Consider the following 114975-nt stretch of genomic DNA (forward strand, 5'->3'; position numbering starts at 1 on the left):
CCGGGGTCGGGAAGTCGAGCGTGGCGGGGGAGCTGCGCAAGCTGGATCCGGAGATCTATTTCAGCGTCTCGGTGACCACCAGGAAGCCGAGGCCGGGTGAGGTGGACGGCGAGCACTACCACTTCGTCGACCGCGCCGAATTCGACCGCATGGTCACCGACGGCGAACTGCTGGAACACGCGGAGTTCACCGGTAACTGCTACGGCACTCCGCGCGAGCCCGTCGAGCGGGCTCTGGCCGCCGGGCGCAACGCCATCCTGGAGATCGAACTCCAGGGCGCGCGGCAGGTCCGCAAGGCGATGCCGGAGGCCCGGCTGGTGATGCTGATGCCGCCGTCGTGGGACGAACTGGTCGGCAGGCTGACCGGTCGCGGCACCGAGAACGAGGCCGCGGTGAAGGCCAGGCTGGCCGAGGCTGAGCGCGAACTCGCCGCCGCCGGGGAGTTCGACGAGCGCGTCGTCAACGCCGACGTGCGAGACGCCGCCGAGCAGTTGCTAAACTTGATAATCGGCGACCTGACACTTGAAGATTCGGAGCACCACGAGTGACGACCATGTCCACGCTCGGTATTCACGAAGAGCTCGAAGGCATCACCAACCCGCCGATCGACGACCTGCTGGAAAAGGTCAGCTCGAAGTACGCGTTGGCGATCTACGCGGCCAAGCGCGCTCGCCAGATCAACGACTACTACGCCCAGCTGGGCGAAGGCCTGCTGGAGTACGTCGGCCCGCTGGTCGAGCCGGGCCCGCGCGAGAAGCCGCTGTCCATCGCCCTGCGCGAGATCCACGGCGGCCTGCTCGAGCACACCGAGGGTGAGTAGGAACTCGATGGCCACGGCGGCCGTCAAGGTGACCCGGCGCGACTCCGCCGAGAACACCGTTGAGTAAACCCAAGGTCGTCCTGGGCGTAGGCGGCGGGATCGCCGCCTACAAGGCCTGTGAGGTCCTGCGCGGACTGACCGAATCCGGTCATGACGTCCGCGTGGTCCCCACCGAAGCCGCGCTGAACTTCGTCGGCGCGGCCACCTTCGAGGCACTTTCCGGGAACCCGGTGCACACCGGCGTTTTCACCGAAGTGCCCGAGGTCCAGCACGTCCGCGTCGGCAAGGAAGCCGACCTGGTGATCGTCGTGCCCGCCACGGCGAACCTCCTCGCCAAGGCCGCGCACGGCATCGCGGACGACCTGCTGACGAACACCCTGCTCACCGCCCGGTGCCCGGTGGCCTTCTTCCCGGCGATGCACACCGAGATGTGGGAGCACCCGGCCACCCGCGACAACGTGGCGCTGCTGCGTTCGCGCGGGCTGGTCGTCGCCGAACCCGCCGCCGGCAGGCTCACCGGCAAGGACACCGGCAAGGGACGGCTCGCCGACCCCGCCGAGATCGTCGACCTCGCCCGGCTCCTGCTCGCCGTCCCGGACGCCCTCCCGCGCGACCTCGAAGGCGTACGCGTGGCGATTTCCGCGGGCGGCACCCGCGAGCCGCTGGACCCGGTCCGGTACCTGGGCAACCGCTCGTCGGGCAAACAGGGTTACGCGCTGGCCCGCGTCGCCGCCCAGCGTGGCGCGGAGGTCACCTTGGTGGCCGCGCACACCGTCGCGCTGCCGGAACCCGCGGGCGCGAAGGTCGTCCACGTGTCGACAGCCGAGGAGATGCGCCAGGCGATGCACGCCGAGGCCGCCTCCGCCGACATCCTGGTGATGGCCGCCGCCGTCGCCGACTTCCGGCCGTCGAGCAGGGCCGATCACAAGATCAAGAAGTCCGACGATTCGCCGGATCCCGTGGTCGAACTCGCGCGCAACGCGGACATCCTGGCCGAACTGGTGCGGAACCGGACAGAAGGCCAGGTGGTCGTCGGATTCGCCGCGGAAACCGGGGACGACAAGGGTGGCGTTCTCGACCACGCGCGGGTCAAACTCAAGCGCAAGGGAGCGGATCTGCTGGTGGTGAACGCCGTCGGGGAGGGGAAGGCGTTCGGCACCGAGGACAACTCGGGCTGGTTGCTCGGGGCCGATGGGACCGAGATCCCGATCCCGCTGGGAGCCAAGGCCGAACTGGCGTCCACATTGTGGGACGCTGTTGTGACCTTGATGAAGCGTTGAGAGCTCCTCGAACGATAGTCAGTAGGCTTGAGTACAAGCTGAGGGGTGCCTAACTTTCTAGGCATCAGACGTCTAGGTGAGGGAGTGACGGCCACCGTGACCGCGTCCACGAGCAGACTGTTCACATCGGAGTCAGTGACTGAGGGTCATCCCGACAAAATTTGCGACGCCATCAGTGACTCGATCCTGGACGGCCTCTTGGCCAAGGACCCGCGCAGCCGGGTGGCGGTCGAAACCCTGATCACCACGGGCCAGGTGCACGTCGCCGGCGAGGTGACCACCGAGGCCTACGCGGACATCCCGACCATCGTCCGCGACGTGATCCTGAAGATCGGCTACGACTCGTCGGCCAAGGGCTTCGACGGCAACTCGTGCGGTGTCAACGTCGCGATCGGCTCGCAGTCGCCGGACATCGCGCAGGGCGTCGACACCGCGTACGAGTCGCGCGTCGAGTCCGACGAGGACGAGATCAACCGCCAGGGCGCCGGCGACCAGGGCCTGATGTTCGGCTACGCCTGCTCGGACACCCCCGAGCTGATGCCGCTGCCGATCGCGCTGGCCCACCGGCTCTCGCAGCGGCTGACCCGGGTCCGCAAGGACGGCGTGCTCCCTTACCTGCGCCCGGACGGCAAGACCCAGGTCACCATCGAGTACGCCGGTGACCAGCCGGTGCGGCTCGACACGGTGGTCGTGTCCACCCAGCACGCGGACGGCATCGACCTGGAGCAGATGCTCGGCGTCGACGTCCGCGAGCACGTGGTCGCGCCGGAGATCGCCGAGCTCGGGCTCGACACCTCCAACGTGCGGCTGCTGGTCAACCCGACAGGCCGCTTCGTCATCGGCGGCCCGATGGGTGACGCGGGCCTGACCGGCCGCAAAATCATCGTCGACACCTACGGCGGCATGGCCCGTCACGGTGGCGGCGCGTTCTCCGGCAAGGACCCCTCCAAGGTGGACCGCTCGGCCGCGTACGCGATGCGCTGGGTGGCGAAGAACGTCATCGCCGCCGGTCTCGCCACACGCGCCGAGGTCCAGGTCGCGTACGCGATCGGCAAGGCGGCCCCGGTGGGCCTCTTCGTCGAGACCTTCGGCACCGAGACGGTCGACCCGTCGAAGATCCAGGCCGCCATCACGGAGGTCTTCGACCTGCGTCCGGCCGCGATCATCCGCGACCTCGACCTGCTTCGCCCGATCTACGCGCCGACGGCCGCGTACGGCCACTTCGGCCGTCCCGAGCTGGGTCTCCCGTGGGAGAGCACGGCGCGGGCCGCGGACCTGAAGTCGGCCGCGGGCGCCTGATTCCCGCTCTCCGTAGTGCTATGAAAGGTCCTTTCCTTGCGAATTTCGCAAGGAAAGGACCTTTCATAGCACGCGGTGACAGGCAGTGGCGACGGAGTCTGGTAGAGATCACCGGGTGAGCAGCAGTCCCGAACCGACCCCGCTGTGGGACCTTCCGGAGCCTCCGAAAGCCGAACCGGCGCGGAAGGGCAAGCCGTCGCGCGCGAAGAGCGCCAGTCGTCGCGGCGCGCAGAACCCCGCGCCCGAGAACCCGGTCGCGCGGATCGTCGTGGACATCCCGCTCACGCATCTCGACCGGACCTTCGACTACCGGATCCCCGAGAAACTCCATGAAACCGCCGTGCCCGGCTGCCGGGTGCGCGTCCGGTTCGCGGGCCAGCTCGTCGACGGGTATCTCGTCGAGCGCACCGACTCCACGGAATTCGCCGGAAAGCTCGCGTACATCGACAGGGTGACCTCCAGCGAACCCGTGCTGCCTCCGGCGCTGCACGCGCTCTGCCGGTCGGTCGCGGACCGGTACGGCGGCACGCTCAGCGACGTCCTGCGGCTCGCGATCCCGTCCCGGCACGCGAAGGCCGAGGGCGAGCCGCCCGCCGAGCCCGCGCCCACGCCGGAAGCGCCCGAAACCACGGCGTGGGAGAAGTACCAGAGCGGTCCGGCGTTCCTGGAGGCCGTCGCGGAACGGCGTCCGGCCAACGCCGTCTGGCAGGCGCTGCCGGGGGAGGACTGGCCGCGCCGCCTGGCCGAAGCCGCCGCGGTGGCGGCCTCCACCGGACGTGGCGTCGTGATGGTGGTGCCGGACCATCGTGATCTCACGCGGCTGCACGACGCGTGCGTTTCGTTGCTGGGCCCCGATTCCGTGGTCGCGCTGATCGCCGGGCTGGGCCCTGCCGAGCGGTACCGCCGCTGGCTCGCGGTGCTGCGCGGCGCTGTCCGGGTCGTCGTCGGCACGCGCGCGGCGATGTTCGCGCCGGTCGCCGATCCCGGCCTGTTCGTGGTGTGGGACGACGGCGACGACGTCCACCTCGACCAGCACGCGCCGTATCCGCACGTCCGTGACGTGCTGATGGACCGCGCGCACGCCGCGAAGGGGTCCATGCTGGTCGCCGGATTCGCGCGCACCGCCGAGGCGCAGTTCCTGGTGGAATCGGGCTGGGCCCAGCCTCTCGTGGCGGCGCGTCCCGAACTGCGGGCGGCCGCGCCCCGGGTCACGCCGGTGGGCGAGGACTTCGACGTCGCCCGGGACGAAGCGGCGAAGGCGGCACGTCTCCCTTCGGTCGCTTTCGAGGCGGCGCGACAGTCGCTGGCCGCCGGATTCCCTGTCCTGGTGCAGGTTCCGCGCCGCGGATACGTTCCGGGACTCGCCTGCGGCAACTGCCGGACGTCGGCGCACTGCCGTCGCTGCGCGGGCCCGCTGTCCTTGCCGGGCGGGCTGATCGACGGCGCGCCGAGGCCGCCCGCCTGCCGGTGGTGCGGCGTGCCCGAGACGAACTTCCATTGCGCCGCTTGCGGTTCCGTACGGTTGCGGGCGGTCGTCGTCGGCTCCAAGCGAACCGCCGAGGAACTCGGCCGCGCGTTCTCCGGATTCCCGGTGCGGACTTCGGGGGCGACGGAGGTGTTGGCTTCGGTGCCCGGGAAACCGGCGCTGATCGTGTGCACGCCGGGAGCCGAGCCGGTCGCGGAAAGCGGCTACGGCGCGGCGCTGCTGCTGGACGGCTGGGCGCTGCTCGGGCGGCAGGACCTGCGCGCGGGGGAGGAGACCCTGCGCCGCTGGATGGCGGCCGCGGCCCTGGTGCGGCCGGGGACGGAAGGCGGTCGCGTGTTCGTCGGCGCGGAAGCGGGTCTTTCGGTGGTGCAGGCGCTGGTGCGGTGGGACCCGGGCTGGCACGCGAGCCTCGAACTGGCGGAGCGGCGCGAACTCGGCTTCCCGCCCGCGATGCGGATGGCGAGTATCGAAGGCACCCCGGACGCGGTCGCCGCGCTGCTCGACGACCTCGGTCTCCCGGAGACCGGCGAGATGCTGGGCCCGGTGCCGCTCGGCGAGGTCGACGAGGACGGCAACGCCGAACGGGAGCGGGCCCTGGTGCGGGTCGCGCGCCCGGACGGGAAGGCGCTCGCCGCCGAGATCCACGCCGCGGCCGGGCGCCGGGACGCCCGCAAGGCCTCCGAGCCCATCCGGATCCAGCTGGACCCGCTGGAGCTCATCTAGCGCCCGCGTTTCGTCCTCTGAATGCGGTAGTCCGACGCTGAACTACCGCATTCAGAGGACTAATCGCGTGGGGTCAGAGGGTGGTGCCGAAGGTGGCGAGGACGTCGGCGCGAGCCGAAGCACCCGTAGCCGGCGTAGTGGGCTTGGTCGGCACCGAGCCGCCCAGGGCGGCGGTGAGCAGCGAGACGATCTGAGACGAGATCGCCGCCCGCCGTGCCTCGAAATCGGCGTCGGTCAGCGCCGCCGGGTCGGTGGGCGTGCCGAGCACGGGCGTGTGCAGGTGCCCGCCCGCGATCCCGGTCAGGCCGAGTCCCGTCCGCAGCCGGTTGCTCCGGTACATGGACTCATTCGACAGATAGTTGCCGCCCCCGCCGGAAGCGGCGATCTCACCGGGCTTCGGCGCGTCCGTCCGGCACACCGCGGTCCCGGTCCCGGGCCGGCCACTGTCCGGCCAGACGCAGAACGCCTGGTTGTACTGCACCTGGTACGCCCCGGCGGGCGCGGCGAGCATCTTTTCGTACGGCAGCGTGGTTTCGATGAACTGGTCGGCAGGCTGCGGCCAGCCCTTGGCGGGCGGGACCTGACCCTTCACGGCCTCGTCGAGGTTGTCCGGCGAACCGCCGCGCCAGGCGCCGGCCCACCGCTCGATGTCGAACCGGCCGGGACGGCCCTGGCTGATCGTCATGATCAGTTCCGGGCGCCGGAAGCGGTCCTTGAACGCCTGACCGTAAGCCGCCTCGACGATGCCCGCGTCGAAGTAGCTCCACACCACCGGGAACGACACGGCCTGCACCTGCGCGGGACCGGTCGGGGTCTGGACGACCTTGCCGTCGAGGTGCAGCGCGGCCGCGCCCGACGGGTTCGCGATGCGGACGCCCGCGCCGTTGAGGGTGAACGGGTCGAACCCGCTCACCAGCACCCGCCGCAGCTTCGGGCCGGACGGGAAGCGGGAGTCGTCCAGGCCACGCGCGCCGACGTCGAACGTCTTCAGCAGGTCGGCGCGGGCGGGAGTGGACAGCGGGAAGCGCGGCGTCCACTGGCGCAGCGCCTTGCTCATCCGCAGGCGCGCCCAGTAGAGCGGCCGGTCGTCGGCCTTGTCGATGCTGCCGAGATCGGGACGGCGCCCCTGCGCGCGGTCGACCGCGGTCCGCCAGAGCCCGTCACCGGCGGTCTCGGCGAGCTTCTCGGCGCGCAAAGCGGTCTTCGTCGCGCAGAGCCGCGTCGTGAAGTCGGAGACGAGCTTGTCGAATCCGGCGAGCCGGACCAGCTCCGGGCCGACCGCGGGGCCGCCCGACGGCATCGTCGCGGCGAGGCGCTTCTCCTCGACGGTGATCGCCGCCGAGTCGTCGAAGCAGCCACGCGCGCCTTCGGCTTGCGCGACGCCGGGGACCGCTAGGACGGGGAGAGCGATGAGCAGCGGGAGGAGCGCGCCCCACCGCCTGCCGGGAGTCTTCATGGAGCGCATTCTGCTCATCCCGGCCGGGCCGCACCACCGACGAACGCAGGTCTGGACGGGTCATGGCCGTGTCCTGTAAGTCTGTTCGCGAAGCCCATCGAACAGACTTACAGGACACGGCCTTGTCCGGGGTGGACAGGCGGGGCAGACTCGCGCCATGGCCGCGCACAGAAGCACTCTGGGACGCATCACCGCAGTCACCGCGATCGCCGCACTGGTCGCCACCGCCGCTCCCGGCACCGCGGCGGCGGCACCACCGCCCAAGTCCCCGGTCGCCGTCGGCTACCTGGGCGCGGTGTCGAGCATCGACTCCGACGCGACCGCGATCGGCACGAAGATCCTGCGTGAGGGCGGTAACGCCGTCGACGCGGCCGTCGCGACGGCCGCCGCGCTGGGGGTCACCGACCCGTTCTCCGCCGGTGTCGGCGGTGGCGGCTTCTTCGTCTACTACGACGCGCGCTCCGGCAAGGTCCACACTCTCGACGGCCGCGAGACCGCGCCGTCGACGGCGGACGAGAACCTCTTCGTCGAGAACGGCAAGGCGATCCCGTTCGCCGAGGCCGTCACCAGCGGACTGAGCGTCGGCGTGCCCGGCACGCCCGCCACCTGGCAGGAAGCGCTGCGCAAGTGGGGGACCAAGTCGCTGGCGAAGGCGGTCAAGCCCGCCGAAGACCTCGCCCGCAAGGGTTTCACCGTCGATCAGACCTTCAACACCCAGATCTCGAACAACGCCGCCCGCTTCTCGGCGTTCCCGTCGACCCGCTCGCTGTACCTGCCCGGCGGGGCGCCGCCGGCGGTCGGCACGACGTTCAAGAACCCGGACCTCGCCGGGACGTACGCGCAACTCGCCGCGAAGGGCACCGACGTGCTCTACCGCGGCCCGATAGGCGCGGACGTCGTCGACGCGGTCCGGAAACCGCCGGTCGACCCCGCGTCGACGCTGAACGTCCGCCCTGGCGACCTGACCGCGGCCGACCTCGCCAAGTACCGCGTCGTCGAGCGGAAGCCGACCAAGACCGAGTACCGCGGTCTCGACGTCTATGGCATGCCCGCGCCGTCGTCCGGCGGGCTGACCGTCGGCGAGGCGCTGAACATCCTCGAGAACACGAAGCTCTCCAAGCTGGAGAAGGCCGACTACCTGCACTACCTCCTGGAGTCGACCCGGTACGCCTTCGCCGACCGCAACCGGTGGATCGGCGACCCGGCCTTCGTCGACGTCCCGGCCAAGGAACTGATCAGCCAGAAGTTCGCCGACAGCCGCGCGTGCCTGATCGACCCCGCGAAGGCCGGGACGAGCCCGGTCGCGCCCGCCGACCCGCGCGAACCGGCACCGTGCGTGGCGGGGACGAACGCCGCGCCGACGCCGTACGAGGGCGAGAACACCACGCACCTCACGGTCGCCGACCGGTGGGGCAACGTCGTCGCCTACACGCTGACCATCGAGCAGGAGGGCGGGAGCGGCATCGTCGTGCCGGGCCGCGGGTTCCTGCTCAACAACGAACTCACCGACTTCTCGTTCACCCCGGTGACGCCGGGCGTGCCCGACCCGAACCTGCCGGGCCCGGCCAAGCGGCCGCGTTCGTCGATGGCGCCGACCATCGTGCTCGAGGGCGGCAAGCCGTTCCTCGCCGTCGGTTCGCCGGGTGGCGCGTCGATCATCACCACGGTGCTGCAGGTCCTCACCGGCCGCATCGACCGCGGCCTGAAGTTGGTCGACGCGATCGCCGAACCGCGCGCCTCGCAGCGCAACTCGGCGGCCGCGCAGGTCGAGCAGGCGTTCCTCGACCAGACCGACGTCCTCGCGATCCTGAAGGCCAAGCAGCAGGGCTTCTCGACTGCGCCCGCCGAGATCGGGGCCGCGACCGGTGTCGAACGGCTGCGGGACGGCCGGTGGCTCGCCGCGGCCGAACCCACGCGCCGTGGCGGCGGCTCGGCGGCCGTGGTCCTGCCCTGGCCTCGCGGATAGCTCGCCCAGGCGCGCTATGAAAGGTCCTTTCCTTGCGAAATTCGCAAGGAAAGGACCTTTCATAGCGCTCGCCGGAGAGGACAGGGATAGCGAGCGCGCCGGGACACCGGGGCCCTTCTAGACTGATCGGCGATGTTCGCCCAGTCAGAGGTACCCGTCCCCTCGGTGGAGGTGCGTTGATGCGCCTTGTCTTCGCCGGCACCCCCGAACCGGCCGTCCCGTCGCTGCGCGCGCTCCTCGCGTCCGAGCAGCACGAGGTCGTCGCCGTCGTGACCCGCCCGGACGCGCAGGCAGGCCGTGGCCGCCGGGTCGTCCGGTCCCCGATCGGCGCGCTGGCCGACGAGCACGGGATCGAGGTGCTGACCCCGCCGAAGGCGAGCGACCCCGCGTTCCTCGCCCGGCTCGCGGAGATCGCCCCGGACGCGTGCCCGGTGGTCGCGTACGGGGCGTTGCTGCCCCAGGCCGCGCTGGACATCCCGGTGCACGGCTGGGTCAACCTGCACTTCTCGCTGCTGCCCGCGTGGCGTGGCGCCGCGCCGGTCCAGGCCGCGATCCGCGCCGGGGACGAGATCACCGGCGCCTCGACGTTCCGGATCGTCAAGGAACTCGACGCGGGCCCGGTCTACGGCGTGATCACCGAGCAGATCGCCGACAGCGACACCGCCGGGGAACTGCTCGGCAGGCTCTCGGAGTCGGGGGCGAAGCTGCTCGTGTCCACGATGGACGGGATCGCCGACGGCACGCTGCGCGCGGTCGGGCAGACCGGTGACGGCGTGAGCTACGCGCCCAAGGTGACCGTCGAGGACGCGCGGGTGTCGTTCGCCGACCCGGCCGCCGCGGTCGACAGGCAGATCCGCGCGGTCAGCCCGGAACCGGGCGCGTGGGCGGAGTTCCGGGGCGAGCGGCTGAAGCTCAGCCCGGTGACGGTCGTCGACGAGCCGGGCCCCCCGCCCGGCGAACTGGTCGTGGAACGCAAGCGGGTCCTGGTCGGCACGGCGTCGAAACCGGTGCGGCTGGGCGAAGTGCAGGCGCAGGGGAAGAAGCGGATGGCGGCCACCGACTGGGCGCGCGGTACGAGGATCGAACAAGGAGAGCGCCTGCAGTGAACGAGCGTAGGGAACGCCGGCCGTCGAGGCCGGAGCGAGGCCGTCCGGGCCCGCGCAGGGAAGGGCCCAGCCGCCCGCCGCAGATCGACCCGGCCCGGCAGGTCGCCTTCGACGTCCTGCGCGCCGTCCGGGAAGATGACGCGTACGCGAACCTGGTGCTGCCGCAACTGCTGCGCAACCGCCGGATCTCCGGTCGTGACGCGGCGCTGGCCACCGAACTGACCTACGGGACCTGCCGCGCGGTCGGCATGCTGGACGCCGTCATCGCGGCCTGCCTGGACCGCCCGCTGGAGAAGGTCGACGCCATCGTGCTGGACGGCCTCCGCCTCGGCGCGTACCAGCTGCTGCGCACCCGCATTCCCCAGCACGCCGCCGTCGGGGCCACTGTGGACCTCGTCCGCGCCGAAGTCGGTTCCTGGATCGCGGGTTTCGTGAACGCGGTGCTGCGCTCAGTGTCCGAAAAGGACGAAGACACCTGGCTGAACGAGCTGGCCCCGGACGAGGCCGCCGACCCGATCGGCGCCTACGCGCTGCGGACGGCGCACCCGCGCTGGGTCGCGCGTTCGTTCGCGGAAGCGCTGGGGGACAAGGGAGCCGAGCTGAAGGCGGCCCTGGAGGCCGACGACGACCGTCCCGACGTGCACCTGGTCGCCCGGCCCGGCGAGATCAGCGCCGACGAGCTGGCCGCCATCACCGGCGGCGACGTCGCCCCGTACTCGCCCTACGGCGTCCGGATGCCCTCGGGCTCCGGTGACCCCGGCGACATCGAGCCGATCAAGGAAAAGCTGGCCGCGGTCCAGGACGAGGGCAGCCAGCTGTGCGCCGTCGCCGTCACGAAGGTCCCGCTCACCGGCTCCGACGAGCGCTGGCTCGACCTGTGCGCCGGCCCGGGTGGCAAGGCCGCGCTGCTGGGCGCGCTGGCGTCGATCAGCGGCGCGACCGTGGACGCCGTCGAGAAGGCGCCGCACCGCGCGAAGCTGATCGAGAACGCCGTCCAGGGGCTTCCGGTGACCATCCACGTCGCCGACGGCCGCGAGACCGACCTCGAACCGGGCTACGACCGGGTCCTGGTCGACGCGCCGTGCAGTGGTCTCGGCTCGCTGCGCCGCCGCCCCGAGGCGCGCTGGCGCCGTCAGCCCAGCGACATCTCGGACCTGACGAAACTGCAGGGCCAGCTGATCACCGCGGCGCTGGACCTGGTCCGCCCCGGCGGTGTGGTCACCTACGTCGTCTGCTCGCCGCATCTGGCCGAGACCGAAGGCGTCGTGGGGGAGACAGCGCGCCGCGCCGGTGCCGAGATCGTCGACGCGCGGCCGTTCTTCCCGGACGTCCCGCAGCTCGGCAACGGCCCGTACGTCCAGCTGTGGCCGCACCGCCACGGCACCGACGCGATGTTCTGCGCCGTCCTGCGGAAGCCGGAAACCGCCGGGTGAGCAGGGTCCTCGGCCTGGTCGCGAGCTCGTGCGGCGGACTGGACACCCGGTTCGCCGCGCAGCTCGCGAAACCGGCCGCGGACCGTGGCTGGGAGCTCGCGATCACGCTGACCCCGACCGCGGCCCGCTGGCTGGAGAAGACCGGCGGGCTCGGTGACCTCGAAGCGTGCACCGGGCTGCCGGTCCGCAGCACCTCCCGGCTGCCGGGCGAACCCCGGCCACATCCGGATCCCTCGGTGTTCCTGTTCGCGCCCGCGTCCGCGAACTCCGTGGCGAAACTGGCGCTGGGCATCGCCGACAACCAGGCGCTGACCCTGCTCGGCGACGTCCTCGGCACGCCGGGGATCACGATCGCGCTGGGCTACCAGATCCAGGACACGCGGGTGCACCATCCGGCGTGGCGGCGGCATCTCGACACCCTCGAATCGGCGGGCGTCACCACCACACGGCTCAGCACGGAGGCCCCCTGGACCTCCGTGCTGGACTCGCTCCCGAAGCCTTAGCGGGCGCAGAACGCCGTGTCGACGGCGGTCACCAGGTCTTTCGATGCCTTTTCCGACAACGGATCCTGGTTGACCACGACGTTCACCTGCTTGCCGTGCGGGATCGCTCCGGACAGCGTCGAGAAGCCGCGGATGCTCCCGCGGTGGCCCCAGTACGTTCCGCCGCAGCTCAACGGGACCGAGACGATCCCGAGTCCGTACTCCGCGCCCGGAACACCCAGATCCACCGGCACCGTCCGTTGCATCTCTGCCAGCTGCGGCCGCTCCAGGAGACGGCCTTCGGTGAGCGCGGCGAAGAAGCGGTTCAGATCCTCGCCGGTCGACACGAGCCCGCCGGAGGCCCAGGCTATCGACGGGTCCAGTTCGGTGTAGTCGGCGAGATCCGGTGCGTAGCCCCTGGCGTGCGGGAACGGCAGTCGTTCGTCGCCGCGCGGCGGCAGATAGGTGCTGCGCAGGTCCAGCGGTTTCACGATCCTGGCATCGATCTCGTCGGAGACCGAGTGCTTGGTCAGCTTCTCGATGAGCATGCCCGCGACGATGTAGTTGGTATTGGAGTACGACCAGCCCTTGCCGGGTTCGAACAGCGGCCGGTCCGCCAGACCGATCGCCAGCAGCTCTTCGGGCTCGGCGCCGCGATGCCGCCACTCGTCGATGTCGAGGTCTTGCGAGTAGTTTCGCAGTCCGCTGGTGTGCTGGAGCAGCTGCCGGACGGTGATCTTGGTACCGTCGTTGCCGTTCCCGCGCACGAGGCCGGGCAGATACCGGTCGATCGGCGTGTCCAGCCGCACCTTTCCTTCGGCGACCAGCTGCAGCACCACGACCGCGACGAAGGTCTTGGCGACACTTCCCGCGCGGAACTTCGAGCCGCGCGGGAACGGTGTCCCGGTCCGGAGGTTCCCCACGCCTTCGCGTTCCGACCACGCCCGCCCGGACGCGCTCGTCACCGTCGCCTGCGCGCCGGGGACCCCGTCCTGTACCAGTGTCCTCAGTGCCTTGTCGACCTCGTCGTGCGGCTTGGTCACGGCGAGCGCCGGGGCGGCGGTGGTGGCGGCCAGCAGCGCGATCAGCGAGCCGACCGCGACGATCTTCTTGCCTGGCAAGGTTTTTCGCATGAAGCAAAGCTAGGGAAGCCGCAGGAAAGCGGCCATGGGGCAGACCCCCACCCCTCGACGGGGGCCTGCCCCACCTTCCCGAAACCGATCAGCGCAGACGCAGCGCGCGCTTCAAGGTGTCGAAGAGGTCGGTCTGGTTGGTCAGGCCGACGACGTTCGCCGCCTGCGGCCCGTAGCCCGCGACGCGGATCTGCGTGCCGGTGTGGTCCTGCGACGAGCCGGGCATTCCGGTGCCGTAGTTGATGGTCATGTTCGCGCCCTCGTTGGTGATCAGGGTCGCGGTCTGGCCGGGGCTGACGGTGCCGTTGCCGATGATCTGGCTGGTGTGGCCGTGGTCGCCGGTGACGATCACCAGGGTTTCGGGGTTGCTGCGCGCGAACGCGAGCCCGGCCGCGACGGCCTGGTCGAGGTCGATCGTCTCACCGATCTGGCCGCACGGGTCGGCGGCGTGGTCCTGCTTGTCGATGCTCGCGCCCTCGACCTGGAGGAAGAAACCCTTGTCCTTGCGGCGGTCGTCGAGCAGCGAGAGCGCCTTGCGGGTCTGGTCGGCCAGCTTCGGCTGCGTCTTGGGCAGCGCGGGGTTCGGCGTGCAGCGGGTCGGCGGGGTGCCGCCCAGCTTCGCGGCCGGGCCGGTCCAGTTGACCGGCAGGTTGCCGGCGGCGAACAGGCCGAGCAGCGGCTTGCCCGGCTTGGCCGCGTCGAGGTCGGCCGCGGTGTTCACCACCTGGTAGCCGGCGGACTTCGCCTGCTCCAGCACGGTCTTGCCGGCGAACTTCCCGGCCTTCACCTGCTGGTCGAAGTACTTCGCGCCGCCGCCGAGCAGGACGTCCGGCTTGGTCTGCACCAGCTGTTCGGCGATGGACCCGGCGCCGCCGTTCTCCTTGGCGTTGGCCGCGCACTTCTTGCTGGTCTCGTCGGGGCCCTTGCAGTCGCGGTTGACGACGTGCGAGCCGAGCACCGCGGGGGTGGCGTCCTGGACCTCGGCCGTGGTGACGTCGCCGGTGCGCAGGCCCGAACGCTTGGCGATCTCGAGGATCGACGGGACGGCGTTGCCGTACGGGTCCACGGAGATCGCGCCGTTGTAGGTCTTCACGCCGGTGGCCCATCCGGTGCCGGAGGCGGCCGAGTCGGTCACGTAGTCGGGCTTCGAGGGGTTGTTCTTCTCGACCGCGTACGTCGTGTAGTCGCCGGTGAGCGGGAGGCCGTCCATCGCGAGCCGTCCGGCCGCGCCGCGCTCGTAGTTGCGCGCCGAGGTGATCTCGGACTGGCCCATGCCGTCGCCGATGAACAGGATGACGTTGCGGGCGTGGCCGCCCTTGATCGCGGCGCGCACGTCCTGGGTGCGGTCACCCTGCGCGGACGCGAGGCGGGCGTCGTCGCCGGCGGCGAGAGCGGCGGGCGCCAGCGCGATCAGCGTGACGCCGAGCGCCCCGCCCGCGAGCCATTTGCGCCGTCCTGTGAACAGCGAAGCCATCGAAAATCTCCTTGGGATACCAGGGGAATGGGGCAATCCCATTAGTCACCGCGCATGTGTGCGGCCGGGGGTTTCCGGATGAACGCGAGTGGAACAACGGCCGTCCGCTAGCGCAGGCTGTGACCCGGTGCGACGACGCCGTTCTCGTAAGCGAACACCACCGCCTGACTGCGGTTGGCCGCGCCCAGTTTGCCGAAAATGTTGCCCACATGGGTTTTGACGGTTTCGAGACTGATGACCAGATCGGCCGCTATGTCCACATTGGACATCCCGGTGGCGATGAGCCGCAGCACCTCGGTCTCCCGTTTCGTCAGCGACGACGGCCGCGGCGCCAGGCCGGACGGCGCCGGGCGCGCGGTGACCATCCGCCGGATGGCGTCGGGGAACAGCAGCGTCTCCCCGGCGGCGATGGTCCGGATGGCGTGCGCGAACTCCTCCTTGCGCGCCCGCTTGAGCAGGAATCCGCTCGCCCCGGCCAGCAGCGCGTCGTAGACGTAGTCGTCGTTGTCGAACGTCGTGATCACAAGGACCTTCGGCGGTTCGGGGATCTCGGCCAGCACCCGCCGGGTCGCCTCGATCCCGTCGACACGCGGCATCCGGACGTCCATCAGGACCACGTCGGGAGTCGCCCGCCGCACCAGGTCGACCACCTCGCCGCCGTCACCCGCCTCGCCGACCACGGTCAGGTCGGGCTGGTTGCCCAGCAGCGAGCGCAAGCCGGCGCGCAGCAGCGGTTCGTCGTCGACGATCAGGACACGCAGGGTCATGAGCGTGACCGTAGCGGGATCGTGGTCACCAGCCGCCACAGCGGTTCCCCGTCGATCGCGGGCCCCGCGATGAGCTCGCCGCGCAGCGCCTCGACGCGTTCGGTGAGCCCCGGCAGGCCGTTGCCGCCGCGGCCGGACGCGGCCGCGTGCTCCACGAGCGGGTTCACGATCTCGATCCGCAGCGCGTCGGCGAGCACCGCGACCCGGACGGTCACCGGCCCGGGATGGGCGTGCCGCAACGCGTTCGTCAGTCCTTCTTGGACGATCCGGTACGCCTCCCGCGAAAGGGTCGCGGGCAGTTCGGCGGCGGGCCCGGTCAGTTCGTAGTCGATCACCGCGCCACCGGATCGCGCCCGCTCGGCCAGCGTGCCGACTTCGATGAGCCGTCGTTCGGGTTCACGGGACGACCGGTCCTCCCGCAGCAGGCCGAGTACGTGGTCGAGGTCTTCGAGCGCCGCCCGGGACGACTCCTCGATGGTGCCCAGCGCCCGGCGCACCAGCCGCGGTTCGGAATCGACCAGTTCGGCGGCCGCGGCGGCCTGGATGGTCGACGTCGTCAGGGTGTGGCCGATGGAGTCGTGCAGTTCGCGAGCCAGCCGGTTGCGCTGCTCGAAGTGGTTCGCCCGGACCTCGGCCGCGGCGACGCGTTCGGCGGCCGACGGGCCCAGCAGCGAGAGCGCGCTGTACTGGAAGAGCTTGGTGAAACCGGCGAGGACGTACGCGATGACGACGAGCGTGACCAGCGCGATCGGCACCGTCCACAGCCCGGCGGCGCCGGCTTCGATCGTGACCCGTTCGCCGAAGAACTCGATGGGGCTGCCACCGCCGCCCAGCCAGATCACGGCGAACGCGAAGCCGATCATCAGGAAGCAGCCGATCCCGAAGAGCACCCAGCCGAGCCCGGCGTGCAGGAGCAGCCAGGCCGCCGAACGCCAGCGTTCGGCCCAGGCGATCTTGGTGTGCGGCGGGGGCTGCGCGATCCGGGTGCCCAGCATCTGGTTGGAGAACCAGATGCCGACCCGCCGCATCGGCCCGGCCAACCCGATCAGCCCGACCAGGACACCCATCGCGAGCATCCCGTAGACGAGCTTCACCCTCGCGTCGCCGGGGAGGAGGACGGCGGGGATCAGTGCGATCGGGAACGGGATCGCCGTCGCCGCCATGCCGAGGAGACCGAAGGGCACGCTGCGGTAACTACCGATCCGCACCAGGGTTGTGAGTGGGTTGACCATGACGAGAACGCTATTCGGCGCCGCGTGCGCGCACCTCCCACTCCGGTGCCATTTCGCGTCATCCTCAAGACCACCGGCGCCGGTCACAGCCGGTTAGCGGGCGTTAGCGGCGTCCTCCTACACTCGGGCGCGTGGCTCACCGACCTTTGATCGCACCCAGCATCCTTTCCGCGGACTTCGCCCGGCTCGGCGACGAGATCCGCGCCGTCGCGGGGGAAGGCGACACGCGCGCCGACTGGGTCCACGTGGACGTCATGGACGCGCACTTCGTGCCGAACCTGACCCTCGGGCTGCCCGTGGTGCAGTCGCTGATCAAGGCCACCGACGTGCCGATCGACTGCCACCTGATGATCGAGAACCCCGACAAATGGGCCATCGGGTACGCCGAGGCGGGCGCCTACAACGTCACCGTGCACGTCGAGGCCGCGCACGACCCTGTCGCGCTGGCGAAGAACCTCCGCGCCGCCGGGGCGAAGGCCGGTCTGTCGATCAAGCCGAACACGCCGATCGAGGACCACCTCGACACCCTCAAGCACTACGACACGCTGCTGGTGATGTCGGTCGAGCCCGGCTTCGGCGGCCAGTCGTTCATCGAGGGCGTCCTCGACAAGGTGCGCACCGCACGGCGCCTGGTCGACACCGGGCACCTCAAGCTCGTCGTCGAGATCGACGGCGGGATCAACGCCGACACCATCGAGCGGGCCGCCGAGGCCGGCGTGGACTGCTTCGTCGCCGGTTCCGCCGTCTACGGCGCCGAAGATCCTGGTAAGGCCGTCGCGGCGCTGCGCGAGCAGGCGGCCCGCGCCCGCGGCTGATCCCGGCTCTTGATCCACCTATCGGGTCAGGAGAAGGAAACGGCCCCGTTGGGTGTTGGATGGGGCAAGCACCGTTCCAGCGACGGTGCGACCCAGGAGGAGGGCAGCAGGAGTGTTCACCGGCATTGTCGAGGAACTCGGCGAGGTCACCGCGGTCGAGCAGGTCCCCAGCGCCGCGCGGCTGACCGTACGGGGGCCGCTGGTGACCAGCGACGCCGGTCACGGCGACTCCATCGCGGTGAGTGGCGTGTGCCTCACCGTGGTCGCGGTGGCGGGCGGTGAGTTTACCGTCGATGTCGTGCACGAAACCCTGCAGCGCTCCAGCCTCGCGAAGGTACACGTCGGCGACGTCGTGAACCTGGAACGCGCGACGCCGGCGGGCGGCAGGCTCGGCGGGCACATCATGCAGGGCCATGTCGACGGCACCGGCGTCTTCCTCAAGCGGGACGAGCAGGGGCTCACCTCGTTCGCCCTGCCGGGCAAACTGGCCAGGTACGTGGTCGAGAAGGGGTCGATCGCGGTCGACGGCGTCTCCCTCACGGTCGCTTCGGTGACCGACGAGGAGTTCGCGGTCGCCTTGATCCCGACCACTCTCGAACTCACCACGCTGGGCCGGAACACCCCGGGCGACCTGGTGAACCTCGAGGTCGACGTGGTCGCCAAGTACGTCGAGAAGCTGGCCATGCCGCACCTGCGCGCGCAGGGGGACAATGGCGGTACGGAGGAGCGGGCGTGACTGAGACGAGTGCGATTCCGGGGTCGGCTGATCTGACCCCCTGTGGAGGCGGGGTGGCCGTGAACGCCGAGCTCATCGAGGCGGCGATCGCCGATATCAAGGCGGGCCGTCCGGTCGTCGTGGTGGACGACGAGGACCGTGAGAACGAAGGCGACCTGATCTTCGCGGCGGAGAAGGCCACGCCCGAACTGATGGCCTTCATGGTGCGCTACACCTCGGGGTACGTCTGCGTGGCGCTGACCGAGGCCGAGGCGGACAGGCTCGACCTGCCGCCGATGTACCACACGAACCAGGACCAGCGCGGCACCGCGTACAGCGTCACGGTCGACGCCGCCGCGGGCATCACCACCGGCATCTCCGCGGCCGACCGCTCGCACACCGTCCGGCTGCTCGCCGACCCGGCGTCCACGGCGGCGGACTTCCGGCGTCCCGGCCATGTGGTCCCGCTGCGCGCCAAGCAGGGTGGCGTCCTGCGGCGCCCCGGGCACACCGAAGCCTCCGTCGACCTGGCCCGGCTCGCCGGACTCTCGCCGTCCGGCGTGCTCTGCGAGATCGTGTCGCAGAAGGACGAGGGCGACATGGCCCGCCGCGACGAGCTCGAGGTCTTCGCCGCGGACCACGACCTCAAGATGATCACCATCGCCGACCTGATCGCGTACCGGCGGCGCACCGAGAAGCAGGTCGAGCGGGTCGCCGAGGCGCGCATCCCGCTGACGGCGGGCACGTTCCGCGCGGTCGGCTACGACAGCCTGCTCGACGGCATCGAGCACATCGCGTTCGTCTACGGCGAGATCTCCGACGGCGAGGACATCCTGGTCCGCGTGCACTCCGAATGCCTCACCGGCGACGTCTTCGGTTCACTGCGCTGCGACTGCGGTCCGCAGCTGGAGGCGGCGCTCGAAGCGGTGGCCAAGGAAGGCCGCGGTGTCGTGCTCTACATCCGCGGTCACGAGGGCCGTGGCATCGGGCTGCTGCACAAACTGCAGGCCTACCAGCTGCAGGACGCCGGCGCGGACACCGTCGACGCGAACCTGCAGCTCGGCGTCCCCGCCGACGCGCGGGACTACGGCACCGGCGCGCAGATCCTGTGCGACCTCGGCGTCCGCTCGATGCGGCTGCTGACGAACAACCCGGCCAAGCGGGTCGGCCTGGAGGGCTACGGCCTGCGGGTCACCGGGCGGGTGTCGCTGCCGATCTCGCCGAACCCGGAGAACCTGCGCTACCTCAAGACCAAGCGGGACCGGATGGGGCACGACCTGTCCCAGCTGGAGCATTACGACCAGGTCGGCGCCGAAGTCGACCAGGGCAACGGAGGTGGCACGCGGTGAGCGGCGAGGGCCGTCCGGACGTCGAACTCGACCTGTCCGACTGTAAGAACATCCGCCTCGGGATCGTGGCCACGCGCTGGCACACGAAGATCACGAGTGCCCTGCTGGAACGCGCCCTCGAGGCGGCCAAGGCGGCCGACCTGGAGGAAGAGCCGACGGTCGTGCGCGTCGCGGGCGCCGTCGAACTGCCCGTCGCCGCGCAGGCGCTGGCCCGCACGCACGACGCCGTCGTCGCGCTGGGTGTGGTCGTCCGGGGTGGGACGCCGCACTTCGAGTACGTCTGCGACGCGGTCACCGCGGGCCTGACCAGGGTCGCGCTCGACGAGAGCACCCCGGTCGGCAACGGCGTGCTCACCTGCGACACCGAACAGCAGGCCCTCGACCGGTCCGGTCTGCCCGGCTCCGTCGAGGACAAGGGCTACGAAGCGACCGTCGCCGCGCTGGACGCCGCGCACGCGCTGCGGAACCTGCGTCAGCCGTGGACCGAGCGGGGCTTCGTGTGAGCGTCGAGGCGGATGTGATGACAAAGTCCGAGGTCGTGGTGGTGCGGCCCCGCCGTGCGCTGGTGATGTGCTCGGTGCTGGCGGTGATCCTGCTGGCGACGTTCGTGGTCGTCGCGGTGCTGCTGCGCGGCTCGGACACCGGTGTGATCTTCCAGCCGTCCGACCAGGCGGCGATGATCGGCATCGGCGTCCTGCTCGCCGCGGGCACGATGCTGTTCGCGACCGCGCGTGTGAAGGCCGACGCCGACGGCATCGAGGTCCGGAACGTGCTGATGACCAAGAAGTTCGCGTGGAGCGAAGTGCTTTCGGTGAGCTTCCCGGACGGGGCTTCGTGGGCGCGGCTGGAGCTGCCGGACGACGAGTACTACTCGGTCATGGCCGTGCAGGCGGTGGACCGGGAACGCGCGGTGGCCGCGGTGCGGGCGCTGCGGCGGCTGCACAAGGCGGCTTGGAACGGCTGACGCTCTTCGCGCTCTTTCCAGTGCTATGAAAGGTCCTTTCCTTGCGAAATTTGCCAGGAAAGGACCTTTCATGGCGTTGGGGGACCGTCGCACAGCAGGTCAGGCGTCGGTCGAGGTGGTCGTGAGTGGTAAGTGCCGTTCTAACGACACTTACCACTCACGACCACCTCGACCCACGCACCCCGCAGGGTCCGCAAGTCCGTACCATCCCGCCCCTTCATCGCACTTGCGAGCCGGACCGCAGGCCAGGTACCGAGCCCCTAAAGCGAAAGATCCACCACGACCGGCGCGTGATCCGAGGGCCCCTTGCCCTTCCGCGCGTCACGGTCTACATAGGAATCCGTCACCGCATCGGAGACACGGGAGTCGGCGTACACGAGGTCGATCCGCATTCCCTTGTTGTTCGGGAAGTTCCCGGCCCGGTAGTCCCAGTAGGTGAACGGGTGGTCGTACTTCAGCGGCCGCGGGAACACGTCGGACAGCCCGAGATCGCGCAGCGCCGCGAGCGCCTTCCGCTCCGGCTCGGTCACGTGCGTCGACTCGGCGAACACGCCGATGTCCCAGACATCCTCGTCGGCGGGCGCGATGTTGAAGTCGCCGAGCACCGCGAACGGCAGGCCGCGCGCCTGCTCCTCCCGCACGGTCGCCTCCAGCGCCGAGAGCCAGGCGAGTTTGTAGTCGTAGTGCGGGTTCTCGAGGTCGCGCCCGTTCGGCACGTACACCGACCACAGCCGCACCCCGCCGCAGGTGGCGCCGATGGCCCGCGCGTCGGTCTTGTCATCGAAGGTGGGTTCGCCGGTCAGGCCGCGCGTCACGTCTTCCAGGCCGACGCGGGACAGGATGGCCACGCCGTTCCAGCGTCCGATGCCGTACGCGGCGGTCTCGTAGCCCGCCTCCCGTACGGCGTCGACGGGGAAGGCATCGGTGCCGCTCTTGAGTTCCTGCAGGCACAGGACGTCCGGCTGTGCCGAGCCGAGCCAGTCCAGCACCCTCGGCAGCCGGGGCCCGATCGAGTTCACGTTCCAGGTCGCGATCCGCATGCCCGCGAGCGTCCCACACCCTACCGACAAGCCGACGCGAAAGGGGCCCCTCCGAGACGGGTCGCGTCTCGGAGGGGCCCCGCCGGGGAAGAGGTCAGACCCCGGCGGTCGTGCGGATCCAGGAGCGGGCCGAAGCGACGCTGCCGTAGTTGTTGGTGCCGCGGGTGTTCGAGCCGCTCTGGTTCTGCACGGTCGAAGCGACACCGACCTGGACGCCGTTGGAGACCTGGGGGCCGCCCGAGTCGCCCTTCCACGCCGAACCGTTGATGCCGACGCTCTGGATGGCCGGGCCGCCGTAGGCGTCCGAGGAGCTGCCGCTGACGCGGACGTTGGCCACCTTCAGCGCCGAGGCGGGCGGGCCGGTCGGGGTCTCACGGCCCCAGCCGTAGAGCTGGTTGGTGGACCCGCTCGACGGGTTCGAGCTGGCCAGGCCGATCGGCGTGACACCGGCGTCCGAGGCCAGGTGCAGCAGCGAGATGTCGGAGCCCGCGGGCGAGGACACCTTGCGGTCGACGGCGATCACGCGGCCGCCCTGGAGCTGGTTGCTGCCGACGCGGACCCGCATGCCGGTGCCGTCGGAGTCGAGGCAGTGCTTGGCGGTCAGGACCCAGCGCTGGGCGATGACGCTGCCGGAGCAGTTGAAGCCGTCCCACTGACGGCCCGGGGTGTTGACGTAGACCTGGGCACCCCAGCTCACGGTGGGGGCGGTGCCGCCGCCCACGATGTTGGGCTGGACACCGGTCGGGGTGCCGGCGGAGGCGACGCCGGCGGTCATGGTGAGGGCTGCGGCGGCGAGGGTGGCGGCGCCCAGCGTGCGAAGACGGCTCACGGTGCAGGAGTCCTTTCGAGCGTCATCTGACGAAGAACCGAGTGAAGTGGAACTGAGACGGAAAGTAATCACCCTGTTCACCCGCTAGGAACCAACGAACGTCGGTTCCGGCCCAATACCCGACTTAGGTCGGTATACGTAGTGAAATACGGACCGGATCGTGGGAATGGCCACTCGAAGGGTTGACCGGACCCGGCCTTAGGGCGGGGGCTCGTAAGACTGTCGGTGGTGCCCCATAGGCTTGACGACGTGGCTGACCCGACCACCTACCGTCCCTCGCCGGGGAGCATCCCGGACGCCCCTGGCGTGTACAAATTTCGTGACGCCACGAAGAGGGTCATCTATGTCGGCAAGGCGAAAAGCCTCCGCAGCAGGTTGAACTCCTACTTCGCCGACATCACCGGCTTGCACCCGCGCACGCGCCAGATGGTGACGACGGCGGCGAGCGTCGAGTGGACCGTGGTCGGCACCGAGGTCGAGGCGCTCCAGCTCGAGTACAACTGGATCAAGGAGTTCGACCCGCGGTTCAACGTCCGCTATCGCGACGACAAGAGCTATCCGATGCTCGCCGTCACGATGAACGAGGAGTTCCCGCGCCTGCACGTCTATCGCGGCGCGCGGAGGAAGGGCGTGCGGTACTTCGGGCCGTATGCGCACGCTTGGGCCATCCGCGACACGCTCGACCTGCTGCTCCGGGTGTTCCCGGCGCGCACCTGCTCGGCGGGCGTCTTCAAGCGGCACGGCCAGATCGGCAGGCCTTGCCTGCTCGGCTACATCGGCAAATGCTCCGCGCCGTGCGTCGGCAAGGTCTCCGCCGACGAGCACCGGGGCATCGTCGAAGACTTCTGTGACTTCCTCGCCGGCCGCACCGACGCGCTGATCCGCCGCCTGGAACAGGAAATGGCGGCCGCGTCCGAAGAGCTCGAATTCGAGCGCGCCGCCCGGCTGCGTGACGACCTCGGCGCACTCCGGCGGGCGATGGAGAAGCAGGCGGTGGTGCTCGGCGACGGGACGGACGCCGACGTCGTCGCCTTCGCCCACGACGAACTCGAGGCCGCTGTCCAGGTCTTCCACGTGCGCGGCGGCCGGGTCCGCGGCCAGCGCGGCTGGGTGATCGACAAGGCCGAGGAGATGGACGTCAAGGACCTCGTCGACCACTTCCTCACGCAGTTCTACGGCGAAGAGGCCGAACGCGCGGACGACCCCGACCTCGGGTCGCCGGTGCCACGCGAGGTGCTCGTCCCCGAACTGCCCGCCGACGCGGAAGCAGTCGGCGAATGGCTTTCCGGGCTGCGCGGTTCGAGGGTGAGCCTGCGGGTGCCGCAGCGCGGCGACAAACGCGCGCTCGCGGAGACGGTGACGCGTAACGCAGGCGAGGCGTTCACCCAGCACAAACTGCGCCGCGCCGGCGACCTCACGGCCCGCTCGGCCGCGCTGGCGGAACTGCAGGACTACCTGGCACTGGAAACCGCGCCGCTGCGCATCGAATGCGTCGACATCAGCCATATCCAGGGCAGTGACGTGGTGGCGTCGCTCGTGGTGTTCGAAGACGGGATCCCGCGCAAGTCCGAGTACCGGCGTTTCGCGTTGCGCGAGGCCGCGGAGGAAGGCGACGTCGCGTCGATCGCCGAGGTCGTCCGCCGCCGTTTTTCCCGGTACCTCAAGGAAAACGCCGAGGGCGTCGAGGTCGATCCGGACCGCCCGGGCATCGACCCGGAGACCGGCAAGCCGCGCAAGTTCGCCTACGCGCCGAACCTGCTCGTCGTCGACGGCGCGGGCCCGCAGGCCACCGCGGCCGCGGACGTCCTTTCAGAGCTGGGCATCACCGACGTCGCCGTGGTCGGCTTGGCGAAGCGCCTGGAAGAGGTGTGGCTGCCGGGCGACCCCGATCCGGTGATCCTGCCGCGCACCTCCGACGCGCTGTACCTGCTGCAGCGGCTGCGCGACGAGGCACACCGCTTCGCCATCCGGTACCACCGGGAGAAGCGGTCCAAGCGGATGCAGGTGTCCGCATTGGACGGTGTGCCGGGACTGGGGCAAGCTCGTCGTACCGCGCTGATCAAGCATTTCGGCTCGGTGAAGAAACTCCGCGAAGCAAGACTCGAGGAGATCGAGGCGGTGCCCGGCTTCGGCAGGCGCACCGCTGAAGCGGTCGTCGCGGCACTCGCAGGGGAGTCCGCGGCGGCGGGGGAGTCTGGTAGTACGTGATCGGGGAAAGGACCATCGTGAGTGCGCAAGAAGAAGGCCGCGGATCCGGAATGGAGGTCGCGGTCGTTTCCGGCTTGTCCGGCGCGGGCCGCAGTACCGCCGCGAAATGCCTGGAGGATCTGGGCTGGTTCGTGGTGGACAACTTGCCGCCCGAGCTGATCGCCACCATGGTCGAGCTCGGCGCGCAGGCGCGGGGCGCGATCACCAAGGTCGCCGTGGTGATGGACGTGCGCTCGCGCGCGTTCACCGACGACCTGGCGTCGGTCATCAAGGACCTCGACGCCCGTGGCTACAAGCCGCGCGTCCTGTTCCTGGAGGCGACCGACGCGGTGCTGGTGCGCCGGTTCGAGGCCGTCCGCCGCGGGCACCCGATGCAGGGCGACGGCAGGCTCGCCGACGGCATCACCGCCGAGCGCACGCTGCTGGAGCCGCTGCGGGAAGAGGCCGACCTCGTGCTCGACACGTCGTCGCTTTCGGTGCACGACCTGCGCGCCAAGATCGAGGACGCCTTCGGTTCCGAGGCCGGCACCCAGACGCGGGTCACGGTCCTGTCGTTCGGCTACAAGTACGGCCTGCCGATGGACGCCGACCTGGTGATGGACGTCCGGTTCCTGCCGAACCCGTTCTGGATCCCGGAACTGCGCGAGCACACCGGCCTGGAGGGCGAGGTCCGCAACTACGTGCTCAGCCAGGAAGGCGCGGACGAGTTCCTCGACCGCTACCACCAGCTGCTGCGCCTGATCGGCGCGGGCTACAAGCGCGAGGGCAAGCGGTACCTGACGCTGGCCGTCGGCTGCACGGGCGGGAAGCACCGCAGCGTCGCCATTTCCGAGGAACTCGCCCAGCGTCTGTCCAATGAGGACGGGATGGCCGTGAAGGTGGTGCACCGCGACCTTGGCCGCGAGTAGCGAGCCGCGTGCGGTGGCACTGGGGGGCGGGCATGGCCTGCACGCCACCCTCACCGCGTTGCGCCGGGTGACCTCGCAGGTCACGGCCGTGGTCACCGTCGCCGACGACGGGGGCTCGTCCGGCAGGCTGCGCCGGGAACTCGGGTTGTTGCCGCCGGGTGACCTGCGGCAGGCCTTCGCGGCGTTCGCCGCCGAAGACGGCGGAACCCTGTGGGCGGAGGTGTTCCAGCACCGCTTCGGCGGTGACGGCGCGCTCGCCGGGCACGCCGTCGGGAACCTGTTGCTGGCCGGGCTGTTCGAGGTGCTCGGCGACCCGGTCGCCGCGCTCGACGAGGCGAGCAGGCTGATGGGCATCTCCGGCCGGGTCCTGCCGATGTCACCCGAACCGCTGGAAATCCAGGGTGAGGTTTCGGGTCTGGACGCCGAGAACCCCGAGGCACTCCGGCGGATTCGCGGTCAGGTGGCGGTGGCGACGACACCGGGGCAGGTGCACCGGATCAGCCTGCACCCGACAGGACAGGCCGACAGGCCGCCGCGCGGGTGTCCTGAAGCGATCGAGGCCGTGCTCCGCGCGGACGTGGTGTTCCTCGGCCCGGGGTCGTGGTTCACCAGTGTGCTGCCGCATCTGCTGGTACCGGATCTGCACGACGCGTTGCTCCGAACGGACGCCACGAAGGTGGTCATCCTCAACCTGATCCCCCAACCGGGGGAGACTGCGGGATTCTCCCCGGAGAAGCATTTGGACGTACTCTTCGAACACGCCCCGGAATTGCGGGTGGACGCGGTCATCGCGGATCGGGACTCGGTGCCCTCACCAGCCCGCTTGCGGGAGGCGGCCGGAAAACTCGGCGCGCGGGCGTTGCTGGGGGCGGTGGCTGACCCGGTCGTGACGGGGCGGCATGATCCTGATGCGCTCGCGAGCTGTATGCGGGACGCTCTCGGTCTCACCGGGGGAGGAGCTGAAGGTATGGAGGGGCAGCGATGGCGATGACCGCCGCCGTGAAGGACGAGCTGAGCCGGCTTGAGATCACCAAGATCGGCCCGCGCCGCGCGGAGGTCGCGTCGATGCTGCGATTCGCGGGCGGGCTGCACATCGTGGCCGGCCGTGTCGTGGTGGAGGCCGAACTCGACACCGGATCGGTGGCGAGGCGGCTGCGCAAGGAGATCCACGAACTGTACGGACACCAGTCCGACGTCCACGTCATTTCCTCCAGCGGGCTGCGCAAGGGGACGCGGTACGTCGTCCGGGTGGTCAAGGACGGTGAGGGCCTCGCCCGGCAGACCGGCCTGATCGACCAGCGCGGCCGCCCGGTGCGCGGGCTGCCCGCCGCCGTCGTGTCCGGCGGCGTCGCCGACGCGGAAGCCGCGTGGCGTGGCGCGTTCCTGGCGCACGGTTCGCTCACCGAACCCGGCCGCTCGTCGTCACTCGAAGTCACCTGCCCCGGCCCCGAGGCCGCGCTGGCGCTCGTCGGAGCGGCCCGGCGGATGGGCATCCAGGCCAAGTCGCGCGAGGTCCGCGGCGCGGACCGGGTCGTGGTGCGCGACGGTGACGCCATCGGTGCCCTGCTGACCCGCCTCGGCGCGCACACGAGCGTGCTCGCCTGGGAAGAACGGCGGATGCGCCGCGAGGTGCGCGCCACTGCGAACAGGCTCGCGAACTTCGACGACGCCAACCTGCGGCGCTCGGCCCGCGCGGCCGTCGCGGCGGCGGCCCGGGTGGAGCGGGCGCTGGACATCCTCGGCGAGTCCGCCCCGGACCACCTGCTCGCCGCGGGCAAACTGCGGCTGTCGAACCGGCAGGCCTCGCTCGAAGAGCTGGGCCAGCTGTCCGACCCGCAGATGACCAAGGACGCCGTCGCCGGCCGGATCCGCCGCCTGCTCGCGATGGCCGACAAAAAGGCGAAGGAACAAGGCATCCCGGACACCGAATCCGCGGTGACCCCGGACATGCTGGAAGAAGACGAGGCCTAGCCCCTTTTCGCGTTTAGTCCTCTAGTTGCGGCCCTTGCGCGTGCATCGATCGCAAGCAGAGGACTAAACGCGGGGCTCAAGGGGCGTTTCGCCGAAGACCTCGCAAGTCGCCGCGTCGCCCCGCACTGCGGCGGTGGCCAGAAGGACGGCTCCCGCGGTCCACGTGGTGCGCTCGTCCGGCCAGAACTCCTTGTCCGCGAACTGGTAGCCGGTCCAGTACGAGCCGTCGTCGTGCCTCAGCCGGGCGACGCACCCGAGGAGCTCGGCGGCACGCGCCCGGTCACCGCGGGTGGCGAGGGTGAGGGCCAGTTCGGCCGTCTCGCCGCCGGTCGCCCACGGTTCGTGGTGGACGCACCGCACGCCGAAGCCCGGTTCGACGAATCGGCTCCAACCGGCCTCGATCCGTTCCGTCGCCTCGGATCCGGTCAGCACTGAACCCAGAACCGGGTAGTACCAATCCATCGCGTGCGGCTTCGTGGCGAACACATCCGGCTCTTCGACGAGCGCGGTCCGCAGTCGCCGTGCCGCGAAGACCCACTGGGGCCGGTCCTGCCCCACCGCGCGAGCGAGCGCGAGTGCCTGGTTCAGTGCGTGGTGGATGCTGCTGCACCCGGCGACCAGCCGGACCAGGGGATCGGCTCGCCAGGCGATGGCGCCCGATGGCTGCTGACACCGCACGACGGCGTCGAGAGAACGGTCCACCACGGGCCACAAGCGTTCCACGAACGTCCGGTCGGCGGTCGCCAGAAAATGGTGCCTGACTCCGACAGCGACATAGGCCGTGAAGTTGGTGTCCATAGTGGACAGAATGACTTCGCCGTCTCGGTACTCGGCTGCCCAGGAGCCGTCGGCTCGTTGAGTGCGGGCGAGCCAGTCGTAGGCGGCTTCCGCTTCCGCGTGCATCCCGGCGACATCGAGACCCATCGCGGCTTCGATATGGTTCCACGGGTCGAGGTGACCGCCCGCCTGCCAGGGAATCCCGCCGTCCGGCCGCTGCACGGCGGCGATCGTGGCCGCGGCGGTCTTCATGGCTTGCGGGCGTAGACGACGAGGCTTTTGCCGAGTACCGGGTTCAGCACGCGTTCGGCGAGCCGGACCGGGCGGGGGCTCCGCATGATGTCCCACACCAGGAATCGGTGGTACAGCTCGCAAAGCCGGTGATCGGTATCGGGGCCGACCGCGCATTTCAGCCACCAGTAGGGCGAATGCAGCGCGTGCGCGTGATGACCGCCCAAGGGGCGCAAGCCCGCCTCACGCAGGCGTCCGAGGAGTTCGCCGCGCCGGTAGATCCGGATGTGCCCGCCTTCGACCTCGTGGTACTCGTCCGAAAGCAGCCAGCAGATCCGCTCCGGCCACCAGCGGGGCACGGTCGCCACGACCAGGCCGCCGGGAGCCAGAACCCGGCTTATCTCCGCGAGCACGGCACGGTCGGCTTGAATGTGTTCCAGTGTCTCCGCCACGATCACCCGGTTGAAGGCGCCGTCCGGGAAGGGAAGCCGGAGGGCGTTCGCGCGGACGGTCAGTGCCGACGCCGAGGCCGGGGCTTCTCCGGCTTCGGCGATGTTGGCGAACATGTCCCGAACATCCTTCAGCGCGGTGTCGTCGAGATCCGCGGCGATCACGTCCGCGCCCCGTTTGTAGGCCGCATAGGCGTGCCGCCCGTCACCGCAGCCGATGTCGAGCACCCGGTCTCCCGGGCCGACTCGGAATCGGTCGAAATCGACGGTCAGCACTCGGCACGCTCCTGTTCCGGCGCGCTGCCGAGGATCTCCCGGTAGCAGGCCGCGGTCTTCTCCGCCGTTCGCCGCCAGCTCAACTTCGCCGCGGCGGCAAGACTTCGCGCCGAGAGTTCGGCACGATGCCCGCCGTCGCCGAGGAGCGCGTTGATCGCGTCCGCGAGGATGCCGGGATCGCCTGGTGGCACCAGGATTCCGGCGTCTCCGACGACTTCGGGCAGTGCGCCCGCGGTCGTGGCCACCACCGGTGTCCCACAGGCCATCGCTTCCGCCGCGGGCAGCGAGAAGCCTTCGAACAGCGACGGCACGCACACGACTTCCGCCGAACAGAGAAGCCCGGCCAGGTCGTCGTCCGAGAGACCGTTGACGAATCGCACGTTCGCGGCGGGACCGAGGTCCGCCATGGCCCGCGCCGTCGGTCCGCCCGATTTCGGCTTGCCCACCACGACCAGTTCGCCGTCGACCTTCGCCCAGGCCTTGAGCAGGACGTCCAGGCCTTTGAGGGGTTCGTCCGCGCTGGCGGTGGTGACGACCCTGCCCGGCACCCGCGCGATCCCGGGTCTGGGCTTGAAGATCCGGCTGTCGGCCGCGAGCGGTACGACCCGGATCCGGTCCTTCGGGACCCCCATCTCACGAGTGATCGCTTCGCCTGAGGCGCGGGAGACCGTAAGCGCGGGCAGCCGTCGTGCGACACGATGTTGCATGTGGACGAAGCCATACCACCGGTCGACCCGGTCCGCCTCTCGGCCGGTGACGGTGGCGAGTTTCAGATCCCGGTCCACCGCGATGGGGTGGTGGATGGTCGCGATCGTCGGAAGTCCACAGTGGAGCATTCCGTAGCCGAGCCCCTGATTGTCGTGCACGACGTCGAATTCGTGCCGTCGCTTCGAGAGGTGCCGGGCGGCGCGCAGTGAGAAGGCCAGTGGCTCGGGAAAGCCACCGCGCCGCATACCGAGGAACTCCACCCAAGCGGGCAGGTCGCGGAGTTCCGCAAGCCTCGGGGTGCGGAAGGGGTTCGGCTCGGCGAACAGATCGAGTCCCGGCAGCTTCGTCAGCCGCACACCGTCTTCGACCTCCGGGTAAGGCGGCCCGGCCAGCACCTCGACCCGGTGGCCCAGCCCGGCGAGTTCGCGGCTCAGATGCCGTACGTACACGCCTTGCCCGCCGGAACGAGGATTTCCCCGGTAGCTCAGCAGGGCTATCCGCAGGGCCGTCACCGATCATTCCCCGGTGGTTCGGCCGTTTTCCTCACCCAGAACCCGTGCCAGGTCTCGCAGCGTGACGTGATGGGGTCGGCCTCGCCCAGTTCCCGGGCCGCGCGCCGCGACCACATGGCCCAGCGTTCCCGATTTTCGAGAGGGATGCCGGACACGCGGCGTTCCAGTGCGAGGAGCGCGTCCTCTCGCAGCCCCGCCAGCCACAGATGCTCCGCTTCGTTGGCGGAAGCGTAGTTCTGCTCGTTCGTCGGTTCCGCGGTGCCGGAGGGCGGTTCGACCTCGCCGGACGCGGCCGCCAGCCGGCTATGCAACCGTGCCGCGTCGCCGGGAGGTGGCGAGGCCGCGCCACCGGTCCACAGCACGGTTTCGGTCGGCAGTCCCGCCGCCGCCCGGCTCACCGTGCCACCCAGTCCGGCCAGCACGTCCCGGACGTAGACCGTCCGGTCCGGACCGCCGCTCGCCGCGCTCGCCCTGGTCAGGATCGAGATCGGGATCGGGCCGCGAGAGGCCGCCAGGTGCAGCAGGTCCAGCAAGATCGCTTGCGCCGGGCGCGGTGAGGCTGTCGAACCGGTGTCCTCGTCGGCTTCCGGCCATTGCTCCTCCTGGCCGACGCTGATGAAGGTTACGGTCGAATCGCCGACCCGGACCACGTCGCGATGCGACAGCCCGACGCTCAGCACCCGCTCCCCGTTGACGAAGGTGCCGTTGGCCGAGTCCAGGTCGGTCAGCCACGCGCTCTCGCCGTTCCAGCGGATTTTGCACTGCATGCGGGAGACCCGCGAATCGGCGAGGCGGAGACCGGCTTGGCGGCTGCGGCCGAGGGTGGTGATCCCGAAGGACAGTTCGTGGTTGACGGGAGGTTGGCCCGGAACGTCGATGATCAGCGAGGCGGGCGTGATCGTCGGAGACGTGACCGAACCGGCGTCGTGGGCGGGCTCTCTGCGTTCGTCTCCCCTCGGACGACCCCCGTGCGTGGGTCCCGGGTCCCCGATGATCGGGGGATCCTGCCAGGGGAGACCGGGCGCCAGGGACAGGCGCACGACTTTCGCGTCCGGAAGGTTCTCCGGGGTTCGCGTCGCCACCACCGTCTTCACCCACGACAGGTCCGGATCGGTGGACAGGCTCCGCAGAAAGCCGTTCAGGCGCGAGGCGACGTCCGGGTCGAGGTCGTCCAGCCCGTCCATCGCGATCCGCACCGGGCTTGCCGTCCACTGTGGAGTGACGGTCCGCAGCGGGCCGAGAATGGCCAGATCGAAAGCGCTTGCGCCGTTGCGTGCGCTCTCGTCGAGGGTGCTCAGGAAGCGCTCGCGGGACTCGGCGAACCACGGGATCGTGTGCCGCAGCTGCCGGGCCAGCTCCCGTGCGAGCTGTTCCGCGGTCTGCCCACGGGTGGCGAACAGCACGGCGTGCAGGAAGTCCGGCGGCACATAGGATCCCGCCACCGACGGGCGGGCGAGCGCGGCCAGCGTCGCCGATTTCCCGGCACCGGCCGCACCGGTGATCGCGACCAGGCGAGCCCCGGTGAGCAGGTGCCCGACGGTCTCCCCGAGCTCCGGCTTCTGCCGGTAGTTCGCGGTCAGCCGTTCGATGTCCGGCGCCGCGGGATTGCCTGCCAGCGGCGAACGACGCCACGCGGGGGAGGAGTTGAGCGCCAGCCACAGTCCCTGATCGGCTCCGACGACCTCGCGGGTGCCGTCGAAACCGAGGTGGATCGCGGTCTGCGCCGGGCACAGCCCGGTGATGACCCGCTTGAGATCCGCGCAGCGGACGTGTTCGCCGAAACTCGTGTGCCCCGAGCGCAGGACGGTGACCAGCGAGCGGCTGAAGCAACCGTTGGCCGCGACGCGGTCGTCGGACGCGGTGAGCAGGTCGAACCGTCTGCCCGCTTCGCCGACGATCCGCAGCCAGCGCCTGCCCGCCTGCAGCGCGCCGATCCCCGCGTGGCAGGTGTCGAGCAGGATGACCAGGCCGTCGAGCGTCGAATGACGGCCGAGCAGTTCCTTGATCCGCTGGGCGAACAGGAAGGACTTCCGGCTGTCCACCGGCAGGCTGGTTTCCTTGGTGAGGAAGTAGAAGTCGTCGGCGGCGTATTCGCCGTGCCCGACGAGCGACAGGAAAAGTGTCGCCTCGTCCTCCGCCGCGCGTTCGAACGCCTCGGCCAGCGCGTCGTCGAGTTCGGTCATCGTCGGGTCGACCAGCAGGCCGCGGCCGTCCGCGAGGGCGGGGACACAGCCGCCGATGCCAGGATCCAGCAAGGCCGTCGAAACCTCGTGGCCGACGTCGGGGAGGAACGAGAGAAGGTTCAGCGAATCGCATTGCGACGCGACGACCAACGACCTCCGCTCTCCCACGGAGATCACTTTGTCTCATCGGCGGTGCACCGGCAAGCACTTCGACGATACTGTGCGCCATGGCTCGGATCGTTCTGGTGCACGGCATCGCCCAGGAACAGAAGTCCGCGGACACCCTCGAGGCGGAATGGCTGCCGAGCCTCGCGGGCGGGGTCCGGCTCGCCGGCGATCACGCACTGGCCGACACCCTGTGGCGTGACTCCCGGCCCGGCGACGCGCGGATGGCCTTCTACGGCGACCTTTTCCTCCGCGACGGCCAGCAGGGCGGCGCCGACGAACTGACCGTCGAAGAGTGGGGGCTCGCCGAGGCGCTGGCGGCGGAATGGCTCCGGAACGCGGCCTCCCGGTCGTCTCGGGAAAGCGACCGGAGCCGGGCACGGACCGATCTGGCCCAGCTCGGCGGCGCCTCCGAGGAGTACCAAGGCGTCCGCGCGGCAGCCCGTCCGGTGCTGAACGCGCTGGTGCGGCTGCGGCCGTTCGCGAGGCTCGGGGTGGCGTTCGCCGAACGCGTGGTGGTCAAGGCGCTCAGACAGGTGACGCTCTACCTCACCGACGAGACGATCCGGAAACAGGTTCAGGATCGCGTCGCCGAGCACATCGGACCGGAGACCGAGGCGATCATCGGGCACTCGCTCGGTTCCGTCGTCGCCTACGAAGCCGCCCATCTGCACGGCCGCCCACTGCCGTTGCTGCTCACCCTGGGGTCGCCGCTCGGCCTGCGCACGGTGGTCTACGAACGGACCCGCCCGCAGCCGCCGTCCGTCCCGCCCGGCGTCGCGAGCTGGGTGAACCTGGCCGACAGGGACGACCTTGTCGCCGCGAAACCGGACCTCGGCCCGCTGTTCCCCGGCGCCGACGGCGTCCTGGACAGCGGATACACGGTCGACAACGGGGCGAAACCGCACGAGGCGGCGTTCTACCTCGCCAAGCGCCGGACCGGCGAGGTCCTCTCCAAGACGTTGTCCTAGCTCGCGGTCGCGCTCAGCGCCTTGACCGCCGCGGGTTGCCAGCCCGGCGGGCCGAACACGTACCCGAGTTTGTCCCGCCACGATCCGGCCGCGCGGACGTCGCGCAGGATCGAGCCGTACTCGTGGAAACCGACCTTGAGCAGGTTGTGGGACTCGACGTTCTTGGTCAGCCCGTAGGTCGGCCGCTTGCCCTCGGGTACGAAACTGCCGAACATCCGGTCCCAGATGATCAGGATGCCGCCGTAGTTCGCGTCCAGGTACTCCTGGTCGCTGCCGTGGTGCACACGATGGTGTGAAGGCGTGTTGAACACGTACTCGAACCAGCGCGGCAGCTTCCGGATCTTCTCGGTGTGCACGAAGAACTGGTAGACGAGGTCGATCGACAGTCCGGTGAGGATCATCCACGGGGGAATGCCGGCGATGGCGAGGATCGACCAGAATGGCAGCTGGAAGTACGGGGTCCACTTCTGCCGCAGCGCCGTCGAGAAGTTGTAGTGCTCGCTCGAATGATGCACCTGGTGGCCCGCCCACATGAGCCGGACGCGGTGGCTCGCCCGGTGGTAGGCGTAGAAGACGACTTCCTGGCCCAGCAACATCATGACCCAGGTCCACCAGTCGTGCGGGCTGAACTTCACCGGCGCCAGTTCGTAGAGCGCGGCGAACACGAAGAGCATGCCGATGCGGAAGACGCCGTTGATCACCACCGCCACCGCGCCCATGGACATGCTGGTCCGGGTGTCCTTGACGCTGTAGCCGATGACGTTGTCGTCGTGGCCCAGCACGTGCAGCGCGAGGATCTCGATCGCGACGAACAGCAGGAACACCGGTGTCGCCATCAGTACCGGGTCACTCAGATGGGCAAGAAAATCCGCCACCGCGCCGCACCCTCTTCCAGGTCTCGTGATCTGACTGCCAGGTAACTTACCCTAGGGTCATTTACCTCAGGGTAAGATACCCGCCGTGACTGAAGCAAGGGCCGTCGGCACGAAGGGGGTGCCCCGTGAAGAGCGGGAAACCCAGATCGTGCGCGCCGGGACGGAGGAGTTCGGCAAGAACGGGTACGCCGGGGCGTCGATGGTGGAGATCGCCCGCCGGGTCGGTGTCACGAAACCCTTGCTGTACCAGTACTTCGGTTCGAAGGACGGGCTGTACCTCGCCTGCCTGCACCGTGCGGGGGACAGGCTGACCGAAGGGGTCGCCGAGACGATGGCGGAGGAGGGCGCGCCGCCCGAAGGGATGCCGCTCGCGGTGCTCTCGGCCATTTTCGAGACGTTCGACAACGACAGGTACGCGTGGAAGCTGCTTCGTGACTCGACGGTGCCTTCGACCGGTGAGATCGCCGGTGTCGCGGTCGACTACCGCTACCGGCTCGACGGGTTCGCGCTGATCGGCGCCGCCCAGCTGATGCACTCGCGGGGACTGGACGACGATCGCGACATCGAGGCGATCGCCCAGGTGTGGACCGGAGTGGTCGATTCACTCATCAGCTGGTGGATCGACCAGCCGGATCAGGACGCCGCGGCGATGACCGAGCGGTGTTCGCGGATCATGCGGAACCTGTTCGGCTGGTGAGCGCGGCGGCAGCTGCCTCGCAGTCGGCGAAGGCGAGCGGCGGCCGGTCGGCCAGCGGGAACCAGGCGTACTCGGAATTCTCTTCCGACAGCACGATTTCCGCGTCCGGTGGGAGTTCGCAGGTGAAGGCGAGCCCGATCGTCTTCAAGCCGGTGTCGCCGTAGACCGACGAATACGATCCGGCGAACCGGAGATTCCGGAGTTCGCAGCCGATCTCCTCGAGTCCTTCGCGGACGAGGTTCTCCTCGGCGGTCTCGGCGCCGGAGAGGAAGCCGCCGACGGTGTCCCAGCTGCCCTTCCGGGGCTCGTGTTCCCTGCGCAGCAACAGGATCCGGTCGCCGTCGAGGATGAGACCGACCGTGGTCGGCAGCGGGTTGTCGTATTTGGTGAAGCCACATGCGGGGCACTCGGCATGAGTTTCTTCGCCTTCGCCGGCGAGCCTTGTCCGGTCGCCACAGCGGGGGCAGAACGTCCAGTCCTTCACCGGCCGAAGCTTAGCGGCCGGTGAAGGACCGGACATCAGGCCTGGATCAGAACCACCACTGGTTCTTGGCGCCCGACACGAAGTCCCACAGCTGCACGACGCCGCCGTCACGCCCCGCGGTGCCGAGGTCGGAGTCGAGGTAGCGGCCGTTGCGCACGTTCTGCAGACGCAGGAAGCCCTCGGGGTTCTCGGTGACCGAGAACCACTGGTTCGACGCGGCGGGCAGGTAGTCCCAGAGCTGGATCTTGGTGCCGTTGCGGTCGATCGAGCCGAGGTCGGCGTCCAGGTACCGCCCGCTCTGGGCGTTCTGGAAGCGGTAGTGGCCCTCGGGGATCTGGGTGACGTACCAGCCCTGGTTGGCAGGGAAGGTGTTGTCCGGCTGGACGAGACAGGTCCACAGCTGGACCTTGGTGCCGTTTCCGTTGATGGTGCCCAGATCCGCGTCCAGGCAGCGGCTCTCGTCGGACGCCGGGCCGATCAGGTACGCCTGCTGCTGAGCGGCGATACCCACGCCGTGGATCTTGACGGGCCGCAGCGACAGCTGGCCGATGTCGATGCGCTGGTCCGCCTGTGCGGCGGGCGCGCCGAACAGCGCCGAGAATCCGGCGAGCACGGTCATGGACACGAGGAATCGCTTGAGATTACGCATTTTTCTCCCCAGTTCACCGCAGGTGTCTCCACTGGGCCCCGACCAGGACAACCTGCTGACCATGATCTTGCCGTCCGGCCGAGACGGCGTCAACGAGGTTGTTTCCCACGAAAACGCCACCCCGTCGGGAAATCCCGGACGGGGTGGCGTCTCTCCAGTTCACACTGGATACGGTCGGGGTGCCCGGCGCCGCTCCGGACACCCCGGCCGTGACTCAGGACGCGGCTTGGGATTTGCCGCGCAGTTTGACGTTGGCCGTCGAGGCGTTCTTGATCGCCGTCTCGATCTGCGCCATCGTCGAGGACGAAGACAAGCCCGGCACCGTCGCCGTGTTCAACGCGTAGAGCGTGAACGTGTAGGGATGGCTGGAACCGCCGGGGCAGGGGCCGAAGTACTTCTGCGAGTTCGCCCCGCTGCCCATGGCCTTCTGCTTGGCGCCGTTCTGGTTCGGGACGGTGTAACCCGCTCCCAGACCTTCGGACAGCGACGCCGCGGACGCCGGGATGTCCCAGATCGCCCAGTGCAGTTTGTTGCCGTTGTTGGCCACGTCGGCGAAGACGACGGCGTATCCCTTGGCATTGGTGGTCCCGGCACCCCACGCCAGCGGTGGGGAAGTGTCCTGGCCCGCGGTGCCGTCACCGGCGCAGGTGTACTTGTCCGGGATGGTGGCGTTGTCGGCGAACGCGGAACTGGCCAGCTTGAACGCTCCCGGCTGCGAGGCACCAGGGAACTTCAGCCGCACCACCACGTTGTCGATCCCGCTCGGCGTGCCGCCGTTCTTGTCCGCGTTGGTCGAGGTGACCCACAGGCCGCCGTCCGGGGTCTTGGTGACCGAGCGGAGCCTGCCCCAGCGGCCGGAGAACAGCGACTGCACCGAACCGACGCCGGTGCCCGCCGCGTTGATCTGCGTGGCGAAGAGCTGCTCGCTGGTGACAGCCGCGACGTAGATCCAGTCGTTGACGATCTCGATCCCGCTCGGCCCGCCGGAACTGGTCGGCCAGGTCTTCTTCGGCGCGACCGTGCCACCGCAGCTGCCGTCGGTGCCCTCACACTGGGGCCAGCCGAAGTTGCCGCCCTTCTGGATCAGGTTGAGCTCGTCCAGCTTGCCGTCGCCGAACTCCGAAGCCCACAGCTGGCCGCGGGAGTCCCACGCCAGGCCCTGCGGGTTGCGGTGCCCGAAACTCCAGACGTAGCGGGCGTTGCCGCCGGTGGAGAAGAACGGGTTGTCGTTCGGTGCCGAGCCGTCGGGGTTGACCCGCAGGATCTTGCCGTTGAGCGAGCCCTTGTTCTGCGCGGTGTCCTTGTTCTGCCCGTCGCCGGCGGTGACGTAGAGCTTGCCGTCCGGACCGAAGCGCAGCCGTCCGCCGTTGTGGTAACGGTTCTTGGCGATCCCGGTGAGGACCGGAGTCGACGTCGAAGACAGCTTTCCGTTGTCGTAGGTCATTTTCACGATCCGGTTGTCGCCGGAAGCCGTGTGGTACAGGAAGATCGAGTGGTCGCTGGCGTAGTTCGGCGAGATCGCGATGCCGAGCAGACCGCCCTCGCCGTTGGTGCCGACAGCCCCGGGAACCTTGCCGACAGTGGTCTTCTCGCCCGACGGCGTGATCCGCAGGATCTCGAACCGGTCTCGTTCGGTCGCCAGCGCGCTGCCGTCCGGCAGGAAGTCGACGGACCAGGCGAGGTCGGCCTTCGTGATGTCCTTGTCGTACTCGGGAATCCCGCCGCCCGCGTTCCCGCTCGTCTTCGCGGTCAGCGCGGTGCTCGCGGCGGAGACGTTGCCGTCGAGGTCGCGGGCCTTCACGGTGAACGTGTACGACGTGTTCGCGGTCAGCCCGGTGATCGTGGCGTCGAGCGAAGGCGTCGTCGCGACCTTCGTGGTGCCCTGGTAGACGTCATAGCCGGCGATGGTGCCGCTGTCGTCCGTGGAAGCGTTCCACGCCAAGGAGACGCTGTTCGCGGTCACCGACGTCGAGCGCAGGTTCCCCGGCACGGTCGGCGGGGTGGTGTCCCCGCTGGACGGTGTCGTGAACTGCACGACATTGCTTTGCTGCGAAGGGTTTCCGGCCGCGTCGAAGGCGCCGACGGAGATGTCGTAGGCCGTGTTCGGCTGCAGGTTGTCGACGGTCGTGGTGAGCGTGTTCCCGTCGACGCTCTTGAGGACGTTGCCGCCGCGCATGACGTCGTAGCGGACCACGCCGACGTTGTCGGTCGCGGCCTCCCAGGTGAAGGTGGCGCTACGGGCCTTGACGTCCTTGGCGGCCAGGTTCTTGGGCGGGGTCGGCGCTTCGGCGTCGGCCACTCCGCTCACGGTGAGCTTGTCCGCGTTGGGGCCGCCTTCCGCGGTCGTCGCGGTGGTGCGGATCTTGTTGGCCCCGGCGGCCAGCGCGACGTCCTTGGTGACGGTCTTCCAGGTGGTCCACGCACCGGTGCCAGGGAAGGACAGCGTCCCGGCGGACGTGCCGCCGACGCTCAGCGAGACCGGCCTGTCGACCGTGGTTCCGTTGGCGTAGCGGAAAGTCAGCGTCTGGGTTCCGGCCTGCGCGGCGTTCACCGTGTACTCGACATAGCTGCCGACGACGTTGTCGAAGTTCACGAACCCGGTGCCGGAATAGCCCGCGTGGTTCTTTTCGACGGCGCCTTGGGAGATCGTCGCGGCTTCGGATTCGAGGTCGGTCGGTGCCGCGCCGGCGGGAAGGGCCGGCAGGACGGCGAAGGTCATCGCCGTCGCGGCGGCACACGTGAGAAGCGCGCGCCACGGTGGTCGGGGTGCCACTGGAGCCTCCATGCGTGAAGTCGGGGTCGGGAGGGTGCAACGGCGGACCGGGCGGGACCCGGCGGGAGGTGGAGTTTTAGTTAGGAAACTTTCCTATCTATGGGTCAGATCACACACCAGTGGGTGCTGCGTGTCAATAGTCGACGAAGACACTCACGGAGTGTGATCCTCGGCGTCGCGGTCAGCGGGACGGCGACACCTTTAGGGCGCATTTAGTCCTCTGGATGCGGTACTTGCACAGGCAACTACCGCATCCAGAGGACTAAATGCGGGGTAGGGCGAACGTGTCATGGCGTTGAGGTGTGCGCCCAATGTGGCATTGGGGCCTTCCCCGCGTGCGATGCGGCGAAAGTCCCCTTCACCAGCCCGACACGTTTGCCGTACCTCTCACTGGAACACCACTCGCGTCCGCGCCTCGGCAGAGTCCCTTAAGGACGGTCAGAAAGAGAGGGGTCAGCCGGCGATGTCCGCCCGCGCGATCACCTTCGTGATCCGCGCTCGCACCAAGGACTCCTCGGGTACGGCGTTGCGCTTGCCGTAGGCCTCGGCCTTGTCCGCGCCCATGTACCGGCCACCGAGCTTGGTCGCCCATTCGAGCATCTCGTCGTAGTCGGTGTGCAATTCCGCCTCGGCGGTGAACTGCACATACGAGTACGGCGGCTTCTGGTCGTCGACGGCCAGTGAGAGCCGCGGGTCGCGCCGCAGCGCCTTCCCCTTGAGGGTGTCCGTCCCGGTGGTGAAGATCAGCTCGTCCCCGTGAGGCCCCTCGTTCAGCAGGAACCACACCGGCGTCACGATCGCCGCCCCGTTGGCGCGCACCAGGCCGAGCATGCCCGTCCGGGTGCCCTCGCTCGCGAAGCCCCACCATTCGTCCCGGCTCATTTCACGCATGGATCAGACGCTACCGGGGCGTGCGGCGGCGAGCAGCCCCGGTCACCCGGGGGTGGACGCTGCCCGGACCCCCGGTCGCCGGGCAGCGTCCAGACCCGGCTACCGGCAGGCGAGCCGGGTGATCTTGACGACCTCGTCGTCGTGGATCCGGTGCCAGGTGCCCGACGCGTAGGCCGGGCCGCCGTCGTAGTCCTCCCCGCCCCATCGGTTGACGATCGTGCGCAGATGCGCGGTGCAGCCCACCGGGATCCGCACCCCGTCGATGTCGGTACGCGGGCCGGTCCGCCCGCCCGCGCTCAGCGGTGTGGTGTCGGTGTAGATCTGGCCGTTGAAGTTCCTGGACACCGTGACGACGCGCGAGGTGTCGTTGAAGACCCCGCCGCACCAGTTCACGACCGGGGTGCAGTTGCCGTCCTCCGACGCCGAAGCCGGCGCCCAGTTCGCGCCCGAGATGAGCAGAGCGGCGGCCGCGGCCACCGGAACGAGTGAACGTTTCATGGTTAATTCCTCCCTTATCGGCTGTCCGACACCTCCACGACAGCAGTCGACAGGCGGCCTGAACAGGGGAAACGGTGTCTCACGGTGTCGCGTCTTGTCCCGCGACACCGTGACCGGCCGCGTCAGAATGGCGATGGGGAGGGGGTGGACCATGTCCACTGCGAAGGAGTTCGGCGCACTGCTGCGCGAGGAGCGCGGAAGGCTCACTCAAGAATGCGTCGCCAAGCGATCCGTGGTCGGTCAGGACGCGCTGACCCGGCAGCGGGTCTCCAACATCGAGAACGGCCTGCTGCCGACGGCCGGGCAATTGCGCTGCTATCTGCGAGGCTGCGGCAAGCCCGAACTGTTCGAACGCTTCGACGGGATCCGGAGCGAGGTGAAGACGGGCCCGTCGCGCGCCATGCCATGGCGAAGACGCGCGATCCGGGTGGGCTCGGCGGTGGCCGCCGTGCTCACTGCCGCTTCCGTCGTGCTCGTCCTGTCCACGAACGGCTCCGGCCCGATTCCGGCTGCCGTCGTCGCTCCGGAGTGTGTGGAAGGTTTTCTCTGTTTCTGGCCGGAACCCGGCTACGGCGGGGCCAAGGTGCAGCTCCCACCCGACTGGGCCGGGGACGGTCGCCAGTGTGTCCCGCTGCCTTTCCCCGCGAGGTCGATGGTGAACCGCAGCGCGGAACGGCACTGGGGCTACGCCGGGCGGGACTGCGCCGGTGGCGACCGGACGATCCTGCAGCACCGAGGGGGCACCGAACCCTCGATCCTGATCCAGTCCTACATCCACACCTGAGCTCCGCCCGGTCACCCGTGCGGGGTGTCGGGGGTGCCGACTAGCCTGGCCTGCTGTGCGAGACGACGAGCTGACCGGGATGGGGCTGGCCGACGAGGGGCTGACCCGCCGCCTCAAGGCGCTGGCCTGCACCGCGCCCTTGCACGACCTCGACGCGCGCAAGGCGAAGCTGGACTGGGCGGACGCCACGATCTACCAGATGGCCGAGATCGCCCTGCACACGATCGACCAGGTCACCGTGTCGATGGACTTCGACACCGGCGCCGACCACGAACAGGTGATCGTGCGGCTGCTGCCGTTCGTCGCGCTCCAGGCGCCTGGCCGGACGCCGGACGAGCACGCCAAGGTCGCCCGGTGGGTCCTCGACAACCTGATCAACGTCGGCACCACCGACCGCGGGTTCCGCCGCGTCTACGGCTCCATCGGCCCCGGCGGCGGCTACCAGCGCCGTCAGTTCGACTTCAAGCTGCTGGTCGAGCTCGCCGCGCCCGACGGCGAGGTCTACCTGCGCGCCACCGACGAGGCGATCAACGTGCTGGTCGGCGCGCTGGACACCGACGTCGAATCCGCGCAGATCGCGGCCGAGGTCAAACTGGAGAACCTGATCAGCCGCGGCCGCCTCGCCGACGCGAAACTCGCCGCCGAGCAGGCCCGCTACCGGACAGTCCAGTACGGCGAGACGCTGCGCGCCAAACTCGACGCCACTCGGCGTGACGTGCGCGCCGTCGACTGGGAGCGCGAGGTCCCGGACCTGCTGGACCAGGCGCTGTCCCATATCGAGTCCCGCTTCCGCGCCGAGAACGCGATCCTCAAGAACATCACCGCGTCCCGCGACGAGACCGAGGACCTCGACCGCAAACGCCGGGCCGCCGAACTCGTCGACATCGTCGGCGACTGCATCCGCCGCCACACCCGGCTGCAGTCGAGGCTCGCCGACGCCGGAGCGGTCTTCCGCGCCGAACAGGACCGCCAGCAGTTCTCCGGGCCGCCGCAGCGCGCGACGATCGACCTGTTCGGCCAGCTCCTGATGCCGACGCTGGGCCTGCCGATCGCCGAGGCCGTCGCGCCCGCCGAGTCGTTCTTCCACGCCGGTGCCGGGATCTCCCCGCCGACAGTGCCGTCGCTGTCCTCGCTGGTGTCGCTGCTGCTGCGCCCGGCACCGGAGCGCGACCAGCTCGTCGGCGAGATCCCCGAACCCGAGCTGATGCCCGCCGACGTCACCGACCGCTTCGGCGACGAGCAGTGGCGCCTCGCCGACGACCTGCTCGATCTGCCGGAGGTGCCACGGAGGCTGTCCGGGCTGCTCGAAGAGGCCCGCCGGATCGATCCCGGGCTGCCCGCCCTGGTCGCGCTGCGGGCGGTGCACGCCTACAGTCCCGAGGTCGGCGCGGCGCTGCGGCTGGGGCAACGCCAGGTGCTGCTGGCCGTCGACGACGGCACGCTGCTCGAAGACCCCGAGTTCGGCGGAGCGGATCTGCTGCTTTCGTCGGCCAGGGTCGATCGTGAGGATCAGGAAGAGGAGGAGGTCGCGTGACGACGGCGATTTCTACAGGGGACGTCGAATCCGCGGCCCGGCTCGTCTCGTTCGGCATGCGCCCGAAGCAGCTGCCGTCGCGGGACGTCGTCTATGGCGATCTCGTCCGGCGCTACGGCGAGGACAGGGCGTTCAAGCAGCTCACGCACGCTGTCGCCGCCGGGCTCGGGTTGATGGTGCTGGAGGTCAACCTCCAGGCCGGTGCCGTGCTCGCGGCGACCGACGAGTCCGTGTTCGAGATCAAGATGGACAGCTACGCGCGGCAGAGCAAGATCCGCGAACGTCGCGAGACCGAGAAGGTCCTGCACGGGCTCGTCCACCTGGCCACCGCCGCGCTCGGCTACCCGCGTCCGGACGATCTGGCCAACGACACCTATATCGGCCGAGTCAGTGTCGAGCAGGTGGATGCGATGGTGCGCGAGGCCTGCCGGATCCTCGACGAGCGCGCGGCGGAGGCCGAGGCCAACAACGATCCGCTGGCCGACGCGCCCGAACTCGAACAGGCCTGGCGCGCCTACGCCCGGCGTCCGGCCGCGGCGGCGACCAAGGACGGCAGGCTGGCGTCGGACACCACCCGCGGCATGGTCGCGCGTGCGCTGCGTTTCCTTGCCGACCAAGGCTTTCTCGTCCAGGTCAGCGGGGAACAGGGCGGGACCTACCGGACGACACCGCGCTACCAGGTGCAGGTGCGCGAACTCGCCGCCGACGCGGCCTTCGACGATCTGCTGGAGCTGAACGTGGTCTCGGTCGCCAACGGCGGCGGGACCCTGCGTGCCGCTGCGTCGGACACGCTCTAGAGGGGAAGAGATGTACGAGCTTTCGCGGGTTCGCCTGCACTCGGTGGGTCCGGCGGGCGCGCGGTACCAGGACGTCGTGCTGGACTTCAGCGGCGTCGGGGCGGCCATCACCGCGCCCAAGCAGGACGCGCTGTTCAGCGCCGGGATCCACCTGGCGGGGGAGGGGCCGCCGCGGCGCCCGTCGCCGGCGAGCGTGCTGTTCCTGGAGAACGGCGGCGGCAAGTCCGTCCTGATCAAGCTGATCTTCTCGGTCATGCTGCCCGGCCGCCGCCAGGTCGTCGGCACGACGAACACGAAGGTGCTGGAGAAGTTCGTCGCCGCCAAGGACGTCTCGCACGTCGTGCTGGAGTGGCTGCAGGTCGAGACCGGGCACCGGGTGATCACCGGCAAGGTGTCGGAATGGCGCGGGCACGTGGTGTCGGCGGATTCGGAGAACCTCGCCGACTCCTGGTACTGCTTCCGCCCCACGCCGTCGCTCGATCTGGACACGCTGCCGCTGACGTCGGACGGCAGGCTGCTGACGATGTCCGGTTTCCACGACCAGCTCGACAAGGTGCACGGCGGCGAGCCGGAACTGGAGCTGTTCTGGACCCGGCGCCACCACGAGTGGACGTCCAGGCTCGACGGCCTCGGCCTCGACACCGAGCTTTTCCGTTACCAGCGCGCGATGAACGCCGGTGAGGGCGAGGCGGCGGACGCCTTCGCGTTCAGCACCGACGAGGCTTTCGTCGAGTTCCTGCTGCGCGCTGTCCTCTCGGAGGAGGAGCCGAAGGATCTCGCCGAGGTCGTCGCGACCTACGCGCACAATCTCGCCCAGCGCGGGGACCTGCTGTCGGAGCGGGACTTCGTCGCGGGCGCGCTCGACCTGCTCACGCCGCTGGCGGAGGAGGAGGGCGTCGCCGCCGCGTCGCGGAAGCTCGCCGACGCGGCCCGCGCCGAGATGCGGACGCTGGCCGGTCAGGTCGCCGCCCGCGACAAGCTGGAGAACGAGCGGCTGAGCGGGCTCGATCAGCACGTCGACGAGGTGAAATCGGCGGAGAAACTGGCCGAGGGCGACCATCGCCGTCTCACCGCCGGGGTCACCGAACTCCGTCGCCTGGTCGGGAAGCTGCGGCTCGACGACGCGTCCGAGAGTAAGAAGCGGATCGACGGCGAACTGGCCGAGGCCAAGACGGTCGCCGAGGCCTGGCGTGAATGCGCCACCGTGCTCAACCACCTCAACGCCGCCCGTAAGGCCCGTGATTTCCGGGAACTGGTGGGGAATCGCGAGCAGAAGGCGCAGCCGGCGCTGCAGGCGCGCAACACCGCCGCGGCCGCGCTCGCGCGGGGCCTGCTGGCACTGGCCAAGAACGCGACCGATCAGGCCGCGAAGGCCGAAGCGCATGTCGGCGCCCTGCGCGCCGAAGCGGAGAAGGCGCAAGCCGAACGGGACGAGTCGGCGAACCTCGCGGCCTCGCGCCGGGCGGAGGCCCGCGGGCTGGGCGCGCGGATCGCCGAGATCCGCGAGGAGATCGCGGAAACCGTCCGGTCCGGCGCGCTCAAGGCCGGGGCCGACGTCGCCGAGGCGGCGCGCGCGGCCCGGACCGAGGTCGAGACGACCGCGGCGGAACTCGCCCGCCGCGAACAGGAACTCGAACGCGTGGCCGAGGATCTGCGGTCCGCGCAGGTCACCGTCAACGACGCGCACCGGCTCGCGGGCTCCACCGACGACAGGCTGGAGCGCGCGGCCGAGGAACTCGACAGGGCCAACCGGCGTACCGACGCGCTCGCCGTCGAACCGCGGCTGAGCGAACTCCTCGGCGCGGACGACGTCGCGCTGGAGACGGATCTTCCGGTGCTGCTGGAGCGGCTTCGCGAGGCGGGTTCGGCCGCGGAGAAGGAGCAGACCGCGCTGCGGATGGAGGAATCCGTCGACGAGCGCGCGCTGAACGCGCTCGGCTCCGGCGGTCTCCTGCCCGCCCCGGAAGAGGTCCAAGCGGCGCTGGACGCGCTGGAAGCCGCCGGGATGAACGCGTGGTCCGGCTGGCGCTATCTGTCTACTTTGGACAAGAAGCGGCGGGCGGCCGTACTGGCCCGTGCGCCCCAGCTGGTCTCGGGGATCCTGCTCAACGAGCCGGAGCAGGTCCGGCGGGCCGAGAAGGTGCTGGCGGAGCGGCGTCTGCTGCCCACCACGATCATCCCGGTCGCCACGACCGAGGCCACCACGGCCGACCGGCTGCCGGGCGAGGCGGGCATCGAGTTCCTCGTGCCGCCCAACCCGGCGATGTACGACGAAGAAGCCGCCGACGCCGAGCGGGAGGCCATCGCGCTCCGGCACGCGGAACGGCAGCGGCGCCTGGAAGCACTGGCGACGTCGCTGACCGACGACAGCGCGCTTTCGTGGAAACTCAAGACCTGGCGCGAGGACTACCCGCCCGGCAGCATCGCGACGCTGGCCGAGCAGTTGCAGAACGCGCGCACCGCGCACGAGACCGCGCGGACCGCGTTGGCGCAGGCGGAGAAGGAGTTCCAGCGGCTCGGCGAGAAGGCGACGGGGCTGCGGGAGCGGGTTCCCGAGCTGCGCGCGGCTTCGGCCGGGGCGGGGGAGCGGGCGCGTGGCCTGGAAACACTCGCCACACGTGCCGCGAAGATTCCCGAGTGGACGGACGACGTCGAGCGCGCGACGGAGACCGCCGAGCGGGCCGAGTCGACGGCGTCAGAAGCCGCGGTGAAGGCTTCCCGGCTGCGTGAGCAGGCCGGTGAGGAACAGCGCACCGCCGACGGGCACCGGCGCACGGCGACGACCGCGAAGTCGGAACTGGCCGAGGTCCCGGGATCGAGCGACGTCACCGAGGACGACCCAGCGCCCGCCGAGCCGGTGGACGCGCTGCGGCGTACCTTCGCGTCGGCTTCCGAGGCGTATGCGAAGGTCGAGGTCGGCAGTGACCTCCGCGCCGAACTCGACCAGGCCGAGAGCGTCGAGGCGTCCGCGAGGGCGGCCGTCGAAGCGCTGGACGAAGCCGTCCGCGAGCGGGCTTCGACGCTGCTGGAGACGCCGGACGGTTCCGACGCTTCGGCGCGCGCGGCGGCGCAGGCGCGGGCGAACCGGGCGGTCGCGGTGCTGGAGGAGGAGCGCACCGAGATCGTCGGCCTCGTCGCGACCCGCAAGGCCGAGCTGAGCCAGCTTCCGGAACAGCCGTCAGCGCTCGCCGCGATCTCCTCCGACGCGCGGCCGCAGGACATCGAGCACGGCCTCGCGCTGATCGACGACGCCAGCCTCGAAGTGTCCGCCGCCGCGCGGAAATGGGAAGAGCTTCAGGAACGCCGTGCCGCCGCCGAAGCGACACTGGAGTCCGCCAAGACCTCCGCGTCCGGTTTCGGCCTGCTGGCCGAGTCGATGGCACATCTGCTGTCCAAAGACGATGATGAGGCGGCGTTCGACGGCGACGTCGAATCCGCGCGAGCCAAGCACTCCCGGCTCAACGCCTCCCTCACCGAAGCGCAGGACGCGGCCGACGCGGGCGACCGCCGGGTGCGGGCCGCGGCCGACCAGCTCGCGCAATACGCCACGGACAAGCGGTTCGAGAAGCTCAGCACGCCGGTGCGGCAGCAGGTGATCTCGGTCCGCCGGGACCAGCTGCCCGCCCACGCCGCGGAATGGGCCGAGGCGCTGCGGCCGCGGTTGCGCACGCTCACCGACGATCTCGCGCAGATCGACCGGCACCGCGGCGGCATCATCACCCGCCTGCAGGGCATGGTCGACGGCGCTTTGCGCACCCTCCGTGCGGCGCAACGGGTTTCGCGGCTGCCGGATGGTCTCGGCGACTGGTCGGGCCAGGAGTTCCTGCGGATCCGTTTCACCGAACTCGAAGAGAACGTGCTCGCCGAGAAGCTGGGCGAGGTCGTCGACGAGGCCGCGGTGGGGAAGACCTCCGACGGCCGGGACGTCAAGCGGGACGGGCTCTCGCTCGTGCTGCGCGGCGTGCAGGCCGCCGCTCCCAAGGGTTTCCGGGTCGACATGCTGAAGCCGGACTCCGTGCTGCGGACCGAACGGCAGCGCGTTTCCGAGATCCGGGACGTGTTCTCCGGCGGGCAGCAGCTGACCGCGGCGATCATCCTGTACTGCACCCTGGCGGCGCTGCGGGCGAACAACCGCGGCAAGGCGCGCAACCGGCATTCCGGCGTGCTGTTCCTCGACAACCCGATCGGGCGCGCTTCGGCGGGTTACCTGCTGGAGTTGCAGCGCGCGGTCGCGGAGGCGCTGGGTGTCCAGCTGATCTACACGACCGGCCTGTTCGACGCCGGCGCGCTGAGCGAGTTCCCGCTGATCGTTCGGCTGCGCAACGACGCGGACCTGCGGGCGGGCCGCAAGTACCTGTCCGTCGACGCGACGATCCGGAACGCGACCGACGAACTCGGGGAGCCGGACGGTGTCGCGCGGCTCTCGGCGACGCGGCTGTTCACCCGGCCTTCAGAAGAGCCTGAGCAGGAAGAGGAGACAGCCTGAGGGGGATGTGGCACGCGGTGGCACGGCGGGGCACAAGGTGCTAGAGTGCGGGTATGAGCGTTCAGTACGAGATCTCTCAGCGTGATCTCCGGAACCGGTCCGGCGAGATCATGGACGCGGTCGAGCACGGCGAAAGCTTCACCGTGACCCGTAGCGGCTCGCCCATCGCCCAGCTGGTCCCGCTGTGTCGGCGGCACGCCGTTTCCCGTGACCAGTTCGCCGCCGTCTCGGCGAACGCTCCGCTCATCGACCCGGACAGGTTCCGCGCGGACCTCGACGACGCTCTCGAAGGGGAGGCGGACGATCCCTATGGCCGCTGAGGTCCACGGCCTGCTCGACACGAACATCCTCATCCTCCGGCGGGCGATCGATCATGCCCAGCTGCCGGATCTGATGTCGATCAGCACGATCACACTCGCCGAACTGTCGGCGGGTCCGCATTACGCCGAGGACCCGGCCGAACGGGCCCGGCGCACGGACCTGCTGCAACGGGTGGAGTCGGAGTTCGATCCGCTGCCTTTCGGTACCGAGGCCGCACGGATCTTCGGCCGGGTGTCGGCATCCGTGCTCGGGATGGGCAGGACGCCCCGGCGCAGGGCGGCCGACCTGATGATCGCCAGTGTCGCCATCGCGCACCGGATACCGCTCTACACGACGAACCCGCAGGATTTCGAAGGCCTGAAAGAACTTCTCGACGTCGTTCCGGTCAACCGCCCGACCTGAGCCCCTCGCGGCTCGAAGAGCGGTACTGCCCGGGTGCTTGGCCGCGGGCCCGCCGGAAAGCCCGGCTGAACGCGAACACCGACGTGTAGCCGACCGAATGGGCGATGCTGTCCACCGTTTCGTCGGTGTCGCGCAGCCGGACCGCGGCCAGGTCCATCCGCCACTGGGTCAGGTAGTCGCCGGGAGTCCGGCCCGTGGTTTCGCGGAAACGGCGGGTCAAGGTGCTGCGCGAGGTCGCCAGTTCCGCCGCGAGCAGGTCGGTGGTCCACGGTTTCGCCGGGGCCTCGTGGATCTTGACCAGTGCCACGCTGATCAGCGGATCGCCCAGGACACCGAGCCAGGTTCCCCGCGCCTCGGCCGGCTTTTCGGTCCGCCACACGCGGAGCAACTGGACCAGGAGGATGTCGACGAGCCGGTTGAGGACGAAGTCGGTGGCGATCTGCGGTCGGGCCAATTCCCGCGACAGCAACCGGACGGTGTCGTCCAGTCCGTCGCCGCCGCGGTTCGCGCTGATGTGCACCAGATCCGGCAGGGTGGCGAGCACCTGGGTGGACACCGCCGGGTCGTAGTCGTAGGACGCGCCGAGGACGTGGGTCTGCACCTCCCCGGAGCCGAGGCGCAACACACCGCCGCAGTCCCGTGCCTTCTCCGCCGCCGTGCACAGCTTGGGAATGACCGGGGCGTCCGGGGCGCTGCGGAGGGTGTGCTCCTGGCCGTTCGGCAGCAGGACGACGTCGCCGGGCATGAGCTGCCTCGGTGGGTGGCCGGGCAGGTCCAGCCAGGCCGTCCCGCAGGTGACGGCGTAGAAAGCCGCGCCGGCGATGCGATGCCAGAGGATCCCCCACGGTCCGGACCCCTCGATCCGGGCTCCGGCGGCGCCCCGGACGCCACCCACCGCGAGGGTTTCGGCCAACAAGTCCATGCGATCGATGATAATGCGACAGATGGATATGCCGATGGCTACTTCAGGCATCGATACGGTCACCGCGCGCGTCATATGATCAGGCACATGGCAGAAACGACCGAATTCGACTTCGACGGGATCAACCGCACCGTGATCGCCGAGTTCCGCGAAAAGGGCGGCAAGGCGGGCGGCATGTTCGAGGGCTTCCCGCTCGTCCTCGTCCACCACACCGGCGCGAAGTCCGGCACCGAGCGGATCGCGCCGCTCGTCCCGCTCCTGGAGGGCGACCGGATCTACATCTTCGCCAGCAAGGGCGGCGCCGACGACAACCCGGCGTGGTTCCACAACCTGGTGGCCAACCCGGACACGAAGGTCGAGCTCGGCACCGAGACCTTCCCGGTCCGCGCGCGAGTCCTCACCGGCTCCGAGCGCGACGACGTCTACGGCAGGCAGTCCGCCGTCATGCCGCAGTTCGCCGAGTACCAGAGCAAGACCAGCCGGGTCATCCCGGTCTTCGAACTGGAGCGGGTCTAGGACAGAGCTGAAGCGGGGCGCTCGGCCTGGGGTCGTGAGTGGTGTTTCGGGTTAGCGCCGGCCGTGTCTTAGGTACCTGCGGTCCGGCGGTTTCGCGTGACCGGTGGGACGACACGTGTGTCGTCCGTCTGATCACACGTGTCGTCCACTCGGTCACGCGAAAGTACCGGCTCGGCCCGGGTGGTCGTGAGTGGTAAAGAAGGCTATTGAGGGGTAAGGCAAAGATGGCATGACCAGCTTCGGCTGCGAAGGAGCTTGTCGCCCCGCCGAGTGTCCACAGGGGACGCATCTTGCAGAGTAGATGTCCACTTGATGCCCATGTGTCCAGTTTGGCTGGGGGGGTCGTGAGTGGCAAGTGCCGTTCTAACGGCACTTGCCACTCACGACCCCCCCAGCGCAATGGGGCCCAATCGCCCAAACCGGGCACCTAGACGCCAAGAGGCGTCCCTTATGGACAGTCGAGAGAGCTGTCAGAGACCGTCGGCGAACCCGCTCCCGCCACGACCTTCAGCACGCCACCTTTGCCTTACCCCTGTTAGAACCCGAATCGCCACTCATGACCCACTGGACCGACGCGTCACCGCCGCTTTGGCCGCGGTTCTGTCGGGGCCCGGTGGTAGAACCGATCCGTGACCCCCAAGATCGACGTCCGGCAGCGCCGCGCCCGGCTCGCCACGCGCCATCACCTCGCCGTGCCCGCCCCGTCGGTGGACGCCGTGGCGGACGCGGTCGTCGCGCTGCACGCCACGGACCCGGCGACGGTCCATCTTTCGACGTGGGCGCGGTCCAAGCGTGAAGGCGTCGCGGATCTGGAGAGCGCGCTTTACGAGGAGCGCACGCTGGTGCGGATGCTCGGCATGCGCCGCACCGTCTTCGTGCTCGGGCACGAGAACGCGGCCCTGGTCCAGGCGGCGTGCTCGGCGGACATCGCCAAGAAGCAGCGCCGCCTGCTCGAACAGCACCTCGGCACGCAAGGCCATCCGGAGAACGTGCCCGAGCCGGAACACTGGCTGGCCGAGGTCGAGGACGCGACGGAGCGCGCGCTGAAGGCCCGCGGATCCGCCACGGCCCAGCAGCTGTCCCAGGACGAGCCGCGCCTCAGACAGCAGCTCGTGATGTCCAAGGGAAAGCCGTACGAGGCGATCGCCAACGTCACCAGCCGGGTCCTGTTCCAGCTCGCGGTCGACGGCCGCATCGTGCGCGGCCGCCCGCGCGGGAGCTGGATCAGCAGCCAGCACTACTGGGCCCCGATGGCGGACTGGCTGCCGCAAGGCATCGCCGAGCGCGACGCCGACGAGGCCAGGGCCGAGCTCGCCCGAAGGTGGCTCTACGCCTTCGGTCCGGCGCCGATCGCGGACCTGCGGTGGTGGACCGGCTGGACGGTCGGGCAGACGAAGAAGGCGCTCGCCGCGGTTCAGTCGATCGAGGTCGACCTCGACGGCCTCCCCGGCGTGGTGCTCGCCGACGATCTGGAGCCGGTCGCGGAGCCCGCGCCCTGGGTCGCGCTCCTTCCGTCCCTCGACCCGACGTCGATGGGCTGGATCGAGCGGGACTGGTACCTCGGCCCGCACCGCGCGCCGCTGTTCGACGGCACCGGCAACATCGGGCCCACCGTCTGGGCCGACGGCCGGATCGTCGGCGGCTGGGCGCAGCGTCCGGACGGCGAGGTCGTCCATCACCTCCTGGAGGACGTCGGCGCGGACGTCGAACGGGCCGTCGAGGCGGAGGCGAACCACCTGGCCGAGTGGTTCGGAGAGGTGCGAGTCACGCCACGGATGCGCACACCGCTGGAGCGGCGACTAGCACAACGAAGCTGAGAGTTTTCCCAAGACGTCCTGGTAGCGATGCACTTAATCGATTCTTGACCTGACCCACCGAGTGGTGGAAGTCTCGTCAGGGCAAAGAGGGTCGCCCGAGCACGCACGCTAGGGTTGCGCCCGAGTAAAGGACGTCTTACCGGGGCGATCCCGGACGAGTCTCAAGGGAGTGGCAGCAGTGACGGTTCGCGTAGGTGTCAACGGCTTCGGCCGCATCGGCCGCAACTTCTTCCGGGCCGTGCAGGCCGCCGGTCACGACATCGAGGTTGTCGCCTTCAACGACCTCGGCGACGTCGCCACCATGGCCCACCTGCTGAAGTACGACTCCATCCTCGGCCGTTTCCCGGGCGAGGTCAGCGTCAGCGACGAGGGCATCGTCGTCGACGGCAAGACGATCAAGGCCCTCGCCGAGCGCGACCCGGCCAACCTGCCCTGGGGCGACCTGGGCGTGGACGTCGTCGTCGAGTCGACCGGCTTCTTCACCAACGCCGACGCCGCCAAGGCGCACCTGGCCGGCGGCGCGAAGAAGGTCATCATCTCCGCGCCCGCCAAGGGCGAGGACCTGACCGTGGTGCTGGGCGTCAACGACGACAAGTACGACGGCTCGCAGAACATCATCTCGAACGCCTCCTGCACCACGAACTGCCTCGGCCCGCTGGCCAAGGTCCTGCAGGACTCGTTCGGCATCGAGCAGGGCCTGATGACCACCATCCACGCGTACACGCAGGACCAGAACCTGCAGGACGCGCCGCACAAGGACCTGCGCCGCGCCCGTGCCGCCGCGCTGAACATCGTCCCGACCTCGACCGGTGCGGCCAAGGCCATCGGCCTGGTCCTGCCGGAGCTGCAGGGCAAGCTCGACGGTTACGCGCTGCGTGTCCCGATCCCGACCGGCTCGGCCACCGACCTCACCGTCACGCTGACCAAGAGCGCGACCCTCGAGGAGATCAACGCCGCGTACAAGGCCGCCGCCGAGGGCCCCCTGGCCGGCATCCTGCGGTACAACGAGGACCCGATCGTTTCGGCCGACATCGTCACCGACCCGGCGTCCTGCATCTACGACGCGCCGCTGACCAAGGTCATCGGCAACCAGGTCAAGGTCATCGGCTGGTACGACAACGAGTGGGGCTACTCCAACCGTCTCGCCGACCTCGTCAAGCTCGTCGGCAACAAGCTTTCCTGACCGATGGCGCTGAAGAACCTCGAAGACCTGCTGAGCGGGGACGTCTCAGGCCGGTTCGTACTCGTACGTTCCGACCTGAACGTCCCGCTCGACGGGGAGACCATCACCGACGACGGCCGCGTCCGCGCGGCCCTGCCGACCCTCAAGCGTCTCGCCGAGGCGGGCGCGAAGGTGGTCGTCACGGCGCACCTCGGCCGTCCCAAGGGCGAGCCGGACCCGAAGTTCTCGCTCGCGCCCGTCGCCGCGAAGCTCACCGAGCTGCTCGGCGTCGACGTCCCGCTGGCGGGTGACCTGGTCGGCGAGTCCGCCAAGGCCACCGTCGCGGGCCTGGCCGACGGTCAGGTGGCCCTGCTGGAGAACGTGCGTTTCGACGCGCGCGAGACCAGCAAGGTCGAGGCGGAACGCCAGGAACTGGCCGCCGAGCTGGCCGCGCTCGTCCCCGGCGGCGCGTTCGTCTCCGACGGCTTCGGTGTCGTGCACCGCAAGCAGGCCTCGGTCTACGAGATCGCCCGTGCGCTTCCGGCGTACGCGGGCGGTCTGGTGCTGGCCGAGGTCGAGGTCCTCAAGAAGCTGACCGAGGACCTCGCCCGGCCGTACGTCGTCGTCCTCGGCGGCGCGAAGGTGTCGGACAAGCTGGGCGTGATCGCGAACCTGCTGACCAAGGTCGACAGGCTGCTCATCGGCGGCGGCATGGCGTACACCTTCCTCAAGGCCCAGGGCCACGAGGTCGGGAACTCGCTGCTGCAGGAGGATCAGCTGGACCAGGTCCGCGGCTTCCTCGCCGAGGCGGAGAAGCGCGGTGTCGAGCTGATCCTGCCGGTGGACGTCCTCGCCGCGAAGGGCTTCGCCGCCGACGCGGAGTTCGACGTCGTCGACGCGACGGCCATCCCGGCCGACCGCATGGGCCTCGACATCGGCCCGAAGTCGCGTGAGCTGTTCGCGGGCAAGCTGGCCGACTCCGCGACCGTGTTCTGGAACGGCCCGATGGGCGTGTTCGAGTTCGAGTCCTTCGCCGGCGGCACCCGTGCCGTGGCCGAAGCGCTGGTCAAGAGCGACGCCTTCACCGTGGTCGGCGGCGGCGACTCCGCCGCGGCCGTACGGCAGCTGGGCCTGCCGGAGGACGGCTTCTCGCACATCTCGACCGGCGGCGGCGCGTCGCTGGAGTACCTGGAGGGCAAGGAACTGCCCGGAGTCGCTGTGCTGGGAGAGAACGACTAGTGGCACGCAAACCGCTCATCGCCGGCAACTGGAAGATGAACCAGAACCACCTCGAAGCCATCGCGCTGGTTCAGAAGATCGCCTTCGCCCTGCCGGAGAAGTACTACGCGAAGGTCGACGTCGCGGTCCTGCCGCCGTTCACCGACATCCGCAGCGTCCAGACGCTGACCGACGGCGACAAGCTGTCGCTCACCTACGGCGCCCAGGACCTGTCGCCGCACGACTCCGGTGCCTACACCGGTGACGTGTCGGGCCTGATGCTGAAGAAGCTGGGTTGCAGCTTCGTCACCGTCGGGCACTCGGAGCGGCGTGAGTACCACGGCGAGACCGACGAACTGGTCAACAAGAAGGTCAAGGCCGCGCTCAAGCACGGCATCACGCCGATCCTGTGCGTGGGGGAGAAGCTCGAGGTCCGCGAGGCCGGCGAGCACATCGCCCACACCACGACCCAGCTGGTCGAGGGCCTCAAGGGGCTCAAGAACGAGCAGGTCAAGGACGTCGTCGTCGCCTACGAGCCGGTCTGGGCCATCGGGACCGGCAAGGTCGCGACCCCGGCGGACGCCGAGGAGGTGTGCGGAGCCATCCGCGCCACCCTCGCCGAGAAGTACGGTGCCGAGGTCGCGTCCTCGGTCCGCGTGCTCTACGGCGGCTCGGCCAAGGCCAACAACATCAGTGACCTCGTCGCCTGCGAGAACATCGATGGTGCCCTCGTTGGTGGTGCCAGCCTGGATGGTGACGAGTTCACCAAACTCTGCGCACTCGCCGCGGGCGGGCCCCTGCCCTGATCGGGGCACCAACCGGGTAACCTGGGTATCCGGTCCGTCACACAGCAGTGGACGAGTCCAGGAGTACGGTGTGTTCTGGCGGTCAGAAGCCGTCGGTGGCACACCGTTTTCCTGCATTCTCCAAGAGCGCAGAGGATGACATGAAGCTGTTCCTGCAAATCCTGTTGATCGCCTCCAGCTTTTTCCTGGTGGTCGCCGTGTTGCTGCACCGCGGCCGTGGTGGCGGTCTGTCTTCGCTGTTCGGTGGCGGTATGCAGTCGAGCCTCTCCGGCTCGAGCGTGGCCGAGAAGAACCTCGACCGGATCACGCTGCTGCTGGGCGCGGTGTGGCTGATCAGCATCATCGGCCTCGGGCTCCTGCTCAAGGTCTGATCGATCCAGGTGTTTCGGCGTGCCTATGGGGGGCGCGCCGCCGATCCCTATAGGTGTGAGGATTCATGGTTGGCGGTAACGCGATTCGGGGCACCCGTGTGGGTGCCGGACCTTCGGGCGAATCGGAACGGGGTGAGTCGGCGCCGAGGCGCCGCATTTCCTACTGGTGTGCCAACAGGCACGAGGCGCAGCCCTCGTTCTCGATGGACGCCGAGATTCCCGACGAGTGGGATTGCCCGCGCTGCGGGCTCCCCGGTGGGCAGGACGAGAAGAACCCGCCTGCCGCGCCGCGGACCGAGCCTTACAAGACCCACTTGGCGTACGTGAAGGAGCGGCGTTCCGACGCCGACGGCGAGGCCATCCTCGCCGAGGCGCTGGAGCGGTTGCGCCAGCGCCGGGAGATCTAGAAACGCCTCACCGGTCGAGCGGGTACCGGGCACGCACCCGGAACCCGCCGTCCTCGGTGTCGGCGGTCTCGAAGCTTCCACCCAGCAGTCGAGCGCGTTCGGCCAGACCGGTCAGCCCGTGCCCTCCCGAGGGCAGGGCCGCACCGGGGGTCCGGGCGCGCTCATTGCGTATTTCGACCTTGAGCGAACCGTGCTCGCCCTGGATCCGGATGGTCGCGGTGGCGCCCGGTGCGTGCTTGTGCACATTGGTCAGGCATTCCTGCACGGTCCGGTAGGCCGCCGCCGAAACCTGACTGGGCAGGAGGTCGGGGATCCGCTCGACAGTGAGGTGCACGGGGACGTCCGAGCCGCGGATCAGCCGGTCGAGCTCGTTGATCCCCGGCCGCGGTCCGTCTTCTTCGGAGCCCGAGCGGAGCACGCTCACGAGCGAGCGCAGTTCTTCGAGCGTCTTCGTGCTCAGCTTCCGGATGACCAACGCGGTCTCCAGCGAACGAGCGTCGGAGGTCTGCGCCTGCAGCGCGCCGGCCTGCATCGCGATCAGCGTGATCTGGTGCGAGACGACGTCGTGCATCTCCCGCGCGAGACGGGCGCGCTCTTCCGCGCGGACGGCGTCGGCGTGGAAGCGGCGTTCGCGGTCGCGGCTGGCGGCCAGTTCGGCGAGCTTCTGCGAGACCTCGGTCCGTGCTCCGATGAGCAGGCCGATGGCCACCGGCATCCCGGCGACGATGACGCCGTAGATCCCGTCCAGGACGTGTTCGCGCCAGCTGAGCTCGACGAAGTCGGCCAGCGGCCACTGGACGAACCGGCAGGTGAAGACGAGCGCGAACCCGGTCCAGGTCTGCCAGTGCATCTGCTTGCGGGTGGCGAGGAAGCCGAGCGCGATCATCGCGGCCAGCTGCGACCAGCCCGCCAGGAAGCCCGGGACGGTGACGATCACCGCGAGGAACGGCAGCTTGCGGCGGAAGGCGAGGCCGAGGCACGCGGCGCCGGACAGGTAGATGGAGTACGGCTGGGCCTTCTCGGGGATCACCAGCCAGACGTCGAGCGCGGCCAGGAAGATCGCGAGCGTATCGATGCCCAGCGCGACCAGCGCCGGACGTTTGATCTTGGCGAACGACATGACCCCGGCGGCACGGCGCATCCGGTCGGCGGCGTCCGCTCCGGAGCCGCCCACCGAGATACCTGGCATCGAGAGACCCTCTGTGCTCATCGCTGGCGACCTCACTCGTCTTGTGGACTTGAATGGTGAGACGTGTTCTTCGCCCGATCGGGACGCGCAGGAACGAACAAATGTGCGGATGCTAACGGGTGGATGTAGCAGGACGGTAAGTTTCCCCCAGTCGGGCTAGCGACTGTCCGGTCACTGTCCGTTCTGCGGACAAGTGCATGAACGTTCGGTCGGTCGAATCCACACCGGACCACCCGGGCTCGGTGGTCCGCTGCTCACTTCGACGGGTGAGTGGTCCGGTTCTGACGGTGAAACCGGCGAGAGTTGATCTATGTCACTTTTCGCGTTCGGACGGTGACTGTGGGCCGGGGACTGGGGCTTGGGTTCCTTCAGCGTAGGGAAGAAGCCGCCTCGTGGACGTCCGCCATGGGGGTGTCACGAAACGTCCGAACGCGCGTGAAGGCCCCCATCCTTCGGCTCAACCGAGGGATGGGGGCCTTCACGCGTTACAAGGTCAGGCAGAAGGTGTCTGATAGACCTTGGTGAGTTTCGAAGCGGAACCCCGGTCCAGCAGCCAGAGCGTGCGACGGCTGCCGCGTGCTCCCGCCACCGGGATCTGGACCTCGCCCGCACCGGCCAGTGCCTGCGCGACGGCGTCCGCCTTGGCGTCGCCGCCCGTGACCAGCCAGATGTCCTGCGCGCGACGGATCGCGGGCAGGGTCAGCGAGATCCGGGTGGGCGGCGGCTTCGGGCAGTCGCGCACCGCGACGACCGGGCGGTCCTGCTCGTACACCGCCGGGCTCTCGGGGAAGATCGAGGCGGTGTGCCCCTCACCGCCGAGCCCCAGCAGCATGACGTCGAACGCCGGGACCTCGGGCGTCAGGAGCTCTGCGTAGGCCGCGGCCGCCGCGTCGACGTCGTCGCCGAACTCGCCGTCCGAGGGTGCCATCGCGTGCACCCGCTTCGGGTCGAGCGGGACGTGGTCGAGCAGCGCCTCGCGGGCCTGCTTCTCGTTGCGCTCGTCCGAGTCCGCCGGGACGAACCGCTCGTCGCCCCAGTAGACGTCGACACGCGACCAGTCGACGGCGTCACGGGCACTGGAGTCGCGCAGTTCCCTCAGGATCGCGATCCCGGTGCCGCCACCGGTGAGCACCACCGAAGCGGAGCCCTTGGCGGCCTGGACGTCCACGATCCGGGTGACCAGCCTGGCCGCCGTGGCGGCGGCCAGGAGGTCCGGGTTCTCGTAGACGACGACCTCGGTCTTGCTCATGAGGCACTCTTCGCGGTCTTGGCAGGCGCTGCCTTCTTCGCGGCCGGAGCCTTCTTCGCCGGAGCGGCCTTCGGCGCGGTGCCCGAGGAGATCTTGGAGAGCCCGTTCAGCGAAGCCTCGTAGATCTCGTCCGGGTCGAGCCGCCGCAGCTCCTCGATCAGGCAGTCCTTGTTGTCCCGCCGCTGCAGGGCGATCCGGCGCGTCGGCTGGCCCGGCTGGGTCAGCGTGCCGACCCGCCCGTCCGGCCGGTGCAGTTCCACCGGGCCGGAGCGCCGGTCCAGCGTCACCGAGATGATCCCCGCGGCACCCGTGCTCTTGACCCGCTTCACCGGCACCTTGAGGTACTCGGCCAGCCAGCCGGCGAGCAGTTCGGTCGACGGCGAGTCGGCCTCACCGGTCACGGTCGCGCCGGTGATCTTCTCGTGCGGCGGAAGGTCCAAGGCGGACACGAGCTGGGCGCGCCAGCTCGTCAGCCTGGTCCATGCCAGGTCGGTGTCACCCTCCACATAGGACTTCGCCCGCGTGGTGAGTGCCTTTATGGGCGCCTTTTCCGCCGCCGAGTCGGTGATCCGGCGCTGCGCCAGCTCGCCGAGCGGGTCCTTGGCCGGGGCCTTCGGACCGGTGCCCGGCCACCAGGTGACGATCGGCGCGTCCGGCAGCAGCAGCGGCACGACCGCGCTCTGTCCCTGTGCGGCCAGCGGGCCGTAGAGCCGCAGGACGATGACCTCGCTCGCGCCGGCGTCGCCGCCGACCCGGATCTGGCCGTCGATCCGCGGCGCCGCGGTCCGCGCGCCCTTGGCCACCACGATCACCCGCGACGGGTGCTCCCGGCTGGCCTCGTTGGCGGCCTCGATCGCCTCTTCGAGCCGGTCGTCGTCGTCGGCGACGATGACCAGCGTGAGCACCCGGCCGAGCGCCACCTGCCCGCCCTGTTCGCGGATCTCGACGAGCTTCTTGTTCAGCTGCGACGTCGTGGTCGACGGCAGGTCGATGATCACGGACGCCTCCAGTTCCGGCCGGTACGTTCCAGCATTTCGTCCGCGGACGGCGGTCCCCACGAACCGGGCGGGTACGCCTCGGGCGCGCCCTTCTTGGCCCAGTGGTCGAGGATCGGGTCCAGGATCTCCCAGGACAGTTCGACCTCTTCGTTCACCGGGAACAGCGACGGCTCGCCGAGCAGCACGTCCAGGATGAGCCGCTCGTAGGCTTCCGGCGAGGACTCGGTGAAGGCGTGCCCGTAGCCGAAGTCCATGGTGACGTCGCGGACCTCCATCGTGGTCCCCGGCACCTTCGACCCGAACCGCAGCGTGATGCCCTCGTCGGGCTGCACCCGGATCACCAGTGCGTTCTGGCCCAGTTCCTCGGTCGAGGTCGAGTCGAACGGCAGGTGCGGCGCCCGCTTGAACACCACGGCGATCTCGGTGACCCGGCGGCCCAGCCGTTTGCCGGTGCGCAGGTAGAACGGCACGCCCGCCCAGCGGCGGTTCTGCACCTCCAGCGTCACCGCGGCGTAGGTCTCGGTCGTCGAGTCCTTCGCGAAGCCGCCTTCCTGCAGCAGGCTCGGCACCTTCATGCCGCCCTGCCAGCCGCCCGCGTACTGTCCGCGCGCGGTGGTTTCGTCGAGCGGTCCCAGTGGCTTCGTCGCCGAGAGCACCTTGACCTTCTCCGCGCGGAGAGCGCGCGGAGCGAACGAGACCGGCTCCTCCATCGCCGTCAGCGCGAGGAGCTGCAACAGGTGGTTCTGGATGACGTCGCGAGCGGCGCCGATGCCGTCGTAGTACCCCGCGCGGCCGCCGAGGCCGATGTCCTCGGCCATGGTGATCTGCACGTGGTCCACGTAGTTGGCGTTCCAGATCGGCTCGAACAGCTGGTTCGCGAAGCGCAGCGCCAGCAGGTTCTGCACCGTCTCCTTGCCGAGGTAGTGGTCGATGCGGAACACCGACTCCTCGGGGAAGACGTCGTTCACGATCTCGTTGAGCTCCTTCGCGCTCTTGAGGTCGCGGCCGAACGGCTTCTCGATGACGACGCGGCGCCAGGTCTCGTCGCTCGCGTCGGCGAGACCGGAGCGGGCGAGCTGCTTGGTCACCACCGGGAACGCGCTCGGCGGGATCGACAGGTAGAACGCGGTGTTGCCACCGGTGCCACGCTCGGCGTCGAGGTCCTTGACCGTCTGCGCGAGCCTGTCGAAGGCGTCATCGTCGTCGAAGGTGCCCTGGACGAACCGGATGCCTTCGGCGAGCCGGTTCCACACGGACTCCTTGAACGGCGTCCGCGCGTGCTCCTTGACCGAGTCGTGCACGAGCTCGCCGAAGTCCTGGTGCTCCCAGTCCCGGCGGGCGAAACCGACCAGCGAGAACCCGGCGGGCAGCAGCCCGCGGTGGGCGAGGTCGTAGATCGCCGGCATCAGCTTCTTGCGGGCGAGGTCACCGGTCACGCCGAAGATCACCAGGCTGGACGGCCCGGCGATCCGCGGCAGCCGCTTGTCGCGCGGGTCGCGCAGCGGGTTGCTCCAGGCTCGCGTCACTCGCCTGCCTCCTGTACCGCGCGGACCAGTTCGGCCAGGCCGGCGGCCCGGTCGGTGAGGTGCAGCCGCAGCACCGGACGACCGTGCTCCGCGAGCACCTGGCCGTCACCCAGCGCCTGCGCGTGCTGGAGCACGCCGAGCGTGTACGGCCTGTCCGGAACGTCGAGATCCTGCTCGACGGCGCCGGTGATCTGCAGGAAGACCCCGTTCTGGTGGCCGCCCTTGTGGTACTGCCCGGTCGAGTGCAGGAACCGCGGCCCCCACCCGAAGGTGGTCTGGCGGCCGGTGCGCTTGGCGATCTCGCCGCGCAGGATCGACGTCGACGCGTCGTCGAGACGGTCGAGGTACGCCTGCACCGCGATGTAGCCGGTTTCCGGGGTGGAGTCGAAGAAAGCCCGCAGGATGTCCGCGAGCTTCCCGTCCGTGGCCACGCCTTCCGAACCGAACACCTCGACGGCGCCGTCCACAGTGGACGGCTCTTCGCCGCCCTTGAGCTTGTCCGGGTTGTCGAGCAGTGAACGCGCGGCCTTCTTGGCGGCCTCGACGTCGGGCTGGTCGAACGGGTTGATCCCGAGCAGGCGGCCGACGAGCGCGGTGGCGAACTCCCACAGCAGGAACTGCGCGCCGAGTGAACCGGTCACGGAGATCTTCGCGGCACCCTGGGCGGGTCCGACGGCCACCGGGGTGGCGTCGTCCTTGGCGTCGGCGAAACCGGGGGCGTCCGGGCCCTCGACGGCGACCGGGAGGAGACCGGTGCCCTGCTTGCCGGTGGACTCGGCGATCAGCTGCTCCGCCCAGTCGGCGAAGCCCTTGATACCTGATCCGGTATCGGCGATGACGACCTTCTCGGCGCCCTTTTCGTGCGCCGCGGCCCACGCGGCGGCGAGCTTGACCGCGGGGTTGTCCGCGGTGTCGGCGGCCAGCGTGTCGGCCACCGAAGCGGCCTGGTCGAGCAGGCGGGCGACGTCCGCGCCCGCCAGCCCGGACGGGACTAGCCCGAACGCGGTCAGCGCCGAGTAGCGGCCGCCGACGTTCGGGTCGGCGAGGAAGACCTTGCGGTAACCCTCCTTTTCGGACAGTTCCGCGAACGGCGAACCCGGGTCGGTGACGACCACGATCCGCCGGCTCGCGTCGATGCCCGCGTCGGTGAAGGCCTTCGCGAAGATCCGCCGGTGGCTGTCGGTCTCGACGGTGCCGCCGGACTTCGACGACACGACGATGACCGTCCGCTCCAGGTCACCGGCGAGCGCGTCGGCGACCTGACCCGGGTCGGTGGTGTCGAGGACGGTCAGCGGGACGCCGTCCGTCCCGGTGATCACCTCGGGCGCCAGCGACGAACCGCCCATGCCCGCGAGGACGACGCGATCGACGCCCTCGGAGCGCAGTTCGGTCCGCAGTGCCTCGATCTCGCCGATCAACGGCCGCGAGGACTTGTGCAGCGTCGTCCACGAGAGACGGATCGACGCTTCGGACTCGGCTTCGGGACCCCACAGTGTGGCGTCCTGGGACGCCAATTTCGATGCGACCTGGTCGGCGACGAGCCGCTCCGCGAACGGAGCGGCTTCGCCGGCCAGGGCGGCGTCGACGATTTCGACGCCGGTCGTTTCCCCTGCCATGGTCGGTGATCAGTCCTTTGCCTTTTCGAGCTGCCCGGTGACGGTCTCGAGAAGCTCGGTCCACGACTTCTCGAATTTCTCGACGCCCTCGTTCTCGAGGGTGAGGAACACGTCGGTGATGTCGATGCCGACCGCGCTCAGCTTGTCGAAGACGGCCTGCGCCTCGGCGCCCTTGCCGGTCACCGTGTCACCTGTGATCTCGGCGTGGTCCGCCGCGGCGTCGAGGGTCTTCTCCGGCATCGTGTTGACCGTGTCCTTGACGACGAGCTGGTCCACGTAGCGGGTGTCGGAGTACTGCGGGTCCTTCACGCCGGTGGAGGCCCACAGCGGACGCTGCGCGTTCGCGCCCGCCTCGGCGAGCTTCTGCCAGCGGTCCGAAGCGAAAAGCTCCTCGAACGCCGCGTACGCGAGGCGCGCGTTGGCGATCGCGGCCTCACCGCGCAGCGCGGTGGCGGCGTCGGTGCCGATGGCGCCGAGCCGCTTGTCGATCTCGGTGTCCACACGGGACACGAAGAACGACGCGACCGAGTGGATGCCCTTGAGGTCGTGGCCGTTGGCCTTCGCCTGCTCCAAGCCGGCGAAGTAGGCCTCGATCACCGCCTTGTACCGCTGAGGCGAGAAGATCAGCGTGACATTGACGCTGATGCCCTCGGCCAGGGTCTTGGTGATCGCCGGGAGACCCTCTTCGGTGGCCGGGATCTTGATCAGCACGTTCGGCCGGTCCACGGTCTTCCACAGGTCCTGCGCCTCGGCCACCGTCTTGTCGGTGTCCTTGGCCAGGCGCGGGTCCACCTCGATGGAGACGCGGCCGTCGACCCCGTTCGTGGCGGTGTAGACGTCGCGGAACAGGTCCGCGGCGTTGCGTACGTCGGTGGTGGTCAGCTCGCGGATGGTGGCTTCGACGTCGGCGCCGCGCGCGGCGAGCTCCTTGGTCTGCTCGTCGTACGCCTCGCCCTTCGACATCGCGTTGGCGAAGATCGTCGGGTTGGTCGTGACGCCCACGACGTGCTTGTCGCGGATCAGGTCGGCGAGGTTGCCGGTGTTCAGGCGCTCACGGGACAGGTCGTCGAGCCAGATGGATACCCCGGCCTCGGACAGCTGCGCGAGCTTGTCGTTGCTCATGCTTCCCCTTCAGTTCTTGGTGTTGGCGATCGAGCGGCGGGCGGCCTCGACGACGGCTTCCGCGGTGAACCCGAACTCGCGGAAGAGCGTGCCGGCGTCGGCCGACGCTCCGAAGTGCTCGATCGAGACGTTCTCCCCGGCGTCACCGGTGAAGCGGTGCCACGAAAGGGCGATACCGGCTTCGACGGAGACGCGTGCCTTGACCGACGGCGGGAGGACGGAGTCCTTGTAGGACTGGTCCTGCGCGTCGAACCACTCGACACACGGCATCGAGACGACGCTCGCCGTGATGCCGTCGGCTTCGAGGGTCTTGCGGGCCTCGACGGCCAGCTGGACCTCGGAGCCGGTCGCGATCAGCACGACCTGGGGCTTGCCATCCGACGCCTCGGCGAGGACGTAACCGCCCCGCTTGACGCCTTCGGCGCTGGTGCCCTCCAGGACCGGCACGTTCTGCCTGGTCAGCGCGAGGCCCGACGGGTGGTGGACGTCCTCCAGGACGGCCTTCCACGCGTACGCGGTCTCGTTGGCGTCCGCCGGGCGGACGACGTTGAGGCCGGGGATCGCGCGCAGCGAGGAGAGCTGCTCGATCGGCTGGTGGGTGGGGCCGTCCTCGCCCAGGCCGATCGAGTCGTGCGTCCACACGTAGGTGACCGGCGCCTTCATCAGCGCGGCCAGCCGCACGGGCGGGCGCATGTAGTCGGAGAAGATCAGGAACGTCGCGCCGTAGGGACGGGTGCCGCCGTGCAGCGCGATGCCGTTGAGGATCGAGCCCATCGCGTGCTCGCGGATGCCGAAGTGCAGCGTCCGGCCGTACGGGCTGGTCTTCCACATGTCGGTGGAAGCCTTCTCCGGGCCGAACGAGTCGGCCCCCTTCATGGTGGTGTTGTTGCTCTCCGCGAGGTCCGCGGAACCGCCCCAGAGCTCGGGAAGCGGGTCGGCGAGCGCGTTGAGCACCTCACCGGAGGCCTTGCGGGTCGCGATGCCCTTGGCGTCCGGCTCCCACTTCGGCAGGTTGTCGGCGAAACCGTCGGGCAGCGTACGGGTGGCCATCCGGTCCGCGATCTTCTTGCGCTCCGGGTTGGCGGTGCCCCACGCCTCGAACTTCTCCTGCCACTCGGCGCGGGCGGTCTTGCCGCGGTCGACGGCGGCGCGGGTGTGCGCGATGACCTCGTCGTCGACCTGGAAGTTCCGGTCCTTGTCGAAACCGAGGTATTCCTTGACCGCGGCGACCTCTTCGGCGCCGAGCGCGGCGCCGTGAGCCTTGCCGGTGCCCATCTTCTTCGGCGCCGGGTATCCGATGACGGTCTTCAGCGCGATGAACGACGGACGCTCGGTCTCGGCCTTCGCGGCCTTGATGGCCTCTTCGATCGCGGTGACGTCCTCGCCGCCCTCGACGACCTGGGTGTGCCACCCGTAGGCCTCGTAGCGCTTCACGACGTCCTCGGAGAGGGCGATCTTGGTGTCGTCCTCGATCGAGATCTCGTTGTCGTCCCAGAAGACGATGAGGTTGCCCAGTTCCTGGCGGCCGGCGATCGAGGAGGCCTCGGCGGTGACGCCCTCTTCGATGTCACCGTCGGAGGCGATCACGTAGACGTGGTGGTCGAAGATGCTCTCGCCGACGGCGGGCTCCGGGTCCAGCAGGCCGCGCTCGCGGCGGGCCGCCATCGCCATGCCGACCGCGTTGGCGAGACCCTGGCCGAGCGGGCCGGTGGTGGTCTCGACGCCCTTGGTGTGGCGGTACTCCGGGTGACCCGGGGTCTTCGAGTCCCACTTGCGGAGCTGCTTCAGGTCTTCCAGCTCCAGGCCGAACCCGGCGAGGTACAGCTGGATGTAGAGGGTGAGGCTCGAGTGACCGGCGGAGAGGACGAAGCGGTCACGGGCGGGCCACTCGGGGTCCGCCGGGTCATGACGCAGCGTCCGCTGGAAGAGCGTGTAGGCGAGCGGCGCCAGGCTCATCGCGGTGCCGGGGTGACCGCTGCCGCAGTTCTCGACCGCGTCCGCGGCGAGCACCCGAACGGTGTCGACGGCCCGCGTGTCGAGGTCGGTCCAGTCGGCGGGCACGTTACGCCGGAGGAGTGGGTTCTTCTCGCTGGTAGAGGCGGTTTCGGACACTGAACTCGAACTCCCCGTCATCAGGTTGTGGCTTCTCTTCCCTCGTGGGTAACCCACGTGTACCGCTACTAATCTCAATCGATCCGGAAGGGACGATATTCCTGCTCCGGGCCGTTCGCAGAGGCACGCCGCGAGCTACCGCGGCCAGCCTAATGGTTCGGCCGGTCGAGGACCCGCGATCACCCTCTGGAAACAGCACGTCTAACATCGAGGAAGGGTTCAGAACACGGGGATCCGGGGCCGCCACATCACCCGGAAGCCTGATGAGCCCGCCCCGAAAACTGACGCAGGGAGTGAAATGTCGTTGGTGAACGCTGCGCACGGACGCAGTGACAGCACCAGCGCCGTACATCCGACCGGTGAACGACCGCACGGTGGCCGGCGAACAATCCGCCAGGTCGTCGGCGCGTACGCCGCCCTCGCGAAGCCCAGGGTGATCGAGCTCCTCCTCGTCACCACGATTCCCGCGATGTTCCTGGCGGGCCGGGAAATCCCGTCGCCCTGGCTGGTGCTCGCGACCCTCGTGGGCGGCACGATGGCGGCGGGCAGCGCCAACGCCTTGAACTGCGTCATCGACGCGGACATCGACAAGGTGATGAATCGCACCAAGCGCCGTCCGCTGGTGAAGGAATCGGTGCCCCGGCGCGGCGCGCTGATCTTCGGTCTCGTACTCGGTGTCCTGTCCGCCGTGGTGCTCTATTTCACGGTGAACCTGCTCTCGGCGATTCTCGCGATCGCGACGATTCTCTTCTACATCTTCGTCTACACGCTCGTGCTGAAGCGGCGTACGTCACAGAACGTGGTCTGGGGCGGCGCGGCGGGCTGCATGCCCGTCGTCATCGGCTGGGCCGCCGTCACCGGCACCGTCGAGTGGCCCGCGTTCGTGATGTTCGGCGTCATCTTCTTCTGGACCCCGCCGCACACCTGGGCGCTGGGCATGAAGTACCGCGACGACTACGAGCGCGCCGGCGTGCCGATGCTGCCGGTGGTCGCCACCCCGCAGCACGTGGCGCGGCAGATCGTCATCTACTCGTGGGTGATGGTCGCCTGGACGCTGCTGCTGGTCCCGGTGACGAGCTGGATCTACACGACGTTCGCCCTGCTCGCCGGTGGCTGGTTCCTCTTCTACGCGCACAGCCTGAACGCGGCGGTGCGGCGCGGCGAGGAGACCAAGCCGATGTCGCTGTTCCACCGGTCGAACACGTACCTGATGATCGTGTTCGTGGCGTTGGCCGTGGACTCGGCCATCGGCCTCCCGGCCATCGGGCTGCCTTTCTGATCTTGTAGCGCGTGAAGGCCCCCTTCCCTCGGCTCAGCCGAGGGAAGGGGGCCTTCACGCGTGTCGGGGACGGGAGGAGGGGCGGGCGCGGTGCTGGGCCCGCGGCGAGGGCGTGACTCACGTGATCACGGACGTGACTCGCGTGACTGGAGGCCGTACTCGGGTGTGCGGTGTTTGAACACGTGAGTTCCGTCCCTGATCACATGAGTTCCGGGTCTGGTCACGTGAGTGCGGTGCCGCGTAGGCACGGCGCCTACGCCGTCGCACAGTCCATCGCGGGGTCGCGGCCACCTTCGCCGTCCTGCTCCACGCGGACGTCGTGTGGGCGAGTGTCGCCACCATTCTTTCGCTGGTGGCCTTCCTCCTGGTCCGGGCGCGAGTGCGGGAATGAGAGGATGGCGGGCGCCGTTGTACCTTCTTCGCCCCCTGTCCCACCTCCGAAAGCAGGCTCCTTTTGTCCGTGTCCCCGGACCGGGAACTCGACGCGCTCGAGCAGGACGTCGCGCTCGAGCAGGAGTACGTCACCACTCTCTACCGCAAGCTCGACGCCGAACGCGTCGACGCGCAGCGCAGGCTCGACCAGACCCTGCGTCAGACCGGCGGCACCCCGCAGGCGCGCACCGAACGCGACGTCGCCACGACGCTGTACACCGACAGGCTGTCCCAGCTGAGCTCGGTCGAGCAGGGCCTGTGCTTCGGCCGCCTCGACTTCCTTCCCGATCACGCGGAGGAGACCACCTACATCGGCCGGCTCGGGCTGTTCGACGAGGACGACGAGTACCGCCCGCTGCTCGTCGACTGGCGCGCGCCGGTCGCGCGGCCCTTCTACCTCGCCACCGCCGCTTCACCCGAAGGTGTGCGGCGGAGGCGGCACCTCCGGTCGCTGAGCAGGAAGGTCGTCGGCGTCGACGACGAGATCCTCGATCTCTCCGCCGCCGACCAGGGGCAGGACCTCGGCCTCGCCGGGGAGGCGGCGCTGCTGGCCGCGCTCGAACGCCGTCGCACGGGTGAGATGAGCGACATCGTCGCCACCATCCAGGCCGAGCAGGACCGCATCATCCGCGCGTCGCCGAACGGTGTCCTGGTGGTCCAGGGCGGACCGGGCACCGGCAAGACCGCGGTCGCGCTGCACCGCGCGGCGTACCTCCTGTACACGCACCGGCAGCAGCTCACCACGCGCGGCGTGCTGGTGGTCGGGCCCAACAGCACGTTCCTCCGCTACATCGGGCAGGTTCTGCCGTCGCTGGGCGAGACCGGGGTGCTGCTGGCCACGATCGGGCAGCTGTACCCGGGCCTGGACGCCACCGGGCCGGTCACCCGCGAGGCCGCCGAGATCAAGGGCCGCCCGGTGATGGCCGACGTGCTCGCCAACGCGGTCCGCGACCGCCAGCGCGTGCCGGAACCGGTGCTGGAGATCGAGTTCGAACGCGAGATCCTCATGCTCGACCGCAAGACCTGCACCGAGGCGCGGACGCGGGCCCGCCGGTCGCGCCGTCCGCACAACCTCGCCCGGCGGATCTTCGTCTCCGACCTCCTCGACGCGCTGACCCGGCAGGCCGCCCGCAAACTGGGGGAGGACCTGCTCGACGCGCGCGATGTCCAGGACATCCGGGCCGAGGTCACCGCGGACAAGAACGTGGCCGCCGCGATCAACGGGCTGTGGCCCAAGCTCACTCCCGAGGTCGTCCTCGACGAGTTGTTCGCCGACCGCGAACGGTTGCGCAGCGCGGCCGGGAAAGCCTTGTCGGACACCGATCGTGAGCTTCTCCACAGTCCGACGGACGCGAAGTGGAGCCCGTCGGACGTCCCGTTGCTCGACGAACTCGCCGAGCTGCTCGGCGAGGACGACACCGACCTCCGTGCCGAGCGCGCCCGCCGCGAGCGGGAAGACCGCGCCTACGCGGAAGGCGTCCTCGACATCCTCGAACAGGACGAGGAGATCATCGACGAAGAACTGCTGCGGGTCGGTGACGTCCTCGACGCCGAACTGTTCGCCGAACGCCAGCATCGCCGCAGCGAGATGACCGCGGCGCAGCGGGCCGCCCAGGACCGGACCTGGACCTTCGGGCACGTGATCGTCGACGAGGCGCAGGAACTCACCGCGATGGACTGGCGGCTGCTGATGCGCCGGTCCCCGAACCGGTCGATGACGCTCGTCGGTGACGTCGCCCAGACCGGCGCTTCCGGCGGCGCGCGGTCGTGGGGAGAGGTGCTTTCGCCCTACGTCGCCGATCGCTGGCGGCTCGAAGAACTGACCGTGAACTACCGGACCCCGGCGGAGATCATGGCCGTCGCGTCCCGGGTGCTGGCCGACGTCAACCCGGAGCTGCAAGCGCCGGTTTCGGTGCGGGAGACCGGTTTCGAGCCTTGGCTGCGTGTCGTGACACCGGCGGACCTCACCGCCGACCTGCCGGGGATCGTCGACGCCGAACTGTCCGCCGTGGACGGCGGGACGGTCGCGGTGCTGTGCCCGTTCCCGATGATCGAGACGTTGTCGGAGGCGCTCGGAGAAGCGGGGGACAGGGTGTCGGTGATGCCGGTCGAGCGGGCCAAGGGCCTCGAGTTCGATGCGGTGGTGCTGATCGCCCCGGACGGGATCGTCGCGGAGTCCCCGCGTGGGCTCAACGATCTTTATGTGGCCCTGACCAGGGCGACCCGTCGGATGGGTGTAGTGCAGACCGGTGACCTTGTTCCGGCGCTGGAGGGTCTTGGCTAAGGTCTGCCGCATGCGCACATTCGGCAAGATCGTGGTCATCGGCGCGGGCGTGCTCGCCCTGGCGGCCTGTGGCGACAAGCAGAACACCGCAGGTTCGGGCCAGTCCTCCGGCGCGGCCCCCGCTTCGGCTTCGACGGCGGCCGAGGCCCCGGCCGGGTCGAAGGGCAAGGAGTGCACGGCGGAGGACGTCAAGACCACCGGGAAGTTCGGTGAGGCGCCGACCATCACCATCCCGGACGACTGCGACCCGCCGAAGAAGCTCATCGTCAAGGACCTCGAGCCCGGCACCGGTGACGGCGCCAAGTCGGGTCAGCAGCTGAAGATGAACTACTCGCTGGTCACCTGGTCCAACAAGCAGAAGCTGGACAGCTCGTTCGACCGCGGCGAGCCGTTCGACCTGAGTCTCGGCGCGGGTGACGTCATCAAGGGCTGGGACCAGGGCCTCGATGGGATCAAGCAGGGCGCGCGGCGGCTGCTGATCATCCCGCCGGACCTCGGCTACGGGAAGGGCGGCAACGGCATCCAGCCGAACGAGACCCTGGTCTTCGTCACCGACGCGGTGAGCGTTCCGACAAACAAGGGCTGATGGGGACCTCGGACGGACGGGTTCACCGTGGCCGGGTCCGTTCCTGGCTGGTGGATGACGGCTGGGGTGTCGTCGAGTCGGCTGATTTCGCCGACCCCATCTGGGTGCGCTCGATCGGCTGAAGGTCCGTGAAGGCCTCCTTCCCTACTCTGAAGGTAGGGAAGGAGGCCTTCATGGACCGCGCTAAGAGCCGGCGTACTCCCAGGTGAGCAGGGTGATGTCCAGGCCCTTCTCGACCTTCGCCTCCGGAGGCGCGTCGGTGAGGGCGTAGCCCACCCGGCGCGCGACGGCCTCGCTCGCCGCGTTCCCCGCGTCGATCTTCAGCCGGAGCGGCCCGAGACCGAGTTCCAGCGCGTAAGCGGTGAGCACCCGGAGAGACCGCGCCGCGAGATCTTGCCCGCGGTGGGCCGGGCCGACCGCGTAGCCGAGCTCGACGTGGCCTTCTTCCTGCAGGAACAGCACCGCTTCGCCGAGTGGCTCATCGCCGTCGGTCGTGATGGCGAGCCGCCGTCCCGAGCCGTCCGCACGGCGGAGCCGGGCCTTTTCCAAGTGCGCCTTCGCCGCCACCTCGTCGAACGGCGACGGCAGCGGCGTGAAGCGCGCGACGGCGGGATTGTCGAACAGCCCGGGCATGAACGCGACGTCGTCTTCGATCCACTCCCGCAGGACGAGGCCTTCGCCGGTGAGCCGGACCTCTTCGGGCCAGAGTGCCGTCACGGGATCAGCAGGAGCTTGCCGGTGGTGCGCCGCGCCTGAAGGTCCTCGTGCGCCTGACGGGCGTCGGCCAGCGGGTAGCGGCCGCCGATCCGGATGTTCAGCGAACCGTCCTGAACGGCGGCGAACAGCTCGTTCACCCGCCACTCCAGCTCCTCGCGAGTGAGCACGTAGTGCGCGGAGGTCGGGCGGGTGAGGTACACCGAGCCGCTGCGGTTGAGCAGCTGCGGGTCGATCGGCGGCACCGGACCGCTGGCCGCGCCGTAGAGGGCGAGCAGGCCGCGGATCTTCAGGCTCGCCAGGCTGCCGTCCACAGTGGACTTGCCGACGCCGTCGTAGACCACCGCGACACCCTTGCCGCCGGTGAGGTCACGGGCGGCCTTGGCGAAGTCGACCTGGTCGTAGCGGATGACGTCGTCCGCGCCCGCCTGCTTGGCGAGTTCGGCCTTCTCGTCGGTGGAGACGGTGCCGATCACCCGCGCGCCGCGTGCCTTGGCCAGCTGGACCAGCAGCAGGCCCATCCCGCCCGCGGCGGCGTGGATCAGCACGTCGTCGCCCGCCTTGACCTCGTAGGTCGAGGCGATCAGCGCGTGCGCGGTGACACCTTGGAGCATCGTCGCGGCGGCGGTCTCCTCGGACACGCCGTCCGGGATCTTCACCGCGACCGCGGCGGGGAGCACCCGGCGCTGGGCGTAACTGCCCAGCGAACCCTGCCAGGCGACCCGGTCGCCGACGGCGAACCCGGCCACGTCCGCGCCGACCGCGGCCACCGTGCCCGCGCCTTCCATGCCCAGGATGAACGGCGTGTCGACCGGGTAGATGCCCTCGCGGTGGTAGGTGTCGATGTAGTTGACGCCCGCCGCGGCGACGTCCACGAGCAGTTCCCCGGCGCCGGGTTCGTCCACCTCGACTTCTGACAGCTCAAGGACTTCGGGACCGCCGGTCCGCCGGATCTGCACTGCCGTGGGCATACGTCCTCCTCGTTCAGGGTCGTTCCGACCGGGACAACTATGGCCGACGCCACGGTTATTCCGCGTCCCGGGCCTTTCGCGGTTAAGCTCGGCCCGTGGCTGAGACCGAAGAGAAGACCGAGACCGCCGCCCCCACGTCGCGCCAGGTCGCGGCCGCCCGCGACTTCGTGAAGCGGCACGGGAAGCCGTCGCGCGCGGTGGTGGAGAACATCGGCCGGATCGGCGCCCGGGTCGTGCTCGTGGGCGCAGACGGCGCGCTCGGCGACGTCGTCGTCGCCTCCACGGAGGCGGGCGACGCGCTGGTCGAGGCCGTCGAAGACCTCGAACCCGCCGAGTGGGACAGCGAGACCGTGAAGGTCACCAAGATCGGCGCCGAGCACCGCCGCCGGATGGCGGGCAAGTGAGCGGTTCCGCGATCCTCGTTTCCTGCTCCGCACTGCCCGAAGGCGACGGCGACGAACACGCCGTCCCCGAGGCGCTGGCCGACCTCGGCTTCAAGACCCGTTGGGCGGCCTGGGACGACACGACCGTCGATTTCGGCGCCGCGGACATCGTCGTGCCGCGCGCCACCTGGGACTACGCCGAGCGCCGCGACGAGTTCCTGTCCTGGGCCGAATCCGTGCCCACGCTGGCCAATTCGGCCGAAGTCGCGCGCTGGAACACCGACAAGTCCTATCTGGCCGAACTCGGCGACGCCGGGGTCGCCATCGTGCCGACGACCCTGATCGCGCCGGAGGACGACGCCCCGCGCTGGCCGAAGGGCGACTTCGTGCTGAAGCCCGCGATCGGCGCCGGTTCCCGTGGTGCCGGGAAGTTCACTTCCGGCGCCGCCGCCGTGGCGCATCTGGAAAGCCTGCACGCCGAGGGCCACACCGCGGTGCTGCAGCCGTATCAGTCCAGTGTGGACACCGAAGGCGAACTCGCGCTGGTGTACCTGGGCGGCGTGTACTCGCACGCGTTCTCGAAGGCCGCGATGCTGGGCAGGGAACTCGACGAATCCGGTTTGTACGTCACGGAAAAGCTCGCGCCCGTGCAGCCTGCCGCGAAGTTCCGCGCATTGGCCGAAGACGTTCTGGACGCGACGTCGGCGTTGCTCGGAATCCTGCGCGCGGAGCTGCTTTACGCCCGTGTCGACCTCGTCGCCGGTCCGGACGGGAGGCCGCTGCTGCTGGAACTGGAGCTCGTCGAGCCTTCTCTCGGCTTCCGGCAGACCGACGCTTCCGCCGTCTGGCGCTTCGCTTCCGCCGTGCGGCAGCAACTCTCCTGACGCGGTCACCAGAAGTGTCATGAAAGGGTCGTTCAGGACAAATTTCGTCCTGAACGACCCTTTCATGACATCCGGCGGGGAAGAACGCTAGGCGGGCTTAACGCGTTTCGCGGCCAAGCGCTCCGGCTTCGGCCATCGCACGTCCCGCGCCCACCCGAACTTCTCGAACAGCCAGATCACCCGCGCCGACACGTCGACCTGTCCACGCAGGACGCCGTGCCGCGCGCAGGTCGGGTCGGCGTGGTGGGAGTTGTGCCACGACTCGCCCATGGACAGGATCGCCAGCGGCCAGAAGTTCGCCGCCTTGTCGCGGCTGGCGAACGGACGCTCACCGACCAGGTGACAGATCGAGTTCACCGACCAGGTGACGTGGTGCAGGAACGCGATCCGGACCAGCCCGGCCCAGAAGAACCCGGTCACGACGCCCCACCAGGACCAGCTGAGCAGCCCGCCGAGGATCGCGGGCAGCGCGAGACTGAGCGTGATCCACAGCCAGAAGTAGCGGTTCACCACGCGAAGATCCTTGTCGGCCACCAGATCCGGCGCGAAGCGCTCGTAGTTGGTCACCTCGCGGCTGAACATCCAGCCCATATGCGAGTGCCAGAACCCGCGCAGCAGCGCCGTGGGCGTCGTCCCGAACAGCCAGGGGGAGTGCGGGTCGCCTTCGCGGTCGGCGAAGGCGTGGTGGCGACGGTGGCTGGCCACCCAGAAGATGACCGACCCCTGCACCGCGAAGCCCCCGGCGATGGCGAGCGCGACCCGCAGCGGCCGTCCGGCCTTGAACGCGCCGTGGGTGAAGTAGCGGTGGTAGCCGACGGTCACCCCGAGCGTCCCGAGGGTGTAGAACACCGCCGCCAGCGCGAGATCGATCCAGCTCATGCCCCAGCCCCACACGATCGGCACGGCGGCGAGCAGCGCTACGAACGGGACCAGCAGGAACGTCTTGAGTATCAGCATCTCGCCGGAGCCCCGGCGGTGCGAGATCAACGGTTTCGACTGGGTCGCCCCAGGCGCGGGATCGGTGCTGGCGGTCATGCGACACCTCGTGCCTCGACTCGGTGGTCCCCCCGTGTGGGGCACCCCGCGAAGCGTAAGGGCATCGTCTGGCGAGCATGCCGCCTGGGGGTTACGTCCGGTTTGCCACGGGGTCAGTTCGAGGTGGCGAGTTCGCGTTCCGGCACCGTGGCCGAGGAGACGGGACCCCGATCGCGTGAGCCGCACCACAGTGCCGCCGTCGAGACGATCACCAGCGCGGAGCCGAGGACGTGGAACGAGACCAGCGCCTCCGGCACACCCAGGGCGTACTGCACCGAGCCCAGGATGCCTTGTGCGAGCGCGATGACCCACACGATGGTGTACCGCCGCCACAACTGCTTCGGCGTCTCGCCACGCATCAGCTGGAGCCCGAAGACGGCCAGCACGATCAGGTAAGCCACCAGCAGTCCGCCGTGGACCTGCGTGAGCGTCTCGATCGGGGCCTGGAACCGGTGGGTGCCGGGGTCGCCGCCGTGCGGGCCCGCACCGGTCACGGTGGTTCCCGCCACGAGGACGGCCCACATCGCCGCGGCGAGCACGATCAGCGTCTTGCGGCCCGCGTCCGGGATCAGCCAGCGGGCGGGCTCGTCACCCTCGTTGAACGCGCGCAGCAGCAGGACCGCGAGCCACACCAGGGGAGTGGAGGCCAGGAAGTGGAGCGCGACGGTCCACCATTCGAGTTTGGCGAGCACGGTGATGCCGCCGACGACGGCCTGCAGCATCACGCCGGCGGGCATCGTCCAGGCCAGCTTCACCAGACGGCGGCGGCTCGGGTGCTCGATCTGCACGCGCCACGCGGTGATCACGCACAGCGCGGCGACGGCGATGACGACGCCGGTCAGCATCCGGTTGCTGAACTCGATCCACTGGGTGAGCGCGTCGAATTCGGGGTGCGCCACCGGGACGATGCTGCCTTCGACGCACTGGGGCCAGGTCGGGCAGCCGAGGCCCGAACCGGTGACCCGGACGACCGAGCCGGTGACGCCGATTCCGGCCTGGGCGATCACCGCCGCTATCGCGACCGCTCGCTGGACCGCGAACGAGGGATACGGCAGACGCGCTACAAGGCTCTGGAACGGCACCGTCCGATGCTAGAACGCCCTTCCTGAGAGCGTTCCACCGGCTGCACGCGGTGTGTCGAGAGCCTCAGGTGAGCTTCGTGGTCTTGCTCGCCAGCGCGCCCGCGACGGCGCCCCAGCCGACGAGGACCGCGAACGGGCCCCAGCCGAACGAACCGTCCAGCAGCACCGACCGCAGGCCTTCGGCGAGCGCGCCCGAGGGCAGCAGCTCGACGATCGTCGCGAGCCCGGACGGCATCGTCGACGGTGCCAGCAGGATGCCGCCCGCGAGGAGCAGCACGAACCAGACGATGTTCGCCAGCGCCAGTACGGCTTCCGCGCGCAGCGCACCGCCGAGCAGCAGGCCCAGCGCGCCGAACGCGAGCGTGCCGACGATCAGGAACGGGATCGCGCCGAGGAGCCCGCCCAGCGACGGCGACCAGCCCAGCAGCGCGGCCACGGCACCGAGGATCACGGCCTGCAGCGCGACCACCACCAGCGCGGCGGCCACCCGGCCCGCGACAAGCAGCCAGCGGGGCAGCGCGGTGGCGGAAAGCCGTTTGAGGACGCCGTACCGGCGGTCGAAGCCCAGTGCGATGGCCTGCCCGGTGAACGCGGACGACATCACCGCCAGCGCCAGGATCCTCGGCGTGATCCAGTCCACTTTGGACGACGAGCCGAGTTGTGACGACGGCAGGATGTCCAGCAGCGACAAGCCGATCAGCAGCGCGAGCGGGATGAGCAGGGTCAGCAGGATCTGCTCGCCGTGGCGCAGGGTCAGGCTCGCCTCCACCTTCGCGTGCGTGCGCAGCATCTTGCCGAGCGAACCGCGACCGGGTGCCGGGGTGAACGTGCCCGGGGCGAACCGGGGGGTGGGTGTCGTGGTCATGCGCGCAGTTCCCGTCCGGTCAGCTCCAGGAAGACCTCTTCCAGCGTGCGCCTGCCGACCTGCAGTTCCTCGGGCATGACGCCCTGCTGCGCGCACCACGCCGTCACCGTCGACACCACCTGCGGGTCGATCGGGCCCTCGACGAGGTACGTCCCCGGCGCCGACTCGCGCACGAGGTGGCCCTCGGGCAGCGCCGCTGTCAGCAGTCCGGTGTCGAGCCGCGTACGGGCCTTGAACCGCAGCTGCGCGGCTTCGCCCGCGTCGACGGTCAGCGACTGCGGAGAGCCTTCGACGACGACCTTGCCGTGGTCCACGATCACCACGGTGTCGGCCAGCGTTTCGGCTTCTTCCATCAGATGGGTGGTGAGCAGCACGCTGACCCCGTCGGAGCGCAGCGCCGCGAGCAGATCCCAGACCAGGCGGCGGGCCTGCGGGTCCATCCCGGCCGTCGGCTCGTCGAGGAAGAGCAGCTCCGGGCGGCCGACGAGCGCGCAGGCGAGGGACAGCCGTTGCTGCTGCCCGCCGGAAAGCCGTTTGAACGGCGTCTTGCGTGCTCCCGAAAGGCCGAGGATGTCCAGCAGCCAGGCCGGATCCAGCGGATTCGCCGCACACGCGGCGACCAGTCCGAGCATCTCGTCGGCGCGGACGCCGGGATACGCGCCGCCACCCTGGGGCATCACGCCGATCCGCGGCCGCAGCGCCGGACCTTCCCGCGCCGGGTCCAGGCCCAGCACACGGACTTCGCCGTCGTCAGGCCGCAGGAAGCCTTCGCAGATCTCGACGGTGGTGGTCTTGCCGGCCCCGTTCGGGCCGAGCAGAGCGAGCAGAGTGCCGCGTTCCATCCGCAGGTCGAGTCCCTCGACGGCGGTGGTGGATCCGTAGCGTTTCAGCAGCCCGGTGATCTCGACGGCGGGGGCGTTCACGACAGGTCACGATACGGCCTCACGCCGGGACCGAATGCTCCGGGGACGGTCTGGACAGCAGCAGCGGTGAGAGGCGGTGGACGACGAACAGCCCCAGAAGCGTGACGACCCCCGCGGCGGCCCACGCGAACGGCAGGACGAAGCCGCGGCCTTCGAAGGTGCTTCCCGTCGTCGGCAGCAGGAACGGCAGGACGGCGGTGACGATCGTCGCGGCGATGCGGAACCGCGAGGTCCCCGCCGCCGCGGCGAGCGGGATGATCGCCCACAGCAGGTACCAGGGCTGCAGTGCCACGTGCAGCACCATCACCGCGCCCAGCGAGACACCGAGGCCGATGATCGGCCGGTAACGCCATTTGAAGCTGTCCCACAGGAACTTGACCGTCACCGCGCCGGCGACGAGATAACCGAGCGCGCCGAGGATCGGCACCATCGCGTTGGTGTGGTTGCCGAGGCCGAGCGCGATGCCGAGGACCCCGCCGAGCGCGGCGAGTTCCGACGTCGGCGAGATCCAGGAGCGGACCAGCCCCGGTGTCCCGAGCGCGCCGACCCAGCCGAAGCCGAGGCCGGTGCCGTAACAGACCGCGACCAGCACCACGCCGAACAGCAGCGCCATCGGCACCGCCGCGGTGACCAGGTCCTTGATCCGGCCGTGCCAGCGTCTGGCCACCATCACCGTGAAGAACGGCAGCGCCAGGATCGCGTTCAGTTTCACCGCGACGCCGAGGGTGATGAGCGCGACCCCGAGCCCGATGTACAGCAGTTCGCCCTTGGCCAGTGGTGGCGGTTCGTCGTTCTTGAACCGCACCGGCATCCGCTGGAGGCCGACCTCCAGCCCGGCCACCATGAGCCCGATGGCCAGCGCGTCGTTGTGCGCGCCCGCGACGAAGTGGAAGATCAGCAGCGGGTTCGCCGCGCCGAGCCACAGCGCGGTGGCGGGCTGCACGCCGAACCGCTTGGCCAGCCGGGGCAGCGCCCAGATGATCAGGATGACGCCGATCAGCGCGAGCCCGCGCTGCAGCAGCACCCCGGTGACGATGTTGCCGCTGCTCAGCGGGGCGAGCCAGCCGCCGAGGCGCAGCAGCAGCGGACCGTAGGGCGCCGGGGTCTCGCGCCACATGTTGGAGACACCCGAGGTCAGCGGGTCGGAGACGCCGAGCGCTTCGGCCGGTCCGAGGGAGTACGGGTCCATGCCGCGGGCGACGATCTCGCTCTGCGCGAGATAGCTGTAGACGTCGCGCGAGAACAGCGGCGGGATGAACAGCAGCGGCGCGCACCAGAGCGCGATGGTGCGGGCGAGCTGGCCCTGGGTGGCGAGGCGGCGGCGCGCGGGCTGGGCGAACCGGCCGAGGAGCAGCCAGCTCAGCACGATGATCGCCATCCCGGCCAGGCCCATCGCGAGCGAGACCATGGGGATCCGGGTGAACAGCCGCAGGACCGGGATCTCCTGCACCGGGTTGATCACCGGTGCGGCGCCCGCGCCGAGCGAGCCGAGGGCGAGGAACAGGGAACCGACCGCGCCGAACCGGCGGACGACGTTCAGCCCGCGCAGTTCCTTGTCGTCGAGCGGCTCCGGTTCGCGTGGGTGACCGGGGGAGAGCGTCGCCACCGACCCCGCCGCCGAATCCTGCTCCGGCCCTGCTTCGTCCGTGCCCCGCCGTGCCGGGTGATCGCCCACTGCCACGCACGAAGGGTAGCGATGCCGGGAACAACGCGACTCGGCACCTGGTTGCGGTAGTTGCGCGTGCAAGGATCGCGACCCGGCACCTACTTGCGCCGAAGTGACCCACGCCACTCCGTGAGGCACCCCTCTTTGCCGTCTCCCCGGAAATACGTCACACTTGTGTTGTGAAAAAGACGGGGACGCAGGACGAGGCCGGTGGCGACATGCCCCGCGCCGAGGTCCAGCCTGTCCCCGCCCAGGTCGGCCCCGAGGGCCGGACCAGGCACGAAGTGGCCCGCCTGCTGCTGGAACAGGGTCCGATGACCGCGGTCGTGGTGGCCGAGCAGCTGGGGATCAGCGCCGCCGCCGTCCGCCGTCATCTCGACGCGCTGCTCGCCGACGGCGAGGCCGAAACCCGGGACGCTCCCCGCCGCGGCCCGCGCGGCCGAGGCCGTCCCGCCAAGAACTTCCTGCTCACCGAAGCAGGCCGCGCCCGGTTCGGGCACGCCTACGACGACCTCGCGTCCTCGGCCATCCGTTTCCTCTCCGAGCACGCCGGCGAAGACGCGGTGAAGGCCTTCGCGGAGGCTCGTGTCGCTTCGCTGGTCGGCCCGCATCAGGACGCGATCACGCAGCACACGGACCCCGCGGCCCGGGCCGAGGCCCTCGCTGCGGCGTTGACCAGGGAGGGTTACGCTGCGTCGACCCGTCAGGTCGGTGTCGGCGAACAGCTCTGCCAGCACCATTGCCCGGTCGCCCACGTCGCCGCCGAGTTCCCTCAATTGTGTGAAGCCGAGACCGAGGCTTTCGCGCATTTGCTGGGTACCCACGTGCAGCGACTGGCGACCATCGCACGCGGTGACAACGCGTGCACCACCCACGTACCCGTCGTTTCGGCGGGTCACCCGGCCACACCCGCGCCGGGAAGCACGGCGCCCTCCCCTGGGCGCACAGCACGGATCCCGAATGGAGGGAAACCCGCATGACTGCCGCTGCCGAGCAGCGCACTCCCACCACCGCGCCCATGAGCCAGGAAGAGACCATCGAGTCCCTTGGCAAGTACGCGTTCGGCTGGGCGGACTCCGACGAGGCGGGCGCCAGCGCCCGCCGAGGACTGAACGAGGACGTCGTCACCGACATCTCCTCGAAGAAGTCCGAGCCGGAGTGGATGCGCGAAGCGCGACTGAAGGCGCTCAAGCTCTTCGATCTGAAGCCCATGCCCAACTGGGGTGCGGACCTCTCCGGGATCGACTTCGACAACATCAAGTACTTCGTGCGGTCCAGTGAGAAGCAGGCTACTTCCTGGGAAGAGCTGCCCGAGGACATCAAGAACACGTACGACCGGCTCGGCATCCCCGAGGCGGAGAAGCAGCGCCTCGTCGCCGGTGTCGCCGCGCAGTACGAGTCCGAGGTCGTCTACCACTCGATCCGCGAGGATCTGGAGGCGCAGGGCGTCCTGTTCCTGGACACCGACACCGCGCTCAAGGAGCACCCGGAGCTCTTCAAGGAGTACTTCGGCTCCGTGATCCCGGCCGGGGACAACAAGTTCTCCGCGCTGAACACCGCGGTGTGGTCCGGCGGCTCGTTCATCTACGTCCCCAAGGGCGTCAAGGTGGACATCCCGCTGCAGGCCTACTTCCGGATCAACACCGAGAACATGGGTCAGTTCGAGCGGACCCTGATCATCGTCGACGAAGACGCCTATGTGCACTACGTCGAGGGTTGCACCGCGCCGATCTACCAGTCCGACTCGCTGCACTCGGCGGTCGTGGAGATCATCGTGAAGAAGGGTGCCCGCTGCCGGTACACGACCATCCAGAACTGGTCGAACAACGTCTACAACCTGGTCACCAAGCGCGCCAAGTGCGAAGAGGGCGCGACCATGGAGTGGATCGACGGCAACATCGGTTCCAAGGTCACGATGAAGTACCCGTCCGTGTTCCTCATGGGGGAGCACGCCAAGGGTGAGGTCCTCTCGGTCGCGTTCGCCGGCGAAGGCCAGCACCAGGACGCGGGCGCGAAGATGGAGCACCTGGCGCCGCACACCTCCTCGACCATCGTGTCGAAGTCGGTGGCGCGCGGCGGTGGCCGCACCTCGTACCGCGGTCTGATCAAGATCGCGAAGCGGGCGCACCACTCGCGGTCCAGCGTGGTCTGTGACGCGCTGCTGGTCGACACGATCTCGCGGTCGGACACGTACCCGTACGTGGACATCCGCAACGACGAGGTCTCGATGGGCCACGAGGCCACGGTCTCGAAGGTCAGCGAAGACCAGATGTTCTACCTCATGTCGCGCGGTCTCGACGAGGCCGAGGCCATGGCGATGATCGTGCGCGGGTTCGTCGAGCCCATCGCGCGTGAGCTGCCGATGGAGTACGCGCTCGAGCTGAACCGCCTGATCGAGCTTCAGATGGAAGGGTCCGTCGGCTAGTCATGTCGGTTACCGAGAACAACGTTTCCGAAGCGATGCGCGAGGGAGTTGGCGAGCCCGCCGGCTCTGGAGGCACAGTTGTGCCGGCCACTTCCCGCGCGGAGCGCTTCATCTCTCACGACGTCGAGGCCTTCGAGGTCCCGGGCGGCCGTGAGGAGAACTGGCGCTTCACCCCGATGAAGCGGCTGCGCGGCCTGCACGACGGGTCCGCTCCCGCTTCGGGTTCGGCCACCGTGGACGCCGACGCCGCTCCCGAACTCAAGATCGAGACGGTCGGCCGGGACGACGAGCGCCTCGGCGTCGCGGGTGTCCCGAGCGACCGGATCGCCGCGCAGGCGTACTCCTCGTTCACCGAGGCCACCGTCATCACGGTGCCCAAGGAGACCAAGGCGTCGAAGCCTTCGACGGTGAAGATCTCCGGGCCCGGCGAGGGCGAGGTCGCCTACGGGCATCTGCAGGTCCGCGCCGAGCAGTTCTCCGAGGCCGTCATCGTCCTCGACCACGTCGGCTCCGGCACCTACGCCGACAACGTCGAGTTCGTCATCGGCGATTCGGCGAACGTGACCGTGGTCAGCGTCCAGGACTGGGCCGACGACGCGGTGCACGTGTCCGAGCAGCACCTCAAGCTCGGCCGCGACGCCACGCTCAAGCACATCGTCATCACCCTGGGCGGTGACCTGGTCCGCGTCTCGCCGACGGCGACCTTCGCCGACAAGGGCGGCGACGTCGAGATGCTCGGCCTGTACTTCGCGGACGAAGGACAGCACCAGGAACACCGTCTCTTCGTCGACCACGCGGTGCCGAACTGCAAGTCGCGCGTGATGTACAAGGGCGCACTGCAGGGCGACGGCGCGCACACCGTGTGGGTCGGCGACGTGCTGATCCGGGCGGCCGCCGAGGCCACCGACACCTACGAGCTCAACCGCAACCTGGTGCTGACGCCGGGCGCGCGGGCGGACTCGATCCCGAACCTGGAGATCGAGACCGGCGAGATCGAAGGCGCCGGGCACGCGAGCGCGACGGGAAGGTTCGACGACGAGCAGTTGTTCTACCTCCAGTCGCGCGGAATCGGCGAGGACGCCGCGCGGCGCCTGGTCGTACGCGGGTTCTTCCACGAGATCCTGGTCAAGATCGGCGTTCCCGAGGTGCGCGAGCGTCTCGAGGCCGCGATCGAAGCCGAGCTCGAAGCCGTGGGCGTCTAAGCCCTCGTCCGTCCACATCAGACTTTAGGAAAGAAATGCCTACGCTGGAAATCAAGGATCTGCACGCCTCGGTCACGACCGAGGAGGGCCCCAAAGAGATCCTCAAGGGCGTCAACCTGACCATCAAGTCGGGCGAGACCCACGCGATCATGGGCCCCAACGGTTCGGGCAAGTCCACGCTGTCCTACGCCATCGCCGGTCACCCCAAGTACGAAGTCACCTCCGGGCAGGTCCTGCTCGACGGTGAGGACGTGCTGGAGATGAGCGTCGACGAGCGCGCCCGCGCGGGCCTGTTCCTCGCCATGCAGTACCCGGTCGAGGTTCCGGGCGTGTCCATGTCCAACTTCCTCCGCACCGCGGCCACCGCGGTCCGTGGCGAGGCCCCCAAGCTGCGCCACTGGGTCAAGGAGGTCAAGGAGGAGATGGGCAAGCTGGAGATCTCGTCCGAGTTCGCCGAGCGTTCGGTGAACGAGGGCTTCTCCGGCGGCGAGAAGAAGCGCCACGAGATCCTGCAGCTGGCGCTGCTCAAGCCGAAGATCGCCATCCTCGACGAGACCGACTCCGGCCTCGACGTCGACGCGCTGCGCGTCGTGTCCGAGGGCGTCAACGAGTTCAAGGCCAACAACGACGCGGGCGTCATGCTGATCACGCACTACACGCGGATCCTGCGGCACATCACGCCCGACTTCGTGCACGTCTTCGCGGGCGGCAAGATCGTCGAGTCCGGCGGCCGTGAACTCGCGGACGAACTGGAGGAGAACGGGTACGTCAAGTACACCGGCTCCGCCGAGACCGCCGCCGTCTGACACTGAACTTCGCGACTACACCGAGAGGAGTTGGCCCGATGACCACCACCACGGCTAACTCTGTACCGCTGGACGTAGCGGCCATCAGGGCCGACTTCCCCATCCTGACCCGCACCGTGCGGGACGGGAAACCCTTGGTGTATCTGGATTCCGGTGCGACGTCCCAGAAACCGGCGCAGGTTCTCGCGGCCGAGCGCCGGTTCCTCGAGACCTCGAACGCCGCGGTGCACCGCGGCGCGCACCAGCTCGCCGAGGAGGCGACCGACGCCTACGAATCCGCCCGCGTGCGGATCGCGGAGTTCGTCGGCGCCTCCCCGCACGAGCTGGTGTTCACCAAGAACGCCACCGAGGGCATCAACCTCGTCGCCTACGCGATGAGCAACGCCGCCACGGCCGGTCCCGAGGCCGAGCGGTTCAAGATCGGCCCCGGCGACGAGATCGTCATCACCGAGATGGAGCACCACGCGAACCTGGTGCCGTGGCAGCAGCTCTGCCAGCGCACCGGCGCGACGCTGAAGTGGTTCTCCGTCACCGCGGATGGCCGTCTCGATCTGTCCAATGTGGACGATCTGATCACCGAGCGGACCAAGGTGCTGGCGTTCACGCACCAGTCCAACGTGCTCGGCACGATCAACCCGGTCGAGTTCCTGGTGAAGAAGGCCCGCGAGGTCGGCGCGCTGGTCGTGCTGGACGCCTGCCAGTCGGTGCCGCACTTCCCTGTGGATCTTCACAAGCTGGACGTCGACTTCGCCGCTTTCGCCGGGCACAAGATGGTCGGCCCGTACGGCATCGGTGTCCTCTACGGGCGTCGTGAGCTGCTCGAAGCGATGCCGCCGTTCCTGACCGGTGGCTCGATGATCGAGATGGTCCGCATGGAGCAGACCACGTTCGCCGCGCCGCCGCAGCGGTTCGAGGCGGGCACTCCGATGACGTCGCAGGCCGTCGGCCTCGGCGCGGCCGCCGACTACCTGTCGGCGATCGGCATGGACCGGGTCGCCGCGCACGAGCACCTCCTCACCGAGGCGGCGCTGACCGGGCTCGGCGAGATCCCGGGCGTGCGGATCATCGGCCCCACCGACATGGCCGACCGCGGCGGACTGGTTTCGTTCGTCATCGACGGCGTCCATCCGCACGACTCGGGCCAGGTGCTGGACAGCCTCGGCGTCGCCGTCCGCGTCGGGCACCACTGCGCGTGGCCGCTGCACCGGGCCTGCTCGGTCCCGGCGACCGTGCGCGCGTCGTTCTACGTCTACAACACACTGTCCGAAGTGGACGCTCTGGTGAACGGTGTGCGCGAGGCGCAGAAGTTCTTCGGGGTGGCCTGATGAACCTGGAGAGCATGTACCAGGAGATCATCCTGGACCACTACAAGAACCCGCACGGCCGCGGCCTTCGCGAGCCGTTCGACGCCGAGTCGTTCCAGGTCAACCCGACCTGCGGTGACGAGGTGACGCTGCGGGTGAAGGTCGACGACGGGAAGGTCGCCGACGTCTCCTACGAGGGACAGGGCTGCTCGATCAGCCAGGCATCCACGTCGGTCTTGACGGATCTCGTCGTCGGGCACACCGTGGAGGAGGCGTTCGCCACCATGGACGCCTTCGTCGAGCTGATGCAGGGCAGGGGACAGATCGAGCCGGACGAGGAAGTGCTGGAAGACGGCATCGCCTTCGCCGGCGTCGCCAAGTACCCGGCCCGCGTGAAATGCGCCCTGCTCGGATGGATGGCGTTCAAGGACGCCGTCGCCCGCACGACCAACGGAGTTGAGACGGCATGACCGAACAGCAGACCGAAACCCGCGAGGGGCGCACGGCCGCCGACCTCGACGCCGAGACCGCCGCCCCGGACACCGCCGACGTGGCCAAGGTGGAGGACCTCGAAGAGGCGATGCGCGACGTCGTCGACCCCGAACTCGGCATCAACGTCGTCGACCTCGGGCTCGTGTACGACATCCGCGTCGAGGCGGACAACACCGCCACCATCGACATGACCCTGACGTCCGCGGCCTGCCCGCTGACCGACGTCATCGAGGACCAGACCGGTGCCGCGCTCGTCGGCGGGGGAACGGGACTGGTCAAGGACTTCCGGATCAACTGGGTCTGGATGCCGCCGTGGGGCCCGGAGAAGATCACCGAGGACGGCCGCGAACAACTGCGGGCGCTCGGCTTCACCGTCTGACGCTCACTTTCGCGCTCGCGCGCGCTATGAAAGGTCCTTTCCTTGCAAATTTTGCAAGGAAAGGACCTTTCATAGCATCGGTGAGGGTGGCGCGGCACCGCACTCGCGTGATCAGACCCGGAACACTCGAGTTCGGCCTCCGATCACGCGAGTTCCGGGCCCAATCACGCGAGTGCGGTCGCTTGATCACGCGAGTGACGCCTTCGACCTGGCTGCGAACGGAACCCCTTGCGTATAACGCCCTATACTGCGCCCCGGGAGTTCGCCCGGCCGGTGTCTGCTTGGGTTACGGGATGATCCGGTCCATCTCCCTTTTCGCGCTCGCGGCCCTGCTGGAGATCGGCGGCGCCTGGCTGATCTGGCAGGGCGTCCGGGAACATCGCGGCTACCTCTGGATCGGTGCGGGCGTCGTCGCGCTGGGCCTCTACGGCTTCGTCGCGACCCTGCAGCCCGACGCGAATTTCGGCCGTATCCTCGCCGCGTACGGCGGGGTGTTCGTCGCGGGTTCGCTGGCGTGGGGGATGGTCGCCGACGGCTACCACCCGGACCGCTACGACGTGCTCGGCGCGTTGATCTGTCTCGCCGGGGTCGGGGTCATCATGTACGCGCCCCGAGGTTGAGCCTTCGCCGGAAACTGTCGGCCACCGGCGCTAGGGTGCGCTGTGACCGAAACGGACTTCCCCGCTCCGCCCGCCGACAGACCCGGGCCGAAGCGAAGATTCTCCCCGCTCCTGCTCGTGATGATCCTGGTGGCGATCGTCGGCGTGGGCACCGGAGGATACGGTTTCTGGACCCTGATGAGCTACCGCATGGTGAGCGTTCCGGGCGAAGCGATGGCGCCCACGATCAAGCCGGGGGAGGTCGTGCTGTACCGCTGGGCCACTCTCCCCGAGATCCCTCGCGGCGCCGTCGTCCTCATGGATCTGTCCGCGTTCCCCGACTCGGGTCCCGGCGAAGGCCGGGCCGTCAAACGGGTGATCGGCGTCGGCGGCGATCAGGTCGTCTGCTGCACGAACGACAACCTGATCACCGTCAACGGGAAGCCGGTCAAAGAGCCGTACACAGAGGACGACAACGGGTACGGCCGCGAGGAGTACCGGCCGTTCAGCGTCCAGGTGCCGCCGGACACGGTGTTCGTCGCGGGCGATCTGCGGAACAATTCCCGGGACTCCCGGATCTACGTCGGTTCGCCGGGCGACGGCGCCGTGCCGATGTCGAAGGTACTCGGAGTCGTCGTCGGACGGGGAAGCGTCCTCGGTGCCGAGCCCTTTCCACAGACCACCGCTTTCGTCGAAGCGGGTCTCCCCGGCGATCCTGTGTCCGACACCGGGTTCCGTACTTCGCGGCTGCTGGTGTTCGCCGGGATCGGGCTGGTCGTCCTCGGGGTCATCGGGGCGATCGTGAGCGTTGTCCGGTCCGCCGGAAAACGACGAAGAGCAGCCGCAATCCCACCAGCGCACTGACCACCAGCAGGTTGTAGCCGAACATCTGGTGCAGCGTGACACCCGGCAGGACCTCCGGGCCGGTCGCGCTGCTCAGCAGCAGCACCGCCATCAGCCCGGTGGCCGCGCCGACGAACGCCAGCAGGATCTCGTGCACCAGCCCGGTGACCACGTCGCGGTCGCGTTCGTCGGAGAACAGCCGGACGTTGACCGAAAGCCTGCCCTGCTCCAGCGCGCTGCCGATCCGGTCGACGCGGCGGGGCAGACGGCGCAGCACCGGCAGGAGCGCCATCAGTTCGTTGGTGGCCGTGGAGCGCAGCGATTCCGGCCGCAGCCCGGCACCCACCTGCTCGGCGGCGTAGGCGCGGGATTCGACGACGATGTTGAATCCCGGCGCCAGCGCGGCGAGCGTTCCCTCCAGGGTGGCCAGCGCGCGGAACACCGCGGCGATCGGCGGGGGCACACTGAGCCGGAAGTCGGCGATCACCCGGAACAGGTCGGTGAACATGTCCAGATCCGGGGCCTGCCCGTGGTTGAAATGCTTGGCCACCAAGGAACCCAGTGCTCGCTCCAGCCGTCGTTCCTCGATCTCGTCCGGCCGGTCGACGATCTCCAGAAGGCCGTCGCGCAACGCGGCCGGGTCGCCGCGGTCGAGGGCGAGGATGAGGTTCTGCAGCCCGCCGCGCAGGCCCGAGTCGAGCCGTCCGACGGAACCGAAGTCGAGCAGGCCCAGCCTGCCGTCGGTGAGCAGCAGGACGTTGCCGGGATGCGGGTCGGCGTGGAAGACGCCGCTGCCCATCACCTGGCCGAGCACGCAGCGGAGCATCGACCGCGCGAGGTTCGCCCGTTCCGCCGCCGGGACCCGGTCCTTGGCGGCGGCCAGCGGCTTGCCGTCGAGGCGTCGCATGACGAGGACCCGCTCGGTGGACAGTTCTTTGTGGACGGTCGGAAGGGCGACCTCGGTGCCAGGGTAGGCCGCGGCGACCGCTTCGATGTTCCTCGCCTCCGTCCGGAAGTCGAGCTCTTCGACCAGCGCGTCGGCGAATCCCTCGGCGAGGTCGACGACGCCGATCGAGCGCGCCCAGTCCGCGCGCAGGTCCAGCGCGGCCGCGACCCGGCGGACGATGTCGAGGTCCTTCTCGACCAGCGCCTGCACCCCGGGCCGTTGCACCTTGACGACCACGTCCTGCCCGTCGCGCAGCTTCGCCCGGTAGACCTGCGCGATCGACGCTGCCGCGATCGGCTCCGGATCGAACTCGGCGAAGATCTCGTCCGGGTTCCCGCCCAGTTCCTCCCGTAGCACCGTGGCGACCTCGTCGGCGTCGGCGAAAGCGACCTGGTCCTGAAGCTTGCTCAGTTCGTCGATGAACACCTGCGGGAGCAGATCGGACCGCGTCGAAAGCAGCTGGCCGAGCTTCACGAACGTCACGCCGCCCTCCTCCAGCGCGCGCCGCAGCGAACGCGCCAGTTTGGCGTGCCGGACCTGGGCGAGGCCGGATTCGCGCCGGCCGGTGAGGTATCGGCCCAGGCCGTGTTTGATCGCGATCCGGGTGATCTGCGAGTACCGCCGCGTCCGGCCCGCGCGGCGGCGCAGCGACCGGATCCTGCCGATCAGCCCGAGCCCCGAACCGGAAGGCAGGACGAACTCCGCGACGAACAGGAAGATCAGCGTCGCCAGGAAAGCGCTGCCCGCCACCGGGATGACCAGCCCGGCGAAGGCACTGCCCGCGTACATCAGCCGGGGGACCGCGGTGAGGATGCCGCCCGCGACCAGCCAGCCGAAGCCGGCGGCGCAGAACGCGCGGATCACGCCGATCCGCACGCCCAGCACGCGGCGGGCGGCGACCACGAGCGGCCACAGCATCAACGCGTAGGCGGGCAGGGTGAGCAGGCCCAGCAGCAGGTTCATGCCGATGAGGACATCACGCGCAGCCCGCGCGGGATTCCCGCTCCGGCGGGACGGTACTCACCCTTGAGAGGGAACGAACCCCGAAGTTGTACGTAGTGGTCGCTTCCTTGGGCGCGAACAGGACACCGAGGAGGGCCGTCGCCGCCGCGGCGAGGAAGCCTGCGCGAAGGTCGATGAGGTCGCCGAGGAGGCCGATGAGTGGTGCTCCGGCGGCCTGGCCGAGCGCCAGCATCAGGAAGGCCAAGCCGACACCGAACGCGGGCGACGTCGGATAGGCCCTGGTTCCCCAGAGGATCAGCACGCCGGTCAGTCCGATGTAGACGGCCCCGAAGAGCGCCGCCGCGACGACGAGCGCGGGGAGCGACCGAGTGGCTAGGGCGAAAAGCGCCGTCGCGACGGCGAACAGGACCATCCCCGCCGACCAGGTCCGGCGCAGTCCCGCTCGCGAGGTCAGCTCGGCGGTGAACGCGCCGGCCAGGCCGACAGCGCCGAGCACGATCCACACCACCGTCGACTCCGTCTCGCCGAGCCCGCCGACGCTCACGGCGATATCCCGGCCGAACGTCCAGATCGCCGCGCTGGCCAGGCCGAGCGTCGCGGCGGCGGGCAGCAGGCGTCCGGTGGCGGGCGGGAACAGCGGCGACGGCAGGCCGCGTGCGCGATCCTCCTTGACCGGCGGCACGACGCGGGCGATCCACAGGGTGACCAGCGCCGACGCCGCGGCGAAGGCCCACCAGGCCAGCCGCCAATCGCCGAGCGCGAGCAGCGAGACCGGGCCCGAGATCAGCACGCCGAGCCCGGTTCCGGCGTTCACCACGGACTGGGCGCGGTCGCGGCGGGTCACCCGGACGACCCGCGAGACCGCGTCCGCGAGTGAGGGGGAGGCCAGGCCGGTGCTGGCCCCGGCGAGGACGACGCCGAGCGCGAGGACGGCGGCGTTCGGCGCGGCCGCGATCAGGGCGGTGCCCGCTGTCGCGGACATCCCGGCGGCGAGCGCGCCCGCCCGCGCGCCCCAGCGTGCCGTGACGGCGGTCGAGGCCATGACGGCCAGGCAGTACGCGACGTAACTGCCCGCCGCGATGGCGCCGAGCAGGCCGCCGTCGAGGCCGAATTCCGTCCGGAGAGTCGGCGCGAAGAGCCCGTACGCGTACCTCGCGAGTCCGTAGGAGACCGCGATCAGCGACAACCCGGCCGCGGTGAGCGTCAACTCGCGTTTGTGCGAAGAAACCATCAGCATGCCTCCAGATGTATACCGTTCGGTATACCTGGGGAGTGTTCCCGCATTTCGCGCTCAGGTCAACCGATCGGTATAGTAGAGGCATGCTGACTCCAGCCGGCGAGCGTGTCCTGGCCGCCGCGACCGAGCTCTTCTACCGGGAGGGCCTGAACGCGGTGGGCGTCGCGGCCGTGGCCGAGACCGCCGGCGTCACGAAAAAGACGTTGTACGCGTGCTTCGGGTCGAAGACTGAGCTCATTGTCGAGTACCTGCGGCGGCGGCACGACGTCTGGTGGGCGTACCTCGAAGAGCGGCTGGCCGACGCCGACCGGCCCCGGGCGCTCGTGGTCTTCGACGCCTACATCGACCACCCCAAGCTCGGGAGCGACAGGGGTTGCGCGTTCCTCAACGCGGCCGCCGAACTGCCCGCCGGACATCCCGGGCTCGACGTGATCCGGCGGCACAAGGAAGCGGTGCGGGCGAAGTTCGCCGAACTCCTCCGCGAGGACGCCCCGGGCGCGGCCGACCCCGAGCGGCTCGCGGAGCAGCTTTTCCTCCTGCTGGAGGGCGCTGTCGCGCACACCGGCATCGACGGCGACGCGCACCGGGTCACGCTCGCGAGGGAGATCGCGGAGATACTGATGAGGGATCCGCGCGAGGCCGGCACACGCTAGAAAGAGCGCATGCGACTTTTCGGCCCGCTCGTGGACCGGGCGACCTACCGCCGATGGGTGTATTTCATCCTCGGCGGCGCACTGAGCGTGCCGTATGTGCTCTTCGCCGCCATCGTGGTGCCGTCGCTGCTGCCCCTCGTCGTGACGGTGGGACGCGGGGTCGTCATCGCGATGATCACCGTCGTCCTGGTGGTGATCGCGTCGTCGTTCCTCCCCGCCGTCCGGGTGCTGGAAGGCACGGCCGTGCGGGAACTGCTGGACGACCCGGTGCCCGGGGTGACGTTCGGGCCCGCGGGAAGCTGGCCCGTCCGGCTGCGGTCGAGCGCGATGTTCCTGCTGCACGTGGCCACCGGTTGCGTCGTCAGCCTGGTGAGCCTGCTCGTCCCGGTCGCCTTCGGCTTCTCGGTCGCGGCGCCGTTCACCGGCCGGATAGCGCTGTCCACAGAGGACCCGATCACGGTGCCGAAAGGCTGGGCGAGCGCCTGGATCCCGGCGGCGTTCCTGCTCGGCCTCGTCGCGCTGGCGTACGTCGTCCGGATCGCCGGTGCGGTGCTGACCCGCTGCGCCAGGAGCCTGCTGGGGATCTCGGCCGCCGAACGGATCGCCCAGCTGGAGAAGCGCACCGAACAACTCGCCGAACGCAACCGGCTCGCGCGGGAACTGCACGACTCGGTCGGGCACGCGCTGAGCGTCGTGACCATCCAGGCCGGGGCCGCGCGCCGGACCCTGCGGTCGGATCCGGAGTTCACCGAGCAGGCGCTCACCGCGATCGAGGAGTCGGCCCGTGCCGCGCTGGACGATCTCGACCACGTGCTCGGGCTGCTGCGCGAGGAAGCGTCGTCACGGGCGCCGCAAGCGGGGCTGACGGAGCTGTCCGCGCTGGTCGAGGCCACGCGGCTGGCGGGCGCCGAGGTGACGGCGGAGGTGCTGGGCGAACCGTCTTCGGTACCGCCGGTCGTCTCCCGCGAGGCGTACCGGATCCTGCAGGAATGCCTGACGAACGCGTTACGGCACGCCGGTAAGGTGCCGGTGACGGTGCTCGTGGACGCCGGGGCGGAGCTGTTGCGGTTACGGGTGGCCAACCCGCTCGGCGCCGCTGCGCCGTCGCGGGACGGGGGCGGCCGGGGGCTGCGGGGAATGACGGAACGGGTGGAAGTGCTCGGTGGCACGATCACCGCGGGCCGCGCGGACGGATGCTGGAAGGTCGAGGTGGCGGTGCCATGGGGGAAACGGCGATGAGCATCGGGGTGCTGCTGGTCGACGACGAACAGCTCATCCGGGCGGGGCTGCGCGCGATCGTCGCGTCCGAGCCCGATCTGGAGGTCTTGGGAGAAGCGGCCGACGGTGCCGAAGTGCCGGGCCTGGTCTCGCGGTTCCGGCCCGACGTCGTGCTGATGGACGTCCGGATGCCCTCGGTCGACGGGATCCGCGCGACCGAGCATCTGATGTCCACTATGGATAATCCGCCGAAGGTGATCGTGGTGACCACCTTCGAGAACGACGACTACGTCTACGACGCACTGCTCGCCGGCGCGAGCGGCTTCCTGCTGAAGCGGGCCCGGCCCGAGGAGATCGTCGCGGCGATCCGGACGGTGGCGGCGGGGGAGTCCCTGCTGTTCCCGGCCGCGATCCGGCGGCTGGCCGCGCTGCAGGCGAACCGGGGTCCGCAGGACGGGCTCGCCGGAGCCGGGCTCACCGAACGCGAACGCGAAGTGCTACGGCTGATGGCGGGCGGGTTGTCCAATGTGGAGATCGCGGGCGAGCTGTACCTCGGCTTGCAGACGGTGAAGACGCATGTCGGGAACATCCTCGCGAAACTCGGTGCGAGGGACCGGACACAAGCGGTGATCAAGGCTTACGACACCGGATTCGTCACACCGGCGGGCTGAACGCGGTAGGGTCCCCAGGTGGATACGAACGTCAACCGCCGTCGTCTGCTGGGGCTGGGAACGGTCGCCGCCGCGGGCGCGGTGTTCGGGACAGCCCAGCTCGCCCAAGCCGCCGAAGAGTCCGATTCGGACACCGCCGCCGCCGACGCTTCGTCCGCCGCGCGCCGGATCTCCCAGGTCTACGCCCGGGAAACCGCGAAGGCGGGTGGCACCTGGTCGTCTTACGTCAGTGTCGCGGATTCCGCCGGTAACCTGGTCCCAGCCGTCTCCGAGCGGGCCGACGAGGTGGTCGAGGCCTACAGCGTCAACAAGATCGCGGTCGCGACCGCGGTGCTCGACAAGATCGACCGCGGACTGCTCACTTTGGACCAGCGCGTCGATGTCACGGCCGACATCGTCATCAAGGACACTGACGGTATCTTCGGCCTCGACGGCGCGTACCCGAGCTCGATCACTCTCGGGCACGCGATGGCCGCGCTGCTGACGCTGTCCGACAACACCGCCGTCCGCCTGTGCGGGCTGGTCTGCCCGTCCGCGGAGGTCAACGAGATCCTGCGCGGCAAGGGATTCGTGCACACACAGGTCGTCCCGGTGGCGAACCCGAACCGCTTCTTCCTCGGCAAGACGACTCCGGCCGAAACGCATACGCTGCTGCGGAAACTGGTCGGCGGGACGCTGCTTTCGGCGAAGTCCACCGAGTACCTGCTGAACATCCTGCGTTCGCTGAGCGCGTTCACCGACGGGGTGCGGCTCGACCTGACCTCGGCCGAGCGGCTGCGGGTCGCCACGAAGGCGGGCTGGTTCAACGACGGCCGCAACGAGGCCGGCGTGATGTTCAGCGCGGACGGCAAGCCGATCCTGACCTATTCGCTGTTCGCCTCCGGCGCGTTCGCGGGTGACCAGGCGGTCAACAAGGACGACTACGCCGCGACGCATCCGGCGCTGAAGGCGCGGACGAAGCTCGGGAAGACGATGTTCCGTTCGGTCGAGAAGCTGACGGCCACCACCGCCCGCACCTACGCGTCCGCTCCGTACCGGGCCTCCAACGGCGGCTGAAGGACTAGTCGAGGGCGGCGAGGATCAGCGTGGCCATCGCGGCCGGGTCCCCGTTTTCCGGGCGCAGCACCAGTTCCGGGTTCTCCGGTCGCTCGTAGGGGGCGTCCACTCCGGTGAACCCGCTGATCTCGCCCGCCCTCGCCTTCGCGTACATCCCCTTGGGATCGCGGTCTTCGCAGACCTCGAGCGGGGTGTCGACGAAGATTTCGAGGAACGGCAGCCCGGCCGCCTCGTGCGCGGCGCGGGCGAGTTCGCGGTCCGCCTGATACGGGCTGATCAGCGAGACCACCGACACCACACCGGCGTCGGCGAACAGCTTCGCGACCTCGGCGACGCGCCGGACGTTCTCGGCGCGATCGGCGGGATTGAAGCCGAGGTTCCCGTTCAACCCGTGCCGGAGGTTGTCGCCGTCCAGCAGATACGCGGGCCTGCCGGACGCCACCAGCCGTCGCTCCAGCTCCACGGCCACACTCGACTTCCCGGACGCGGAAAGCCCGGTGAGCCAGACGGTGAGCCCGCGGGTCGCACGTTCGGTCCTGGTGACCGCGGCGGTGTGCCAGACGACGTTCGACGCCGTCACGCTCGGGCCGGTGATCATGCCCGCCGCGACCGTCGCGCCGGAATGCTCGTCGACGAGGAGGAAACCGCCGGTGGACCGGTTGCGGCGGTAGGAATCGAACAGCAGCGGCTGCCGCGCGCGCAGCCGGATCCGGCCGATCTCGTTCAGGGACAAGGATTTCGCGGTCTCGTCGCGGTGCAGGGTGGTGACGTCGAGCCGGTAGTCGAGGTCGCGGATCTCGGCCTTGGTCTCCCGGGTGGTGTGCCGGACGACGTACTGCGAACCGGGTTTCAGGGCGTCCTGTTCGGCGAACCAGCACACCATCGCGTCGACGTCCCGGCTGGTGTGCGGACGGTTGCCGGGACGGCAGATCAGGTCGCCGCGGCCGAGGTCGAGGTCGTCGGCGAGCTCGATCGTGACGGCCTGTGAGGCGAAAGCTTCGGTGACCGGGGTGCCGCCCGGCCCCCAGATCGCGCGCACCGTCGTGGTGAAACCGGACGGCAGCACGGCGACCTCGTCGCCGGGTTTGAACACCCCGCCCGCGACGGTGCCCGCGTACCCGCGGAAGTCACGGCTGTGCTCCCGGATCACGTACTGCACCGGGAACCGCGCGTCGATGAGGTTGCGATCCGAGGCCACGTGGACCTGTTCGAGATGGTGCAGCAGGGAAGTGCCTTCGTACCAAGGCATACCGGCGCCCCGGTGCACGACGTTGTCGCCGTGCAGCGCCGACATCGGCACGAAGGTCAGGTCGTGCACCTGCAGTTTCATGGCGAAGCGGCGGAAGTCCTCACGGATCTCCTCGAAGCGCTCCTGCGACCAGTCGACGAGGTCCATCTTGTTGACGCACAGCACCAGATGCGGGATTCCGAGCAGACTCGCCAGGAAAGAGTGCCGCCGGGACTGTTCGAGCACGCCTTTGCGGGCGTCGATGAGGACCAGCGCGAGATCCGCCGTGGACGCCCCGGTGACCATGTTCCGGGTGTACTGCACGTGCCCCGGGGTGTCGGCGATGATGAACTTCCGGCGCGGCGTCGCGAAATACCGATGGGCGACGTCGATCGTGATGCCCTGCTCGCGTTCGGCGCGCAGGCCGTCGGTCAGCAGCGCGAGGTTCGGATACGCCTCGCCGCGGTCGCGGCTGGTGCGTTCGATGGCTTCGAGCTGGTCGGTGAACACGGTCTTCGAATCGAACAGCAGACGGCCGATCAGGGTCGACTTCCCGTCGTCGACGCTGCCCGCGGTCGCGAGCCGGACCAGCTGTGAAGCGCCCATCAGAAGTAGCCTTCCTTCTTCCGGTCTTCCATGCCCGCCTCGGAGATCCGGTCGTCGGCGCGGGTGGCGCCGCGTTCGGTGAGCCTGCTGACCGCCACCTCGGCGACCACTTCGGACGGTGAAGTCGCCGTCGACTCGACGCAGCCGGTGCAGGTCGCGTCGCCGACGGTGCGGAAGCGAACCGTTGCCTCATAAGGACTTTCGTCTTCGTCCAAGGTGAGGAAGCGGGTGTGCGCGAGCAGCATCCCGTCCCGCTGGACGACCGGGCGCCGGTGCGAGTAGTAGATCGACGGCAGGTCGACGCCCTCGGCCTCGATGTACTGCCAGATGTCGAGTTCGGTCCAGTTCGACAGCGGGAAGACGCGGATGTGCTCGCCCTTGCGATGCCTGCCGTTGTAGAGGTCCCAGAGTTCCGGCCGCTGATTGCGCGGGTCCCATTGGCCGAACTCGTCGCGGAAGCTGAAGACCCGTTCCTTCGCGCGGGCTTTCTCCTCGTCGCGCCGGGCGCCGCCGAAGACGGCGTCGAAGGAATGCTCGCGGATCCCGCGCAGGAGGGCCGCGGTCTGGAGGCGGTTGCGGCCGGCCTTCGGGTCTTCGACGACCCGGCCCGCGTCGATGTCGTCCTGGACGCTGGTGACGACGAGCCGGAGTCCGTAGGTGTCGACGGTGCGGTCCCGGAACTCGATGACCTCGTCGAAGTTGTGCCCGGTGTCGACGTGCATCACCGGGAACGGCGGTGGTGACGGCCAGAACGCCTTGGCCGCCACGTGGAGCATCACCATCGAGTCCTTGCCGCCGGAGAACAACAGCACCGGCCGTTCGAAGGTCGCCGCGACCTCGCGGAAGATGTGCACGGCTTCGGCTTCGAGTGCTTCGAGATGGGTGAGCTCGTAGGTCGGCGACACCATCGTGACCTCCGTGGTTCGAGATCAGAAAAGTAGAACAAGTTCTTGTGCTTGGTCAAGGGGAGGGGCACGCTGTCGGCATGGACCTGGTCGCGCTCGAAGAGATCCGCCGCCTCAAAGCCCGCTACCTCCGGTGCCTCGACCTCAAGCTGTGGGACGAGATGGCCGGGACCCTGACGACCGACGCGCACGCGCGGTTCGGCACGCCGTCCTACGGCGAACCCCTGAACTTCGAAGGGCGTGACGCGATCATCGGGTTCTTCCGGAACGCCGTCGGGCCCGGCGTCACCACGGTGCACTTCGCGGGGCAGCCGGAGATCGACGTCGACGGCGACACCGCGACGGGCACGTGGCTGATGCGGGACAAGGTGATCGTGCCCGAGCACCGGGTGGTGATCGAGGGCGCGGCGTACTACGAGGACACCTACCGGCGGGTGGACGGCGCGTGGCTGACCGCTTCGACCCAGTACGACCGGCTGTACGAGACGATGATGTCGATGGACGACGTGCCGAGCTTGAAGCTCACCGCGAACCGGTGGTCCTCCTGACCCGCGTTTAGGCCTCTGAACGCGAGTGGTCGGGGTGGTCGTGAGTGGCAAGTGTCGTTAGAACGACACTTGCCACTCACGACCACCCCGACCCACTCGGTGCCGTCACCCTGGTCGCCTGAGGTACGTGAAGGACTCCTTCATTGCGCCTAGCGCAATGAAGGAGTCCTTCATGCGCAGCTGCTGTGGCTGCTGGCGCGCGTGGGGCGAACGTGGCGATCGCGAAGGTAGTGAAGGCCTCCTTCGCTACCGTCAGGGTAGGCAAGGAGGCCTTCACGGACTTGCGCTAACCGTCCTAGTCACTCACGAGGCCGACGGGCGGTGGCCGCCGCATTCAGAGGACTAAACGCGGGGGCGGCGGCCGCCGGATTCGGCGGTGACGGCGTCGGCGGTGGCGACCAGCGCCGCACCCCGCCGCGCGATCTCGGCGCCGGTGATCGGCTCGCCGACCGACAGTGTGAGCACCAGTTCCTGCCTGCCCGAAGCGTCGAATGTCGGCGCGGCGAGCAGGCTTACCGCGTGCTTGTGGCGCGGCTCCAGATCGGCGCCGAGGTAGACGCGCTCGCCGAGGCTCGAGACGAGTTCCCCCACCAGGCCCCGTACTTCTGGCGGCAGCTCCTCCGCGCCGACGCCGGCCATCAGCGCGTAGAGCCGTCGCCCGGCGGAGGTCAGGCTCTCCACCAGGTACCCGTGTTCGCGGCATTCCGCGACGACGCGACGCAGACGCGCTTCGTCCAGTCGCACCGGCACCGCCGGGGGTTTGGCGAGCCACGTGTCGAACGCCGAGTCGGCGTCCCACAGGACGTACATCAGGCCGACCGGCGGCGCGAACGGGTAGGTCTCGCCGAGCTTCACCCGCCCGGGCCCGGCGCTCTGCAGCATCAGGATCCGGTCGCCGACCACGGCCGACGCCGTGCACGTGGCGCCGTAGCGCCTGCTCAGGTCCTCCAGATGCCGTCGCGCGACCTCGCTCGCGCCGAAGCCCTCGCCGGCGACGCGGCCCGCGGCGACCATCGCCGGCCCGAGCCGGTAGGTGACCGGGCCCGGGTCCCGGACCAGGTAGCCGCCCGCGGTCAGCTCGGTGACGATGCCGAGACAGGTCGGCTTGGCCAGGCCCAGTTCGCGGGCGAGTTCCGAAAGGCCGAAGCGACGGCCTGGGTGCGCGGCGAAGAAGTCGAGCAGCCGCACGACTCGCTCGGTGGGCGGGGAACGCCGCGTCATTGACCCATCCTTAGAACGCGTTCTACTCTGATGTCGCGAAGAACGTACCAAGTCGGTACGTATTTGTACCAGCATGAGGAGTCGCCGGTGCTCACTCAACCGTTCGCGGACGCGATCGTCGAAGCCGAGAAGGTCATCGCGGAGGCGCCGCACATCCGGACTGAACAGGATCTGGTCGAGGGCTACGACTACCTCGCCGGAAGCATCCGCGCGTCCCTGCAGATGGCGTGGGCCTACGAACGGGACTATCCGTTCTTCACCCAGTCCACCGGGCCGTACACGAAGATGGGCCTGGACAATCCGGACACGCTGTACTTCAACGCGAACATCCGCGAGGACCGCGAGTACGTCGTCACCGGGACACGGGGGAGCACCGCCGACGTCAGTTTCCAGGTCCTCAACGGCGACTACTCGCCCGTCGAGGTGCCGGACAGTCTCGCCGCTTTCGACGACCGTGAGATCGAGATCGCCGAGGACGGCTCGTTCGAACTCCGCTTCGGACCGGCCAAACCGGATCCCGGCCCCAACAGCGCCGATGAGTTCTCGGCGGGAAAACGTGCCTCGAACTACTTCATCCTCGGCCCGGGCTCGTCGATGCTCGTGGTGCGCGAGGTCTACAGCGACTGGGCCACCGAACGCCGCGGCACGATCCAGATCCAGTGCGCCGACACCGCGGGCGGCTCGCCCGCGCCGCTCACCCGCGACGGGCTGGCCAAACGCTACGGCGTCTCCGGCAAGATCCTGCTGAGCAGGCTGCGGACCTTCCTCGCCTTCCCGAAGTGGTTCTACCTGAACCTGCCGGTGAACACGATGACCGAACCGCGCCCGACACCGGGCGGCCTGACCACGCAGTACTCCTCGGCCGGGCACTACGAACTCGGCGACGAAGAGGTCATGATCGTCACGGTCCCGCGTTCGGACGCGCCGTATCAGGGCATCCAGCTCGGCAGCGTCTGGTATCTCTCGCTCGACTACATCAACCATCAGACGAGCCTCACCGCCGACCAGGCACGGGTCGACCCGGACGGCAAGATCCGGTTCGTGATCAGCGAACGGGACCCCGGCCTCGCCAACTGGCTCGAACGCACCGGGCACGATCGCGGCTATGTCCAGATCCGCTGGCAGCGGCTTTCCCGTGCGCTGGACACCGCCGACGGTCCCGAGGTCGAGGTGGTGAAGTTCGGCGAACTCGCCGACAGGCTGCCGTTCCACGAGGAGGCCCGGGTGACCCCGGAGGAGTGGGCGGCCCGGATCGCGGCCCGCCAGACGGCCGTCGCGGGAAGGATGCTGGGATGACGGATCTCCTGCGGGACAAGGTGATCGTGGTCTCCGGTGTCGGACCGGGGCTCGGCCGGTCCATCGCCGTGCGCGGTGCCGCGGCGGGCGCCGACGTCGTCCTCGCCGCGCGCACCGAATCCCGGCTCGCCGAGGTCGCCAAGGAGGTCGACGCGCTCGGCCGCCGCGCGATCACCGTGCCCACCGACATTACCGACGACGCTTCGGCCACGAACCTCGCCGAAGCCGCGCTGAAGGCTTTCGGTCGCGTGGACGCTTTGGTGAACAACGCTTTCGCCATCCCGCCGATCATGGATCTCGCCGACGTCGACCTCGCCGACGTGCGGGCGGGCTTCGAGACCAACGTGCTCGCCGCGCTCCGGCTCACACGGCTGTTCACACCTTCGCTCGAAGAGAGCGCCGGGTCGGTGGTGATGATCAATTCGGCCGTGCTCCGGCATTCCCGGCGGACGTTCGGCGCGTACAAGATGGCGAAGGCGAGCCTGCTCGCGCTCGCGCAAAGCCTCGCTTCGGAACTCGGGCCGCGCGGGATCCGGGTCAATTCCGTAGCGCCCGGCTACATCTGGGCGGACTCGCTGAAGTGGTATTTCGCCTACCTGGCCAAGGAACGCGGCGTACCGCCGGAGCAGGTGTACGCCGAGACCGCGGAGACGATCGACCTGCGCCGCCTGCCGGAACCGGACGAGATCGCCGACACCGTCGTGTTCCTGGCCTCGTCGCTCGCCCGCTGCGTCACCGGTCAGTGCCTCGACGTCAACGCCGGCGAATACCACCACTGAAGGGGAGAACATGCTGCCAGGGCGGGAAAACGTCGGCACCGTGGAGGATCTGCACGCGTCGGCGGCGAAACTCACCGGGCTGGACGACTTCGGCGGCGAAGACCACCTCGAAGGACTGCGGGTCCTGCTGGATTCGTATGCCGGTGAGGCCGGACTGACGCCGTACGGCAACAAGATCCAGCGCGCGTTCCTGCGGGGTGCCCTCGTGGCGCGGTCGTTGAGCGAGGCGTCCTGGAAGCAGAACCCGAAGTACGCCGAGGTGCCCGTCGAGCGGCCCATCTTCGTCACCGGCCTGCCGCGCACCGGCACCACGGCGCTGCACCGGCTCCTCACCGAGGATCCGGCGCACCAAGGGCTGGAGGTCTGGCTGACCGAGGTGCCGCAGCCGCGGCCGCCGCGCGAGACCTGGGCGGAAAACCCGGTCTTCCAAGGGATCCAGGCGGGCTACGAGAAGCACCACGTCGAACATCCCGAGTTCATGGGCCTGCACCACATGTCCGCCGGTCAGGTCGAGGAATGCTGGCAGCTGCTGCGGCAGTCCCTGAAATCGGTGTCCTACGAATGTCTCGCGCACGTGCCGTCGTACTCGCGCTGGCTCGACGGGCAGAGCTGGACCGACGCCTACCGCAGGCACCGGAGTAATCTCCAGCTGATCGGCCTGCCCGACGCCGGACGCCGCTGGGTGCTCAAGAACCCGAGCCATCTCTTCGCGCTCGACGCGCTGCTGGAGGTGTACCCCGACGCGCTGATCGTCCAGACCCACCGCGCGCCGAGCACGATCATCGCGTCGGTCTGCAGCCTGAACGAACAGGCCTCGGACGGCTGGTCCGACGTCTTCCGCGGTGACGTGATCGGCCGTAGCCAGCTGGATCTGTGGGCGCGGGGCGCGGAAAGGTCGCTGGAGGCGAGGAAACGGCACGATCCGGCGCAGTTCTGCGATGTCCGGTACGAGGATTTCGTCGCCGACCCGATCGGCACTGTCGAGGGTGTCTACCGGCATTTCGGGCTGCCTCTGAGCGGCGAAGCCCGCGACGCGATGACGGTCGTGCACGCCGAAAGCCGTTCTGGGGAAAGGAAACCCGTGCACCGGTACGACCTCGCGGAGTTCGGTCTCACCACGGGCGAGGTCGACGAGCGCTTCTCGGCCTACCGCGCCGCCCACTCGCTCTGAAGCCCCGCAATTAGTCACCTACTTGCCAGGGCGCTTTCCGGCGCCGGACCGCGATCTGGGGCAAGTAGGTGACTAATTGCGGAGAGGTCAGAAACCGGCGGCGCGCTGCGCGGGGAGACCTCGCGTCGTGATCCCGCGCAGCACCTCGACGCGCTCCGACCCCGGCCGCCCGAGCACCCAGCTCGACCCGGGGACCTCCTTGGCGCGCTTCTTCAGCGGCGCCAAGAGCCGGGAAGCGTCCTTGTAGGACCGGATCGCGCCGTTTCCGCACACCAGGGTCGCCAGTGAGACCGTCACCGGGAGCCCATCTGCCGACCACGGCGTGTCCAGCAGCGCCGTGGCGACCGTGCCGATCTCGTCGACGTCACAGGCGATCAGGAAGTCGTCCCCGCCGACGTGGCTGACGCGCATCCGCCGCAGCCTGGCCTCCAGGTCGGTGAGCGTCCGGCCGAGCGTGCGGATCAGATCGTCGCCCGCGGCGAACCCGGCGGTGTCGTTGACCGCCTTGAACGAGTCGACGTCCAGCCAGGCCGCGACGAACGGCTCCCGCGCGTTGATCCGGCGGTCGACGTCCCTGGCGACGGCGTCGCTGCCGGGCAGGCGGGTCAGCGGGCTCAGCGAGACGGCCTCCTCGACCTTCGCCTCCGCGACCCCGCGGACGACCTCGTTCACCAGCACCACCCCGACGCACCGGCCGCGGTCGTCGACCACCACGACGTCGTCTCCGGTGCGGCTCCAGTCCGCGTCGGTGACCAGTTCGAGGAACTCCAGCGCGCTAGCGTCCGCGTGGATCGTGTGCGGCCGGTCGGCGAGCCGCGACGCGGGCCGTTTGGCGTGCAGGGCGTGGCCGTACAACCCGGTGACCGCGACCAGGAAGCGGGTCCGGTCGATCGACCACTGTGGACGGTGCCGGTCGTCGATGCCGACGATGCCGCTCGGCCCGTCGGAGGCGGCCAGCACCTCACGCACGTCGTCACAGGTCGCCGCTTCCGGCAGCGTGGTCGCGGGCCGCAGGAAGTCGCCGACGCGGCGGGCGCGGGCGGTGCCCGCGACGAACGGGCCGGGCGCGTCCGGCGCGGGCAGCGGCGCGTGGTCGCCGTCCGGCGGGGCGAGCAGGTTGCCCTGCGCGATCCGCACCCCGAGCCGCCTCGCGGACTCCAGCTGCTCGGTGGTTTCGAGCCCGGTCGCGACCAGCCGGTTGTCGGTGCGCGACGCGAAGTGCAGCACCGCCTCGACCACCGCTACGGCGGCCGGATCGTGCGGCAGGCCGCGCAGCACGGTGCGGTCCAGTTTCACCAGGTCGATCGGCGCGGAGGCGAGCAGCGTGAGCGGCAGGTCACCGCGGCCGAGGCCGTCGAGCGCGAGCCGGAACCCGAGCTCGGTGAGACGGCGCATGCCGGTGAGCAGCAGGTCGGCGGGGATCTGCGTGAACGGCGGCCCGATCTCCAGCACGACGTCCCTGGTCCGGCGGCCGGACAGGCCGAGCGCTTCGGTCAGCGATTCGAACCGGGCCGGTGGCGCCGCCACGGTCCGCGCGGACAGGTTCAGGTGCAGCGGGAGGGCTGCCTGAGTCACGTTCTGCTGCCGCACCGCTTCGGCGGCCAGGCCGATGTCGACCTCGGTCAGCTTTCCGCTGCGCCGGGCGTCGGCGAGCAGTTCGTGGGCGGTGCCGCGGCCCGGCCGTGCCAGGGCTTCGAACGCGACGACCCCGCCGGTGTGCAGGCTGTACAACGGCTGGTAAGCGAAGCGGACCGCGATCTGCAACGTCACAACCCGCATATTCGTCGGTGGCGGCGCGAAACAAAACACGTGTCGACTGATGTTCACCGGGCAGGCACCTGGTTACCTAGAACGGCGTAACGCACGCCACCCGATCAGGTGTTTTCTCACTTGCCACGGCGCCATTCGGAAAAGCGCCGACATCGCTTCGGCGGTACCCGGAACGTCTTCGCGACCGGTGGTGAAAGCCCGTTGGAGGCCGGTGGGCAAGGTGAAGAACAGATCGAAGAACACCGGGACCGCTTCGGACGGCATCCCGCACAGTGCCCGCAGCCCGTGCCGCCGCAACTCGTGCACGGTCCGCGCCGATGCCGGCCACAGCGCCCGGTGGGCGGCCGACGCGGCTTCGGCGGGCCCTCGGTCCCAGGCCTGGGCGACGGCGTCGGCGACAGGGTCCGCGAGCCGCACCGACGTCGCGACGCTGTATCCGGTCGCCGGATGCACCAGCCCGGCGGCGGCCCCGAACGGCACCGTCCGGCCACGACGGGGGACCGGCAGGTCGAGCACGATCCGCACGCGTTCCTCGCGTCCGTGTGCCGTCAGCCCGGCGGCCGTCAGCCGGGCACGCAGCCGCGCCGCCAGGAGTTCGAGCGGCAGGCCGGGCTTGCGGGCCAGCGAGGTCTCCTCGACCAGGACGGTGCCGTCGCCGAGCGGCAGTACGTACAGGAAGCCTTGTTCGCTGCCGCGCCAGTCCATGAACACGGCGGTGTCCGGACTGTCGACCAGGCGCAGCGCGTCCTCGGCGGGGAGGACGGCGCCGAAGGCCGTCTGCTCGTACCGGTTCCCCCGCGGCCGGGCACCGGAAGCGTCGACATACAGGCCCGCCGCGAGCACTCGTCCGTCTTCGAGGCGCACCGACGAGCCCCGCCTGCCGTGGTCGACGCCCGCCACCGTCCCGGCGACGACGTCGTAGCCGCCGTCCAACCACGCGCGCAGACCGGCGTTGTCGATCACGAGGTACTGCCGATCGAGGACGTGCTGCCTGGTTCCGAAGGCGAGTGCCGTCGAAGGCGCGCAGGCGATGGCGCTCTCGGGCAGCGCCGGAAGCTCGTCGGCCCACAGCCCGTAGGTCGCCCGCCAGCGCCTGCCCGGCGCCGGGTCGATCAGGACCGTCGCCAGGCCGCGCCGGGCACAGGCCCGCGCGAGTGCCCGGCCCGCCGGGCCGCCGCCCGCGATCACCACGTCCGCCACCTGGGCAGTGTCTCAAAGCGCCCCGACGGATACGGTGTGACGCATGGAACAGACGGACCCGAGACTGACGGATCCAAGGGCGTGGCGGCGTGATCCGGAGAGCGAGAACGCCGGGTTCACCGACCTCGCCACGAGCCCGTTCCGGATCGACCGGGACCGGATCGCCGCGTCGCCGTTCTTCGCCCGCCTCGGCGGGGTGACCCAGGTGGTCAGCGCCGGTGGATCCGGGCTGCTGCACAACCGGCTCACGCACAGCCTCAAGGTCGCGCAGGTCGCGCGCGCCATCGCCGAGCGGATCAACTCCACCAGCGACTCCGCCGAACTCGCCGCGAAACTGGGCGGCTGCGACCCGGACGTCGCCGAGGCCGCCTCGCTCGCGCACGACCTCGGACATCCGCCGTTCGGGCACCTGGGGGAGCAGACCCTCGACCGGATCGCCCGGCACCGGTTCGGCCTCGCCGACGGCTTCGAGGGCAACGCGCAGTCGTTCCGGATCATCACCACGACCGACGTGCGCGGGCCGTCCGCTTCCGGGCTCGACCTGACCACGGCGGTGCGCGCCGCGGTGCTGAAGTACCCGTGGGCGCGCCTGCACGTGCCCGACCCGCATCCGACGTCGATGGACGTCCAGCCGCGCGGCGCGGCCGAACCGGCCGACGCCCCCGGCACCGGCGCGAGCAAGTTCTCCGCCTACAGCACCGAACTCGACGACTTCACCGAGGCGCGGGCACCGTTCGCCGGCCGGATCGAACCCTGGCAGCAGACCGTCGAAGCGTCCGTGATGGACACCGCCGACGACATCGCCTACGCCATCCACGACCTCCAGGACTTCCACCGGATCGGTGTCCTGCAGCACGCGCCGGTCGCGGCCGAGTTCGCCGGCTGGGTCGAGGGCGCGGTGGAACTGGCCGGGCTGGACGACGCGACCTTGACCGCCGAACGGCGGCTGCCGGGCCGTTCGCTGGAACGGCTTCGCCGCCGGATGCACGCCAAGGACGGCTGGATCGTCGACGACGACGCCTTCACCAGCGCCGTCGCCCGTGTCCGCGCCGAACTCGTCGACGGCCTGCTCGCCACCGGGTTCGACGGTTCCATCGAGGCGGAGCAGGCGACAGCCGCCTTCTCGGCGAAGTGGACCGCGCGGCTCGTCGACGGCGTCCAGGTGGTGTCGTCCCCTTCCACCCGGACGGGGCATCTCACGTTGCGACCCGCGCAGTGGCACGAGGTCCAGGTGCTGAAGTTCGTGCACCGGCGATTCGTGCTGTTGCGTCCGGAACTGGCGCTGCACCAGCGCGGACAGGCGAGCCTGGTGACCACACTGGTCGACGCGCTCGACGCCTGGCTGCTCGACCGCGACGAGTTCTACCGGCTCCCCCGACGGCTGCACGATCTGGTCGAACTGGCGCGGTCGGAGTTCAACCAGCTCGCGCGGACGTCGCCGGAACTGCTCATCGGAGCGACCGGGGAACCGGTCACCGGCGCCGACGCCGTGCGCGGTCTCGCGCGCGGGCGGGCGGTGGTCGACTTCGTGGCGTCCCTGACGGACAAACAGGCGGTGACCCTTTTGGACGGCCTCTCCGGTCGCGCTTCGCAGCCTTGGTCGGACTCCTTCGTCCTTTGAGGCCGGTCCCTCATCACGCCGTGACCATACGATTACGCTGAACGGCCCACGATCTGCGGCCGAATCCGGAAATTCTCCATCCGACGTCACTCGAACGGCGCCTGCCGCCGGTGCACGCCCGGTACTTAGCTTGATCCAGCCGGTGATCGCCGGCATTGGTCAGCGTGAGTCGGGGCACGCGCCCAGGAATCGGAGGCGCACGTGCGTCCAACCCGTTCTAACCGGAGAAGAAGATCGATCCTGACCGCAGGCACGGCGGCGCTCGTCACCGCGCTCGGCTTGGTCAGCCCGCCCGTCGCGGCGGCGGAAACCGGACAGTCCTCGGACGCGTTCTCGGAGAACACCGTCCGGCAGATCGAGGCCCTGCAGTCGATCAAGAAGAATCAGACCGCCGCCGAGTCCAAAGTGGACAGCAGGCTGCTCGTCGAACAGAAACTCCGCGCTCAACGCATGCCGGCCTCCGCGGTTCCCGCACTGGGGTCTGGGGCGAATGTCTCCGCGACCGGCACCGTACTCGTCGACATCCGGGGCCAGGTCTCGGAAGAACTCCTGAATGGTCTGCGTGCATCCGGTGCCGGGATCCGCGCGGTCTCCGAACGGTACGGCAGCGTCCGCGCCGAAGTGCCGCTGAACGCGGTCCCGGCGATCGCCGGACGCGAGGGCGTCAAGAAGGTCGAGACCGCCAACGAGGCGTTCACCGCCCGCCAGCTCGCCGAGCCCGCCACCGCGGGCAAGGCGAAGGCGGAAAGCAAGGAAGAGAAGGCCGCCCGGATCGCGGACGAGCTGCGGAAGGCCGTCGAGGGCAAGGGCCAGGTCGGTGCCGCCGCCGGACCTGTCGACAGCGAAGGTGACCGCGCGCACAACGCCGACACCGCGCGCCAGCAGTTCGGCGTCACCGGGGTGGGCACCAAGATCTGCGCGCTTTCCGACGGCGTCGACTCGCTCGCGACCTCACAGGCGCGCGGCGAACTCCCGGCGGGCGTCGACGTGCTCGCCGGCCAGCAGGGATCCGGCGACGAGGGCACCGCGATGCTCGAGATCATCCACGATCTCGCGCCGAACGCGGCGCTCGGTTTCGCCAGCGCGTTCAACTCCGACGCCGGCTTCGCCGACAACATCCGCAAGCTGCGTTTCGAGGCGCACTGCGACGTCATCGTCGACGATGTCCTGTACTTCAAGGAATCGCCGTTCCAGGACTGGATCATCGCCCAGGCCGTGAACGACGTGACCGCCAACGGAGCGCTGTACTTCTCCTCGGCCGGTAACGAGGGCAACGTCGCCGACGGCACCTCGGGCCACTGGGAAGGCGACTTCGTCGACTCCGGCAAGGGTGTCGGCAAGTTCGCCGGCACCGCGCACAACTTCGCCGGAGCCGCGGGCAACCAGATCTTCCAGCCGATTTCGAACGGGTCCGGGGCCGTGCCGGTCACCTTGTTCTGGTCGGACCCGCTGGGCCACTCGAACAACGACTACGACCTGTACCTGCTCAACGCGGCGGGCAACGTCGTCGACTTGAGCCAGGACGTCCAGACCGGGACCCAGGACGCCTACGAGCGGGTGGACACCACGGGCGCCGCCGGGCTGCGGCTGGCCATCGTCAAGTTCTCCGGTGAGGGCCGCTACCTGTCGCTGTCCGCGCTGCGCGGTCGTTTCACCGACTCGGCCGACGGTCTCAAGGCCTACACCAAACCCGGCGTGACCGTGGGCCACTCGGCCGCGCGGGACGCGTTCAGCGTCGCGGCGGCCCCGGCCGCCAAGGCGTTCCCGCGTGCCCTCGAACCGAACGACCCGGCCAACCCGGCGGGCCCGTTCCCGGCTGCCTTCGGCGCGGCGTCGAAGGTCGAACGGTTCACTTCGGACGGTCCGCGGCGCATGTTCTACCAGGCCGACGGCACCCCGATCACCCCGGGCAACGTGTCCGGCACCGGTGGTGAGGTCCGCGCCAAGCCGGACATCACCGCGGCCGACGGCGTCTCCACCAGCGTCACCGGGTTCACCACGTTCTACGGCACGTCGGCCGCCGCGCCGCACGCCGCCGCGATCGCGGGCCTGGTGCTCTCGGGCAACCCGGGGCTGCCCCCGGCCGAGGTGCGCGCGGCGCTGATCAACACCGCCGTCGACATCCTGACCCCGGGCCGTGACAACTCCAGCGGCGCGGGCGTCATCCTCGCCGACAAGGTGCTCGCCTACACCGGCGCCAGCCCGCAGCCGCTCGCGACCGCGGGCCAGCCGACGGTCACCCCGGCCGACGGCGGTTCCGCGCTCGACCCGGGCGACACCGCCAAGGTGACCCTGCCGGTGACCAACCGCGGCGACGGCACCGCGTCCTCGACCAGCGTCGTGCTCTCCAGCCCGACCCCCGGTGTCACGGTGGCGCCGCGGTCGAAGTCGTACGGCACGATCAGCCCCGGGCAGACCGGCGTGAACGACTTCACCATCACCGTTCCCGCCACGCAGGAACTCGGTGTGCCGGTGGTGCTGAACGCGCGCGTGACCTTCGCGGGTTCGTTCTCGCCGACCACGTCGACGTTCTCGCTGCCGGTCGGCACGCCGTCGCCGGTGACGCAGAACTTCGCCTACGCCGGTGCCGCGGTGGCGATCCCGGACAGCGACCCGACCGGTGCGACCGTGCCGATCACGGTGAGCGGTGTCGGGCGCGCGTCGAAGCTGACGTTCTCGATCGACGGGGCCACGTGCAACACCGACCAGACCTCGATGACGGTGGGCATCAACCACTCGTACGTCGGTGACCTGGTCGGCACGCTGACCTCGCCGGCGGGCGCCAAGGCGACCGTGTTCCAGCGTGGCGGCGGCTCGGGCAACAACCTGTGCCAGGTCGTCTTCGCCGACACCGCGACCGCCCTGTTCAGCTCGGTGAGCGCGGCGAGTGCCCCGTTCACCGGGACCTACAAGCCGGTGCAGCCGTTCGGCGGCCTGACCACCGGCGCGGTGGCAGACGGGGTCTGGAAGTTCACCGCGGTGGACGTCGCCGGTGGCGACACCGGTTCGATCCGTTCGGTTTCCTTGCACGCCAACGGTTTCGTTCAGCCCGGTGCGGCTGAGCGGCCCGCGAGCGTCGGGAAGTCGGTCGGCACGGGGCCGGTGAAGCCGGTCTAGTCCTGTTTGCGCGTGAAAGCCCCCTTCATTGCGCCTAGCGCAGTGAAGGGGGCCTTCACGCACGGCCGCTGTGACTGCTGGGGCAAACGTGGCGACCCGGAAGGTGGTGAAGGCCTCCTTCCCTACCTTCAGAGTAGGGAAGGAGGCCTTCACGGACCGGACGCGCGGATCAACCGCAGCCAGAATCCAGTAGGTACCTAAGGCACGCTCGGCCCCAGCCCGAATCGCCACTCACGACCACCCTGTGACCATGGGGAGCGTTGCGAAAGCCACTTTCGCAACCTTGAGCGTTGCGAAAGTGGCTTTCGCAACGCTGACCCGGGCCTCGCCCCGTACGTTGAGACCATGGCGAGGGAGCGGCAGGTGGCGGGCGGGGGACGGGCGATCGAGGTCGCCCCGGACCGCCTCGAAGGCTGGTACGCACGCTTCGCCGTCCGCAACGAAGGCGTCCGTGAGACGCACTTCGCTCCGGACACCGTCACGGTCACCGCGGAAAACGGCGTCGTCGCCGTCGCGACCGTCCCTTTCGGACCGCTGGACGCCGAGGGAACCGTGGCCGGGACGGCCGTCGGCCCGCTCGTCGAGCACGCGCTGGTCTCGCGCCGGATCGCGCTCCTGCTGGTGCGCCGCGGCGGGCACAGCGTCGGGATCGCGCGCGGGGGAGTGGTCGTCCAGTCCAGGACGGACCGTCACCTCGTCCAGGGCCGGTCCGCGGCGGGTGGCTGGTCGCAACAGCGGTTCGCGCGGCGCAGGGAAGGACAAGCGCGCACGGCGCTTCGTTCCGCCGCCGAAGACGCGTTCGAGATCCTTTTGCCGCAACTGTCCGAAGTGGACGCCGTCGTGCTCGGCGGTGACCGCAGGGCACTGGACTCACTGCGTGAGGACAGGCGGCTGGCACCGTTGTTCGCCCGTGCCGAACCCCGCGTTCTCGACATCCCCGAACCACGCCGCACGGTGCTGGACGACGCGGCCGAACGGGCGGTCGCGGTCGAGATCACCCTGTCCGGGCCGTGACGTCGGGCACGGTCGGATAAAATCGTTCGACGTCGGCCCGTACACTGATCGCGTGGACATCCTCTTGGAGTAGCTCCTCGCCGGCCGGCGGCCGGCGAGTCGAAGCTGTCCACTCATCCACCCCTTGTACCGGGAGATCCCGTGATCACGGCCTCTGGCCTGCAGCTGCGCGCTGGTTCGCGCATTCTGCTCGACGACACCAACGTCCGCATCCAGCAGGGTGACCGTATCGGCCTGGTCGGCCGCAACGGCGCCGGCAAGACCACCTCGCTCAAGGTGCTGGCGGGGGAGGGCGAGCCGTACGCCGGCGAGGTCCGCCGCAGCGGCGAACTCGGCTACCTGCCGCAGGACCCGCGTGAAGGCGACCTGTCCGTCACCGCGAAAGACCGCGTGCTCTCCGCGCGTGGCCTCGACGCCTTGCTGCGCAACATGGAAAAAGCGCAGAACGCGATGTCGGAGCTGGTGGACGAGAAGGAACGCGACAAGGCGGTCAACCGCTACAGCCGTCTCGAGGAGCGCTTCGCCTCCCTCGGTGGTTACGCCGCCGAAAGCGAGGCCGCGCGGATCTGTTCCAACCTCGGTCTCGCCGACAGGGTGCTCGCGCAGACGCTGCAGACGCTCTCGGGCGGTCAGCGCCGCCGCGTGGAGCTGGCCCGGATCCTGTTCGCCGCGGCCGAAGCCGGCGCGGGCGGCAAATCCGAGACGATCCTGCTCCTCGACGAGCCCACCAACCACCTCGACGCCGACTCCATCAACTGGCTCCGTGGCTTCCTGAAGCAGCACGACGGCGGTCTCGTGGTCATCAGCCACGACGTCGAACTGCTCGGCGACGTGGTCAACAAGGTCTGGTTCCTCGACGCGACCCGCGGCGAGCTCGACCTCTACAACATGGGCTGGCAGCGTTACCTCGACGCGCGCGCCACCGACGAGAAGCGCCGTCGCCGCGAGCGCGCGAACGCCGAGAAGAAGGCGTCCGCGCTGCAGCAGCAGGCCGCGAAACTCGGTGCCAAGGCGACGAAGGCGGTGGCCGCCAAGAACATGGCCCGCCGCGCCGAGCAGATGCTCTCCGCGCTCGACGACACCCGCCAGGCCGACAAGGTCGCCCGGATCAAGTTCCCCGAGCCCGCCCCGTGCGGCCGGACCCCGCTCACCGCGGAAGGGCTTTCGAAGTCCTACGGTTCGCTCGAGATCTTCACCGGAGTCGACCTGGCCATCGATCGCGGTTCGAAGGTCGTCGTACTCGGATTGAACGGTGCCGGAAAGACGACTTTGCTCCGGTTGCTCGGCGGAATGGAAACTCCGGATACCGGCGAGACCATTCCAGGTCACGGAATGCGTTTGGGCTATTACGCACAGGAACATGAAACGCTCGACCACGATGCGTCCGTGTGGGAAAATATCCGTCACCTCGCGCCCGACACCGGAGCGCAAGAGCTGCGGAACCTTCTCGGGTCGTTCCTCTTCACCGGCGAGCAGCTCGATCAGTCGGCGGGCACGCTCTCCGGCGGCGAGAAGACGAGGCTCGCGCTCGCCGGTCTGGTGTCCAGCGCTGCCAACGTTTTGCTGCTCGACGAGCCGACGAACAACCTGGACCCGGCAAGCCGTGCCCAGGTCCTGGACGCCTTGCGCAGCTTCTCCGGAGCCGTCGTCCTGGTGACCCACGACCCGGGCGCCGTCGAGGCGCTGGAGCCGGAGCGCGTCATCCTCCTGCCGGACGGAACCGAAGACCATTGGTCGGCGGATTATCTGGAACTTGTCCAGCTTGCGTGAGGCCTGCGTCCGTTCGGGTGCTTGATCGATGCCATCCGGCCACTGAAATGGCCCAATGTGATCGCGGTTTCAGCAGTTTTGCGCTCGTCGTCTGGCATTCCGGCGCTCAGTGTTCGATCATTGCGGCGACAGGGGCCGTTATGTGGCCCAGAACACTCTCGGCGGGAAGGCGATCGACGTGGCTGATCTCAAGAAAGGCGCGCGGATCACCGGCAACACGCGTGACAAGCTGGCCGCTGACCTGAAGAAGAAATACGAGAAGGGCTCGAGCATCCGCGCTCTCGCGGAGTCGACGGGTCGCTCGTACGGGTTCGTGCACCGGGTTCTCTCGGAGTCCGGCGTCCAGCTGCGCGGCCGTGGTGGTGCCACCAGGGTAAAGAAGAAGTAGTCACGAAGAAGTAGCGGACTGCTGCGCGGGGGGCGCAGTTCCCTTTCCGGGGACCGCAGTTTCGCGGGTTTCGGCGGACAGGAAGGCCAGCCTGGCGCCGAGCAGGACCAGCGGATACACCAGGTATCCGTACCTCGTCGCCGGAGTGAGCAGGATCAGCGCGACGAGCCCGACGGCCATGCGCGTCAACGCGTCCGATCCGGTCGAGGGAGGGCGGCGCACCAGCCAGACCAGGATCGCGACGGCAGCGATCCCGAGCAGGGCGAAGGAAATCGCCGTGCCCACCGGGCCGAGCGAGGCGATGAGGTGGCCGGGCAACGGGCTCTCCGCCGGTGACTTGATCACGCCTATTCCCAGCGGGAACCGGAAGACGTGCTCGACGAACGCCTTCGGGTCCACGAGGTAGACCGGTACGTGCACGACGAGGGTCGTCACCACGAGTGCTGCGGCGAATCCGCCCAGTGCGCGAGGGCCACGCCGCGTGATCAACAGGACACCCAGCACCACCGCCGCGGGCACGACGATGAGTTTCGCGCTGATCACCAGGGCCAGCACCAGACCCGACAGAACGGCGCGGCCGGTCGTGGCCAGCGCGAAGGACAGCACCAGCAGGCCGACGATGGCCAGATCCGGGCCGGCGACCGCCCAGGTCAACGCGGTCAGCGGGCAGGCGAGGGCGAGCTGCGCCGCACTGACCGGGATTTTCGGCCACTTCAGCAGCCGCAGCGTCAGCAGTACACACGCGACGGCCGCCAGCGCGAACATCCAGCGCGCGTCGGTGAGGGCGTCGGCCACCGGGCCGCCGCCGGACAACGCGCGCGGCAGGCCGAAGACGGCCATCACCGGACCGTATGGTGTGTAATCGTTTACTTCCACCGCGCGACCGAGCGCGGTGACGTCGACGTACGGGGTTCCGTTCTCCAGGAAGAGTTTCGCCGACCTCTCGATCACCCAGACCTCGGGCTGGGCGGCCCACGAATTCGGCGTGATGAGCCAGTCCACTCCGGTCAGACGGCGAATGACGAGCATTCCCAACGGAAGGATCATTGCGAACAGGCCGATGGCGCCGATACCGATCCACCGCGAACCGAGCGCGCCGGACGGCCGCTTGCCGCGCCGGGCGGCGATCGTCAGCCAGCCGGTGTGGACCACGGCGAGGCCGTAACCCGCCACGGCGAAGTTCGCCCACACGCGATAGCCGTAGAACTCCGCGACGACCGTGTTCAAGACGGCGAAGATCAGGCATCCCGTGTAGAAGACCAAGTCGATGGTCAGTCGTCGCCGGTCTGGGTCCTTGGTCACCGGCTCAGGCTACCGACGTGGCGACCTCCGCCGGAAAGAGGACGCGGAAACCGGGAAGCATCCGCTTGCCTCGGGTGTTGGTCATGCTTATATCCGGGAAAACTCTCGACTAATATCGAGGTTTCTGGGGGCGAAGAGAGGTTTCTCATGGACAACACGTGGATGCTGATGAACTCGGCGATGAAGTCGGCCGACGTTCCGAAGGGGCTGCACAAGGGCACGTTCCGCCGCGTCGCACGGTTCGCCAAGCCGCACTGGCGAAGGTTGCTGATATTCCTGGTGCTCACCGTCGTCTCGGCGGTGCTGGCGGTGAGCACGCCGGTGCTGGCCGGGAAGGTGGTCGACGCGATCGTCGGCGGGCACGACGTCTCGCTGGTGGTGTGGCTGGCCGTGCTGATCGGGGCGCTGGCGCTGATCGACGCCGGGCTCGGGCTGGTGGAACGGGCCCAGTCGTCGAGGATCGGTGAGGGGATCATCCTCGACCTGCGGCTCGCGGTGTACCGGCACGTGCAGCGGATGCCGGTCGCGTTCTTCACCCGCACCCGCACCGGAGCGCTGGTGAGCAGGCTCAACAACGACGTCATCGGCGCCCAGCGCACGTTCACCGCGACACTGTCCGGTTTGGTCACCAACGTCATCCAGCTCGCGCTGTCGCTGGTGGTCATGGTGACCCTGTCCTGGCAGGTCACCCTGCTGGCGCTGGTGCTGCTGCCGGTGTTCATCCTGCCGACGCGGCGGCTCGGGCGGCGGATGGCCGCGCTGCAGCGGGAGGCGGGCCAGCTCAACGCGTCGATGACCACACAGATGACCGAACGGTTCTCCGCGCCGGGCGCGACACTGGTGAAGCTGTTCGGCGACCCTGAGAAGGAAGCGGGCGACTTCGGCTCGCGGGCCGGGCGGGTGCGCGACATCGGCGTGCGGACGGCGATGCTGACGCGCTGGTTCCTGACCAGCCTGACCACGGTCTCCGCGCTCGCGCAGGCCCTGGTCTACGGGCTGGGCGGATACCTCGCGCTGACCGGGACGCTCGCGCCGGGCACCGTCGTGGCGCTGGCGCTGCTGCTGACCAGGCTGTACTCGCCGCTGACCGCGCTGGCGAACGTCCGGGTGGACGTGATGACCGCGCTGGTGTCGTTCGAGCGGGTCTTCGAGGTGCTCGACCTCAAGCCGATGATCGAAGAGAAGCCGGAC

101 protein-coding genes (2 of these 101 running past the window's edge) are annotated in these 114975 nt (G+C 69.5%); 61 read left to right on the forward strand and 40 right to left on the reverse strand.

Going from position 1 to position 114975, the window contains the following annotated elements; all coding sequences use genetic code 11:
* The 5 genes from gmk to ACFOSH_RS06670 all read left to right on the forward strand — a co-directional run.
* Window positions 1-548: the 3' portion of a guanylate kinase gene (gene gmk / locus ACFOSH_RS06650; protein ID WP_378237796.1), read on the forward strand. The gene continues 109 nt to the left of window position 1, outside the view; 548 of the gene's 657 nt are visible here — the last part of the coding sequence; the start codon falls outside the window, past its left edge; it ends in the stop codon at window positions 546-548.
* A 5-nt stretch (window positions 549-553) separates the two neighbouring features.
* Window positions 554-820, forward strand: a complete 267-nt coding sequence (gene rpoZ, locus ACFOSH_RS06655) for a DNA-directed RNA polymerase subunit omega (RefSeq protein WP_364025271.1) — start codon at window positions 554-556, stop codon at window positions 818-820.
* 59 nt (window positions 821-879) lie between these two features.
* Window positions 880-2100: a bifunctional phosphopantothenoylcysteine decarboxylase/phosphopantothenate--cysteine ligase CoaBC gene (gene coaBC, locus ACFOSH_RS06660; protein WP_378237797.1), complete on the forward strand. Its 1221-nt coding sequence runs from the start codon at window positions 880-882 to the stop codon at window positions 2098-2100.
* A 96-nt stretch (window positions 2101-2196) separates the two neighbouring features.
* Window positions 2197-3399: a methionine adenosyltransferase gene (gene metK / locus ACFOSH_RS06665; protein WP_181772746.1), complete on the forward strand. Its 1203-nt coding sequence runs from the start codon at window positions 2197-2199 to the stop codon at window positions 3397-3399.
* A gap of 115 nt (window positions 3400-3514) precedes the next feature.
* Window positions 3515-5608 (forward strand): primosomal protein N', encoded by a 2094-nt coding sequence (locus ACFOSH_RS06670; protein WP_378237798.1) that lies wholly within the window; start codon window positions 3515-3517, stop codon window positions 5606-5608.
* A 73-nt stretch (window positions 5609-5681) separates the two neighbouring features.
* Here the strand turns inward: ACFOSH_RS06670 and ACFOSH_RS06675 are convergent, their stop codons facing one another.
* On the reverse strand, window positions 5682-7064 hold the full coding sequence (locus tag ACFOSH_RS06675; RefSeq protein WP_378237799.1) for a hypothetical protein: 1383 nt from the start codon (window positions 7062-7064) through the stop codon (window positions 5682-5684).
* Window positions 7065-7221: 157 nt separating this feature from the next.
* Here ACFOSH_RS06675 and ggt point away from each other — a divergent pair, with 157 nt between their 5' ends.
* The 4 genes from ggt to ACFOSH_RS06695 all read left to right on the forward strand — a co-directional run bounded on the left by ggt (window position 7222) and on the right by ACFOSH_RS06695 (window position 12072).
* Window positions 7222-9030 (forward strand): gamma-glutamyltransferase, encoded by a 1809-nt coding sequence (gene ggt / locus ACFOSH_RS06680; RefSeq protein WP_378237800.1) that lies wholly within the window; start codon window positions 7222-7224, stop codon window positions 9028-9030.
* A 179-nt stretch (window positions 9031-9209) separates the two neighbouring features.
* Window positions 9210-10136: a methionyl-tRNA formyltransferase gene (gene fmt, locus ACFOSH_RS06685; RefSeq protein WP_378237801.1), complete on the forward strand. Its 927-nt coding sequence runs from the start codon at window positions 9210-9212 to the stop codon at window positions 10134-10136.
* The gene (locus ACFOSH_RS06690; protein ID WP_378237802.1) at window positions 10133-11569 is read left to right on the forward strand and encodes an RsmB/NOP family class I SAM-dependent RNA methyltransferase; all 1437 of its coding nucleotides are present in this window, start codon (window positions 10133-10135) and stop codon (window positions 11567-11569) included. Before fmt ends, ACFOSH_RS06690 begins: the two co-directional genes overlap by 4 nt.
* Window positions 11566-12072, forward strand: a complete 507-nt coding sequence (locus ACFOSH_RS06695; RefSeq protein ID WP_378237803.1) for a flavoprotein — start codon at window positions 11566-11568, stop codon at window positions 12070-12072. Before ACFOSH_RS06690 ends, ACFOSH_RS06695 begins: the two co-directional genes overlap by 4 nt.
* Here ACFOSH_RS06695 and ACFOSH_RS06700 read toward each other — a convergent pair.
* From ACFOSH_RS06700 to ACFOSH_RS06715, 4 genes are all read right to left on the reverse strand, one after another.
* The gene (locus tag ACFOSH_RS06700; protein WP_378237805.1) at window positions 12069-13184 is read right to left on the reverse strand and encodes a serine hydrolase domain-containing protein; all 1116 of its coding nucleotides are present in this window, start codon (window positions 13182-13184) and stop codon (window positions 12069-12071) included. The two genes, ACFOSH_RS06695 and ACFOSH_RS06700, sit on opposite strands and share 4 nt — an antisense overlap.
* 88 nt (window positions 13185-13272) lie before the next feature.
* On the reverse strand, window positions 13273-14658 hold the full coding sequence (gene phoA, locus ACFOSH_RS06705; RefSeq protein ID WP_378237806.1) for an alkaline phosphatase: 1386 nt from the start codon (window positions 14656-14658) through the stop codon (window positions 13273-13275).
* A 107-nt stretch (window positions 14659-14765) separates the two neighbouring features.
* The gene (locus ACFOSH_RS06710; protein WP_378237807.1) at window positions 14766-15425 is read right to left on the reverse strand and encodes a response regulator; all 660 of its coding nucleotides are present in this window, start codon (window positions 15423-15425) and stop codon (window positions 14766-14768) included.
* Window positions 15422-16657 (reverse strand): sensor histidine kinase, encoded by a 1236-nt coding sequence (locus tag ACFOSH_RS06715; RefSeq protein ID WP_378237808.1) that lies wholly within the window; start codon window positions 16655-16657, stop codon window positions 15422-15424. Before ACFOSH_RS06715 ends, ACFOSH_RS06710 begins: the two co-directional genes overlap by 4 nt.
* A gap of 146 nt (window positions 16658-16803) precedes the next feature.
* On the opposite strand from ACFOSH_RS06715, the gene rpe reads away from it, so the two are divergent.
* The 5 genes from rpe (at window position 16804) to ACFOSH_RS06740 (ending at window position 20500) form a co-directional block, all read left to right on the forward strand.
* A complete protein-coding gene (rpe, locus tag ACFOSH_RS06720; protein WP_378237905.1) occupies window positions 16804-17472 on the forward strand; it encodes a ribulose-phosphate 3-epimerase in 669 nt (222 codons plus the stop codon).
* Window positions 17473-17584: 112 nt separating this feature from the next.
* Window positions 17585-18208, forward strand: a complete 624-nt coding sequence (locus tag ACFOSH_RS06725) for a riboflavin synthase (protein ID WP_378237809.1) — start codon at window positions 17585-17587, stop codon at window positions 18206-18208.
* A gap of 53 nt (window positions 18209-18261) precedes the next feature.
* Complete coding sequence (locus tag ACFOSH_RS06730; RefSeq protein WP_378237906.1) at window positions 18262-19536, forward strand: bifunctional 3,4-dihydroxy-2-butanone-4-phosphate synthase/GTP cyclohydrolase II; 1275 nt, start codon at window positions 18262-18264, stop codon at window positions 19534-19536.
* Entirely contained in the window at window positions 19533-20039 is a 507-nt protein-coding gene (gene ribH / locus ACFOSH_RS06735; RefSeq protein WP_184902974.1) for a 6,7-dimethyl-8-ribityllumazine synthase, read from the forward strand. Before ACFOSH_RS06730 ends, ribH begins: the two co-directional genes overlap by 4 nt.
* Before the next feature lie 17 nt (window positions 20040-20056).
* Entirely contained in the window at window positions 20057-20500 is a 444-nt protein-coding gene (locus ACFOSH_RS06740; protein WP_378237810.1) for a PH domain-containing protein, read from the forward strand.
* Window positions 20501-20760: 260 nt separating this feature from the next.
* Here the strand turns inward: ACFOSH_RS06740 and ACFOSH_RS06745 are convergent, their stop codons facing one another.
* Entirely contained in the window at window positions 20761-21540 is a 780-nt protein-coding gene (locus ACFOSH_RS06745; RefSeq protein WP_378237811.1) for an exodeoxyribonuclease III, read from the reverse strand.
* Between the two features lie 94 nt (window positions 21541-21634).
* Complete coding sequence (locus ACFOSH_RS06750; protein ID WP_378237812.1) at window positions 21635-22369, reverse strand: S1 family peptidase; 735 nt, start codon at window positions 22367-22369, stop codon at window positions 21635-21637.
* Window positions 22370-22618: 249 nt separating this feature from the next.
* On the opposite strand from ACFOSH_RS06750, the gene uvrC reads away from it, so the two are divergent.
* Genes uvrC through whiA form a run of 4 tightly spaced genes read left to right on the forward strand, consistent with a single transcriptional unit; the run spans window position 22619 to window position 27456 of the window.
* Window positions 22619-24577: an excinuclease ABC subunit UvrC gene (uvrC, locus tag ACFOSH_RS06755; RefSeq protein WP_378237813.1), complete on the forward strand. Its 1959-nt coding sequence runs from the start codon at window positions 22619-22621 to the stop codon at window positions 24575-24577.
* Between the two features lie 50 nt (window positions 24578-24627).
* Window positions 24628-25485 (forward strand): RNase adapter RapZ, encoded by an 858-nt coding sequence (rapZ, locus tag ACFOSH_RS06760; protein WP_039915897.1) that lies wholly within the window; start codon window positions 24628-24630, stop codon window positions 25483-25485.
* A complete protein-coding gene (locus ACFOSH_RS06765; protein ID WP_378237814.1) occupies window positions 25472-26476 on the forward strand; it encodes a gluconeogenesis factor YvcK family protein in 1005 nt (334 codons plus the stop codon). The genes rapZ and ACFOSH_RS06765 overlap by 14 nt, the downstream gene beginning before the upstream one ends.
* The gene (whiA, locus tag ACFOSH_RS06770) at window positions 26467-27456 is read left to right on the forward strand and encodes a DNA-binding protein WhiA (RefSeq protein ID WP_061980674.1); all 990 of its coding nucleotides are present in this window, start codon (window positions 26467-26469) and stop codon (window positions 27454-27456) included. The genes ACFOSH_RS06765 and whiA overlap by 10 nt, the downstream gene beginning before the upstream one ends.
* A gap of 63 nt (window positions 27457-27519) precedes the next feature.
* On the opposite strand, the gene ACFOSH_RS06775 is transcribed toward whiA, so the two are convergent.
* Genes ACFOSH_RS06775 through ACFOSH_RS06790 form a run of 4 tightly spaced genes read right to left on the reverse strand, consistent with a single transcriptional unit; the run spans window position 27520 to window position 32760 of the window.
* Window positions 27520-28485, reverse strand: coding sequence for a prenyltransferase (locus ACFOSH_RS06775; RefSeq protein WP_378237815.1), 966 nt, complete (start codon window positions 28483-28485; stop codon window positions 27520-27522).
* Window positions 28482-29189, reverse strand: coding sequence for a class I SAM-dependent methyltransferase (locus ACFOSH_RS06780; protein ID WP_378237816.1), 708 nt, complete (start codon window positions 29187-29189; stop codon window positions 28482-28484). The genes ACFOSH_RS06775 and ACFOSH_RS06780 overlap by 4 nt, the downstream gene beginning before the upstream one ends.
* On the reverse strand, window positions 29183-30409 hold the full coding sequence (locus tag ACFOSH_RS06785) for a glycosyltransferase family 4 protein (protein WP_378237817.1): 1227 nt from the start codon (window positions 30407-30409) through the stop codon (window positions 29183-29185). Before ACFOSH_RS06785 ends, ACFOSH_RS06780 begins: the two co-directional genes overlap by 7 nt.
* Window positions 30406-32760 carry an FHA domain-containing protein gene (locus ACFOSH_RS06790; protein ID WP_378237818.1) on the reverse strand — a complete coding sequence of 785 codons (2355 nt, stop codon included), beginning with the start codon at window positions 32758-32760 and terminating at the stop codon, window positions 30406-30408. The genes ACFOSH_RS06785 and ACFOSH_RS06790 overlap by 4 nt, the downstream gene beginning before the upstream one ends.
* A 59-nt stretch (window positions 32761-32819) precedes the next feature.
* Between ACFOSH_RS06790 and ACFOSH_RS06795 the strand changes: the two genes are divergently transcribed.
* Window positions 32820-33728: a hypothetical protein gene (locus ACFOSH_RS06795; RefSeq protein WP_378237819.1), complete on the forward strand. Its 909-nt coding sequence runs from the start codon at window positions 32820-32822 to the stop codon at window positions 33726-33728.
* Here ACFOSH_RS06795 and ACFOSH_RS06800 read toward each other — a convergent pair.
* Complete coding sequence (locus ACFOSH_RS06800) at window positions 33725-34603, reverse strand: sterol desaturase family protein (protein ID WP_378237820.1); 879 nt, start codon at window positions 34601-34603, stop codon at window positions 33725-33727. The genes ACFOSH_RS06795 and ACFOSH_RS06800 overlap by 4 nt on opposite strands.
* Before the next feature lie 85 nt (window positions 34604-34688).
* Here ACFOSH_RS06800 and ACFOSH_RS06805 point away from each other — a divergent pair, with 85 nt between their 5' ends.
* On the forward strand, window positions 34689-35300 hold the full coding sequence (locus ACFOSH_RS06805; RefSeq protein WP_378237821.1) for a TetR/AcrR family transcriptional regulator: 612 nt from the start codon (window positions 34689-34691) through the stop codon (window positions 35298-35300).
* Here the strand turns inward: ACFOSH_RS06805 and ACFOSH_RS06810 are convergent.
* The 5 genes from ACFOSH_RS06810 to ACFOSH_RS06830 form a co-directional block, all read right to left on the reverse strand.
* Window positions 35275-35784: an NUDIX domain-containing protein gene (locus ACFOSH_RS06810; protein WP_378237822.1), complete on the reverse strand. Its 510-nt coding sequence runs from the start codon at window positions 35782-35784 to the stop codon at window positions 35275-35277. The two genes, ACFOSH_RS06805 and ACFOSH_RS06810, sit on opposite strands and share 26 nt — an antisense overlap.
* A gap of 46 nt (window positions 35785-35830) precedes the next feature.
* A complete protein-coding gene (locus tag ACFOSH_RS06815) occupies window positions 35831-36433 on the reverse strand; it encodes an RICIN domain-containing protein (RefSeq protein ID WP_378237823.1) in 603 nt (200 codons plus the stop codon).
* Between the two features lie 214 nt (window positions 36434-36647).
* A complete protein-coding gene (locus tag ACFOSH_RS06820) occupies window positions 36648-39152 on the reverse strand; it encodes a PQQ-dependent sugar dehydrogenase (protein WP_378237908.1) in 2505 nt (834 codons plus the stop codon).
* Window positions 39153-39659: 507 nt separating this feature from the next.
* Entirely contained in the window at window positions 39660-40097 is a 438-nt protein-coding gene (locus tag ACFOSH_RS06825; protein ID WP_378237824.1) for a PPOX class F420-dependent oxidoreductase, read from the reverse strand.
* Window positions 40098-40196: 99 nt separating this feature from the next.
* Window positions 40197-40595 (reverse strand): hypothetical protein, encoded by a 399-nt coding sequence (locus ACFOSH_RS06830; RefSeq protein ID WP_378237825.1) that lies wholly within the window; start codon window positions 40593-40595, stop codon window positions 40197-40199.
* A 151-nt stretch (window positions 40596-40746) separates the two neighbouring features.
* On the opposite strand from ACFOSH_RS06830, the gene ACFOSH_RS06835 reads away from it, so the two are divergent.
* The 6 genes from ACFOSH_RS06835 (at window position 40747) to ACFOSH_RS06860 (ending at window position 48919) form a co-directional block, all read left to right on the forward strand.
* Entirely contained in the window at window positions 40747-41379 is a 633-nt protein-coding gene (locus ACFOSH_RS06835; protein ID WP_378237826.1) for a peptidase inhibitor family I36 protein, read from the forward strand.
* Window positions 41380-41458: 79 nt separating this feature from the next.
* The gene (locus ACFOSH_RS06840; RefSeq protein ID WP_378237909.1) at window positions 41459-42913 is read left to right on the forward strand and encodes a hypothetical protein; all 1455 of its coding nucleotides are present in this window, start codon (window positions 41459-41461) and stop codon (window positions 42911-42913) included.
* 56 nt (window positions 42914-42969) lie between these two features.
* Window positions 42970-43710 (forward strand): hypothetical protein, encoded by a 741-nt coding sequence (locus tag ACFOSH_RS06845; protein WP_046199931.1) that lies wholly within the window; start codon window positions 42970-42972, stop codon window positions 43708-43710.
* Window positions 43711-43720: 10 nt separating this feature from the next.
* On the forward strand, window positions 43721-48196 hold the full coding sequence (locus ACFOSH_RS06850; protein WP_378237827.1) for a hypothetical protein: 4476 nt from the start codon (window positions 43721-43723) through the stop codon (window positions 48194-48196).
* Between the two features lie 53 nt (window positions 48197-48249).
* Window positions 48250-48516 (forward strand): type II toxin-antitoxin system Phd/YefM family antitoxin, encoded by a 267-nt coding sequence (locus tag ACFOSH_RS06855; RefSeq protein ID WP_378237828.1) that lies wholly within the window; start codon window positions 48250-48252, stop codon window positions 48514-48516.
* On the forward strand, window positions 48506-48919 hold the full coding sequence (locus tag ACFOSH_RS06860; RefSeq protein WP_378237829.1) for a type II toxin-antitoxin system VapC family toxin: 414 nt from the start codon (window positions 48506-48508) through the stop codon (window positions 48917-48919). The genes ACFOSH_RS06855 and ACFOSH_RS06860 overlap by 11 nt, the downstream gene beginning before the upstream one ends.
* Here the strand turns inward: ACFOSH_RS06860 and ACFOSH_RS06865 are convergent.
* The gene (locus ACFOSH_RS06865) at window positions 48903-49841 is read right to left on the reverse strand and encodes an AraC family transcriptional regulator (RefSeq protein WP_378237830.1); all 939 of its coding nucleotides are present in this window, start codon (window positions 49839-49841) and stop codon (window positions 48903-48905) included. The two genes, ACFOSH_RS06860 and ACFOSH_RS06865, sit on opposite strands and share 17 nt — an antisense overlap.
* Window positions 49842-49928: 87 nt before the next feature.
* Between ACFOSH_RS06865 and ACFOSH_RS06870 the strand changes: the two genes are divergently transcribed.
* From ACFOSH_RS06870 to ACFOSH_RS06900, 7 genes are all read left to right on the forward strand, one after another.
* Window positions 49929-50357 (forward strand): nitroreductase family deazaflavin-dependent oxidoreductase, encoded by a 429-nt coding sequence (locus tag ACFOSH_RS06870; RefSeq protein ID WP_378237831.1) that lies wholly within the window; start codon window positions 49929-49931, stop codon window positions 50355-50357.
* A 629-nt stretch (window positions 50358-50986) separates the two neighbouring features.
* The gene (locus tag ACFOSH_RS06875) at window positions 50987-52174 is read left to right on the forward strand and encodes a winged helix DNA-binding domain-containing protein (protein WP_378237832.1); all 1188 of its coding nucleotides are present in this window, start codon (window positions 50987-50989) and stop codon (window positions 52172-52174) included.
* 178 nt (window positions 52175-52352) lie between these two features.
* Complete coding sequence (gap, locus tag ACFOSH_RS06880) at window positions 52353-53357, forward strand: type I glyceraldehyde-3-phosphate dehydrogenase (protein WP_125793806.1); 1005 nt, start codon at window positions 52353-52355, stop codon at window positions 53355-53357.
* Between the two features lie 9 nt (window positions 53358-53366).
* Window positions 53367-54575 carry a phosphoglycerate kinase gene (locus ACFOSH_RS06885; protein ID WP_378237911.1) on the forward strand — a complete coding sequence of 403 codons (1209 nt, stop codon included), beginning with the start codon at window positions 53367-53369 and terminating at the stop codon, window positions 54573-54575.
* Window positions 54575-55360 (forward strand): triose-phosphate isomerase, encoded by a 786-nt coding sequence (gene tpiA, locus ACFOSH_RS06890; protein WP_378237833.1) that lies wholly within the window; start codon window positions 54575-54577, stop codon window positions 55358-55360. The genes ACFOSH_RS06885 and tpiA overlap by 1 nt, the downstream gene beginning before the upstream one ends.
* A 140-nt stretch (window positions 55361-55500) precedes the next feature.
* The gene (secG, locus tag ACFOSH_RS06895; protein ID WP_005152283.1) at window positions 55501-55731 is read left to right on the forward strand and encodes a preprotein translocase subunit SecG; all 231 of its coding nucleotides are present in this window, start codon (window positions 55501-55503) and stop codon (window positions 55729-55731) included.
* A 65-nt stretch (window positions 55732-55796) separates the two neighbouring features.
* Window positions 55797-56138, forward strand: coding sequence for an RNA polymerase-binding protein RbpA (locus ACFOSH_RS06900; RefSeq protein WP_364031925.1), 342 nt, complete (start codon window positions 55797-55799; stop codon window positions 56136-56138).
* Window positions 56139-56145: 7 nt separating this feature from the next.
* Here the strand turns inward: ACFOSH_RS06900 and ACFOSH_RS06905 are convergent, their stop codons facing one another.
* The 7 genes from ACFOSH_RS06905 to tkt all read right to left on the reverse strand — a co-directional run bounded on the left by ACFOSH_RS06905 (window position 56146) and on the right by tkt (window position 65950).
* Window positions 56146-57348 (reverse strand): sensor histidine kinase, encoded by a 1203-nt coding sequence (locus ACFOSH_RS06905; RefSeq protein ID WP_378237834.1) that lies wholly within the window; start codon window positions 57346-57348, stop codon window positions 56146-56148.
* Window positions 57349-57820: 472 nt separating this feature from the next.
* Window positions 57821-58576: a 6-phosphogluconolactonase gene (gene pgl / locus ACFOSH_RS06910; protein ID WP_378237835.1), complete on the reverse strand. Its 756-nt coding sequence runs from the start codon at window positions 58574-58576 to the stop codon at window positions 57821-57823.
* Window positions 58573-59574: a glucose-6-phosphate dehydrogenase assembly protein OpcA gene (gene opcA / locus ACFOSH_RS06915; protein WP_378237836.1), complete on the reverse strand. Its 1002-nt coding sequence runs from the start codon at window positions 59572-59574 to the stop codon at window positions 58573-58575. Before opcA ends, pgl begins: the two co-directional genes overlap by 4 nt.
* Window positions 59571-61100 (reverse strand): glucose-6-phosphate dehydrogenase, encoded by a 1530-nt coding sequence (zwf, locus tag ACFOSH_RS06920; RefSeq protein ID WP_378237837.1) that lies wholly within the window; start codon window positions 61098-61100, stop codon window positions 59571-59573. Before zwf ends, opcA begins: the two co-directional genes overlap by 4 nt.
* On the reverse strand, window positions 61097-62716 hold the full coding sequence (locus ACFOSH_RS06925) for a glucose-6-phosphate isomerase (protein ID WP_378237838.1): 1620 nt from the start codon (window positions 62714-62716) through the stop codon (window positions 61097-61099). The genes zwf and ACFOSH_RS06925 overlap by 4 nt, the downstream gene beginning before the upstream one ends.
* A gap of 9 nt (window positions 62717-62725) precedes the next feature.
* Entirely contained in the window at window positions 62726-63838 is a 1113-nt protein-coding gene (tal, locus tag ACFOSH_RS06930) for a transaldolase (protein WP_378237839.1), read from the reverse strand.
* Between the two features lie 9 nt (window positions 63839-63847).
* A complete protein-coding gene (tkt, locus tag ACFOSH_RS06935; protein WP_378237840.1) occupies window positions 63848-65950 on the reverse strand; it encodes a transketolase in 2103 nt (700 codons plus the stop codon).
* 298 nt (window positions 65951-66248) lie between these two features.
* Between tkt and ACFOSH_RS06940 the strand changes: the two genes are divergently transcribed.
* The 3 genes from ACFOSH_RS06940 to ACFOSH_RS06950 all read left to right on the forward strand — a co-directional run bounded on the left by ACFOSH_RS06940 (window position 66249) and on the right by ACFOSH_RS06950 (window position 70531).
* Complete coding sequence (locus ACFOSH_RS06940; protein ID WP_378237842.1) at window positions 66249-67229, forward strand: heme o synthase; 981 nt, start codon at window positions 66249-66251, stop codon at window positions 67227-67229.
* A 460-nt stretch (window positions 67230-67689) separates the two neighbouring features.
* A complete protein-coding gene (locus ACFOSH_RS06945; protein ID WP_378237912.1) occupies window positions 67690-69945 on the forward strand; it encodes a HelD family protein in 2256 nt (751 codons plus the stop codon).
* Window positions 69946-69955: 10 nt separating this feature from the next.
* The gene (locus ACFOSH_RS06950) at window positions 69956-70531 is read left to right on the forward strand and encodes an FKBP-type peptidyl-prolyl cis-trans isomerase (protein ID WP_378237843.1); all 576 of its coding nucleotides are present in this window, start codon (window positions 69956-69958) and stop codon (window positions 70529-70531) included.
* A gap of 183 nt (window positions 70532-70714) precedes the next feature.
* Here ACFOSH_RS06950 and ACFOSH_RS06955 read toward each other — a convergent pair whose 3' ends face one another.
* Complete coding sequence (locus ACFOSH_RS06955) at window positions 70715-71248, reverse strand: GNAT family N-acetyltransferase (protein WP_378237844.1); 534 nt, start codon at window positions 71246-71248, stop codon at window positions 70715-70717.
* Window positions 71245-72216, reverse strand: coding sequence for a quinone oxidoreductase family protein (locus ACFOSH_RS06960; RefSeq protein ID WP_378237845.1), 972 nt, complete (start codon window positions 72214-72216; stop codon window positions 71245-71247). Before ACFOSH_RS06960 ends, ACFOSH_RS06955 begins: the two co-directional genes overlap by 4 nt.
* Before the next feature lie 95 nt (window positions 72217-72311).
* Between ACFOSH_RS06960 and ACFOSH_RS06965 the strand changes: the two genes are divergently transcribed.
* Both ACFOSH_RS06965 and ACFOSH_RS06970 read left to right on the forward strand, forming a co-directional pair.
* Window positions 72312-72620 (forward strand): hypothetical protein, encoded by a 309-nt coding sequence (locus tag ACFOSH_RS06965; protein WP_378237846.1) that lies wholly within the window; start codon window positions 72312-72314, stop codon window positions 72618-72620.
* Complete coding sequence (locus ACFOSH_RS06970; RefSeq protein WP_378237848.1) at window positions 72617-73483, forward strand: ATP-grasp domain-containing protein; 867 nt, start codon at window positions 72617-72619, stop codon at window positions 73481-73483. Before ACFOSH_RS06965 ends, ACFOSH_RS06970 begins: the two co-directional genes overlap by 4 nt.
* An 87-nt stretch (window positions 73484-73570) precedes the next feature.
* Here ACFOSH_RS06970 and ACFOSH_RS06975 read toward each other — a convergent pair whose 3' ends face one another.
* The 5 genes from ACFOSH_RS06975 to mptB form a co-directional block, all read right to left on the reverse strand.
* Window positions 73571-74518 carry an acyl-CoA desaturase gene (locus tag ACFOSH_RS06975; protein WP_378237849.1) on the reverse strand — a complete coding sequence of 316 codons (948 nt, stop codon included), beginning with the start codon at window positions 74516-74518 and terminating at the stop codon, window positions 73571-73573.
* Between the two features lie 113 nt (window positions 74519-74631).
* Window positions 74632-75600: a COX15/CtaA family protein gene (locus tag ACFOSH_RS06980; RefSeq protein ID WP_378237850.1), complete on the reverse strand. Its 969-nt coding sequence runs from the start codon at window positions 75598-75600 to the stop codon at window positions 74632-74634.
* Window positions 75601-75664: 64 nt separating this feature from the next.
* Window positions 75665-76465 (reverse strand): ABC transporter permease, encoded by an 801-nt coding sequence (locus ACFOSH_RS06985; RefSeq protein WP_378237851.1) that lies wholly within the window; start codon window positions 76463-76465, stop codon window positions 75665-75667.
* A complete protein-coding gene (locus ACFOSH_RS06990) occupies window positions 76462-77388 on the reverse strand; it encodes an ABC transporter ATP-binding protein (protein WP_378237852.1) in 927 nt (308 codons plus the stop codon). Before ACFOSH_RS06990 ends, ACFOSH_RS06985 begins: the two co-directional genes overlap by 4 nt.
* 19 nt (window positions 77389-77407) lie before the next feature.
* Window positions 77408-78994: a polyprenol phosphomannose-dependent alpha 1,6 mannosyltransferase MptB gene (gene mptB, locus ACFOSH_RS06995; protein WP_378237913.1), complete on the reverse strand. Its 1587-nt coding sequence runs from the start codon at window positions 78992-78994 to the stop codon at window positions 77408-77410.
* A gap of 239 nt (window positions 78995-79233) precedes the next feature.
* Between mptB and ACFOSH_RS07000 the strand changes: the two genes are divergently transcribed.
* From ACFOSH_RS07000 to lepB, 9 genes are all read left to right on the forward strand, one after another.
* Window positions 79234-80034, forward strand: coding sequence for a helix-turn-helix transcriptional regulator (locus tag ACFOSH_RS07000; RefSeq protein WP_378237853.1), 801 nt, complete (start codon window positions 79234-79236; stop codon window positions 80032-80034).
* Between the two features lie 38 nt (window positions 80035-80072).
* Window positions 80073-81479, forward strand: a complete 1407-nt coding sequence (sufB, locus tag ACFOSH_RS07005) for a Fe-S cluster assembly protein SufB (RefSeq protein ID WP_449224177.1) — start codon at window positions 80073-80075, stop codon at window positions 81477-81479.
* A gap of 2 nt (window positions 81480-81481) precedes the next feature.
* On the forward strand, window positions 81482-82681 hold the full coding sequence (gene sufD, locus ACFOSH_RS07010) for a Fe-S cluster assembly protein SufD (RefSeq protein WP_378237855.1): 1200 nt from the start codon (window positions 81482-81484) through the stop codon (window positions 82679-82681).
* Between the two features lie 35 nt (window positions 82682-82716).
* Window positions 82717-83487, forward strand: coding sequence for a Fe-S cluster assembly ATPase SufC (gene sufC, locus ACFOSH_RS07015; RefSeq protein WP_007029703.1), 771 nt, complete (start codon window positions 82717-82719; stop codon window positions 83485-83487).
* Window positions 83488-83525: 38 nt separating this feature from the next.
* Window positions 83526-84812 carry a cysteine desulfurase gene (locus ACFOSH_RS07020; protein WP_378237856.1) on the forward strand — a complete coding sequence of 429 codons (1287 nt, stop codon included), beginning with the start codon at window positions 83526-83528 and terminating at the stop codon, window positions 84810-84812.
* The gene (gene sufU / locus ACFOSH_RS07025) at window positions 84812-85261 is read left to right on the forward strand and encodes a Fe-S cluster assembly sulfur transfer protein SufU (protein WP_378237857.1); all 450 of its coding nucleotides are present in this window, start codon (window positions 84812-84814) and stop codon (window positions 85259-85261) included. The genes ACFOSH_RS07020 and sufU overlap by 1 nt, the downstream gene beginning before the upstream one ends.
* Window positions 85258-85662, forward strand: a complete 405-nt coding sequence (locus ACFOSH_RS07030; protein ID WP_378237858.1) for a metal-sulfur cluster assembly factor — start codon at window positions 85258-85260, stop codon at window positions 85660-85662. Before sufU ends, ACFOSH_RS07030 begins: the two co-directional genes overlap by 4 nt.
* A gap of 293 nt (window positions 85663-85955) precedes the next feature.
* The gene (locus ACFOSH_RS07035; RefSeq protein ID WP_378237859.1) at window positions 85956-86282 is read left to right on the forward strand and encodes a YnfA family protein; all 327 of its coding nucleotides are present in this window, start codon (window positions 85956-85958) and stop codon (window positions 86280-86282) included.
* Window positions 86283-86324: 42 nt separating this feature from the next.
* Window positions 86325-87125, forward strand: a complete 801-nt coding sequence (gene lepB, locus ACFOSH_RS07040; protein WP_378237860.1) for a signal peptidase I — start codon at window positions 86325-86327, stop codon at window positions 87123-87125.
* Here lepB and ACFOSH_RS07045 read toward each other — a convergent pair.
* Both ACFOSH_RS07045 and ACFOSH_RS07050 read right to left on the reverse strand, forming a co-directional pair.
* Window positions 87049-89013 carry an ABC1 kinase family protein gene (locus ACFOSH_RS07045; RefSeq protein ID WP_378237861.1) on the reverse strand — a complete coding sequence of 655 codons (1965 nt, stop codon included), beginning with the start codon at window positions 89011-89013 and terminating at the stop codon, window positions 87049-87051. The genes lepB and ACFOSH_RS07045 overlap by 77 nt on opposite strands.
* Window positions 89014-89026: 13 nt before the next feature.
* Window positions 89027-90250, reverse strand: coding sequence for an MFS transporter (locus tag ACFOSH_RS07050; RefSeq protein ID WP_378237862.1), 1224 nt, complete (start codon window positions 90248-90250; stop codon window positions 89027-89029).
* An 83-nt stretch (window positions 90251-90333) separates the two neighbouring features.
* On the opposite strand from ACFOSH_RS07050, the gene ACFOSH_RS07055 reads away from it, so the two are divergent.
* Genes ACFOSH_RS07055 through ACFOSH_RS07070 form a run of 4 tightly spaced genes read left to right on the forward strand, consistent with a single transcriptional unit; the run spans window position 90334 to window position 93848 of the window.
* Window positions 90334-90903 (forward strand): TetR/AcrR family transcriptional regulator, encoded by a 570-nt coding sequence (locus ACFOSH_RS07055; RefSeq protein WP_378237864.1) that lies wholly within the window; start codon window positions 90334-90336, stop codon window positions 90901-90903.
* 9 nt (window positions 90904-90912) lie between these two features.
* Window positions 90913-92142, forward strand: a complete 1230-nt coding sequence (locus ACFOSH_RS07060; RefSeq protein WP_378237865.1) for a sensor histidine kinase — start codon at window positions 90913-90915, stop codon at window positions 92140-92142.
* Window positions 92139-92792, forward strand: a complete 654-nt coding sequence (locus tag ACFOSH_RS07065; protein ID WP_378237915.1) for a response regulator — start codon at window positions 92139-92141, stop codon at window positions 92790-92792. The genes ACFOSH_RS07060 and ACFOSH_RS07065 overlap by 4 nt, the downstream gene beginning before the upstream one ends.
* An 18-nt stretch (window positions 92793-92810) precedes the next feature.
* Entirely contained in the window at window positions 92811-93848 is a 1038-nt protein-coding gene (locus tag ACFOSH_RS07070; protein WP_378237866.1) for a serine hydrolase, read from the forward strand.
* A gap of 4 nt (window positions 93849-93852) precedes the next feature.
* Here ACFOSH_RS07070 and cysC read toward each other — a convergent pair whose 3' ends face one another.
* Window positions 93853-95682: an adenylyl-sulfate kinase gene (gene cysC, locus ACFOSH_RS07075; RefSeq protein WP_378237867.1), complete on the reverse strand. Its 1830-nt coding sequence runs from the start codon at window positions 95680-95682 to the stop codon at window positions 93853-93855.
* A complete protein-coding gene (gene cysD / locus ACFOSH_RS07080; protein WP_378237868.1) occupies window positions 95682-96590 on the reverse strand; it encodes a sulfate adenylyltransferase subunit CysD in 909 nt (302 codons plus the stop codon). The genes cysC and cysD overlap by 1 nt, the downstream gene beginning before the upstream one ends.
* Before the next feature lie 77 nt (window positions 96591-96667).
* On the opposite strand from cysD, the gene ACFOSH_RS07085 reads away from it, so the two are divergent.
* On the forward strand, window positions 96668-97135 hold the full coding sequence (locus ACFOSH_RS07085) for a nuclear transport factor 2 family protein (protein WP_378237869.1): 468 nt from the start codon (window positions 96668-96670) through the stop codon (window positions 97133-97135).
* A 342-nt stretch (window positions 97136-97477) separates the two neighbouring features.
* Here the strand turns inward: ACFOSH_RS07085 and ACFOSH_RS07090 are convergent, their stop codons facing one another.
* The gene (locus ACFOSH_RS07090; RefSeq protein ID WP_378237870.1) at window positions 97478-98356 is read right to left on the reverse strand and encodes a helix-turn-helix domain-containing protein; all 879 of its coding nucleotides are present in this window, start codon (window positions 98354-98356) and stop codon (window positions 97478-97480) included.
* A gap of 87 nt (window positions 98357-98443) precedes the next feature.
* Here ACFOSH_RS07090 and ACFOSH_RS07095 point away from each other — a divergent pair, with 87 nt between their 5' ends.
* The 3 genes from ACFOSH_RS07095 to ACFOSH_RS07105 are packed head-to-tail and all read left to right on the forward strand — an operon-like array spanning window position 98444 to window position 101602.
* Window positions 98444-99652 carry a hypothetical protein gene (locus tag ACFOSH_RS07095; RefSeq protein WP_378237871.1) on the forward strand — a complete coding sequence of 403 codons (1209 nt, stop codon included), beginning with the start codon at window positions 98444-98446 and terminating at the stop codon, window positions 99650-99652.
* On the forward strand, window positions 99649-100431 hold the full coding sequence (locus tag ACFOSH_RS07100) for an SDR family oxidoreductase (protein WP_378237872.1): 783 nt from the start codon (window positions 99649-99651) through the stop codon (window positions 100429-100431). The genes ACFOSH_RS07095 and ACFOSH_RS07100 overlap by 4 nt, the downstream gene beginning before the upstream one ends.
* A gap of 10 nt (window positions 100432-100441) precedes the next feature.
* Complete coding sequence (locus ACFOSH_RS07105) at window positions 100442-101602, forward strand: sulfotransferase family protein (protein WP_378237873.1); 1161 nt, start codon at window positions 100442-100444, stop codon at window positions 101600-101602.
* Window positions 101603-101689: 87 nt separating this feature from the next.
* On the opposite strand, the gene ACFOSH_RS07110 is transcribed toward ACFOSH_RS07105, so the two are convergent.
* Both ACFOSH_RS07110 and ACFOSH_RS07115 read right to left on the reverse strand, forming a co-directional pair.
* Window positions 101690-103372 (reverse strand): GGDEF domain-containing protein, encoded by a 1683-nt coding sequence (locus ACFOSH_RS07110; protein ID WP_378237874.1) that lies wholly within the window; start codon window positions 103370-103372, stop codon window positions 101690-101692.
* Window positions 103373-103444: 72 nt separating this feature from the next.
* Complete coding sequence (locus tag ACFOSH_RS07115; RefSeq protein WP_378237875.1) at window positions 103445-104572, reverse strand: lycopene cyclase family protein; 1128 nt, start codon at window positions 104570-104572, stop codon at window positions 103445-103447.
* Window positions 104573-104615: 43 nt separating this feature from the next.
* Here ACFOSH_RS07115 and ACFOSH_RS07120 point away from each other — a divergent pair, with 43 nt between their 5' ends.
* The 5 genes from ACFOSH_RS07120 to ACFOSH_RS07140 all read left to right on the forward strand — a co-directional run bounded on the left by ACFOSH_RS07120 (window position 104616) and on the right by ACFOSH_RS07140 (window position 112482).
* Window positions 104616-106193: a deoxyguanosinetriphosphate triphosphohydrolase family protein gene (locus ACFOSH_RS07120; RefSeq protein WP_378237876.1), complete on the forward strand. Its 1578-nt coding sequence runs from the start codon at window positions 104616-104618 to the stop codon at window positions 106191-106193.
* Between the two features lie 237 nt (window positions 106194-106430).
* Window positions 106431-109310, forward strand: a complete 2880-nt coding sequence (locus tag ACFOSH_RS07125; protein WP_378237917.1) for a S8 family serine peptidase — start codon at window positions 106431-106433, stop codon at window positions 109308-109310.
* A gap of 345 nt (window positions 109311-109655) precedes the next feature.
* Window positions 109656-110324, forward strand: coding sequence for an acVLRF1 family peptidyl-tRNA hydrolase (locus tag ACFOSH_RS07130; protein WP_378237877.1), 669 nt, complete (start codon window positions 109656-109658; stop codon window positions 110322-110324).
* Between the two features lie 141 nt (window positions 110325-110465).
* Window positions 110466-112094: an ABC-F family ATP-binding cassette domain-containing protein gene (locus tag ACFOSH_RS07135; protein ID WP_378237878.1), complete on the forward strand. Its 1629-nt coding sequence runs from the start codon at window positions 110466-110468 to the stop codon at window positions 112092-112094.
* Between the two features lie 178 nt (window positions 112095-112272).
* A complete protein-coding gene (locus ACFOSH_RS07140) occupies window positions 112273-112482 on the forward strand; it encodes a helix-turn-helix domain-containing protein (protein ID WP_003071237.1) in 210 nt (69 codons plus the stop codon).
* Here the strand turns inward: ACFOSH_RS07140 and ACFOSH_RS07145 are convergent, their stop codons facing one another.
* On the reverse strand, window positions 112483-113784 hold the full coding sequence (locus ACFOSH_RS07145) for a glycosyltransferase 87 family protein (protein WP_378237879.1): 1302 nt from the start codon (window positions 113782-113784) through the stop codon (window positions 112483-112485). It lies immediately after the preceding gene.
* 147 nt (window positions 113785-113931) lie between these two features.
* Here ACFOSH_RS07145 and ACFOSH_RS07150 point away from each other — a divergent pair, with 147 nt between their 5' ends.
* Window positions 113932-114975: the 5' portion of an ABC transporter ATP-binding protein gene (locus ACFOSH_RS07150; RefSeq protein WP_378237880.1), read on the forward strand. The gene runs 822 nt beyond the window's last position; only the first 1044 of its 1866 coding nucleotides appear in the window; its start codon is at window positions 113932-113934; its stop codon lies beyond the right edge, outside the window.

The sequence above is a fragment of the Amycolatopsis speibonae genome, assembly GCF_042647925.1.
In the GTDB taxonomy this organism is placed as follows: domain Bacteria; phylum Actinomycetota; class Actinomycetes; order Mycobacteriales; family Pseudonocardiaceae; genus Amycolatopsis; species Amycolatopsis speibonae.

What these genes read in the sequence shown, in the direction of transcription:
- rpoZ (WP_364025271.1), top strand. Translation starts at nt 554, where the DNA reads ATGTCCACGCTCGGTATTCACGAAGAGCTCGAAGGCATCACCAACCCG.
- ACFOSH_RS06675 (WP_378237799.1), bottom strand. Translation starts at nt 7,064, where the DNA reads ATGAAGACTCCCGGCAGGCGGTGGGGCGCGCTCCTCCCGCTGCTCATC.
- ggt (WP_378237800.1), top strand. Translation starts at nt 7,222, where the DNA reads ATGGCCGCGCACAGAAGCACTCTGGGACGCATCACCGCAGTCACCGCG.
- fmt (WP_378237801.1), top strand. Translation starts at nt 9,210, where the DNA reads ATGCGCCTTGTCTTCGCCGGCACCCCCGAACCGGCCGTCCCGTCGCTG.
- ACFOSH_RS06700 (WP_378237805.1), bottom strand. Translation starts at nt 13,184, where the DNA reads ATGCGAAAAACCTTGCCAGGCAAGAAGATCGTCGCGGTCGGCTCGCTG.
- phoA (WP_378237806.1), bottom strand. Translation starts at nt 14,658, where the DNA reads ATGGCTTCGCTGTTCACAGGACGGCGCAAATGGCTCGCGGGCGGGGCG.
- ACFOSH_RS06710 (WP_378237807.1), bottom strand. Translation starts at nt 15,425, where the DNA reads ATGACCCTGCGTGTCCTGATCGTCGACGACGAACCGCTGCTGCGCGCC.
- ACFOSH_RS06715 (WP_378237808.1), bottom strand. Translation starts at nt 16,657, where the DNA reads ATGGTCAACCCACTCACAACCCTGGTGCGGATCGGTAGTTACCGCAGC.
- ACFOSH_RS06740 (WP_378237810.1), top strand. Translation starts at nt 20,057, where the DNA reads ATGACAAAGTCCGAGGTCGTGGTGGTGCGGCCCCGCCGTGCGCTGGTG.
- ACFOSH_RS06745 (WP_378237811.1), bottom strand. Translation starts at nt 21,540, where the DNA reads ATGCGGATCGCGACCTGGAACGTGAACTCGATCGGGCCCCGGCTGCCG.
- rapZ (WP_039915897.1), top strand. Translation starts at nt 24,628, where the DNA reads ATGGAGGTCGCGGTCGTTTCCGGCTTGTCCGGCGCGGGCCGCAGTACC.
- whiA (WP_061980674.1), top strand. Translation starts at nt 26,467, where the DNA reads ATGGCGATGACCGCCGCCGTGAAGGACGAGCTGAGCCGGCTTGAGATC.
- ACFOSH_RS06775 (WP_378237815.1), bottom strand. Translation starts at nt 28,485, where the DNA reads ATGAAGACCGCCGCGGCCACGATCGCCGCCGTGCAGCGGCCGGACGGC.
- ACFOSH_RS06795 (WP_378237819.1), top strand. Translation starts at nt 32,820, where the DNA reads ATGGCTCGGATCGTTCTGGTGCACGGCATCGCCCAGGAACAGAAGTCC.
- ACFOSH_RS06815 (WP_378237823.1), bottom strand. Translation starts at nt 36,433, where the DNA reads ATGCGTAATCTCAAGCGATTCCTCGTGTCCATGACCGTGCTCGCCGGA.
- ACFOSH_RS06820 (WP_378237908.1), bottom strand. Translation starts at nt 39,152, where the DNA reads ATGACCTTCGCCGTCCTGCCGGCCCTTCCCGCCGGCGCGGCACCGACC.
- ACFOSH_RS06825 (WP_378237824.1), bottom strand. Translation starts at nt 40,097, where the DNA reads ATGCGTGAAATGAGCCGGGACGAATGGTGGGGCTTCGCGAGCGAGGGC.
- ACFOSH_RS06830 (WP_378237825.1), bottom strand. Translation starts at nt 40,595, where the DNA reads ATGAAACGTTCACTCGTTCCGGTGGCCGCGGCCGCCGCTCTGCTCATC.
- ACFOSH_RS06835 (WP_378237826.1), top strand. Translation starts at nt 40,747, where the DNA reads ATGTCCACTGCGAAGGAGTTCGGCGCACTGCTGCGCGAGGAGCGCGGA.
- ACFOSH_RS06840 (WP_378237909.1), top strand. Translation starts at nt 41,459, where the DNA reads ATGGGGCTGGCCGACGAGGGGCTGACCCGCCGCCTCAAGGCGCTGGCC.
- ACFOSH_RS06845 (WP_046199931.1), top strand. Translation starts at nt 42,970, where the DNA reads ATGCGCCCGAAGCAGCTGCCGTCGCGGGACGTCGTCTATGGCGATCTC.
- ACFOSH_RS06850 (WP_378237827.1), top strand. Translation starts at nt 43,721, where the DNA reads ATGTACGAGCTTTCGCGGGTTCGCCTGCACTCGGTGGGTCCGGCGGGC.
- ACFOSH_RS06855 (WP_378237828.1), top strand. Translation starts at nt 48,250, where the DNA reads ATGAGCGTTCAGTACGAGATCTCTCAGCGTGATCTCCGGAACCGGTCC.
- ACFOSH_RS06860 (WP_378237829.1), top strand. Translation starts at nt 48,506, where the DNA reads ATGGCCGCTGAGGTCCACGGCCTGCTCGACACGAACATCCTCATCCTC.
- ACFOSH_RS06865 (WP_378237830.1), bottom strand. Translation starts at nt 49,841, where the DNA reads ATGGACTTGTTGGCCGAAACCCTCGCGGTGGGTGGCGTCCGGGGCGCC.
- ACFOSH_RS06870 (WP_378237831.1), top strand. Translation starts at nt 49,929, where the DNA reads ATGGCAGAAACGACCGAATTCGACTTCGACGGGATCAACCGCACCGTG.
- secG (WP_005152283.1), top strand. Translation starts at nt 55,501, where the DNA reads ATGAAGCTGTTCCTGCAAATCCTGTTGATCGCCTCCAGCTTTTTCCTG.
- ACFOSH_RS06900 (WP_364031925.1), top strand. Translation starts at nt 55,797, where the DNA reads ATGGTTGGCGGTAACGCGATTCGGGGCACCCGTGTGGGTGCCGGACCT.
- ACFOSH_RS06905 (WP_378237834.1), bottom strand. Translation starts at nt 57,348, where the DNA reads ATGAGCACAGAGGGTCTCTCGATGCCAGGTATCTCGGTGGGCGGCTCC.
- pgl (WP_378237835.1), bottom strand. Translation starts at nt 58,576, where the DNA reads ATGAGCAAGACCGAGGTCGTCGTCTACGAGAACCCGGACCTCCTGGCC.
- ACFOSH_RS06925 (WP_378237838.1), bottom strand. Translation starts at nt 62,716, where the DNA reads ATGGCAGGGGAAACGACCGGCGTCGAAATCGTCGACGCCGCCCTGGCC.
- tal (WP_378237839.1), bottom strand. Translation starts at nt 63,838, where the DNA reads ATGAGCAACGACAAGCTCGCGCAGCTGTCCGAGGCCGGGGTATCCATC.
- ACFOSH_RS06940 (WP_378237842.1), top strand. Translation starts at nt 66,249, where the DNA reads ATGTCGTTGGTGAACGCTGCGCACGGACGCAGTGACAGCACCAGCGCC.
- ACFOSH_RS06950 (WP_378237843.1), top strand. Translation starts at nt 69,956, where the DNA reads ATGCGCACATTCGGCAAGATCGTGGTCATCGGCGCGGGCGTGCTCGCC.
- ACFOSH_RS06960 (WP_378237845.1), bottom strand. Translation starts at nt 72,216, where the DNA reads ATGCCCACGGCAGTGCAGATCCGGCGGACCGGCGGTCCCGAAGTCCTT.
- ACFOSH_RS06975 (WP_378237849.1), bottom strand. Translation starts at nt 74,518, where the DNA reads ATGACCGCCAGCACCGATCCCGCGCCTGGGGCGACCCAGTCGAAACCG.
- ACFOSH_RS06985 (WP_378237851.1), bottom strand. Translation starts at nt 76,465, where the DNA reads ATGACCACGACACCCACCCCCCGGTTCGCCCCGGGCACGTTCACCCCG.
- sufB (WP_449224177.1), top strand. Translation starts at nt 80,073, where the DNA reads ATGAGCCAGGAAGAGACCATCGAGTCCCTTGGCAAGTACGCGTTCGGC.
- sufD (WP_378237855.1), top strand. Translation starts at nt 81,482, where the DNA reads ATGTCGGTTACCGAGAACAACGTTTCCGAAGCGATGCGCGAGGGAGTT.
- sufC (WP_007029703.1), top strand. Translation starts at nt 82,717, where the DNA reads ATGCCTACGCTGGAAATCAAGGATCTGCACGCCTCGGTCACGACCGAG.
- ACFOSH_RS07020 (WP_378237856.1), top strand. Translation starts at nt 83,526, where the DNA reads ATGACCACCACCACGGCTAACTCTGTACCGCTGGACGTAGCGGCCATC.
- sufU (WP_378237857.1), top strand. Translation starts at nt 84,812, where the DNA reads ATGAACCTGGAGAGCATGTACCAGGAGATCATCCTGGACCACTACAAG.
- ACFOSH_RS07030 (WP_378237858.1), top strand. Translation starts at nt 85,258, where the DNA reads ATGACCGAACAGCAGACCGAAACCCGCGAGGGGCGCACGGCCGCCGAC.
- ACFOSH_RS07035 (WP_378237859.1), top strand. Translation starts at nt 85,956, where the DNA reads ATGATCCGGTCCATCTCCCTTTTCGCGCTCGCGGCCCTGCTGGAGATC.
- ACFOSH_RS07045 (WP_378237861.1), bottom strand. Translation starts at nt 89,013, where the DNA reads ATGAACCTGCTGCTGGGCCTGCTCACCCTGCCCGCCTACGCGTTGATG.
- ACFOSH_RS07050 (WP_378237862.1), bottom strand. Translation starts at nt 90,250, where the DNA reads ATGCTGATGGTTTCTTCGCACAAACGCGAGTTGACGCTCACCGCGGCC.
- ACFOSH_RS07055 (WP_378237864.1), top strand. Translation starts at nt 90,334, where the DNA reads ATGCTGACTCCAGCCGGCGAGCGTGTCCTGGCCGCCGCGACCGAGCTC.
- ACFOSH_RS07060 (WP_378237865.1), top strand. Translation starts at nt 90,913, where the DNA reads ATGCGACTTTTCGGCCCGCTCGTGGACCGGGCGACCTACCGCCGATGG.
- ACFOSH_RS07065 (WP_378237915.1), top strand. Translation starts at nt 92,139, where the DNA reads ATGAGCATCGGGGTGCTGCTGGTCGACGACGAACAGCTCATCCGGGCG.
- cysC (WP_378237867.1), bottom strand. Translation starts at nt 95,682, where the DNA reads ATGGGCGCTTCACAGCTGGTCCGGCTCGCGACCGCGGGCAGCGTCGAC.
- cysD (WP_378237868.1), bottom strand. Translation starts at nt 96,590, where the DNA reads ATGGTGTCGCCGACCTACGAGCTCACCCATCTCGAAGCACTCGAAGCC.
- ACFOSH_RS07085 (WP_378237869.1), top strand. Translation starts at nt 96,668, where the DNA reads ATGGACCTGGTCGCGCTCGAAGAGATCCGCCGCCTCAAAGCCCGCTAC.
- ACFOSH_RS07090 (WP_378237870.1), bottom strand. Translation starts at nt 98,356, where the DNA reads ATGACGCGGCGTTCCCCGCCCACCGAGCGAGTCGTGCGGCTGCTCGAC.
- ACFOSH_RS07100 (WP_378237872.1), top strand. Translation starts at nt 99,649, where the DNA reads ATGACGGATCTCCTGCGGGACAAGGTGATCGTGGTCTCCGGTGTCGGA.
- ACFOSH_RS07105 (WP_378237873.1), top strand. Translation starts at nt 100,442, where the DNA reads ATGCTGCCAGGGCGGGAAAACGTCGGCACCGTGGAGGATCTGCACGCG.
- ACFOSH_RS07120 (WP_378237876.1), top strand. Translation starts at nt 104,616, where the DNA reads ATGGAACAGACGGACCCGAGACTGACGGATCCAAGGGCGTGGCGGCGT.
- ACFOSH_RS07130 (WP_378237877.1), top strand. Translation starts at nt 109,656, where the DNA reads ATGGCGAGGGAGCGGCAGGTGGCGGGCGGGGGACGGGCGATCGAGGTC.